This window comes from Petroclostridium xylanilyticum, assembly GCF_002252565.1.
GTDB lineage: Bacteria > Bacillota > Clostridia > SK-Y3 > SK-Y3 > Petroclostridium > Petroclostridium xylanilyticum.
The window spans coordinates 57672-144244 of record NZ_NPML01000003.1 but is presented as its reverse complement, the minus strand read 5'-3'; the positions used below and the strand labels follow the sequence as shown (position 1 = coordinate 144244).

81 protein-coding genes, 1 pseudogene and 3 other annotated features (1 of these 85 only partly in view) are annotated in these 86573 nt (G+C 36.1%); of the genes and pseudogenes, 8 read left to right on the top strand and 74 right to left on the bottom strand.

Annotation, left to right across the window (positions count from 1 at the left end; genetic code table 11):
- The 3 genes and pseudogenes from murD to CIB29_RS01945 form a co-directional block, all read right to left on the bottom strand.
- Window positions 1–182: pseudogene (gene murD, locus CIB29_RS01955) on the bottom strand (UDP-N-acetylmuramoyl-L-alanine--D-glutamate ligase); the annotation flags it as partial.
- A gap of 213 nt (window positions 183–395) precedes the next feature.
- The gene (locus tag CIB29_RS01950; protein WP_094546260.1) at window positions 396–1520 is read right to left on the bottom strand and encodes an RNA-guided endonuclease InsQ/TnpB family protein; all 1125 of its coding nucleotides are present in this window, start codon (window positions 1518–1520) and stop codon (window positions 396–398) included.
- Window positions 1492–2124 (bottom strand): IS607 family transposase, encoded by a 633-nt coding sequence (locus CIB29_RS01945; protein WP_094546258.1) that lies wholly within the window; start codon window positions 2122–2124, stop codon window positions 1492–1494. Before CIB29_RS01945 ends, CIB29_RS01950 begins: the two co-directional genes overlap by 29 nt.
- A gap of 169 nt (window positions 2125–2293) precedes the next feature.
- Between CIB29_RS01945 and CIB29_RS18820 the strand changes: the two genes are divergently transcribed.
- Together CIB29_RS18820 and CIB29_RS19735 are read left to right on the top strand one after the other, a co-directional pair.
- Window positions 2294–2527 (top strand): hypothetical protein, encoded by a 234-nt coding sequence (locus CIB29_RS18820; RefSeq protein ID WP_198543708.1) that lies wholly within the window; start codon window positions 2294–2296, stop codon window positions 2525–2527.
- A gap of 19 nt (window positions 2528–2546) precedes the next feature.
- Window positions 2547–2846: a DUF6618 family protein gene (locus CIB29_RS19735; protein WP_479724514.1), complete on the top strand. Its 300-nt coding sequence runs from the start codon at window positions 2547–2549 to the stop codon at window positions 2844–2846.
- Here the strand turns inward: CIB29_RS19735 and CIB29_RS01940 are convergent.
- From CIB29_RS01940 to CIB29_RS01885, 12 genes are all read right to left on the bottom strand, one after another.
- Entirely contained in the window at window positions 2775–2993 is a 219-nt protein-coding gene (locus CIB29_RS01940) for a hypothetical protein (protein ID WP_094546256.1), read from the bottom strand. The genes CIB29_RS19735 and CIB29_RS01940 overlap by 72 nt on opposite strands.
- Before the next feature lie 156 nt (window positions 2994–3149).
- Window positions 3150–5060 carry a threonine--tRNA ligase gene (gene thrS / locus CIB29_RS01935; protein ID WP_094546254.1) on the bottom strand — a complete coding sequence of 637 codons (1911 nt, stop codon included), beginning with the start codon at window positions 5058–5060 and terminating at the stop codon, window positions 3150–3152.
- Window positions 5061–5173: 113 nt separating this feature from the next.
- Window positions 5174–5392 (bottom strand) — a binding site (T-box leader).
- A gap of 528 nt (window positions 5393–5920) precedes the next feature.
- Window positions 5921–7660, bottom strand: coding sequence for an NADH-dependent [FeFe] hydrogenase, group A6 (locus tag CIB29_RS01930; protein ID WP_094546252.1), 1740 nt, complete (start codon window positions 7658–7660; stop codon window positions 5921–5923).
- Between the two features lie 19 nt (window positions 7661–7679).
- Entirely contained in the window at window positions 7680–9479 is a 1800-nt protein-coding gene (gene nuoF / locus CIB29_RS01925; protein ID WP_094546251.1) for an NADH-quinone oxidoreductase subunit NuoF, read from the bottom strand.
- A gap of 23 nt (window positions 9480–9502) precedes the next feature.
- Window positions 9503–9874, bottom strand: coding sequence for a (2Fe-2S) ferredoxin domain-containing protein (locus tag CIB29_RS01920; RefSeq protein WP_094546249.1), 372 nt, complete (start codon window positions 9872–9874; stop codon window positions 9503–9505).
- Entirely contained in the window at window positions 9874–10425 is a 552-nt protein-coding gene (locus tag CIB29_RS01915) for an ATP-binding protein (RefSeq protein WP_094546247.1), read from the bottom strand. The genes CIB29_RS01920 and CIB29_RS01915 overlap by 1 nt, the downstream gene beginning before the upstream one ends.
- A 26-nt stretch (window positions 10426–10451) precedes the next feature.
- Window positions 10452–10940, bottom strand: coding sequence for an NADH-quinone oxidoreductase subunit NuoE family protein (locus CIB29_RS01910; RefSeq protein ID WP_094546245.1), 489 nt, complete (start codon window positions 10938–10940; stop codon window positions 10452–10454).
- Between the two features lie 119 nt (window positions 10941–11059).
- Complete coding sequence (locus CIB29_RS01905; protein WP_094546243.1) at window positions 11060–11785, bottom strand: PHP domain-containing protein; 726 nt, start codon at window positions 11783–11785, stop codon at window positions 11060–11062.
- Window positions 11782–12114 carry a DRTGG domain-containing protein gene (locus CIB29_RS01900; protein ID WP_341444351.1) on the bottom strand — a complete coding sequence of 111 codons (333 nt, stop codon included), beginning with the start codon at window positions 12112–12114 and terminating at the stop codon, window positions 11782–11784. The genes CIB29_RS01905 and CIB29_RS01900 overlap by 4 nt, the downstream gene beginning before the upstream one ends.
- A gap of 144 nt (window positions 12115–12258) precedes the next feature.
- Window positions 12259–13335, bottom strand: coding sequence for an aldose 1-epimerase family protein (locus CIB29_RS01895; RefSeq protein ID WP_157910180.1), 1077 nt, complete (start codon window positions 13333–13335; stop codon window positions 12259–12261).
- A 16-nt stretch (window positions 13336–13351) separates the two neighbouring features.
- A complete protein-coding gene (locus tag CIB29_RS01890) occupies window positions 13352–14293 on the bottom strand; it encodes a carbohydrate kinase family protein (RefSeq protein ID WP_094546239.1) in 942 nt (313 codons plus the stop codon).
- Window positions 14294–14345: 52 nt separating this feature from the next.
- Complete coding sequence (locus tag CIB29_RS01885) at window positions 14346–15293, bottom strand: class II fructose-bisphosphate aldolase (RefSeq protein WP_094546237.1); 948 nt, start codon at window positions 15291–15293, stop codon at window positions 14346–14348.
- A 221-nt stretch (window positions 15294–15514) separates the two neighbouring features.
- Here CIB29_RS01885 and CIB29_RS01880 point away from each other — a divergent pair, with 221 nt between their 5' ends.
- Window positions 15515–16273: a DeoR/GlpR family DNA-binding transcription regulator gene (locus CIB29_RS01880; protein ID WP_094546235.1), complete on the top strand. Its 759-nt coding sequence runs from the start codon at window positions 15515–15517 to the stop codon at window positions 16271–16273.
- Between the two features lie 264 nt (window positions 16274–16537).
- Here the strand turns inward: CIB29_RS01880 and CIB29_RS01875 are convergent, their stop codons facing one another.
- The 13 genes from CIB29_RS01875 to CIB29_RS01810 form a co-directional block, all read right to left on the bottom strand.
- Window positions 16538–17851, bottom strand: coding sequence for a [Fe-Fe] hydrogenase large subunit C-terminal domain-containing protein (locus tag CIB29_RS01875; protein ID WP_094546233.1), 1314 nt, complete (start codon window positions 17849–17851; stop codon window positions 16538–16540).
- Window positions 17852–17867: 16 nt separating this feature from the next.
- Entirely contained in the window at window positions 17868–18302 is a 435-nt protein-coding gene (locus CIB29_RS01870; RefSeq protein ID WP_094546231.1) for an ATP-binding protein, read from the bottom strand.
- A gap of 9 nt (window positions 18303–18311) precedes the next feature.
- Entirely contained in the window at window positions 18312–18659 is a 348-nt protein-coding gene (locus tag CIB29_RS01865; protein ID WP_094546229.1) for a hypothetical protein, read from the bottom strand.
- A gap of 552 nt (window positions 18660–19211) precedes the next feature.
- A complete protein-coding gene (gene pfkB, locus CIB29_RS01855) occupies window positions 19212–20150 on the bottom strand; it encodes a 1-phosphofructokinase (RefSeq protein WP_094546225.1) in 939 nt (312 codons plus the stop codon).
- Between the two features lie 15 nt (window positions 20151–20165).
- A complete protein-coding gene (locus CIB29_RS19415) occupies window positions 20166–20345 on the bottom strand; it encodes a DeoR/GlpR family DNA-binding transcription regulator (RefSeq protein ID WP_094546223.1) in 180 nt (59 codons plus the stop codon).
- A 98-nt stretch (window positions 20346–20443) separates the two neighbouring features.
- Window positions 20444–21730, bottom strand: coding sequence for a glutamate-1-semialdehyde 2,1-aminomutase (hemL, locus tag CIB29_RS01845; protein ID WP_094546221.1), 1287 nt, complete (start codon window positions 21728–21730; stop codon window positions 20444–20446).
- Window positions 21720–22703, bottom strand: a complete 984-nt coding sequence (gene hemB, locus CIB29_RS01840; protein WP_198543711.1) for a porphobilinogen synthase — start codon at window positions 22701–22703, stop codon at window positions 21720–21722. Before hemB ends, hemL begins: the two co-directional genes overlap by 11 nt.
- A 5-nt stretch (window positions 22704–22708) precedes the next feature.
- Entirely contained in the window at window positions 22709–24211 is a 1503-nt protein-coding gene (gene cobA, locus CIB29_RS01835) for a uroporphyrinogen-III C-methyltransferase (protein WP_094546217.1), read from the bottom strand.
- Window positions 24212–24213: 2 nt separating this feature from the next.
- Entirely contained in the window at window positions 24214–25116 is a 903-nt protein-coding gene (gene hemC / locus CIB29_RS01830; RefSeq protein ID WP_094546215.1) for a hydroxymethylbilane synthase, read from the bottom strand.
- Entirely contained in the window at window positions 25106–25750 is a 645-nt protein-coding gene (locus CIB29_RS01825; RefSeq protein WP_094546213.1) for a precorrin-2 dehydrogenase/sirohydrochlorin ferrochelatase family protein, read from the bottom strand. The genes hemC and CIB29_RS01825 overlap by 11 nt, the downstream gene beginning before the upstream one ends.
- A gap of 11 nt (window positions 25751–25761) precedes the next feature.
- Window positions 25762–27009: a glutamyl-tRNA reductase gene (gene hemA, locus CIB29_RS01820; protein WP_094546211.1), complete on the bottom strand. Its 1248-nt coding sequence runs from the start codon at window positions 27007–27009 to the stop codon at window positions 25762–25764.
- Between the two features lie 186 nt (window positions 27010–27195).
- The gene (locus CIB29_RS01815; RefSeq protein ID WP_094546209.1) at window positions 27196–27834 is read right to left on the bottom strand and encodes a cobalamin B12-binding domain-containing protein; all 639 of its coding nucleotides are present in this window, start codon (window positions 27832–27834) and stop codon (window positions 27196–27198) included.
- A gap of 48 nt (window positions 27835–27882) precedes the next feature.
- Entirely contained in the window at window positions 27883–29199 is a 1317-nt protein-coding gene (locus CIB29_RS01810; protein WP_198543706.1) for a PocR ligand-binding domain-containing protein, read from the bottom strand.
- A 394-nt stretch (window positions 29200–29593) separates the two neighbouring features.
- Here CIB29_RS01810 and CIB29_RS01805 point away from each other — a divergent pair, with 394 nt between their 5' ends.
- The 4 genes from CIB29_RS01805 to CIB29_RS01790 all read left to right on the top strand — a co-directional run bounded on the left by CIB29_RS01805 (window position 29594) and on the right by CIB29_RS01790 (window position 33069).
- Window positions 29594–30949, top strand: a complete 1356-nt coding sequence (locus CIB29_RS01805; RefSeq protein WP_198543705.1) for a uroporphyrinogen decarboxylase family protein — start codon at window positions 29594–29596, stop codon at window positions 30947–30949.
- Window positions 30950–30984: 35 nt separating this feature from the next.
- A complete protein-coding gene (locus CIB29_RS01800) occupies window positions 30985–31272 on the top strand; it encodes a thioredoxin family protein (RefSeq protein ID WP_094546203.1) in 288 nt (95 codons plus the stop codon).
- Between the two features lie 3 nt (window positions 31273–31275).
- Window positions 31276–32370 carry a GTP-binding protein gene (locus CIB29_RS01795; protein ID WP_094546201.1) on the top strand — a complete coding sequence of 365 codons (1095 nt, stop codon included), beginning with the start codon at window positions 31276–31278 and terminating at the stop codon, window positions 32368–32370.
- Between the two features lie 84 nt (window positions 32371–32454).
- Window positions 32455–33069 carry a hypothetical protein gene (locus CIB29_RS01790; RefSeq protein WP_094546199.1) on the top strand — a complete coding sequence of 205 codons (615 nt, stop codon included), beginning with the start codon at window positions 32455–32457 and terminating at the stop codon, window positions 33067–33069.
- Between the two features lie 135 nt (window positions 33070–33204).
- Here CIB29_RS01790 and CIB29_RS01785 read toward each other — a convergent pair whose 3' ends face one another.
- The 12 genes from CIB29_RS01785 to CIB29_RS01725 all read right to left on the bottom strand — a co-directional run bounded on the left by CIB29_RS01785 (window position 33205) and on the right by CIB29_RS01725 (window position 48282).
- Window positions 33205–34674 (bottom strand): glycoside hydrolase family 5 protein, encoded by a 1470-nt coding sequence (locus tag CIB29_RS01785; protein WP_094546197.1) that lies wholly within the window; start codon window positions 34672–34674, stop codon window positions 33205–33207.
- Window positions 34675–35031: 357 nt separating this feature from the next.
- Window positions 35032–36072, bottom strand: coding sequence for a zinc-binding dehydrogenase (locus CIB29_RS01780; protein ID WP_198543704.1), 1041 nt, complete (start codon window positions 36070–36072; stop codon window positions 35032–35034).
- Window positions 36073–36404: 332 nt separating this feature from the next.
- On the bottom strand, window positions 36405–37235 hold the full coding sequence (locus tag CIB29_RS01775; RefSeq protein ID WP_094546193.1) for a hypothetical protein: 831 nt from the start codon (window positions 37233–37235) through the stop codon (window positions 36405–36407).
- On the bottom strand, window positions 37232–39214 hold the full coding sequence (locus CIB29_RS01770; protein WP_094546191.1) for a beta-galactosidase: 1983 nt from the start codon (window positions 39212–39214) through the stop codon (window positions 37232–37234). Before CIB29_RS01770 ends, CIB29_RS01775 begins: the two co-directional genes overlap by 4 nt.
- A gap of 63 nt (window positions 39215–39277) precedes the next feature.
- Complete coding sequence (locus CIB29_RS01765) at window positions 39278–40099, bottom strand: carbohydrate ABC transporter permease (RefSeq protein ID WP_094546189.1); 822 nt, start codon at window positions 40097–40099, stop codon at window positions 39278–39280.
- Window positions 40100–40102: 3 nt separating this feature from the next.
- A complete protein-coding gene (locus CIB29_RS01760; protein ID WP_094546187.1) occupies window positions 40103–41050 on the bottom strand; it encodes a carbohydrate ABC transporter permease in 948 nt (315 codons plus the stop codon).
- 107 nt (window positions 41051–41157) lie between these two features.
- Window positions 41158–42504 (bottom strand): extracellular solute-binding protein, encoded by a 1347-nt coding sequence (locus CIB29_RS01755; protein ID WP_094546185.1) that lies wholly within the window; start codon window positions 42502–42504, stop codon window positions 41158–41160.
- Between the two features lie 92 nt (window positions 42505–42596).
- Entirely contained in the window at window positions 42597–43634 is a 1038-nt protein-coding gene (locus CIB29_RS01750) for a LacI family DNA-binding transcriptional regulator (protein WP_094546183.1), read from the bottom strand.
- A 1252-nt stretch (window positions 43635–44886) separates the two neighbouring features.
- Window positions 44887–46116, bottom strand: coding sequence for a tyrosine--tRNA ligase (gene tyrS / locus CIB29_RS01745; protein ID WP_094546181.1), 1230 nt, complete (start codon window positions 46114–46116; stop codon window positions 44887–44889).
- Between the two features lie 56 nt (window positions 46117–46172).
- Window positions 46173–46414, bottom strand: a binding site (T-box leader).
- Window positions 46415–46521: 107 nt separating this feature from the next.
- Window positions 46522–46722 carry a hypothetical protein gene (locus tag CIB29_RS01735; protein WP_198543703.1) on the bottom strand — a complete coding sequence of 67 codons (201 nt, stop codon included), beginning with the start codon at window positions 46720–46722 and terminating at the stop codon, window positions 46522–46524.
- Between the two features lie 66 nt (window positions 46723–46788).
- Entirely contained in the window at window positions 46789–47046 is a 258-nt protein-coding gene (locus CIB29_RS01730) for a CPF_0552 family protein (protein ID WP_094546175.1), read from the bottom strand.
- Window positions 47047–47160: 114 nt separating this feature from the next.
- Entirely contained in the window at window positions 47161–48282 is a 1122-nt protein-coding gene (locus tag CIB29_RS01725; protein ID WP_094546173.1) for a PRK06851 family protein, read from the bottom strand.
- A gap of 342 nt (window positions 48283–48624) precedes the next feature.
- Between CIB29_RS01725 and CIB29_RS01720 the strand changes: the two genes are divergently transcribed.
- Window positions 48625–49239: a lactate utilization protein gene (locus CIB29_RS01720; RefSeq protein WP_094546171.1), complete on the top strand. Its 615-nt coding sequence runs from the start codon at window positions 48625–48627 to the stop codon at window positions 49237–49239.
- Between the two features lie 96 nt (window positions 49240–49335).
- Here CIB29_RS01720 and CIB29_RS01715 read toward each other — a convergent pair whose 3' ends face one another.
- The 34 genes from CIB29_RS01715 to CIB29_RS01555 form a co-directional block, all read right to left on the bottom strand.
- Window positions 49336–50697: a DUF4340 domain-containing protein gene (locus CIB29_RS01715; RefSeq protein ID WP_094546169.1), complete on the bottom strand. Its 1362-nt coding sequence runs from the start codon at window positions 50695–50697 to the stop codon at window positions 49336–49338.
- Window positions 50694–52124 (bottom strand): GldG family protein, encoded by a 1431-nt coding sequence (locus CIB29_RS01710; RefSeq protein WP_094546167.1) that lies wholly within the window; start codon window positions 52122–52124, stop codon window positions 50694–50696. The genes CIB29_RS01715 and CIB29_RS01710 overlap by 4 nt, the downstream gene beginning before the upstream one ends.
- A gap of 13 nt (window positions 52125–52137) precedes the next feature.
- The gene (locus CIB29_RS01705; RefSeq protein WP_094546165.1) at window positions 52138–52842 is read right to left on the bottom strand and encodes an ABC transporter permease; all 705 of its coding nucleotides are present in this window, start codon (window positions 52840–52842) and stop codon (window positions 52138–52140) included.
- Window positions 52843–52845: 3 nt separating this feature from the next.
- Window positions 52846–53787 (bottom strand): ABC transporter ATP-binding protein, encoded by a 942-nt coding sequence (locus tag CIB29_RS01700; protein ID WP_094546163.1) that lies wholly within the window; start codon window positions 53785–53787, stop codon window positions 52846–52848.
- Window positions 53788–53943: 156 nt separating this feature from the next.
- On the bottom strand, window positions 53944–54915 hold the full coding sequence (locus CIB29_RS01695; RefSeq protein ID WP_094546161.1) for an ATP-dependent 6-phosphofructokinase: 972 nt from the start codon (window positions 54913–54915) through the stop codon (window positions 53944–53946).
- An 87-nt stretch (window positions 54916–55002) separates the two neighbouring features.
- On the bottom strand, window positions 55003–55143 hold the full coding sequence (locus CIB29_RS18480) for a hypothetical protein (protein WP_157910179.1): 141 nt from the start codon (window positions 55141–55143) through the stop codon (window positions 55003–55005).
- Between the two features lie 47 nt (window positions 55144–55190).
- Window positions 55191–56972, bottom strand: coding sequence for an aspartate--tRNA ligase (aspS, locus tag CIB29_RS01690; protein ID WP_094546159.1), 1782 nt, complete (start codon window positions 56970–56972; stop codon window positions 55191–55193).
- Window positions 56973–56996: 24 nt separating this feature from the next.
- The gene (gene hisS / locus CIB29_RS01685; RefSeq protein WP_094546157.1) at window positions 56997–58253 is read right to left on the bottom strand and encodes a histidine--tRNA ligase; all 1257 of its coding nucleotides are present in this window, start codon (window positions 58251–58253) and stop codon (window positions 56997–56999) included.
- A 48-nt stretch (window positions 58254–58301) separates the two neighbouring features.
- Window positions 58302–58570: a binding site (T-box leader), on the bottom strand.
- A 59-nt stretch (window positions 58571–58629) separates the two neighbouring features.
- Window positions 58630–59292 (bottom strand): hypothetical protein, encoded by a 663-nt coding sequence (locus CIB29_RS01680; protein WP_094546156.1) that lies wholly within the window; start codon window positions 59290–59292, stop codon window positions 58630–58632.
- A 228-nt stretch (window positions 59293–59520) separates the two neighbouring features.
- A complete protein-coding gene (locus tag CIB29_RS01675; RefSeq protein WP_094546154.1) occupies window positions 59521–60711 on the bottom strand; it encodes a S1C family serine protease in 1191 nt (396 codons plus the stop codon).
- A gap of 16 nt (window positions 60712–60727) precedes the next feature.
- Entirely contained in the window at window positions 60728–60994 is a 267-nt protein-coding gene (locus tag CIB29_RS01670; protein ID WP_094546152.1) for a hypothetical protein, read from the bottom strand.
- Window positions 60995–61126: 132 nt separating this feature from the next.
- A complete protein-coding gene (locus CIB29_RS01665) occupies window positions 61127–62638 on the bottom strand; it encodes an HD domain-containing phosphohydrolase (protein WP_094546150.1) in 1512 nt (503 codons plus the stop codon).
- A 77-nt stretch (window positions 62639–62715) separates the two neighbouring features.
- Window positions 62716–62988 carry a DUF1294 domain-containing protein gene (locus CIB29_RS01660; RefSeq protein ID WP_094546148.1) on the bottom strand — a complete coding sequence of 91 codons (273 nt, stop codon included), beginning with the start codon at window positions 62986–62988 and terminating at the stop codon, window positions 62716–62718.
- Complete coding sequence (locus CIB29_RS01655) at window positions 62978–63730, bottom strand: fumarylacetoacetate hydrolase family protein (RefSeq protein WP_094546146.1); 753 nt, start codon at window positions 63728–63730, stop codon at window positions 62978–62980. Before CIB29_RS01655 ends, CIB29_RS01660 begins: the two co-directional genes overlap by 11 nt.
- Window positions 63731–63848: 118 nt before the next feature.
- Window positions 63849–64463 carry a ribosome biogenesis GTP-binding protein YihA/YsxC gene (gene yihA / locus CIB29_RS01650; RefSeq protein WP_094546144.1) on the bottom strand — a complete coding sequence of 205 codons (615 nt, stop codon included), beginning with the start codon at window positions 64461–64463 and terminating at the stop codon, window positions 63849–63851.
- Window positions 64464–64714: 251 nt separating this feature from the next.
- Window positions 64715–66067, bottom strand: coding sequence for an FGGY-family carbohydrate kinase (locus tag CIB29_RS01645; protein ID WP_094546142.1), 1353 nt, complete (start codon window positions 66065–66067; stop codon window positions 64715–64717).
- Window positions 66064–67017 carry a hydroxyacid dehydrogenase gene (locus tag CIB29_RS01640; protein WP_094546140.1) on the bottom strand — a complete coding sequence of 318 codons (954 nt, stop codon included), beginning with the start codon at window positions 67015–67017 and terminating at the stop codon, window positions 66064–66066. Before CIB29_RS01640 ends, CIB29_RS01645 begins: the two co-directional genes overlap by 4 nt.
- Complete coding sequence (locus CIB29_RS01635) at window positions 67014–67901, bottom strand: dihydrodipicolinate synthase family protein (RefSeq protein ID WP_094546138.1); 888 nt, start codon at window positions 67899–67901, stop codon at window positions 67014–67016. Before CIB29_RS01635 ends, CIB29_RS01640 begins: the two co-directional genes overlap by 4 nt.
- A 113-nt stretch (window positions 67902–68014) precedes the next feature.
- Entirely contained in the window at window positions 68015–68743 is a 729-nt protein-coding gene (locus tag CIB29_RS01630) for a GntR family transcriptional regulator (RefSeq protein WP_094546136.1), read from the bottom strand.
- 65 nt (window positions 68744–68808) lie between these two features.
- Complete coding sequence (locus CIB29_RS01625) at window positions 68809–69768, bottom strand: PHP domain-containing protein (protein ID WP_094546134.1); 960 nt, start codon at window positions 69766–69768, stop codon at window positions 68809–68811.
- A 68-nt stretch (window positions 69769–69836) separates the two neighbouring features.
- Window positions 69837–70691, bottom strand: coding sequence for a class II fructose-bisphosphate aldolase (locus CIB29_RS01620; RefSeq protein WP_094546267.1), 855 nt, complete (start codon window positions 70689–70691; stop codon window positions 69837–69839).
- Window positions 70692–71210: 519 nt separating this feature from the next.
- The gene (locus CIB29_RS01615) at window positions 71211–72152 is read right to left on the bottom strand and encodes a transketolase family protein (RefSeq protein ID WP_094546132.1); all 942 of its coding nucleotides are present in this window, start codon (window positions 72150–72152) and stop codon (window positions 71211–71213) included.
- On the bottom strand, window positions 72152–73000 hold the full coding sequence (locus CIB29_RS01610) for a transketolase (RefSeq protein ID WP_094546130.1): 849 nt from the start codon (window positions 72998–73000) through the stop codon (window positions 72152–72154). The genes CIB29_RS01615 and CIB29_RS01610 overlap by 1 nt, the downstream gene beginning before the upstream one ends.
- Before the next feature lies 1 nt (window position 73001).
- Entirely contained in the window at window positions 73002–73457 is a 456-nt protein-coding gene (gene rpiB, locus CIB29_RS01605; RefSeq protein ID WP_094546128.1) for a ribose 5-phosphate isomerase B, read from the bottom strand.
- A gap of 185 nt (window positions 73458–73642) precedes the next feature.
- Window positions 73643–74884, bottom strand: a complete 1242-nt coding sequence (locus CIB29_RS01600; protein ID WP_094546126.1) for a nickel pincer cofactor-dependent isomerase, group 22 — start codon at window positions 74882–74884, stop codon at window positions 73643–73645.
- A 47-nt stretch (window positions 74885–74931) separates the two neighbouring features.
- Window positions 74932–76215: a TRAP transporter large permease gene (locus CIB29_RS01595; protein WP_094546124.1), complete on the bottom strand. Its 1284-nt coding sequence runs from the start codon at window positions 76213–76215 to the stop codon at window positions 74932–74934.
- A gap of 3 nt (window positions 76216–76218) precedes the next feature.
- Window positions 76219–76704, bottom strand: a complete 486-nt coding sequence (locus CIB29_RS01590; protein WP_094546122.1) for a TRAP transporter small permease — start codon at window positions 76702–76704, stop codon at window positions 76219–76221.
- Between the two features lie 192 nt (window positions 76705–76896).
- Window positions 76897–77943, bottom strand: a complete 1047-nt coding sequence (locus CIB29_RS01585; protein ID WP_094546120.1) for a TRAP transporter substrate-binding protein — start codon at window positions 77941–77943, stop codon at window positions 76897–76899.
- 302 nt (window positions 77944–78245) lie between these two features.
- The gene (lon, locus tag CIB29_RS01580) at window positions 78246–80696 is read right to left on the bottom strand and encodes an endopeptidase La (RefSeq protein WP_094546118.1); all 2451 of its coding nucleotides are present in this window, start codon (window positions 80694–80696) and stop codon (window positions 78246–78248) included.
- Window positions 80697–81088: 392 nt separating this feature from the next.
- A complete protein-coding gene (lonB, locus tag CIB29_RS01575) occupies window positions 81089–82768 on the bottom strand; it encodes an ATP-dependent protease LonB (RefSeq protein WP_094546116.1) in 1680 nt (559 codons plus the stop codon).
- Between the two features lie 146 nt (window positions 82769–82914).
- Window positions 82915–84210 (bottom strand): ATP-dependent Clp protease ATP-binding subunit ClpX, encoded by a 1296-nt coding sequence (gene clpX / locus CIB29_RS01570; RefSeq protein ID WP_094546114.1) that lies wholly within the window; start codon window positions 84208–84210, stop codon window positions 82915–82917.
- A 31-nt stretch (window positions 84211–84241) separates the two neighbouring features.
- On the bottom strand, window positions 84242–84823 hold the full coding sequence (clpP, locus tag CIB29_RS01565) for an ATP-dependent Clp endopeptidase proteolytic subunit ClpP (protein WP_094546112.1): 582 nt from the start codon (window positions 84821–84823) through the stop codon (window positions 84242–84244).
- Window positions 84824–84873: 50 nt separating this feature from the next.
- A complete protein-coding gene (tig, locus tag CIB29_RS01560) occupies window positions 84874–86160 on the bottom strand; it encodes a trigger factor (RefSeq protein ID WP_094546110.1) in 1287 nt (428 codons plus the stop codon).
- A 146-nt stretch (window positions 86161–86306) separates the two neighbouring features.
- On the bottom strand, window positions 86307–86573 hold the final stretch of the coding sequence (locus CIB29_RS01555; protein ID WP_094546108.1) for a metallophosphoesterase. The gene runs 441 nt beyond the window's last position; only the last 267 of its 708 coding nucleotides appear in the window; the start codon falls outside the window, past its right edge; it ends in the stop codon at window positions 86307–86309.

Below are 86573 nucleotides of genomic sequence, written 5' to 3'. Positions count from 1 at the left end.
AGATAATTTTCTCCTAAAGAAAACTTAATTCCCAGCAAATCCAATTCATCGTATACTTCACCTAACTGTTCCCGGGTTTTCTTGTCAAAAGCAGTTACTTTGGCACCCAGATTTACAAGAAATTTTATTAGAGGTGTATTGCTAATTCCTACTCCTAATACAGCTACATTTTTTCGGTACATGCTTTTCTTAAATATATCAAGTTTCTTATTCACGTCGTCTTATCCGTTACGCAAAACTTATAAAACTTTACAAAAACATTGTAAAAGTTTATGTTTGCTTCCTCGTTCATAGTGTCCGACCTCGGCTAACCTACTATCGTTTGATGTGACACTCCAGAGGCTTGAATTCCCGTGTAACTCACGGTACACAGCATCATAATTCGTTTTGGTGATTTATGATGCTTTATATCTTGATAAATTGATACTTGCATTCTTATCCCTGTCTATTGCAGCACCGCAACATTCACATATAAATTCCCTTTCAAACAGTGACAGTTTGGTTTTCACATGCCCACATGCTGAACAGGTTTTTGATGAAGGATACCATTTATCGGCTTCTATAAATTCAATTCCATACTTCCTGCATTTATACTGAAGCATTGTTTTGAATTCAAACAAGCCCTGCTCTGATATTGATTTTGACAGGTGTTTGTTTTTCATCATACCACTGACATTCAGGTTTTCCATAACTATCCTTGATGGCTTGGTTTTCACTATCTCGGCAGTTGCTTTATGCCTGTTGTCAGTTCTGATGTTATCAAGACGTTTGTACAACTTTTTAATGTTTTTTTCAAGTTTTATAATGTTGCCTGTTTTGACGCAACTTCCTCCTTCCTTGTTTTTTTGGTATTTGTTTGATACCTTGTGCTGCAACCTGCGCAATTTCTTTTCTAATTTTTTAACTCTTTTGGTTTTGTTGATGTTTTTAAATGTCATTCCGTTTGAGCATACAGCCAAATTCTTTATCCCTAAATCAATACCTATACTTTCGCCTGTAAGCTCAACAGCCTCTTGCTCTGCCTCAATGCCTACAGACACATACCAGTGTATTCCGTCAAACTTTACCCTTGGGTTTGTATATTTTGCATTTTCCGGTATCCTGTCTTTTTCTGAAAGTCTTACCCAACCAATTTTTTCTAATCTAACCTTGCCGTTTTTGAATTTTATTTTTTCGGTATCTTGATAAAATTTTGGCTGGCTTTTCTTCCTGCTTTTAAATTTTGGTTTATCGGCAAGCTTTTTAAAAAACTTATAGTAAGCATCACAGGCATCCTTTATGGCTTGTTTGGTTATGTTGTTGCTGTAATCATTAAGCCACTTGTATTTTTCAGTCTTCTTTAAAAACGTTAATTCTTTTCTCAAGTCTCCGTCTTTAATGAATTTGCCACCGCTTTTATAATTTTCTTCTTGTTTGGCAAGCGTCCAGTTATATGCCCATCTTGCAACTCCTGCACTCTGAAACAATTTTGTTTTTTGCTTGTTGTTGGGTTCAAGCCTGACTTTCAGGGCTATTATCATCTTCCAACAGCTCCTTTATCATTTTTTTGGCTTTATTGGCTCTCCTGCCTTGTAACTTGCAACTAAATACAGTTACAATCCGAACTAAATCTTCAACTAATTCCTGTTCTTCTGTCTTTTCTGTATTATCAATTATTTCAATAGTTGTACCGTATTTACTGCACAGGTTTTCTATCAATTCGTATCCAAATCTTAATAACCTATCTTTATACAAAACAACAATCTTTTCTACCTCAGAAGCAACAATCATATCAATTAATTGATTTAGTCCTTTTTTGTTGTAGTTAATTCCACTTCCTATATCCGTAATAACTTCAAAAGAATACCCTTTCGCTATCATATAAGACTTTACATTTTCAATCTGCCTTTCAAGGTCATCTTTTTGCTTATTACTTGATACCCTGCAATATCCTACAACTTTTCTTTTAGTTATGTTTCCGCCTTTAAAACCCAGATAATTTTGAAGCTGTTGTTGTGAATAATACCTATAACCGCTTTTCCCGATATGACTTGGCTTTAGTTTTCCTGTTTTATCCCAGTTTCTAAGAGTTTGTTGGGTCACTCCTATTAATTCTGCAAATTCTCCAATTGAATAATATTTCATATAAACACCTCAAAATTATTATACAGCATATTATAATAATTTTACAGTGTTTTGTAAACTTTTATAAAAATTCTTTAACTGTTGTTAGCCTCCTTTTTGTGTGATAAAACAAAAAGAAAAAAAGAAAGCTACTCATAACAGAGTTATAAAATAGCAACAACAAAATCTTATGCAAATCATAATACAAATATTGACAATATTCAATGGATTAAACAATATTTTTATTCATGGGCCACAAGAAATACCCGAGTGGCATGAATTATACGGAAAGAAATATTACAGGTGCGGTACTTATACCCGCAGTCTGCTGCTTTTTGACAGAGTAAAGGTAACTTTTATCATATATCGTTTTTATGACCCTATGAATGTACTTGAACGAGTCATTGCTGATTTAAAACTGTAGCAGAAAGGAACGGTGAAATATGACGTTTGAGTGCGTAAAGAAGTACGGGAAACGTATGGAAAAATGGGCCGGAAGGATTACTGCTATCAAAAGCTATGGCAGCCACATAGAACTAAGAATTGAAAGCCGCTCATCCATCTTGGTACTTATCGGACAAACTACATCCGGTCACTTCGCTTGTATGCCTGATTTTGGGGCCGGGTGTTATCTTGCCGATTTAAAGGATATATTCTGGAATACGGAAAAGCTAACGGCTTTCTGCTGCTATCTTTTCCATACTCGCTTTCATATCCTGGAAGAATTGATGTTCAAGAGTTAATAATGAAATGCCTATAACAATAGGTTTATCTTCTTTTTTTGCAGGCTCTTCTTTTTTGGCTGTTTCTTCCTTCTTTGCTGGCTGCTCAGCTTGAGCCGGTTCTGTTTTTTCTGCATTCTTTGAACCACAGCCTGCAAATAAACTCATTGATAATACAAAAGTAACTAATAACACCATGCTTTAAAACGGACCGTAATTTTTTGATGCAAAAAACTACAGTCCGTTAAGAATAGAAAAATAATAAAGAGTGAGATTAAGAAATTAGAGATAACTTTAATCTTAATCTCACTCTTTATTTTCACGCTAATTATTAACTTTATTCTCTACTTCTTCCAATATTTTATTAATGAAGCTGTCAACAGGCATAGTACCCTGGTCTCCTTCTTTTCTCGACCTTACTGCCACAGATTTTGATTCTACCTCTTTATCGCCAATTACAAGCATATAAGGTACTTTTTCAAGCTGGGCCTCTCTAATCTTATAGCCTATCTTCTCATTTCTCAAATCGACTTCCACACGAATGCCGTTTGTTTCAAATTGCTTTTGAAGCTCCAATACATAGTCATGATGCTTATCAGCAATGGGAAGTATTTTTACCTGAACTGGTGCCAGCCAGGTTGGAAACGCTCCTGCATAATGTTCAGTCAGGATGGCAATGAACCTTTCTATGCTGCCAAACACAACCCTGTGAATCATAACAGGCCTGTGCTTTTCTCCATCAGCCCCTACATAAGTGAGGTCAAATCTTTCAGGCATCTGGAAGTCTAATTGTATGGTCCCGCACTGCCATGTACGTCCTATAGAATCTTCAAGATGGAAATCAATCTTAGGACCGTAGAAAGCACCGTCTCCTTCATTTACCTTATATTTCATACCCTTTGCTTCCAGGGCTTCCTTCAGGCCCTCGGTGGCTATTTCCCATTGCTCATCACTACCCATAGAATTCTCTGGCCGTGTAGATAATTCCACATGATATTTAAAACCAAAAACTCCATAAAAATAGTCGATAAGGTCTATTACATTTATAATTTCTTCTTTAATCTGAGAAGGCAGCATAAATATATGCGCATCATCCTGGGTAAAACACCTTACTCTCATTAATCCATGTAAAGCACCTGATAATTCATGCCTGTGTACCAGACCTAATTCCGCCATTCTTTGTGGCAAATCCCTGTATGAGTGCATTCTTCTCTTGTAAACAAGCATTCCTCCCGGGCAGTTCATAGGTTTAATAGCATAATCACCTTCATCAATCTTTGTAAAATACATATTTTCCTTATAATGATCCCAGTGTCCGGAACGATGCCATAAATCTTCATTAAGGATGATAGGAGTCTTAATTTCCTGGTAACCCCTTTTTCTATGTTCTTCTCTCCAGAAATCTTCAAGAATATTTCTCAGTACCATGCCTTTAGGCATAAAGAAAGGAAAACCGGGGCCTTCTTCTAATATATTAAACAAATCCAGTTCTCTGCCAAGTTTTCTATGGTCTCTTTTCTTGGCCTCTTCCAACCTGTTAAGATATTCATCCAAATCGCTCTTCTTAGTAAAAGAAGTACCATAAATTCGCTGGAGCATCTTATTTTTCTCACTACCCCGCCAGTAAGCACCTGCCACATTTAGTAATTTAACAGCTTTTATTTTTCCTGTAGACGGGATATGCGGCCCTGCACATAGATCAACAAACTCCCCTTGTTTATAGAAAGAAATAACTGCATCCTCCGGAAGATCTTTAATCAGTTCAACCTTATAGGGCTCCCCTTTTTCCTCCATAAACTTTATAGCTTCTGCCCTTGGCAGTTCAAACCTCTCTAATTCAAGGTCTTCCTTAACGATTTTTCTCATTTCTTCTTCAATCTTCTCTAAATCTTCAGGAGTAAAAGCTTTGTCAGAGTCAAAGTCATAATAATATCCATTATCGATCGAAGGTCCTATTGCAAGCTTTGTTTGAGGAAACAACCTCTTTACTGCCTGCGCCAATATATGGGATGTAGTATGCCTAAATGCATGTTTTCCTTCATCGTCATCAAATGTCAGAAGGCTTACCTCACAATCATCTTCTAACTGATACGATAAATCTTTTACCTTGCCATTGACCAGTCCGGCAAGAGCTGCTCTGGCCATCCCTGCACTTATGCTTTCTGCAACCTGCATTACAGTAGTTCCTTTAGGATATTCTTTTATTGAACCATCTTTAAGAGTTACTTTAATCATATTTATCATCCTTTCTGTATTGTATTTGGTTTTATAATTTTATATAGAGTATATAAATACATTACATTGGGGTAAGTAGTATCATATATTCCATAAAAAAACTCCCATCCCAAACAAGGGACGAGAGTCATATTTCCCGCGGTTCCACCCTAATTGTTAAACCCACTCTAATACCCAAAACAAATATGCTTTGAGTAACGATTATAACGTAATCAACGTAACTATTCTGCTCCGAGGTGGTCTTCAGTTATTCATACCTGGTAACACTTTCAGCCATGATGTCACCTCTCTTAAGGCTGTTTATAACTTACTCTTCTCTTCATCGCATTTTAAAACGATTATATTTTACTGATATTATAATTTTAATATTAAATGTTGTCAAGGTAAAAGCTAAATAAAAAGAACTGACAGCACCGATCCTGTCAGTTCTTTTATATAATTAAAAGGAGGAAAAAATGAAAAAATTTTAAATTGTTTAGCATTGTTTGTTGGCTGTGGTATGGTTATATAATAACACATTTTAATTAATTTTATAATGCAATTTATAAACAAAATTATTTATTTTTAAATTTATTTTTTATGCAATATTACAATACTGCATAATTAGCAGGTTCAGCTAACCTTGTTCTGCATATTGTATACAAAAATAAAAACAAAATAGATCGACAGCACCGACCCTGCCGATCTATTTTATATAATTAAAAGGAGGAAAAAATGAAAAAAATTAGTTCTGTTTGTTTGTTGGTTGTGGTATGTTTATATAATAACACATTTTTTAATGAAATATAATGGAATTATTATACGAAGATAATATTAATTTTAAAGGGATATTCGTGATTTTAACGAATATCCCTTTAAAATTAATAATTTTCTCGGGCTTTATAATGAGTATGCAGCAATTTATGGGACTTATGTCCGCACGGTTCTCCAAGATATTCTTCATATAATTTTTTAATAAATGGATTTTCATGAGATTTTCGAACAGGCAGGCTTCTATCTTCGTCATATATTGCCTTTGCTCTTGCTGCTCTTAAATCAATATCCATTCTAACCTTTGCAGGTTGAATTGGCTGTCCTCCACCAGTTACACAACCTCCGGGACATCCCATAATTTCGATAAAATCATATTGTGCTTCTCCGGCTTTTACTCTATCCAGAAGCTTTCTTGCATTGCCAAGGCCGTGGGCAACAGCCGCTCTAATGGTCTTGCCTGGCAATTCAACGGTTGCTTCTTTAATACCATCAACACCTCTCACTGCATTGTATTCAATGTTGTCAATTGATTTACCGGCAAGAATTTCTGCAACGGTTCTTAATGCAGCCTCCATAACGCCACCGGTTGCACCGAAGATTACCCCGGCTCCACTTGCATCGCCAAATGGGTTATCAAAGCTTTCATCAGGCAGTGATACAAAATCAAGGCCTGCTTCTTTAATCATTCTGGCAAGCTCTCTGGTAGTGATGACCGCATCTACATCAGGATATCCTGTTGCTGCAAGTTCTTCCCTTGCACTTTCAAATTTCTTTGCGGTACAAGGCATTACAGATACAACAAATATCTTGGAAGGATCAATTCCTTCTTTTTCTGCATAGTAAGATTTTATAACAGCACCAAACATTTCATGTGGTGATTTACAAGAAGACAAATTATTTAAAAACTCAGGATAGTTGTGTTCACAGAACTTAATCCATCCCGGACTGCAGGAAGTAATCAGTGGTAAATTTTTGCCTTCCTTCAATCTTCCTAACAGTTCTGTTCCTTCTTCCATAATGGTCAAATCGGCTGCAGTATCAGTATCAAACACTTTGGCAAAACCCAATCTTCTTAAAGCAGCAACCATTTTACCGGTTACTCTTGTGCCGATTGGCATTCCAAATTCTTCACCTAATGCAACTCTCACAGCAGGAGCAGTTTGGACCACTACATGCTTTTCCGGGTCTGCAAGAGCAGCCCATACCCTGTCAGTATCATCTTTTTCTCTTAATGCGCCTACCGGACAGGCGACAATACATTGTCCACACATTGCACAAGGTACTTCGCTAAGAGGCTTGTTAAAGGCAGATGCTACAATGGTCTTAAATCCTCTTTCCTGAGCATCTATTACTGCAACTGTCTGTACATTTTTACATACACTTACACATCTTCTGCAAAGAACACACTTGTTAGGATCTCTAACGACTGAAGGAGAAAAATCATCTAACGGAAGTCTGTAAGTTTCTCCATCAAACCTTAGATCTTGTACGTTCAAATCTTCAGCAAGCTTTTGTAATTCACAATTTCTGTTTCTTATGCAAGTTAAACACTTTCTATCGTGGTTGGAAAGTATCAACTCTAAAGTTACTTTTCTTGATTCCCTTACAGCCGGTGTATTTGTTTTAATTTCCAAACCTTCGGATACCGGATATACACAAGCTGCCTGCAGGCTTCTTGCACCCTTTACTTCTACAACGCACATTCTGCAAGCGCCTATTTCATTTACATCCTTCAAATAGCATAGTGTTGGGATATCTATATTTGCACTTCTGGCAGCCTGAAGAATCGTATAATCCTTTGGCACCTGAAGCTTTTGACCGTTGATTGTTATATTCACCATTTCCATTGCTCACATCCCCCTTCTATTAGTGGTTTTTGAATATTGCCTTAAATGGGCATTTTTCCATACATACACCACATTTAATACATTTTTCTGTATCTATCTTATATGGATTCTTTCTTTCTCCGCTGATTGCACTTACAGGACATTGTTTTGCGCATATTCCACAGCCTTTACATAATTTTGCATCGATGGTGTAAACCAAGAGTGATTTACATACTCCGGCAGGGCATTTTTTATCTTGTACGTGTGCAATATACTCATCTCTAAAATACCTTAAAGTACTGAGTATTGGGTTTGGAGCTGTCTGTCCAAGACCACACAAAGCAGAAGCTTTAACATTCTTACACAATGTTTCAAGATTCTCGATATCCTCCATCGTTCCGTTACCATTAGTGATCTTTTCCAGTATCTCCAGCATTCTCTTGGTTCCAATTCTACATGGAGAACATTTACCGCAAGATTCATCAACGGTAAATTCCAGGAAGAACTTTGCAATATCTACCATACAGGTGTCCTCATCCATTACAATTAAACCACCGGAACCCATCATGGAACCAATGCTAATAAGTGAGTCATAATCAATAGGCGTATCAATCAAATCTGCCGGAATACATCCACCGGAAGGTCCACCGGTCTGAGCAGCTTTAAATTTCTTTCCATTAGGAACTCCGCCGCCGATTTCTTCAACAATTTCCCTGAGGGTTGTACCCATAGGAATTTCTACCAACCCGGTATTGTTAATTTTACCACCTAAGGCAAATACCTTTGTACCTTTGCTTTTTTCGGTACCGATACTTGCAAACCACTCCGGACCTTTTAATATGATCTCTGGAATATTAGCATAAGTTTCAACGTTATTTAATAAAGTTGGTTTAGCCCATAAACCCTTTATAGCAGGGAATGGCGGCCTTGGCCTTGGCTCCCCTCTATGTCCTTCTATGGAGGTCATAAGTGCAGTTTCCTCGCCACATACGAATGCACCGGCACCTAATCTTAATTCAAGGTCAAAGCTAAAATCGGTACCAAAAATATTTTTACCTAACAAGCCGTATTCTTTTGCCTGGCTAATAGCAATTTCCAATCTTTTAACGGCTATTGGATATTCAGCTCTGATATATATATATCCCTGGTTTGCTCCAACAGCATATCCTGCGATTGCCATTGCTTCTATTACACTGTGCGGGTCACCTTCCAACACGCTTCTGTCCATGAATGCTCCCGGGTCACCCTCGTCAGCATTACAACATACGTATTTCTGGTCTCCTTGTGCCTTGGCTGTGAATTCCCATTTAAGTCCTGTTGGGAAACCGCCGCCTCCTCTACCGCGAAGGCCGGATTTTTTCACAACGTCAATAACCTGTTCCGGAGTCATTTCAGTCAATACTTTGCCCAGAGCTTTATAACCATCAAATGCAATATATTCATCAATATTTTCCGGATTAATAACACCGCAGTTTCTTAATGCGACACGCATTTGTTTTTTATAGAAATCTACCTGATTTAAAGACTTAACAGTATTGTCGTCCTGTATTGTTTCTTTATATAAGAGCCTCTTTACAATACGGCCTTTTAGTAAGTGCTCTTGTACTATTTCTTGTACATCTTCAGGTTTAACCATGCTATAAAAAGCACCTTCCGGATATACAATAACAATTGGACCTAAAGCACATAAACCGAAACATCCCGTTTTAACCACTTTTATCTCTTTTTCTATGTTATTCTTTTTAAGTTGTTCTTCCATTTCCTTTATTATCTTTTCACAGCCTGAAGAAGTACATCCCGTACCGCCACAGACTAAAACATGAGATCTTACCAATTCCATTGAAAACCCTCCTTTTCACATATTTATTTGTCCGCTGCACCGATAGTATATTGTATACACGGCTTGCCGTTAACAATATGTTCATTTACAATTTGAGCTGCTTTTTCAGGCGTCATTTTTACATAGGTTACCTTCTCCTGTCCTGGCACGTACACTTCTACAACCGGTTCCAACCTGCATACGCCAATACAGCCCGTCTGTGTTACAGTAACATTTTGAAGACTTCTCCTTGCTACTTCTTCCATAAAAGCATTTAATACCGGTCTAGCTCCTGCTGCAATACCACAAGTAGCCATGCCAACAACTACTCTGATGCCATCTTCACGCTCTTTTCTCAAGTTAACCTTATCCAGCGTCCTCTTTCTGATTTCTTCCAATTCAGCTAAACTTTTCATTATGATACACCTCCATATAAACTTGTTATTCCCTCAGTTAAACAGTCCTTCATCCATGAAACCACTTCAGTATTATTAATATCAACTTCTTTAATTACCTGCTTGATTTCACGGGTATCAAATTCAAAGCAATTTTCATTGACTAGATGCTTATATACAAAATCTATAAGCGGATTACATACAACAAGGGTTAACACCGTTTCGACCATATTTCCTAAAGGTGCCCTGTCAATATGGCTGTGCAAAAACCGCGCTTTTACTTTAGTGCCTTTGCCCGGTTCAGAAGAGATTTCAACTCCCCCACCACACAACTCAGCTGCAGACTTTAGTAAAGATATACCTAACCCGACTTTGCGAGTAGATCTTGTAGTTACAAATGGGTCAGATACGGTTTTTAATAATTCCTGTGTCATACCCTTTCCATTATCAGTTATACAAAACTCTAAAATATCTTGTTTTAAATCTTCCTTAACCTCTATTGCTATTAATGTTGCATTAGCAGATATGGAATTTTGTACAATATCCAGTATATGCAACGAAAGTTCTCTCATAGTTTTTTAACCTTTTTATCCATTCATCAATACTTTTCCAATATTCCTTCTATATCATCTACCGATAATCTGCCATATACATCATCATTAATGGTTAACACCGGTGCCAATCCACATGCTCCAATACAGCGGGTAGCATCTAATGAGAACTTACCATCTTCTGTACATTCACCAACATCAATTCCGAGCTTCTCTTTAATCTTATCAATGATTGGTCCGGCACCTTTAACATAACATGCTGTTCCAAGACATACACCGATCTTGTACTTTCCTTTTGGGTTTAAAGAAAACTGCGTATAGAAAGTAACTACACCATAAATTTCTGTCAGGGGAACATTTAATCCTTTTGAGATAATCTTCTGAACTTCCAAAGGCAAGTAACCATATATTTCCTGAGCCTCATGAAGGACAGGAATCAATGCACCTTTTTTATCTTTGTGTTTTTCAATGACTTCGTAGAGTTTTTGCTCTTGTTCTTTTGTGCCAACACACGAACAACACTTTTGCTCACTCATTGTAAACCCTCCTTAATTTAACCATGTACATATTGTTATAAAATTAACATTCTTATTTCATCTTTCATTATACCAAGTTATTGTTAAAAAATCTACATTTTTATATAAAAATTTTTTTACTAAAATATAGATTTTTTATTACGAAGAAAATTTAAAAGACAGTCAATCGTTTTATCTGCCATCTCAATTGATTCATCCGCTTCAGATATATCATACAGGTGATGGGCATCGGAATTGCTAATAATTGTGTATCTTCCAATATCAGGATTCTCTCTTAGGAATTTATCTCTATCAGTGCATTTTGATATTTCCACTGTAGAAAATTCCAGTTCTTCCGGAATAAAACCAAGGTTCGCAATAATACTAAATGATTTACGGTCAATATGAGAAGGGATGGTAACTCCTCCCAATTTTTCAACTTCATTTTTAATTGCATTTATAGATAATGAAGTGGCAGTTACCAGTAATTTATTGTTATATCCTACAAATTCATCATTAGTATCATATAATATCTGGTACCCAAAGATATCAGGTCTATTGTCCAGCTTCGGCAAATGCTGCTGTACTAATTGTTCCATTTGATTTGCAGCTTGGACAGTTGGAAACAAACATACCATATGAACTTCTTCACTCGATTGTACTTCCATTCCGGGTATTACGATGATATCCTTTCCCCGTGCACATTCAATTGCCGCCTGTACATTACCTGTCGCATTATGATCAGTAATGGCAATAAAATCCAATTTTTTTAATATCGCCATGTTTACAATATTATTAGGCGTCATATCGTCATCAGCACAGGGTGACAATGCGGAGTGGATATGAAGGTCTATAAAGTATTTCATATGAAATCCTTAAGTATAGACGCTAATTGAAATGAATTTAACGATGAAGAAAGTACTGGTATGTTTTGTTGGTTTGCTTTTGCAATTGTCTGCGCATCAATTTCTATATCCTCCGGAATAATAATACAGGCTACTTCAGTTAACACTGCTACTGCTATAATGTTAACATTGGTCTGTACCGTTATCCATATGTTACCTTTCTGCGCATGAGTCATAACCCAACTTAAAAGGTCACATATATAACAGCCCTGGACCTCTTTTTCCATATCTTCTCCACCTGCAACAATTTTCAAATTAAATTGATGAACTAATTCTTTTACAGTCATCATTTTTCTCCCCCTATTCATTTAGCGTGAAACAATAAATTTGAAAAATTCATTAGGGTTTGCTGTTTGCCTAGAATTACCTTGATAATAAAATTTTATCACTTTAATGAAGGTTTGTCCATCAAATTAAAAGACAAAAGAGCCGGATTACCCAGCTCTTTCACTTTGTATTGAATCTAATTCTTTTTCACTCTCAATGACACCAATCTCTATTTCAAATTCCTTCACTTCTCCCGGGCAGATAAATAGTAACTCACCGCGTTTGCGGGCTTCGGCCCTGCCTTCGGGATACCATGTGCCGGGTTCGAGGCCTACCACATAATCTCCTTCGCCCATTTGCTTCCATTCTATCAGATAAGGAAGCTGGTACTTGTTAAATTTTACATAAGCACCCATTCCCCCGCTCCCTAAAGCTTTATTAAATAAGCATGCATAGGTTGTACCGTTTGCATCTGCTGTTATGTCATGATAAAATACCTGTTCTCTATAACCATGAGTAGGTTCCTGAAATACATTATAACTTTGTATTCCTTTCTGCGCTTCTGCATCTCTTGCTCTCACAGTTGCCTCAGGTGTTACTAATATTGTTTCAGTACTTACAACAGGATATCCAAAGTTACAGTGGTAAAGCAGCATAAGAGGTTGTTCATTAAACCCGCAATTCTCTACAGTATCTTTAATATGTAATTTGTTCTCACCCAGCTTGGCAGTAATCTCCCTGGTCAACGTGATGTTTTCCCCAAATACCCGGCTTTCCCTTACCTTGCCTCGAATTTTAATAATAAACTCATCATCTATCCACTCATTATACACCGCTACGTCTTCTGCAGGAATATTACTAACACGCCCATGCAGTCCAAGGTTTTGCCCTTCATCATTACACGGAGCCCCCATATACGTCAGTCCACAGGTAGTCAATAAACCTGCAAAAAAATTTCTTAAAAATCCCAGTCCAGGCTCCTCATAATAAGCGGGTGAAACAACACCTGTCTTCGAAATAAATCCTAAAGCCATCCCTTTATATTCAGCCCATGCAATATCCATGCCCCTGTCCGGTAAAACTGTAAAGCTAAATCCTGAACCGGTCTTGACATCAATTGCATGTACACCTTTTGCTTTCCCGGATGCCAATACATATTGTTTGGCACCTGCTACCTGCGAAATATCACCTATTCGTTTCATCAGCTCTTGTTTTGTGAATTGCTTTCCATACAATTTTGCCATTTTGCATCCCCCCTTATTATTTTCCATATTTATCCATAAAATCCAGTATTTCCTCTAAACATTTAATACCATTGGAAGCTCCAACCTTCATTACACAGTGAGTACCAACAGCATTTGCAAACTTCCCGCACTTATATAAATTCCACCCTTTCACAATACCGGTTAGAAAACCTGCAACAAATGAATCTCCCGCTCCGGTGGTATCTACAGGTTTAATATCAGTATAGGTAGGAATAGTGTATTTTTCTCCATCCTTGCTCTTGATGAAGCATCCATTCTTACCAAGTTTAATAACTGCCAGTTTTACACCTTTAGAAAGAAATACATCAGCCATTTCTTCAACATCTTTCTTTCCACTTATCATTTCAGCTTCTTCTATACTTGGGATAAAAAGATCTAAATGCGGTAGACATGGGCCTATTGCACTCATCCACCTTCCGGTAGTATCCCAAGCAGTGTCCAGCACGGTATAAATATCTTTTGCCTGAGCCTTTTTCAAAACCCTGGCTGTAGGCTCTCCGTCAAATTTAGGCAATAACAATGCTCCGGCTATAAATAAAATTTTGGATTTCTCTATTATAGAAAAATCTATATCTTCTTCAACAAACTGGGCATTAGAACCAAGACAATGAATAAAGGACCTCTCCCCTTTGCTGCTGACAATAACGACAGAAGCGGAAGTATTTAATCCATCCTCTATTTTCAGTCCCTCAACATTTATATTAAATTTTTTCAGCTCGCTTGCAATATAATTGCCAAAACCATCATTTCCTACTTTACCAATAACAGCCGTTTTTATTCCTATTTTAGCCAGGTCTATCGCTGTATTGGTGGCACAACCTCCTGTATGAAGTTCCAGCTGATCAACAAGCTGTAATTTCCCTTCTTCCGGCAAAGTATCAACTGTCTTTGCTATAGCATCCGCAACAAGAATTCCTAAGCAGGTTACATCAAACATATTTTTTCCTCCTTATGATAGCTACCATAGGTACATTAATTTATTTGAAGTTTCATGCCTTATTACTACTGCCAAACAATCTTATCTTTTTTACAACTTCTTTTTTTATACCTTCTACTGTTGCATTGATAAGATTAGGGTAATGTACTTTCTTTACAGGAATCATATTGAGTTCTTCCATAACTTTTCTTGTAACTGTTTCAACAATAAATTCTTTTTTATTTTTAGCTGTTGCATAATCATCACTATCGCTCAAATAGCCTAACTCTGTCCTTAGTGTGTTTACAGCAGATAAGGACATATCAGTAAAAATATTAATTTTACTAATACCATTTCTTATACAATTTCTGAAATCATCATCAGATAAGCCAGAACCACCATGTAATACCAATGGCACATTAACCCTTGCCTTTATATCCTTTAACCTCTTTAAATCCAATTTAGGCTTGGTTCTATATTCTCCATGAGCAGTCCCAATAGCAACAGCAAGCGCATCAATACCCGTCCTTGCAACAAAATCAGCAGCTTGTTCTAAATTAGTATAATGGGATTCATAACTATCGTCACCCCCACCTTCCGCTCCACCTACATGACCTAATTCTGCCTCTACCGATGCACCAAAAACTTTTGCTATTTTTACGTACTCTGCAGTCGTTGCAATATTTTCTTCATACGGAAGCGTAGAGCCATCAAACATAACTGAAGTAAAACCTAGGTGCATAGCTTTAACAATCAGTTCAAAAGTCATGCCGTGATCAAAGTGGACAGCTACAGGAACTTTGGCCTCCTTTGCTGCTTTTACCATGATAGGTGCCAGGGTTTCCAGAGACCCGTAAGGAATATGAACTTCTGCAAGGCCTATAATTACCGGAGATTTTTCTTGTTCTGCCGCTCCAATGATTGCTCTTACCATTTCTAAGTTGATGGTGTTGAACAAACCAACAGCATATTTCTTTTCATCCGCATCTTTTAAAATTTCTTTCAACGTTACTAATGCCATATTTAAGTTACCCCTTTACAATAAGTTTTTATAGCAAGTTATAATAGTTGTTAATTTAACGTTAATTTTCTAATATTATGATAACATGTAATGTAATTTTTGTAAAGTTTAATATTATCGTGCAAATTATTTTTTAACAATATGGTGTTTAATTTATGTAATATTGACATTTCTTCTAACAAATGATACAATAAATCTTACATTAAAGGAGCGTGCACTATATGTCTAATCAACGCAGAGAATTCGTATTGTCCTTAATTAAAGAAAAGGGTGAGATTCGCTTAAGCGAGCTGAAAGAATTGTTCCCTACAGTTTCAGAGATGACCCTCAGAAGAGATTTGGATTATCTTGAAGAAGCTGGTTTGGTATGTAGAACACATGGTGGAGCAAAGATACTTGAGACCCCTGAAAAAGATGAATTTGAATTTTCTGAAAGAATTGTTACCAATATTGAATCTAAAACATTAATAGCCCATCATGCTCTAAAACTGTTAGAACCGAACCGCTCTATATACCTGGATGCTGGCAGTACCTTGATGGCATTTGCAAAACTAATACCTGACATAAATCTTTATGCTATTACCAATGCCCCCAACATTGGTCTTGAAATTATGAAAAGAACAAATACCGAGGTAATCTTTTTAGGAGGAAGTTTGAATAAAGCTGCAATCTCAGTTACCGGACCTTTTGCTTTAAACTCCCTGGAAAGTTTAAATATTGATATTGCATTTATTGCAACAGGCGGCTTTTCCTTGGAAAATGGTTTTACCAACCCATATATTAACGAATGTGAATTGAAAAAAAAAGTGATCAAAATTGCTAGAAAAGTTATTGTAATGCTGGATCATTCCAAAATTAATCGAAATCTGCCTTTTACATTTGCAAAGTTAGAAGATATAGATGTACTGGTTACTGATAAGCCTCTGCCCCAAAATATACTTGATGAGGCAAAGCAGAAAGGTATAGAAGTAATATATTAATATAATAGTGGATTGCGGGTGGTGGCACGCCATCATCTAATAAATTCTTATTCTTAATCTCAATCTATATAGAACACAATAATGATTTTGCATTGGAATTGCAATTAGTTCTGGGTTCGGAGCTTGGAGTTCTGAGTTAAAAACTACATCAATGAGAATCTCCGGGCTCCGAACCCAGAACTGAAACTCTACTGCAATTGTTATAGTATGCAAAATACAGAAGTTAATGTAAGATCTTTGGTGCGTTCAATATAAATCTCAATTTCATTCTTCACTTTTTCTAAAAGGCGGAGGCATTTTACCCTCTAATTCCATCATTTCCCTTGCCAACATTCTGACCTGTTCTCTTAGCTTAAAGATACAGTCCGTTTCATTGGCAAAACCTCTGACAATATCTTCCGCAAGTGCACGACAGCTGGGTGCACCACATGAACCACAGTCAAGTCCGGGCAAATCGTGATAGATTTTTTCAAGAGTTTCCATTTTTTTCATTGCCTCTATCATATTGCTGTCCAGATTCATAACCGGTTTATAAGTTATTGGATTAGTCCATGATACATCTATTTCGCTAAAATCATCAAATTTGCTAATCAGGGAATGGCGAGTAGTTAATTTTGCTATTTTCTTTACGCTATTTTTCGCTACAAAACTGTTCTCTACAGTAAGTGGTCCGCCTACGCATCCTCCAGTACATGCTAACAACTCAACAAAATCTATATCGGTTAATTTCTCATCTTCCAGCTCTTCCAATACTTTGATAACATTATGGATCCCATCTACAGCTATGGTTTGTTCGCTTCCCAGTGCTACACTTTCTCCACCGCTATTGGCCCAACATATCCCATTTATCCCGGCACAGGATAATGTCTCAATATTGTCAATCTTATTAATAATAGGCATCAATTTTAAATAGACTTCTTTCATAGAAATCACGCCATCTACAAAAGAATTATCCAATCCTACCGGAACTTTGGAACTGGTAACTTTGGCAGCACACGGGGTGATAAAAAAAACACCGATTTCTTCATGCTGCAAGCCCATCGTTTTTGATATGGCACGTTTTGTTATTCTTGCTGCAACTTCCATAGGAGATTTAACAGGTACGATATTATTTATAAGATTAGGAAATTTTACCCTGATTAATCTTACTACTGCAGGACAAGCAGACGAAATAACCGGTTTCTGAATTTTTTCTGAAGCAATAAGGTGTTTAGTAGCAAGGGTTACAATCTCAGCTGCTTTTGCAACTTCAAATACATCATCAAACCCAAGTCTCTTTAATCCGGTAAGAATAACATTGATATCCCATACATTTTTAAACTGCCCGTATAATGAAGGAGCTGGTATAGCAACTTTGTATTTATAGTTAAAAATAGTTTCAAATGGGTCTGTTATCGCCTTTTTGGCACGATAGGGACATACCCTGATACATTCCCCACAATCAATACACCGTTCTTTGATGATTTTCGCTTTCCCATTTCTTACTCTTATCGCTTCAGTAGGGCATCTCTTTATACAATTAGTGCAGCCTTTGCACCTTTCTTTGTCTAAGGTAACTGAATGAAAATACTGAGACATATCATCACACTTTCTTTTATTTTACTTTAACTATCATCTCAACTTTTGTGCCTTTTCCTACTTCAGAAATAATGTCTAAATAGTCAGTATATTTTTTCATATTTGGCAGGCCCATTCCCGCTCCGAATCCCAACTCTCTTATATTGTCGGGAGCGGTGGAGTAACCTTCCTGCATTGCTAGTTCAATATCAGGAATACCAGGTCCGTCATCCTGAAGAACTACTTTTATTTGTTCAGGGGTAATTTCAACGTCAGCAATTCCACCATTTGCATGAATCACCATATTCATTTCACCTTCATACATAGCAATAGAAACTCTTCGAATGATTTCAGGACTAACCCCTAATTGCTTCAGTATCCTTTTCACATTGCTTGACGCTTCTCCTGCTAACGAAAAATCTTCTCCATCTACCTCATAATGTAAAGAGATTACATTCTTTTCATCTGTCATATCTAATCATCAAGCCTCCTTGCCAGTAAGTCCAGCACTGTATAGAAGCCCGCATGCAATATATAAAGGATGTTTTGTAGTAAGAAGGACCATATCTTTTTCTTTTGCCAGTTTTATTATCTCTTTATCTGGTACTTTTCCTCTTACAAAAGCGATAACCCTTATATCCATCATTTCCGCAGTCCTTACCACCTGAGGATTGACCAAACCGGTAAGCAAAAGTGCCTGATCCTTTACAAAAGCAAGCACATCACTCATTAAATCAGAACCACAGGCTGATACTACTTCAATATCTAGAAATTCCTCTCCCGTTAATACTTCTGCATCTAAAATTTCTTTTATTTTATCCAACCTCATAAAAACAACCCTTCCAAAATATTGGTTATCGATACAAACTTATCTACTTAAAATAAGGTGTTATAAAAACCCTTGTAATGATATATCCTAAAATCATCGAAATAATTGGAATAATGATAAAAAAGCAAATAAATATGTTCATCCTGATTTCTTTTTCTAACTTATATTTCTTCAACCTGTTTAATCTCAAGTAAATTACCCTCGCCTTATCATAATGTATTAAAAACAAGTTATCAATCCTATATTGAAATTATACCATATTTAGAGAAAAAGTAAAAATGAATTCTTTAGAAGCTTTTTGCTTTGTAGCACTTTTTTATAAAAAAAATACTAAAAAAATTACCAGCTTATGGGGTTTAAGGGGCGAAGCCTCTTTAAATTTATCATCCGGGGACATTTCCTCCTTGAAAGGAATACCCCTAACTCTGCGGATGCATATCAAAGGGACGGTTCTTGTGATATATTATAATATATCACAAGAACCGTCCCTTTGATATGGTAGCTCAACTTCATGTTTTCATAGAACTTTTGACACTACCCTTTTTTATTGATTTATATTTTAAATGCATGCACCTGATGTAATGATTGCTGGACTTCAGCTAAGGTACATACCTGGGTCCCGGGTTTTGATGCAGTTATAGTCCCTGCAGTAGTTATCCATTTTGCTATTTCTTCCAGTGGTTTATTATTTAATAATGCATAAGCAAGAGTTGCTACCATAGAATCTCCTGCGCCAACAGTGCTTTCTCGCTTAATAGGAAAAGTTTTTACTCGATAAGTCTCTTTGTCATTTAAAACAATAGCACCTTCACTGCCCATAGAAATTACTACCAAATTAATCCCTTTTTCAATGAGGTGTCGGCCGGCTAAAACAACATCTTTTTCTTCTAACAGTTTACATCCTGCTAAATTTTCAAGTTCATGAATATTAGGTTTTATAGCAAAGGGTAAAGCCTTAATACCTTCCTCAAGCGCTTTGCCGTCAGCGTCCAATATGGTCTTGATACCTTTAGCATTTGCAATTTCAATATAATCTTTATATATCGTTTCAGGTACACCTGGTGGCAAACTACCGCTGAGAACCAAAATGCATGTTTGATCCATTAAATGTAAAAGATTATCGCTAAATCTTTTTAAATCTTCCTGTGTGACTAAAAAACCAGCTTCATTTACTTCTGTTGTAATTTTTGTTTTTTCCTCAACTATTTTTAAGTTTGTACGAGTCTCACCTGGTATTTTTAAAAACGAAGTTTTAATACCTTCTGCTTCTAAATACTCCAGAAGCAGTTGTCCTTGAAAACCGGCAATCAATCCGGCAGCCAAAACATCTACTTCAAATTTCTTTAATACTTTTGCAACATTAATACCTTTTCCGCCTGCATCCATACGTATATCTTTAACACGATTCAACCCCCCAGTTTTTAAAGAACTAACTGTTACGGTTTTATCTAATGCAGGATTGAGGGTAACTGTAACTACAGATGTTTTCATGTCTATTTCCTCCCATCATTTTACAAAATGTACCTCTATCCCCATTTTCTTCATTTCTTTAACAATATTTTGCGAAACACCATCATCTACTATACATTTATCTATTTCATTTAATTCTGCAAATTTTCCAAATGACACTTTCCCTACTTTAGTGTGGTCAGTCAGTAAGATTATCTCTTTTGCCACCTCAATCATTTTTCTTTTAGGAGCATATCAAGGGGACGGTTCTTATATATTACAATATATCATATATCATAAGAACCGTCCCCTTGATATGCCCCTTGTGTGCTGTCTTATATATTTTTTAAGGCATGATAGGAACTTTCTATTGTTTTTTCTATGTCTTCCATTGTGTGTGCATTTGAAATAAAAATAGCTTCATATTGGGAAGGTGCGATATAAATGCCTGACTCCAACATTTTTCTAAAATATTGTGCAAATTTGTGGGTATTGGAAGTAGTGGCACTCTTGTAATCTCTTACAAATTCCCTGGTAAAGAACATACAAAGCATAGAACCAACTCTATTAAAAAACATTGGTATTCCTAACTTCTGTACATTGCTTTTCAGCCCATCTTCCAGCTTGGCAGACTTAGTTTCCAGATCTTCATAGATTCCAGGATTATTTTTTAATATTGTCAGGGTTTCCAGACCTGCAGCCATCGCAATAGGGTTACCTGATAGCGTTCCTGCCTGGTATACCGGGCCTATCGGAGATATTTTTTCCATAATTTCTCTTCTCCCGCCATAAGCACCAACAGGAAGACCTCCGCCAATAATTTTACCGAAGGTAGTTAAATCAGGTGTGATATTATATAATCCCTGTGCACAATGCAGAGATACCCTGAATCCGGTCATAACCTCATCAAAAATAAGCAGTGCACCATACTGCGTCGTAATTTCTCTTAACCCGAATAAAAAATCTTTTTCCGGAACTACCACACCCATATTTCCTGCTACCGGTTCGACGATTACTGCTGCAATATCTTCACCATATTTTTTAAACAGTTCTTTTACTTCTCCAAGATCATTATAGGATGCAGATAAGGTGTGTTTTGCAAAATCAGCCGGAACACCAGGACTATCCGGGATTCCAAAGGTAAGTGCACCCGACCCGGCTTTAATCAGCAAACTATCGGAATGCCCATGGTAGCAGCCTTCAAATTTAATGATTTTATTTCTTCCAGTATAACCTCTGGCAAGTCTGATGGCACTCATCGTAGCTTCTGTCCCGGAATTGACCATTCTAACCATTTCTACAGAAGGGACCAACTCACATATGATTTGGGCCAATTTTACTTCTAATTCTGTGGGGGCTCCAAAACTTGTACCATTTTCAGCAGCATTTTTAATAGCCTCCAGCACTCTCTCATGGGCATGTCCCAGAATCATGGGTCCCCATGATCCAACATAATCTATATATTCATTTCCATCCTCGTCATATATTTTTGAGCCTTTCGCCCTTTTAATGAATGGTGGTATTAACCCTACCGATTTAAATGCCCTTACAGGGCTATTAACCCCTCCGGGAATGTATGTTTTGGCTCCTTCAAACAGTTCGGACGAACGCTTATATTGCATGTATTCCATCCTCCTTCATCCACCGTGCAATATCTTTTGCATAGTAAGAAATAATAATATTTGCACCTGCTCTTTTTATAGACGTAAGCATTTCTACAGCAGCTTTCTTTTCGTCCAGCCATCCCATTTTTACTGCAGCTTTAAGCATCGCATACTCACCACTTACATTATAGGCTGCTACCGGCAGATTACACTTATTTCTCACCTCGTTGATAATATCAAGGTAGGACAGAGCAGGTTTTATCATGACAATATCAGCACCTTCTTCAATGTCTAATTCCACTTCTCTTAACGCTTCCAGCTTATTAGCAGGGTCCATTTGATATGTCTTTCGGTCTCCAAACTGCGGCGCAGAAAAAGCAGCTTCCCTGAAAGGGCCATAAAATGCTGAAGCGTACTTTGCACTATATGCCATGATGGGAATATTGTTAAAATCATTTTCATCCAATTTTTTTCTTATGGCGGCTACCCTTCCATCCATCATGTCAGAAGGAGCAACCATATCCGCCCCGGCCTCCACGTGCGACAATGCAGTAGTCGCAATTAGTTCCAATGTTGAATCATTATGTACATCTCCGTTTCTAATAAGACCGCAGTGACCGTGGCTGGTGTACTCACATAAACATACATCGGTTATTACCATCATCTCTTTACATATTCTCTTTATCTCTCTGATTGCTTTTTGCACAATACCACCTATGGCATATGCTCCGGATCCGGCTTCATCTTTTTCTTTGGGTATTCCAAAAAGTAATACTGCCCGGATACCTAAATTATAAATTTCTTCGATCTCTTTCTTTAGCATATCTATCGAGAGATGATAATTATCAGGTAGAGAAGATATTTCATTTTTTATTCCATTTCCTTCAACTACAAAAATTGGATATATAAAATCATTTAAAGTTAAAACTGTTTCTCTTACCAGATTTCTTATGTTTTCACTTGATCTTAGTCTTCTAGGCCTTTTGATAATGTCCATTATTTCACCCCGCAAACTTTTAAAACACAATTTACAAGTTCGTCTATCGTTGCATTTGAAGCTGTTCCAGCCACCCCAAGTCCAAGAGAATTGGCGGTTTCAGTGGTCACAGGTCCAATAGAGCATACTTTTGTCTGTCCAATGTCAGTACCAACAATTTTTACAAAGTTTTCTACTGCCGACGAACTTGCAAAAGTAATGATGTCTATATCACCCTTCCTCAAATCTTCTAAAACCTCCAGGTCTATCTCATCATTAGGCTGGGTTCTGTAAGCCTCTACTTTATGAACCGTTGCACCTTTTTCTGCAATAATATTATAAATGGTTTCCCTTCCAATATTTGAAGTAGGTATTAAGACCCTATCCTTTTCATGAATGTGCTCCTTAATTACTTTTTCAGCACCATAACTGTTGAATTGTTCAGGTATAATATCGATATTCAGTCCCAATTCCTCAATTTTTTCTTTTGTTTTAGGACCTATCGAAAATATCTTTATTCCAGCCAATTTTCTTATATCTATTTTCAGCTCCTTCATCCTTGTAAAAAAGCCTTCTACACCGTTAACACTGGTAAATACGATCCATGAATACATATGAATGTTATTTAATGCTTCATCTAAAGGTCTATAATCTACCGGCTTGGTGATATTTATAGTAGGAAATTCAACAACATCACCACCAAGCATTTCAATCTTATCTGCCAGTGTACCTGCCTGTGCAGAGGTACGTGTCACAAGAATCCTTTTTCCAAATAAAGGTCTGGATGACAGCCAATCCAATTTTTTTTGCAAAGTCACTACATTACCTATTACTAACACAGAAGGAGAAGTTATATTGTTCTCCCGTACAACCTTTTCAATATCCTCCAGCGCTGCTGTCACTGTCCTTTGTCTTGATGTAGTACCCCAGTGGATGACTGCTGCAGGTGTATCAGGCCTTTTACCATTCTCTATTAATTTTTGGCTTATCATTCCTATATTTTTCATTCCCATTAGGAAGACCAACGTACCTTCCAGTTTTGCCAGGGTAGGGTAATCAACATCTTCTTTTCCTTCTTCTTCATGTCCGGTTATTACATGTACCGAGGTACTAAATTCCCTATGGGTAACAGGTATACCGGCATATGCGGGACAAGAATAAAAAGATGAGATTCCTGGAACAATTTCAAATTCCAGTCCGTGCTGTCTTATATATTCTGCTTCCTCTCCTCCCCGGCCAAAAATAAAAGGGTCTCCCCCCTTTAACCTAACTACATTTTTACCCTCTTGTGCTTTTTGTATTAATACATCATTGATTTCATCCTGGGTTAAAGTATGGTGGTCCGGCTCTTTTCCCACATAAACCAGTTCGCAGCTTTTTGACCGGTATTTCAAAATCTTTTTGTTTACCAATCTATCATATACCAAAACATCAGCTTTTTGTATTAGTTCCAAAGCCCGTAAAGTTATTAATTTATAATCTCCCGGACCGGCACCTACAAGATATACTTTTCCTTTTTCCACTTTTACACCTCCAAATGGCAATTAGTATAAAGCTGTATTATCTTTTCGGCCAAAGCTATTCCCAGTTCCTGAGGATGATTAGCACTGCCTTCCGCATATTCTCTTATCATCTTACCCTGGTAGAACATGCCGTACATTTTTAATTTTTCCCCTTCCATCCATGCATACGCCCCAATGGGGACATGGCAGCCTCCATTTAATCTGGTTAAAAAGGCTCTTTCCGCCTGTATACAAGTAAATGCTTGCGGGTTATGAAGACACTTCAATATTTCCTGGGAAATATTGTCATTCTTTCTTATTTCGATGCCCAGGATTCCCTGTCCGACAGCGGGAACAAATTCTGTTGGGGCAAAATATTGCGTAATGTTAGCTTCCAGCCCCGCACGCTTTAAACCGGCAGCAGCAAGAACAATAGCATCAAATTCAGTCTTCACTTTGTTAAGTCGTGTTAATATATTTCCTCTTAGCGGTACAATATTTAAATCCGGTCTCAGTCGCAGTATTTGGACCTGCCTTCTGAGACTGCTTGTTCCTACCACAGCACCGGCAGGCAAACTGTATAAATCCCTTCCTTCCCTGGATACCAGCACATCCCGCGGGTCCTCACGCTGTGAAACAGCACCTATCTCCAGTTCATCCGGTATTTCCGTGGGAACATCCTTCATGCTATGTACTGCCATATCAATTGAGCCTTGCAAAAGTTCCTGCTCAATTTCTTTTACAAAGAGACCTTTACCGCCGATTTTGTTAAGCGTAACATCTAATATCCTGTCACCCTTTGTTTTTATTACTTTTATTTGATATTTCATTTCAGGAAAATTTTCTTTGAGTTTTGTAATGACCCATTCGGTCTGTTTGAGAGCTAACTCGCTTCCCCTGGAACCTATAACTAATTTATTCTTCATGACAATACTCCTCATATATACGGTTTATACGCTCTTTAAACGCTTCACAACCTTTACTCATTGCAATTTGAATGATATCATCTTCTACAACCCTGTCAAACAATTTTTTTCTGGTTTCTTCATCATTAATCCCCATTAAAGCTTTTTGCCTTAATTGTTCTAAAGCGTCTATAATAAAGGGATATTCTGTACTGTATTGACTCTTTAACTGCTCCTTAATCTTTTGGGATAATTTAGGAAATTTCCCCCCGGTAGATATGGCAATAGTTAAATCACCTTGATTGAAAACAGCAGGTGAAATAAATGAAGAGTCGTATGGGCTATCAGCACAATTGACTAAAATATTTAATTTTTTTGCATCCCCGGTTATCTTATTATTTACTTCAGTATCATTAGTAGCAGCAAATACAATAAATGCGTCTATAATGTCATCCTCTGAATATTTTTTTATTTTCAGGTTAATGCTACCCTTTTCTGATAATTTTTTTATCTCTTCAATCGCTTCAGGGCTAATCACCTCAACAACAGCTCCATAGCCGCACAGTGTTACTATTTTTCTATAGGCAACTCTCCCTCCTCCCACTACAACGCATTTTTTTTTCGTAATATCTATAAACACAGGATAGAAATTCATATATCCCACCTCTATTTTTCAAAAGATTTTTTAATGAACTCATCCCATGACATATTCTGTTCCTGTTCCCTGGCACTCTCTATAATAGGATTTATGACAGCATCAATAGAGTTTTTCAAAATTTTATATATGATCTTCTTTTCTCTTTCATCTTTAATATTCAGTTTTCTTATAGCATAATGGTATTGCCTTTCCAACACGCCTTTGCCATATACATGGATGGCTCTAATGGATTCAAGCCTATCATAAGCATTTATCCACTCTAAAAATTCACAGCAATATTTCTGCAAGATATTTTGCGCTTCTTTTGAATGTTCAAATCTTTTCTGTAAATTTTGTTGCACTACTTTATCAAGATCATCTATTGTAAAAAGGTGAACACCTTGTAAATTTCCTATTTCTTTTTCGATGTCCCTTGGCACGGCAAGGTCCAATATACATAATTCTTTCCCGCTATTTCTAGCCATGCAAAATTTATCATAGGTAAGTGTATAGTGGGGACTGCTGGTGGACGAAATCACTACATCTATATCATCTAAATAGTGATATCTTTCATCATATGAAATAATTTTTGTCCCTTTAATTTCTTTTTGAAATTCTACTGCATGATGATGTGTCCTATTCGTCATAATAATATCATGCACACCTGCAGATATAAGTTTTTTAACTGCCAGCCTGCCCATCTTCCCAGTGCCAATAACCAAAACTTTTTTATGCTGAATTTTCCCGCCAAAGTACTCTTCAATAAACTTTACTCCTACTGAACTGATAGAAAGAGAATTTTGGGAAATACCTGTAATATTTTTTACCTCTTTCGCAGCAGAAACCGCAGTAAAAAATAATCGGTTTAATATGGGACCGGTACTTTTACGATGCATGGCAGTTCTATGAGCCGCCTTAATCTGTCCTAATATCTGATCTTCACCTATTACTAATGATTTAAGCCCTGATGCAACATTTAAAAGATGCAGTACTGCCCGTTCCCCGCTTTCCAAATACCCATATTTATTCAGGTGAACTCTGTCAATCCCATGGAAATTGACGAAAAAGTCAAAAAGAATTTTTGGTAATAGGCTTGCTTCTTCTGTACAGCAGTAGATCTCACTGCGGTTACAAGTAGATAAAATAATAAATTCTTTTATGACATCCTGTCCCGCCAAATACTCACAGGCGCGCTGGAACTTTTCTGAAGTATAAGAAGCCTTTTCCCGAATTTCTATAGGCGTTGAATGATCAATCCCCATCACTACTACATTCATTTCGTCTCACTTTTCCTTTTATATCTTTTTCTGCTTTTATTTATACCTAGAAATTATAACACTTATTCTATTTGTTAACAATGCACATTTATTTGATTTATGGAAAATTATAACGAAAGTAAAATAATAAAAGGATATGTGCAATTACATACCCTTTTATTTAATGATATTTGTTAATCAAATAATTCAAGAAGCCTTGCAGACATTAGCTGCTGCGTCTGAGGCGGAAGCTGCGTCTGGAGTATAGATATCAGCACCAATGCTCTTACAGAAATTATCAGTTACAGGTGCTCCACCTACCATAATTGTAACGCTATCTCTAATTCCTGCTTCCTTAGCTGCTTCTACAACATTTTTCATTTCATTCATGGTTGTTGTCAGCAAGGCTGAACAAGCAATAATTTGAGCACCCTGTTCTTTAGCAGCAGCAATAAATTTTTCGGCAGGAACATCTATTCCTAAATCTATAACCTCTAATCCCTTACCTTCCATCATCATTCTAACGAGATTCTTGCCGATATCATGGAGGTCACCTTTAACAGTACCTAATACAACTTTTCCTACAGCTTTAACACCGCTGGATACCAATAAAGGCTTTAATAACTCTGTACCTGCATTCATAGCTCTAGCTGCAATAAGAACTTCCGGAACATAAACCTCATTATTTTTAAACTTTTCACCAATGATGCTCATACCAGATAAAAGCCCTTCTTCGAGAATAGTTTTAGCATCTATTCCCTCGTCAATTGCCTTTTGAACCAGTTCCTTAACATTTTTTGCTCTTCCTTGCTGTAAGTATTGAGAAATCTCATTTAAAATACTCACGCATATTCCCCCTTGTCATTTTTATCTAATTAGCCTATACGGCTATAATCAACTATTATTCTGCAGGCTTTTTATATTTTGTCCCCTGGACTCTCTGAACTTTCCTGGGCTGACTCCAACTATTTTCTTAAATACTTTTGAAAAATAACTTTGGTCTTCATACCCTACCAGATTTGATATATCCACCAGGGAAACAGAATCATCCATTAACAATTTCTTACTCATTTCTATTCTTACGTTATTCAAGTATACATTAAAGTTACATTTCATCTCGTCTTTAAATATTTTGCTAAAATATGAAACGCTTAAATAAACGTGGGAAGCGACTTCTTCTAAAGTGATCTTTTTCATATAGTTTCTTTTTACATAATCTATTGCCTTGTAAATTACATCCACATGCTTTACATCAGTAAGATTAAATACGCAATCCGTAAACCGTATCATAATTTTGGACAGCCAAAAAGTTAATTCTTCCACCGTCTTAAAGGCATGTATCTGATTTAGATATTTATAGTTCAGACCGAATATCTGTTCTACATCAGCACCACCTTCCAAGGCAGCCCTGGATAGTAGAACAACCAGCTCAAGGACCCTGGCTTTTATAATTTCAAAATTCCCTCCGGTAGAAAAAAATATGTGACCAAATATTTCATTCAGTATTTTTTGTGAGCCCGTTTTATCTCCAAGTGATATAAGGGATAATAATTCTTTTTCCTTTTCAAGCGGATAACTTCGTAACCCACTCTCACTCCCGCCCATTGTTTTAATATAATGTATATACTCTGATATATCTGACTGCTGTTCAAGGTATTCCCTTTCTTCAAGGTACTGGGATGGCTGAACATCAGAAATATGAGTGGCAAATATAAAAAGCGTCTCGGCCAAACTGTTTACTTTATCAGGTTGTATAATCGGGACCTCATCAACATACTGCCTTAACTGCTCTACATATTCCTCTTCAATGTTATTCTTTCTGATGATATCATCCATTAAAAATTCTTCAGGATCTACCATCAAAGCAGGACCACCTAAAATTGCACCTTTCATCATGCCATCGCTTGTAATAGGGGAAGCCCAATGGACAAGGCCCATCGGACAGAAGAATACATATTTTCCACCAAACCTCTCAGCCTGGTAACTCCCATATAAATGGACATTTTTACAGGACTGCTGCCGGTTTAGAACTCCCTGTACCTTCCTACAAAACTTACAAAAGCTTTGGTCATTGTTCGTATCATATAGTAAATTTCCATAGGTATCAATTATAAAACATTCAACACCAACTGAATGACTATAGATACGAGCGCAGCTTTTTGCCCTGTCCAGATCAAATCCAACATCATCTCGTTCTTTATTTACCCCCATTTTATCACTCTTTCCAGTATATACAGTATATATATACATATATATTATCAAAATCAATTCTTTATGTAAATGGACGATATTGAATTACACTCTTATAGTACTACTTTAGCAGCATAAGGTATTGAAAAATATTTATCTTTTTTGTACTTTTTCACTTTCATATACAAGTCGTGTTTTATCCCATATTATAATTAACCAACTTTAAGATTAAACATTTAGTTTTAAAGTTGGTTAATTTCATCGATAACTACATTAATTTATTTATAATTTTGATATTGGTTATCGATATATTTCATAAAAAAGTACAACATTTCAAAATTGATTTATATAACTTGTATCTGAAATAGAGTAATATTTAATAAAGAATTTATAAGTTATGAAGGAGGAACATGTTATGAATTCAAAGCAGTTAGTTTTAGATGCACTTTATAATAAAGGGGTTGAGCGCGCTCCCTGGGTGCCTTTTGTCGGCTGCCACGCCGCGTCTTTAATTGGTGTAAGCGCAGAAGATTTTTTTAAAAGCAGTGACAATATTGTAAAGGGAGTATTAAAAGCCTATGAACTTTACCGTCCGGATGGACTGCCGGCTTTATTTGATTTGCAGGTTGAAGCAGAAGCAATGGGATGCGAATTAAAATATGCTGAAACCAATCCCCCATCTGTTACAACTCACCCCCTGGAACAGGGTAAGAAGTTAGAAGATTTAAAAATTCCTGGTGAACAGGATGGAAGATTTCCAGTTGTACTGGATGCAACACGAAGGATTTGTAAAGAATTAGGCGATAAAATCGCCATATATGGACTTATAACCGGACCTTTCACATTAGCCCTCCACTTAATGGGTACCGATATATTCTATGAAATGATTGATGAACCTGAAAACGTCCATAAATTAATGCAATTCTGTAAAAAGGTGTGTATTAATACATCCAGGATGTATCTGGATGCCGGTGTAGATATTATAGCTGTTGTCGACCCAATGACTTCTCAGATTTCGCCGGATAATTTTGCAGAGTTTGTATCTCCCTACGCTACTGCTATATTTGATTATGTTAAATCTAGGGATAAAGGCTGCTCATTCTTTGTATGCGGTAATGCTAAGAATAATATTGAAGAAATGTGTAAATGCAAACCCCATAATGTATCCATTGATGAAAATATTCCTTTGGAATATGTAAAAGAAGTCTGCCAAAAATACGGCGTTTCTTTTGGGGGTAACATCAAACTTACTGTTACCATGCTTTTCGGTACCCCAGTAGATAATATTAATGATGCCAAAAATTGTATGGCAATCGGTGGTACTAAAGGTTATATTCTTTCTCCAGGATGTGATATGCCTTTTGCAACTCCGGTAGAAAATGTAAAAGCAATAACCAGCCTTGTTCATGGAGAAGTTGCAGAATTCCTTGAATATACCAATGTCCTGGAAGGTATAGAAGTAAAGCTTCCCGACTACGCTAAGGAAAAACAGGTTATTATTGATGTTATCACCCTGGATTCTGAATCCTGTGCCCCCTGCCAGTATATGATGGAAGCTGTGAGGGCTGCTGCTGCAGGTTTTGGAGATAAAGTAAGGTATATAGAACACAAGGTAAAACAAAAAGAAGCAGTTGTTTGTATGTTACAGCTTGGTGTTCAAAATATTCCAACCATCTGTATTGATGGTGTAATTAAATATGTAAGTATTATTCCTGATGTTGAGCAATTGAAAAAGAGCATACAAGAAGCTGTGGATGCCAAGAATCTATAGTTCAAACTCTAATGGTTTATTAGGAGGGTACAAGCATGGTACATCAAAAAGTAAATGTAAAAGTGGTTTCCCTTAAAGAACCATGTACTGCTTGTATAATCATAGACGGGCTGATTAAAGAAATCCTTGCAAAGATACAAAAAGAATATAATAACGTAGAAGTTGAAATCATTGAGCTGGAACACCCAAAACAAGCTCATTTAGTCAAAGGGCTGGAAGTTGAAAAATTTCCAGCCATCCTTATAAATGACGAACAGGTTACTGCAGGTTCACTCCCTTCAAAGCAGCAGTTAATTTCAATGATTCAAACCGGAGGTGCATAATAGGTGATAAAAACAAACCTTGTCGTAATTGGCGGTTTTTTAGGAGCCGGTAAAACTACTTCTATACTAAACATGGCAAAGTACCTTTTAAGCATAGAGAAAAAAATCGGTATTGTGACCAATGACCAAGGCAGCCAGCTGGTTGACACAAATTTTTTGGCCAAGGAGGGGCTGCCTGTCCTTGAAGTTACCGGCGGCTGCTTTTGCTGTAATTTTGACGAATTTACCCAAAAAGTTAACCAGCTTGCTGAAAACGAAATGCCGGATATCATACTTGCAGAACCCGTAGGCAGCTGTACTGACCTTATTGCTACTATTTTTAAACCCTTACAATTGAGCTATACCCGGCAGTTCACCCTTAGCCCCCTATCCATTGTTGTGGACCCCAAAAGGGTAAAAAAATTGATGATAGAAAAAAACTCATCCCTCTTTTCCAATGAGATTAACTACTTATTTCGTAAGCAGTTGGAAGAAGCTGACCTTATCATCCTTAACAAAATTGATACGCTTTCTCAAGATGAGATAAGTTCTATATGCGCTTTCCTAAAACAGGAATTTAAAGGTGTAGATGTTTTGACTGTTTCAGCCAAAGAAAATGTAGATATCGATAAATGGGCAGCGATGGTCATCAAAAGACAGTCATCAATGAAAAACACTTTAGATATAGATTATGAGACCTATGCTGCGGCAGAAGAATATCTAGGATGGCTAAACAGTTCCGTTTTGTTAAATACCCATCAATTTATTGATATGAATGCTTTTATCAAAAACCTGATGGAAAATCTAAGAGAAAAGCTGAAACAACAGAATATTGAAATTGCTCATTTGAAAATTTACGGTATTGCTGAAGATGACTGGGCAAAGGCAAGTTTAACAAGTATTTTTGATAACGTTGATTTTAACAGAACAATGAAAAAAAGTATAAACCAGGCTAATTTAATCATTAATGCCCGCATCAATATAGAACCGGAAAAGCTTAAACCTCTTGTCGAGGATACTCTAAGGGAACTTTGCACTGAAATAAATGTTGTTATCAGTGACATAAAAACCGAGTGTTTCAAACCAGGCAGACCCCAACCTAAATATAGGATGAAATAACGGCATTGTATTATGGTGAGAATATGATATAATAAAAGCACAATCTAAAGTAATTGTGTAAAATACATTTTCGGGAGGAATGTCATGGGACTCTTGGATTTTTTAAACAGTGAACTTAAAATTAATACTTCTATTAATGATTCAATAAAGAATTTCACTATTATTTACCCTAAAAAAAAGGGAAGTATTGTCCCAATTGGTGTAAACATACTCCAAAATATACTTAAATATGACAGCATTATTGTTCATATAGATACTTCGTTATGCTTTAATACCCAGTTAGAAGTTAAAAACAGTATAGATCAATTCAGAAATACATTAAGTGCCTTGGCAATTGACTTTGAATATAGGACTTTTAAAGCCAGTAATGCCGGTCCAAATATTCTAGGCATCCCGCTTCAATCTGAAAAAAGGCAGGAAGTGCACCAAATAATTACCTTCGGCCTTAAGCAGCATTTTGATGATAAAGACTTTTTAACACCTTTACTTCAAATAGGCTGCCAAATATATGTACCTTATGAACAGCAGTTTGATCCAAAACTTATTCAACGGGTATTTAATGGTCATTTTCAAGAAGAGCATGATAAGGTTTCTACTTTTAAATATGTTCTATTCATAAATGATTTTATCGGACAAACAGTAATTAAGACAAAATCCCTTGAATTAAAGGACATTGAAGAAATCTGTGCATATAAGTAAAAGCTGTAGTTACTTAATACTACAGCTTTTTATCTATACATTCTAACTTTTCAACATGTATATTTTTACCGGTTTCAACAATACGGCCAACGTAACTTCAATATGAACCTTGGGATGGTACCAGATGTAATTTACTTATTTCTTATTCATGTGCTTTTTGAGTACTTCGACCAAGCCCTCATTAATCTTACAGTTCTGAATGTCGAAGGACTGCATTATCTTATCAATTTGTTCTTCTGACATATCTTTAAATAAATTTGCATATACAGGTTGCAATAACGCTGCAGCATACCCCGTCAGTGCAGCTTGACTAAGGCATATAGTATTAGTTGTATGGTTTATGTTCGGGTCCCCTAATGTCTCCTCTATTAGAGTCGCAAGGTCAGAAACCATCTTTTTAGCTGGTGGAGTGGCATATCTATATGTAAAGTTTTCAGCGCCAAGTATCTTCTTTTTTTCCTGAATTGGAGCGATAAGTTTCATGTATTCAGATTCAGGGTCAAGCATTACCCAGCCCATTACTCCAACATCTTTATAAGTCCATGTAGTCCAGTGAGCACTAAATTCTTCAAAAACATCAATCTGATCATCCATCGCACGCAACCGATACGGAATTTCCTCAACAGGTCCGTTATATTGAGATCCGAATTCTCCTATCCATAAAGGCACATTATACTTTTCTGCATATCTAGTACCTTCATGATGTTTGTATTCTTCTACCTGTTTATTTCTATCCCAATACCCATTCTCATGGTACCTGTCAATTCTATGAGTCTTGAATTCACCTGGATAAGCGCCGGGGCCAAAGCCGGCTACATTGTAGTTATGACTGCTGTACACCAGATTTTTTGCAAACGGAGCCTCTAATCCATTAAAATTATGAGAATAGTTATCTCCTTCTATAAAAATAATGTGATCAGGATCGATTGTTCGTATAGCACCTACAACACGGCGATATATGCGATTCATACAGTCCCAGTCAGGAGTATAATTCTCATAAAAAGTATAAGGATAATCACCATCCGGAACATTTACACAAGGTTCATTCATAATATTATACCCTGCAACGACTGCTCTGTCTTTGTAACGGCGGGCAAATTCTTCCCAAAGTGCCACGAAACGATCTTGAAAGTGAACATTACTCCAGAAGAGACTAATACCTCTACTATTGTCACTATGCCAATGAGCGTTATGCCACCCCTGAACTGCATGCATATCAAGAATTGCATAAATGCCATGTTTTTCACACCAATTAAGCACTTTATTCAGACGTTCAAATCCTTTTTCTTTATATACAAAAGGTTTTTGATCATCTTCAAAATGACGATAATTTAACGGGAGTCGAACTACATTTGCACCGCAGTCTTTTAAAAACTTAATGTCATTTTCATTAAAGAAATAATCCAACATGCGGTCAAAAAGAAACTCTCCTTTTTCTTTTCCAAGTACTTTAGCAACAGCTTGACGTATACCTGTTTCCGTACCAGGATATCCATTAATAAAATTCTCCATGTTCATCCAGCCGCCTACACATGTACCCCTTAATTGGACAGGCTTTCCATTTGAATCAATAATTTTGTTTCCCTTTACTTGAAGCAAATCCATCTTATGACACCCCTTTTAGAATAAAAGTACGCTCTCGAAAAATCCAAGAACTTTAAAATTGTATATTTCAAGGTGTAGCATTTTTGCTTCACCCCTACTTTTTACATCTACCTTACCATTAAAATTTCCAGTAATTAATCTACAAATTTTACTATAATTTAATTATATTAGCAAAAACATTTGTATTAATCTGACTATGACCCTAAGAATGTTTACACCTATATCTCGTAATTCCCAAGCTTTCAAGGATAAATTTAAAACCAAGACTTCTATAGAGCACTGTAGCAAAAAAATGTTTATTGATTACTCTATTGAAGACGCCTGCTCTCGAAGTTCCATGATGTGGTTTGCTATGTTTTAATCAATTGGTGTTAGTACTACTTTTAGCCCTTTTTTAGATTCAATTAATTCAAAGCCTTCCTGCCATTTGTCCAAAGGAAGTTCATGGGTAATGAGTTGGTTAAGGTCCACAGCTTTTTTATTCATGAGCACCAGGCACTGTTCCCATATATCCCAGTTGTGACTGAAAGTAAAATTTACTGTTACAGCCTTTGAGATTAATGGGTCTAATGAGAAATCAACCGGCTTTGGTCCCCAGCCTATTTTATTGATTTGGCCGCAGGGTCTTACCACGTCCATGGATAGTTTAAGAGTAGGAGAAAAGCCAGCCGTATCTACAACGATATCGGCACCATATCCATCCCTCATCCCCATAATAATCGGGACAGGATTTTCTTTAGAACTACTGATTGTTAGAGTGGCGCCAAGTTCTTTTGCTTTTTCCAGTCTTCCTTCGTCTCCGTCAGTTCCTATTACAATGATATCCGAAGCACCTATTAAGCTTGCAACCTTTGTACAGAGTAAACCGATAGGACCGGGACCAATAATCACTACCAAATCTCCCGGCTTCATATTTGAGTGCTTTACTAACGAACTGTATGCCACGCATAGTGGCTCCGTAAGGCAAGCTTCTTTAAGGCTTACATTCTCAGGTACCTTGTGGAGTATCCTGCTTGGTACTCTAACATATTTTGCAAAGGCACCATCTGTTTGAAATCCGTATCCTTTTCGTTCCCGACATACATGGTAATTGTTTGTACGGCACAGGATACATTTGCCACAATAGTCTGCATGGGTTTCTGCCGTTACCCTATCACCAATCTGATAACCTTTTACGTTTTCACCTATCTTTTCTATAGTTCCCGAAAATTCATGTCCCAGAATTAACGGGACATTAACCTTATAAGTTACCTTATTATGATGCATATGTGGGTCGCTGCCACATATCCCGATATATGCTACTTTTACCAGTACATCATCCGGCCCTATTTCAGGAATAGGTACCTCTCTTAATTCTGTTGCCCCGTCAACGTTATCATACTTTACTACTGCTTTCATTATACTTAAACCTCCTTTAAAAATTACATTACTTGTTAACCTGCTCATATTCTGTAAGTTATAAAATATAAGTTGTATTATAAGTAATACTATACTTTTTCTATGATAATTTTGTGATAGTTCTTACCAGATATTTCTCTTATAATTGCATCTTTTAGTTGTTTAAACACTTGACTCTAATACTGCTCTTTTTACAGGTCTCATTGTCTCATTTTCATTCATTTCAAGTTCTTTTTGCTCATAATGGTGCTGAATCAATTCGAATCAATTTTCAAATCATTTAACAATATAAAATCTACATAAGAATTTATAAACAATAAAAAACCCTTCGACTAACTGTTATAGGTTAATCTTCTAAATATATCTATAAATCCAGGAATAAACGTAGGGATAATATTTGGATTTATGTCATCTGTTACTCTATATTTAATCTTATCTTGTGCAATCGCCTTCATAATAAAAGCCTCTTTATCCCATTCAGTAAACAATCTTTCATAGGCTTGATAATCAATAAATACTGTGTAGGCAGGCATTTGAAAATGATCTCTTAAAAGCTGCGTAATAGTATCTATATTAGTCATAGTAACGGTTTCTAGATTATACTGATGAAGAACATCCAATGTGGTAACTAATTCAGCTTTTCCCTTATTAAGTCCCCATATAACCTCAAAGAATAATGCATTATCTTTAAATATGCCTATAAAAACAACACTTTTATCAGGTAATTGATTTTCTACGAAATACACCATATCATCATAGAAATCTTTTTTGGGTTCGCGGTTCTTGGAATAAATATTTAACCCTTTATAGTTTTTTAATAATTTTCTTACAAAATTTCTATATTCATCACCATCCAAATCAGGATAAGCTGATTTTTGTGCTTGAATATTGAAATTCTCAAGACTTTGTTTATCGTAGATATGTATCTCTTGCAAATCCTTATATTGCTCAAATAGTTCTTGTACCAGTTGAGCTTCATTGGATATTGGACTTTTAATATTTTTTATAATTCCCCTGACTGTATCATATGCATTTAGAATAGTTCCATTTTCATGAAGAATATAAAGAGTAGTCCGTGGGTACTTTCCTAAATCTAAGACCTCTCCTAAATTTCTCCATCTATATGGTTCAAAGTCTACCATTTGAATATCTTTATAAATCATCTCTGCACCTCCCATACCATCACCTTATATGGGGCTATTGATATACTTACTGCGCCCTTACCAAAAACATCAGAAGCATTTAAGACCGCTTTTAACACTTTATCCCCATTAAACAAAAGAGTCACATCATAGAAATTATTATTAGTAGGATTAGCCATGAACAGTAGTTTCCTACCATTCCCTTCATACACTACCAATTCTACTTCTTTTTGTGAAACATCAAATTCTTTGTTCAATCCAATTTTATTTAAATATTTTTCAGATTCAGCTGGATGTTCTATCAAGGTAACGCTTCCTTTTAATTCTTCTCTATTAAAGTTAATAAAATCCAATAAGACTGTGCAAGAATCCATATTGGTATCTATGTAAGGAACTCCAGGGCCAATAATCAAGTGACCGCCATCTTCAACATATTGAATCAATTTTTCTTGTTCATCTCTATCCATAAAATCATATGTAGAAGCAAATATTACTTCATATTTTTTCATCTTTTGAAGAGGCAAATGTGTATCCGAATAGTCATAATCAAAGCCCATCTCATCAAGGGCTTTGCTCACTTCATCCACCCATTCATCCCGTTTCCAATGGTCTACATCTGTATTAATATATTTGAAACTTAAATCCACGCTTGGTTTGGATAACTTATAAGGGATATTCATAAGGACAAAATCCAACATAGAATAGAGCGAATGAAAACGTGATTTATCATAATTCCTTAAAACCAGCACCTTCCTGGACTTATCCATTTCATTAAACCGATATTCTTTCAAAAATTCATTGAACTTTTTATAAAAATTAAAGTATCCTTCTCTTACTCGATTATCCCTAGTAATAGGCGACCCTTGCCATCGTTCTCTTTCAACGATCATATAGTAATTAATCGCTTTAATGCCGTGCATAAAAGTATAAAGTGTAGTAAACTCCTCATCCTCAGGGGTAAATGTCTTTCCAAAATCATACCATGCCCCAGAACCAAACTCAGGTATAAAAGGCAATATGCTGGAACCAGACAGATATTTTGCAGTAATCTTTAGAGGATTATAATCTTCTTTATTTCTATAGATATCGATTCCAGCAATATCAATTTCATCCATGGCCTCTGTATTAATCATATCAACAGGCGTATAATATTGGAATGCAATATTGTGGAACACTGGTACATTGATTTCTCTATCTTTCCACATCCTTGCTATTCTCTTTAAGGAGTACATAATTTGATATTCTTTGTACCTGATCCAATCAAAGTAATAAGGCAGTTCTTCTTTTGTCTTTCCATTAAAAGATCTAGGTGGCTCAATCTCGCTAAAAGATTTATACTTACTTCTATAGCATTTATTTAGACTTTCAATATCAATATATTTATCTTTTAAGAAATCTCTATATAATTGAATAGAATCCTTATTATAGTCAACAGCGTACGCTTTATCTTTGAAAAAATAGCACGTTTCATTGTCGGATTGTATTGCAATAATCCCTCCTTTAGGATATTGATGCTTTAATAAAATAGGCATCAAAGCATCAAAATATTCTCCTGTTTCAGCATAAAACTTTTGACTCGCATAGCTGGGAATAGGAAACTGCTTGTGAAAAGCTGCATAGATACAAGGCGTATTATAATTAGTAAGCGCTTGTATCTCTTTATCATATAATATTCTTTCCGGATAACCAAAATATGTAATTTCAGCGTTAATATGCGGACCAGGCCTGACTAAAATCTTCAAACCTTTCTCTTCACAAAGAGATAAAAAAGCATCTAAATCCTTATTTTTATCTATCTCACCAAAATCATATTTTTCTTTTTCAATCTCGTGAACAGCCCATGGAATATAGGTTTCAATAATTTCAAAACCCATTTTGATAACATTATCCAGTATACCGTTCCAAAGTTTTCTTTCAAGCCTCCAATAATGAATTGTACCACTATAGAGAGGCAATAATTTCCCATCCAAATGCAAGCCTTTATTACTAACTCCTATCATTTCTGCTCTCCCCTTATAAAAGCTTAACTATATCCAGTTCATACAAATCCTCTTAGCAATCATTTAGCCTTTTACTGCTCCAGACACCAATCCGTTAATAACTTTCTCTTGTGCAAAGAAATAGAATAGAAGTACAGGAAGTGTTCCAACAGTAATGGCTGTGATAACAGCAGGAATATTCACTGTTTCCAAACCATAAAACTCTCTTATACCTAAAGGCAATGTCTTTTTTTCCGTACTGTTTATCAGTACCAACGCATAGATAAACTCATTCCAGGTATGCAAAAAGTTATAAATTGCGACAGTAGCAATGGCAGGTGTGGAAAGGGGAAACATAATTTTCCTATAAATCATAAAATGCGAACAACCGTCGATTGTAGCCGCCTCTTCAAGTTCCTTAGGTACTTCTTTAAAAAATCCTGTCATGATAAAAACTGCAATAGGTAAACTAAAACTGGTATAAGGACCTATAAGGCCAGACAAAGAATCAAATAATCCTACTTTATTAACCAATACATACACAGGAATCAATGTAGTGTGAACCGGAATCATCATCCCTGCCACAAAAATTATAAATAAATATTTGTTTAGCTTAAATTCCAATTTAGCGAACGCATAGCTTGCCAGAGATGCTATAAAAATAACAATGGTTACAGAAATGGAAGCAACTATCAAGCTGTTTAAAAAGTATCTTAAGAAATCGGGCGATAATACTCTTGCATAATTTTCAAGGAATAATTGCTGTGGAAACGCCCATATATTCATTAAATACTCCATTTGCGATTTAAATGAGGTCTGTAGAACAAAAACAAAGGGATAACCGGTAGTAATTAGAAATATAACTGCTACAAAGTACAAGCCTATTTTTTTGAATATATTGTTCATCTACTACACCTCCATTTCAGATTTGCTTTGACGAGTAAAATATTGAACGGTTGCTGTAATGGTTAATGCTACAATAAACATAAAGGCTGCAATAGAACTTCCATATCCCATATCAAATTCAATAAAACCTTTCTTATACATGTAGGTTGCCATTAATTCAGTCGCACCATTCGGCCCGCCACCAGTCATTACGTAGATCAAATCAAAATATTTCAAAGAACCAACTAAGGACAGAATTGCTGCAGTTTTGATTGTTTCCAACATCAATGGAAGTGTTATGCTCCAAAAAGCTCTTAACCCTGTAGCACCATCTATATTTGCCGATTCATATAACTCTGTAGGTATATTTGTTAACCCTGCCTTCATAAGTATCATATAAAATGGTGTATACTGCCAACATATCGTGATCAGTACTGAAATCATGGCTGTCCTCTCTAGGCCTAGCCATCCTTGTTTTAGATTACCTAATCCTACCGCATCCAAGAATGCATTTAGCATACCGAAATTAGGGTCATAAATTAGTGTCCACAGTATGCCGGTAGCAACCGTCGATAATAACATAGGCATGAAGTAAACTGTTCTAAAAAACTTAACTCCTTTAATCTTGGCATTAATCATTAATGCCATGATTAAGCCCATCGGAAGTTGAACAGCAATAGAAACAACTACCAGTATTAGGTTGTTCTTTAGTGCATACCACAGCATCGAATCTCCCAAAAGACGTACAAAATTTCCAAAACCAATAGATTGGACGTTCGAACCTATCCCTGTCCATTTTAAAGTACTATAATAAAAAGTCATGATAACACCATAAACATTAAATGTGCTATATACAGCAAGTGCAGGTAATAAGAATAATAAAACCATCATTCCGTATTTAATTTGTGACTTCCTTTTCTCCTTTAACCTAGCCTGCTGTGCAGGTTGGTTTTCTATTATCAACTTTTCCATAATCTATGTTACCCCCTGCTCCTTTCAGAAGTTAACTGTATTCAGTTATATAAAGAATATTTAGATATACTGAAAGGCAGCCCCTTTCAGTATATCTATTAACTTTATTATTTCCCGAATACTTGTTTCGCCTTTTCTTCCATTTTCTTAGCAGCTTCTTCAGGAGTTATCGTTTTGCCGAATAGAGCTTGGGTTGTGTCCTTATGAAGTTCACCCAATTCAGGTGGCAAGAATTGGTCATAATACAACTGAACATGCTTCGCTTTACTTAAGATTGCGGCCAATTCTTTTTGCATCGGGTCTTTAATCTCAATACCGTGTACTGGAGAAAGTCTAGCTGCATTGTCCGTCATCATTTGACCATAAGTTTTATCACTAAGATACTTTAAAAGTGTTACAGCAGCATCTCTATGTTTGGTCTTACTGGATACTGAATACGCATTTACTCCGCCTACGATATCCGTTGGATCCCCTTTTCCGCCTTCAACCGCTGGGAATGGGAAGAATCCTAAATTATTATTAAAGAAATCCGGAGCTTCCGATTTAGCGAAAGATAAAAATCCTGAAGTTTGTATGATCATGGCCGCCTTACCAGTATAGATTAACATTCTGGATCCGCCGGTATCATAGTTAATACCGTTCATGCCTTCTGGATACGCTCCCATATCTACTAATTCCTGAATCTTTTTACCTGCTTCTATGAAAGAAGGATCTTCAAAGGTAAAACCAGGTTTTCTCTGATAAGCGTTTTGGAACACATCATAACCGCCTATACGCATTGATAAATAGATGAAAGTTAAAGCACCTGGCCATCTACTCTTATTTCCAATAGCGATTGGAATGATATTGTTGTCCTTCAATGTCTTTATTGCTTTTTTGAACTCTTCATATGTTTTTGGCACTTCGATATTATATTTCTTAAATAATTCTTTATTGTAATATACCAAAACGGAACTCATTTCAGCAGGTACGCCATAGTTCTTACCATTGAATTTTGCCATATCCAGATAAGCTTGGTAGAAAGTATCTCTCCATCCACCTTTATCTAAATCTGCGGTGATATCTTCAACCATACCTTCCTTAACAAAAGCTTCCAACCATCCACCACCCCAGGAATGGAATACATCCGGCGGGTTACCGCTGCCCATAGCAACCTTTAACTTGGTTTTATATGGGTCATTTTCGCTGGCAACATTTTCTACTTCTACATCTGGATTGTCCTTCATAAACCTTGCAACTGCATCATTTACAACCTCTCCGGTTGATTTAGCCACCTGGATGTGCCACAATGAGATCTTTTTCTTCTCGGCTGCAGGCTTGTTGTCTTCAGTAGCTTTCTTTTCCTCTGCTTTAGATTGTTCTTTTGATTGGTCTGCTGGTTTATTAGATGTGCCACAAGCCGATAAAGATATTACCATCACAACTGCCAGCAGAATTGACACAAACTTTTTCATTTAAAAACCTCCTTTAAGTCTAAAATATTTTTATTGACCAAAGCTCTTTAGGATTAATCCCTGAAAGCCTTAATCCAAAGTTAAATAAATTTTTATTTAAGACTCCTACAAGAATCTCTTTTAATTAACTCTACATCAAAAAATATATGCTGTACCTCTTCACTCACTCCATCTATTTTATCTATGATAATTTGTGCAGCACATTCTCCTATTTTTATCATTGGTTGATGCATAGTGGTTAAAGGAGGCATTAAACCAGCAAACTCAAATTCTCCGGCCAACCCATCAAAACCTATAATGGACATATCTTCAGGAATTCTTACATTAGCTTCTTTAGCAGCCTGCATACCGCCATAGGCCATAAGATCATTACCAAAAAATATCGCAGTTGGCTTTCTACCCCACGATAGAATCTGTTTCATACGCCAATATCCATCATTATAGCGGAAATTCCCCCTGAGTATATTTTGATTGTTTAACGGAATTCCATGGTCCAACAGAGCCTTTTCAAAACCTTGAGATCTTTCGACCGCAATTCGGCTTTCTAAAGGCCCTGTTATATGAACGATATCCCTATGGCCAAGATTGATTAAATACTTAGTAGCAGTATAAGCCCCTTTAAAATTATCTATATTTACAAAATTAACCCTTTTATCTTGTAACATATCCTGTATCACTACAAAAGGAATATTTCTATCTGTCAGAAATTCAATATCTTCTTGTTCTAACTCATTTGTGGTCGCTATTATAATACCATCTACCCTTCCTTCGGTAAGGAGCCTTATGTTCTCTTTAAATTTTGGTTTATATGCCCAATCATCCAAAGCAGTTTTACAGTTTACAAATATTGCATTATATCGCGTCTTTAAAATATTGGTCTCAATACCTCTTATGATGCGCCCCCAGAAAGCATCTGCTACATTATTTACCAATACACCAATAATATCAGTTTTTCTACGCACCAAAGTCCTGGCTGCTGCATTGGGAACATAATTTAATTCCTCTATCACTTTTAATACTTTTTGCTTTGTTGTTTCACTAACCTCTGGACTGTTATTTAATACTCTTGAGACAGTTGCTCTAGAAACATTTGCAACTTTTGCTATATCATTTATATTGACGGCAGCCATTTGCTCATCTCCTCCGGAATCATTTCCATTACAACAAATAAGTAACAGCTAAATTCATACTAACTGCCACACCGGGCACACCCGGCACAAATAATGATGAAACGTATTGCCAATCATGCCAATAATATAAGATAATATAAATAGACACCCAGTGATATTAAATGGTACTAAATCACTTGGCATTTATTAATCAACAAATTGCAGAGCTGGATAAAAAGATTGAAGAAAAATGCAAACCTTAACATGTCAATGCGCCCATGCAACTTCGCATACCAAGAATACGTATTTAGCATCCAAATTCCATAGCATTAAAGCATGACGAGGTTGGCAAAAATGCAGCAAAAAGCATGAAAAAACGTCTTGAATCCCTCGGTTACACTGTCATTGAAAAAAACGCTATTTAGCTATCAAGGTTCACATAATAATAAATATTATTGTTAACTTATAACCGTAATTCTTACGGTTTAATAAGATGTGGCCTTTTTTTGTCTGAAAACCGGTAGTTTCAGGCAAGACTACGTTTCATATTATGTTTTATTGAAAACTAAAGATATACCATATGCATACTTTAAAATATTTTTAGTGAAGTTTAGAAAGCCACTTTAAAAAGTATATCTAACAAATTTAGAAAAATAGCTACTTTAAAAGTTTATAAGGGAAATTTAAAAAAATATTGCTTAGAAGATAGTTTGTACTACTAGTTAGAAGTTGTATTTTATTATACCAATAAGAACACTATATAAGTCACTATAACCAAAAAATATAACTAATTACAGATAAACAAAATAACAATTAAATAGGTTATATCGTTTAAGTCGGGAGCGTTTTCGTATATATAATATACCATTTTTTAGGTAAAGTCAATAGAATTTATAAATTTTGTACAAAATTTCACAAATTCTATTGATATAACCTCCAGTTATTGAGGAAATTGTCCTCAGTTTATTGAAATATTACAGCTTATTGTGAATAAACTATCGAAACCGATTCCAATAAGTTTTTGATAACTTTTATGACATCTCATTATTCTTTGAAAATAGGCTACTTATTTCCTGGCTTTAAAAGATATTTTTATATCACGGGTTATTAAGGCATGTAAAGTCCGTAAAAACAGGGCTGTCCCAAAAGTGAACAGAACCCCTTAAAGTAGATAAAGATAAAAACGTTTGTATTAATCTACTTTAGAGAGGTCAGTTCATGAATTCTACAGCTTTTTATTTAGTACAATGTAACTTTTATATTTTCCTATTAATTATTTTTTCAGTGCTATCTTATGATATACTTTTTTACCCTTTCGAACCATTAACTGATTTTCTTTAAAGTCTTGAGTTCCTATCACCAGATCAACGGTTTCAACTCTGCTGTCGTTTATATATAGGCCGCCTTGAGTGATCAAACGCCGCCCTTCTCCTTTTGAAGGGATTAGATTAGTCTTAACCAGCAGGTCTAAAACATTCATACCTTCTCCTAATTCGTCTGTAGTTATTTCAGTAGTCGGCATATCTACGGCATTTCCGCCTTTTCCAAAAAGAGATTCTGCCGCCTGCTGAGCCTTAATTGCTTCTTCTTCTCCGTGAACCAGCTTGGTAACCTCATAAGCCAATATTTTTTTTGCTTTATTAATTTCCTGGTCTTTTAACTGAGCCAGCTTTTCTATTTCTTCCAGCGGCAAGAACGTAATCAGTTTCAAACATTTTATTACATCGTCATCATGTACGTTTCTCCAGTATTGATAAAATTCGTAAGGAGATGTCTTTTCAGCATCCAGCCATAGGGCTCCCTTTTCAGTCTTGCCCATCTTTTTACCTTCACTTGTAGTTAATAGGGTAAATGTCATTCCATAGGCTTCCTTGCCTTCTACTCTTCTAATGAGGTCAATTCCTCCAAGGATATTTGACCACTGGTCGTCTCCTCCTAATTGGAATGTACAATTATATTTTTGGAATAACTTAAGAAAATCGTAGCTTTGCATGAGCATGTAGTTAAACTCTATAAAAGAAAGACCTCTCTCCAACCTTGATTTAAAGCACTCGGCTGTAAGCATCCTGTTTACCGAAAAATGCACACCGATTTCCCTTAAAAATTGAACATAGTTCAGCTCCAGCAGCCATTCGGCATTGTCTATCATTAAGGCCTTTCCTTCACCGAAATCAATGAATTTGGACAATTGTTTCTTAAAATTATTGGCATTATGCTGAATTTCTTCACGGGTCATCATTCTTCTCATATCGGTCTTACCGGTAGGATCTCCTACCATGGCAGTTCCCCCGCCTATGATGGCAATAGGCCGGTGTCCAGCCCTCTGCATATGTGCCATCACCATCATCTGCAGAAAATGTCCTACATGCAAGCTGTCTGCAGTAGGGTCAAACCCGATATAAAATGTTACCTTTTCTTTCTCAAGTATTTCCCTAACTTGTTCTTCATGAGTAACCTGGGCCAACAGCCCTCTTTCTTTTAATGTATCAAATACGCTGCTCATACGAATACCTCCTGTTTATATTTACTAAATTAAAAACAAAAAACTTTCTCACCCAGCATAAGGACGAGAAAGCTCGTGGTACCACCTTAATTCATACACCTGCGCCCTAGCGCCAGGTATACCTCATTCATAATTTACCGCTGTAACGGCCGGCAACCGTCTACACCTACTACTTATTCTTCAGTGCGCAACTCCGGAGGGTAATTCATATGACCATGTACTGAAGCCCTTGCACCACCCGGACTTCTCTCTGCATTGTAACCATGGACTACTACTAAAACTCCTTCATCGTCTTTTGTGTATTCTATCATAATTTTACTTGTGTACGCAAGAGTATCCTCAGCTTTTTTTAATGGCAACTGCTTCCATTCAAACCGGAGCCTGTACTGCAACAGCCGCCTCCCCCTAAAATTCCTTTTCTTGGGCTTTCATCATTGAAGGCTTTAATATCTTTGTCACTAAAATAATCCAGCGCACCGGCACACCCTTTTGCAGCACAATAGTATCTGGTAAATACCTGTTAGCAGTTACAATGGTTTTTACTATCTGCACGCCATTCTCAATTGTTGCAACACTACCAGACTTTGGAGCCGCAAAAGCATTCATAGAAATTATTTCCAAAAAAAACTCCCGGATATCCGGGAGTAAAGTAATACCGTTGAATAAGATAAATTAGAATTCCATTCTTTTTACAATCACACTTTCGATTTTCTTTAATTCATTTTCCAGGCTATTAATTTCTTCGTCAACATCTTCAATGAATTCTAGTATAACTAAACCTTTCTTGCTGCAAGCATTAAGGTCTTTACCAGCTTCATGAAGTCCCAATCTCGTTTTAATAATACATCCATTCTCAGAAAGCAGCTTTTGTACTGCTAAAGCAGCAGTACCTCTAGATCCAATCTCAATACCCATTATTACTTTTGCCATGATTTTTCCTCCTCTACTCATATGTTGTTATGACTTAGCATAGTATTCATATACCACAAAATTTCTGTCATAATCATTTTTTTATTAAAAAACAGATGTATCCATTTAAAATTTCTATATTTTTAGTTTTTTATATTCTTCCGCATATTTGAGTATTCTTTGTAGTGTTTTTTCCCAGCAAACCTGTACCTTATCAAATTTCATATTCGGTATATAGTAGGTTTCCATAACGTCATGTGTTTTCTTCGCTTTCTTAATGGTAGCAATTGTTTTATCAAGCAGCATATCAAACATTTCTGCATCATATGCCAGCTCAGCACTGTATTTTTCCAGAACAGCTTTATCTAAATAACTATCCAGATCAATACAAGAATCTGTGTTTATAGTAGAAACATGATATTTATTTGAAGTAGTAAAAGCCAAACCCAACTGTGAAATGACTACATGTTCAACTCTATTTTCAGGCTCCATAGGACAGTAATATGCTTCTACATTTAATCCTCTTTGTACTGCTGCATCAATCACTTTTGAAAGTAGTATTTCTGTTCCTGTTCCAGGTGCTCCTTTTACTATATATACATTGCTATTTACATTAATGACTGTTTCGAGATAATTACATAAGCCGTTAGGAGTAATTGCACTGCCAAATAATTTTCTTATATTGCCTACCTTATTATTAACCGAGATTCCACCAAATTCTTGTTGAATAATTTTCTCTGCTTCCAAGTTAACTCCTGCAGGATTCACCGCTTCTTTATGAATTGTAACAATATCATCATAAATACATTTAGCCGCTGCAAGGTATTTATATGCTCTTGCAAATAATTTGCCTACCATAGCATTGCTCTCCAATATCTGCTGTTTATTTTTCCTTAAACCGTCTTCATTCCAGAAGTCCCCCAAGTGTAGAATTTCATCAACCGCTCCAGGATTTTTAGGGTCCACTACATGAGGTGCCGTACCATCAAGTAACGCTACCTTAATATCTTTGATAACTACTCCATCAAGTGAACTGTTATCAGAAGAACAATGCATAAACTCTACATCATATCCCCTGTCTACCATTTGCATCCCTATACTTTTCATGAATGTCGACTTACCTACTCCTGGGCCGCCTTTGACGCAGATAATCCTTGTTGCTTCTTCCTGACCTAATATGTACTGGTAATAAGAATAAAAGCCTTTGGATGTATTTCCACCCGGAAATACGTGTTTGATAGCGCCTTTGCTAGACATAATAAATCAACCCCCTTGTTGATAATTATTGTGTTGTAATTTCTATAAATGATAATTGAAATGAGTAAATATTATTGATGATTTTGATTATCATTTATCATCCTTCTATATTAATATTGCTTAAAGCCGCTTTTGGTGCTTGTACCTATAGAATTTTTACAATTTCATTTCTTAAAAGATTGAATATTTAAAAATTTTAAAACCGAAAATTAATAATTGCTGAATTTTTAGATATATATCTCTGGATGAAAATTTTGATATTGACTTTAACATATTGGAATAACAATATATAATAATATTTATAGATGTCAAAAAATTTTTTAATGTTAAGGAGGTTACAGAATGGACAATTTTAATGTTGAGCAACTCATAGAAAACCTGAAAAAAAAGAACTTTAAAGCCAACTATTTTTCTAATGCTCATGAAGCCAAGACTGCTGTACTAAATGAAATTACACCTGGAGAAACTGTTGGTATAGGCGGCTCTATGACCATATACGATATGGAAATCCATAAGGAACTTCAGGCAAAAGGGCACCAGGTATTTTGGCACTGGCTGGTTGAACCTGCTGAAAGGAATGCCGTAAGAGAAAAGGCTTCCACCGCCGATGTATATCTATCCAGCAGCAATGCAATAACGATGAATGGAGAACTTGTTAATATTGACGGCATCGGCAACAGGGTGAGTGCCATGTTTTTCGGGCCTGGAAAAGTTATCATTGTTTGCGGTATCAATAAAATTGTAAAAGATTTTGAATCAGCGATCGACAGGATAAAAACTGTTGCCTGTCCTGCAAATGCAAAAAGGTTAAAACTAAATACACCCTGTGCTAAGACAGACAAGTGTTACGATTGTAATGTCAGTGAAAGAATGTGTAATATCACTGTAAAGCTTGATCGTCCACCTGCCGGTAAAGATATTCATATCTTTTTAGTAGGAGAATCTTTAGGGTACTAAGTATTATTAAAAAAACAATTGCGCTTTTGTTTTTTGATATACTTTTAGACAAGCATAAAAAGCTGCCCCTTATTAATTTGGGACAGCTTTTTTATGCTATTCTTTCTTTACAGGATTTTGTTCAAAATTTTTCAGTGCCTCAAGCATTTTTTCTACTTTCTTTTTCTTTATATAAAACTCACTTTTGCCATTTTTGAAAACGGCGTAATTTCTATCGTCCATGCTGACATATTCCATTTTAACATCTTCAATTCCACCGTTATGGTAGAAAGTATAACTTACTGCCGGAGTACCTTCAACCTTCTGGACATTAACGCCGTCAACAGTAAGTCCGATGACCTCCTGGTAGAACTTCTTAAAGAGGTCTTCACTTGCTTCTTTGCCGTTTACCTTGTATTCCGTCTTGTCACCTTTTCTTATGATTTCAAAGGTTGATTGCCTGCCTTCATGATTAATGACGAATTTATCTACCTTATCAATATTCACAATGTATGCAAATTTCTCTGCCAGCATAAAAGCAGTCACGTCTTTAAATTCCAGTTTTTTTGCATCTACCGTATATACCGGATCACTACCTTCAACCTTTAGATATATGGCGTCATCTTTACTATCCCCTAATAGCAGCTTAACGCTATTATTATTTTTATCAGTTACCTGGATGACATAACTTGGTGAAGATAGTCCGTATTTCCCAAGATCATCCGGTTTGTCTTCAACAAAATCCTTCACAGTAATTTCAGGTAATTTTGATAAAACCATCTCATTGATATTTTGATTGTCTCCATCTTTTTTATACGGCTCAATTACATCCCAGGTAGATAATGCACCGGTTTGGTCATTAGTAGTTTCAGTTTTTGCCTTTACTACAATCCGTTCACGGTTTTTACCTTCAATTGTAAAAGACGTTATCTCTTCCGGTTTTAAAGCAACTAGAGTCCTATCTCTAAAATTCTCCAGACTGCTTGAAAGCGTTTCACCTTTAGAGGAATAAATGGTATATACCGCTTCTTTATCCTTATCTTTAAAATAGTATGCTGTTTTAGAAGGTGTCTGGTCCCCTACATAAAAAGTTTTGATTTTGCCATCGGTCAGTTTAACGTTAACTATGCTCTTAGGAGTCTCCAATCCATATTGCTTGAGGTCTTTCGCCTTTTCTTCCACAACCTGCTCGGCTTTTATATTTGAAACATCATAAACCAGGCTGTCAATTTTTGACTGGACCAATTTCACATTGCCCGATGTTTTTTCCTTCCATGTGTCTCCATCTTTGTAGAAAACAAGATTGCTTCCCTGGGTGACAATATTGATTTCACTTATCTTGTCCTTTTCCGTTTCAAAAATTGTAACGGTATCATCCTTCTTTTCCTCATTCTTTTTATTAGTACTAATGAAGTAATATACACCACCTAAAACTGCAAGGACAAGCACCAGGACGATGGCATTTCTATAAAGTTTCATAGATGCCTCCTCCTCATCCAAACAACGCCTCCCAGGATAAATACAGCAAAAGGAATCACAAGTATTACTAAAGCTGCATTAAGGAGAACTTGAACTTGTGAAATAGCCATTCTTTCCGACTCCAAACTCTTGGGCCTGATGGTTATATTTTCTTCCTTATCCTGTGCCCAGTTTACGCTGTTCATGAAAAAGTCAACATTGGCAATTCCGGGTATGGAAAGCATCTGGCTATCTAAAAACGCAGCGTTGCCCATTACAAGAATTTTGGTATCTTTCAGTTTCTTATTATCTCCATAATTTGCCCTTTCTATTGCTACTGCAATATCCAATGGTCCGGCAGTATCTTCCGGTTGTTTTTGCGCTGTTTTTGATTCAAGGTTAACCTTACCCCAGGATTGGCCGGAGGATTTCAGCAAAGGTGTCACTTTTATTCCATTCTGTTCGGTAAACAACACCTCCAGGCTTCTTGCAACCGGAACCAGCATCATAAGCTCGTTGCTTTTTAGCCTTCCTGTAATGTCATGACTTTGCATATCCGGTATGAGATAGGTAGGATTCTGTGAATAATTCTTTTTATTACTTTCAATAACCAGGTCTTTGCGGAGCGCTATCCCCCACTCCTTCATATAAGCTTCCAGTTTAGGCAGTTCATCTTTGGCAACATCGAACAAGAACGCCGCTCTGCCGCCTTTATCAAAATATTTATCCAGTTTCTCGATTTCAGATGCATCAAAATCCCTCTTAGGTGATGATATAATAATCAATTCTGCATCTTCAGGTATTTCTTCTGTAAAGAGGTTAACATTTCCTGATTTAAAGTTCTCCCTCTCCAGGATTTCTTTTGCCCCCGGAAGATCTGTTTCACCATGTCCCTGTGTAAAGTATACCGCAGGCACCTTTTCACTGGTTACAAACATAATTGCGGATGTAAATCTTTGTTCTGCCGCAATTGAATCAACACTTTGCATCTGGTAATTATAATTAAACAGGTCATACGGGTTGACAACTTTAAACTTTTCACCGCTTTCAAAGATGATTGAACCTTGTGGAACGCCATTTCCTTCTTTGTCATATTTCTTTACGAAAGCAGGGTTTTTAACCGGGTCTATAACCTCTACCTTTATCTTGTCGGACTTTCTTGCATAACGGTCCAGTATTTCCTTTACCATGGGTTGTTCATTTCCCTGGGGAAAAAGTGCATATACGTTAACCGGTTGTTTTAAATTCTTTAATACATCTAAGGTCTGCTCCTGAAAAGTAAATATTTTATTTTTTGTCAGGTCTGCTTTTAGCGGAAAACTTCCGACAATAAGGTTAATGACAATCAGTATGGCTATAAAAGCTGCTGTTATGATTGCTGCATTTGTTCCGTATTTTACTTTTTTCCCACTGAAAATATTGCCTAAAGTTTGTGCAAACTTTTTCATTTTCTATCCCCCCTTAGCTCCAACGTCTCTTTTCAAGTACTCTAATGGTTAAAAATATAAAAGCTGCCGAAAAACTAATGTAATAAACGATAGGACTTAAGCTTAGTATTCCTATTGTAAAATCTTGAAACCGTTTAAGTATAGAAAACCATTCCAGCATTTTCGCTATAAACGGATTTTGCATAAATGGTACAATCCAATCAATAAGCCATAATAAAAGCAGTGTGCCAAAACTTGCAACAGCAGCAGTGATTTGATTTTCAGTTAGTGAAGATACAAACAATCCTACAGCGATAAAAGCTGCTCCCATCAAAAAAAAGCCCAGGTAGCCTGCCAGGATCTCCCCGATTGAAGGCTTGCTAAAAACAAATAAAATAATTGGATAAATACCTGTAATTAATAGTGATATAAGAAATACGGATACCGCTGCCAGGTATTTTCCTATTACAATCCCTGTAAGGCTTACCGGAGAAGTTAACAAAAGTTGGTCGGTCTTAGCCTTTTTTTCTTCCGAAATTAATCTCATGGTAAGAATGGGTACAAGGAATAAAAATACAATACTTAGATTTCCAAATACCATTTTCATGTCGGCAACCATTGAAAATAGGTTGGATGCTGCAAAAAAATATCCTGATAATAGTAAAAAGAATCCTATAAAGATATAACCTATTGGAGAAAAAAAGTATGCCTTTAACTCTCTCTTTAATATTGCAACCATGGATTATTCCTCCTTTTCTGAAGTTGTAAGCTGTAAGAATATGTCTTCCAGGCTTAGATCCAGCGACTTTAACATAAGGATTGGATACTGGTTTTTACTTAATGCATAAAATAATGGCTTTCTGACATCTACATTAGGTTCTGCTTCTATGATATAATCAATTGTATTTGGCTCCTTCTGTCCCTGGACATCTACATACTTTACTCCATCTAATTCTTTTATGCATTTAAGCACTTTTGACTCATCACCTGCAATTCGGACTACCAGTTTACTTTCATTTGTTAAAATTCTTGAAAGGTTGTCCGGTGTGTCAATTGCAGCAATCTTTCCTTTGTTAATAATGATTACTCTTTCACAAATAGCGCTTACTTCTGGCAATATATGTGAACTTAAGATGATAGTGTGCTCTTTTCCCAGGTCTTTAATTACATTTCGTATTTCAATAATCTGTTTTGGGTCAAGTCCAACAGTAGGTTCATCCAGGATAAGCACTTCCGGACTTCCTAATAGCGCCTGGGCCAGTCCTACTCTTTGTTTGTATCCTTTAGAAAGATTTTTAATCAACCGATTTTGTACATCTCCGATTTTTACCAGTCCCATTACATCATCAATATGGGATTTTCGATTTTGTTTAACCTTTTTAATTTCATATACAAAACCGAGGTATTCCCTTACAGTCATATCCATGTAAAGAGGTGGCTGCTCAGGAAGATAGCCAATTCTCTTTTTCGCTTCAGCCGGTTGTTCTAATATATCGTACCCTCCAACTTTTACTGTTCCCTGGGTAGATGGCATATATCCGGTAATAATGTTCATAGTCGTTGATTTGCCGGCACCATTTGGACCAAGGAATCCAAGAATTTCACCTTTTTCTACAGTAAAACTGATATTGTCTACTGCCACGTTATGCCCGTATGTCTTGGTCAAATTCTTTATCTCTATCATAATTTCCCTCCTGTTTTTTATTTTTCTTTCATTGGCTCCTTATATAATAACATAACATTTTAAATAAAATGTAAATAAATTATGAATTTTTCTTCCTGCCAAACCGGACTTTTTTAGTGGTTTCAGTTTTACTTCCCACTGTCCACTATTTTTATATTAGCTAATTAAAATATTATTTAATTTCACAATTTCTTCAGTTATTTTATTTTTATCATTAATCCCTTTGAATATATCGCAGTCGACTGCTTTACCGGCTACTACACCTACCATACGGTTTGTTTTGCCTTCAATTAATAATTCAACAGCCCTTACAGCCATTTGACTTGCAATGAGCCGGTCAAAGGCCGTAGGAGCCCCTCCTCTTTGCAAATGGCCTAAAACACATGTTCTCGAGTCAATGTTAAGAATAGAATCTACCTGCTTTTTTAATTCATTTACACTGGTTGCACCTTCGGCAACAATTACTACACTATACACCTTGCCGTTTTCAAACTTTGTCTGAAGATGGGAGCACATCTTATTTATATCATAAGGTACTTCCGGAACAAGACAATAATCAGCCCCGCCTGCTATTGCGGAAGTGATAGCAATATAACCACAGCCTCTTCCCATAACCTCAACAAGGAACACTCTTGGAGTGTCTACAATTAATGACCTGGCAGTATCATGAATTTTGGATATGGTATCGGTGACAATATTAACTGCAGTGTCAGCGCCGATTGAATACTCTGTCCCTGCGATATCATTATCAATAGTTCCTGGAATACCAATTACAGGCAACCCGTATTTTGACACATCACAAGCTCCCCTAAACGAACCGTCTCCCCCAATAACAATTAATCCTTCAATACCATTCTTTTCAGCTTGCTCTTTGGCCATACGCAAACCTTCTTCTGTTTTAAAAAGCTTACTACGGGCACTTTTTAATATGGTACCGCTTAATTCAATAATATCATCTACATAATTTGCAGTAAGTACCTGCATCTTGCCTTCCATTAACCCTTTATAGCCCTCATAGATCCCTATGGTTTCTATGTTGTTAACTTTTGCCGCCTTCACAATCGCTCTAATACAAGCGTTCATTCCGGGAGAATCTCCTCCGCTTGTAAGAACACCTATCCTCTTCATATTATCCCCCTTATCTCATCTGTATAATTTAATGTTCTAAGCTGTTTTAGTTTAAACTCTGGGCTGCTCGACACAAAATGAGTACCATCATATATTTCTATATCTTGCCGTCGGCTTATACCGGCATACGCGCCGGGATAAGCCTAAAATCGCCATCCATGGCGATTTTCCGGCTGCAACATTCCACATATGATGGTACACAGCTGTATCGGTCCTATTATGCGACATGGGTTTTACTCCCCACTCTCCACTATCCACTCCTCACTATTCTCATATCAAATATCCAATTTTATGTGAAGCTCTTTTAGTTGTTTTGGTTCTACTTCCGAAGGAGCATTGGTCATTAATTCCGATGCATTCTGTACTTTTGGAAAAGCGATTACATCTCTTATACTGTCTTTTCCGGCAATAAGCATGACCAATCTGTCCAACCCGTAAGCCATTCCACCATGTGGAGGCGTACCATATTTGAAGGCTTCCATTAAGAAGCCAAATCTCTCCCATGCTGCTTCTTTACTGAATCCAAGGGTTTCAAACATTTTCTGCTGTAGTTCGGTACTGTGTATTCTTATGCTTCCACCACCGATTTCCACACCGTTTAAAACAATATCGTAGGCTTTTGCCCTAACCTTGGACGGGTCACTGTCTAACAATGCAATATCCTCATCCATGGGGGAAGTAAAAGGATGGTGTTTTGCAACATATCTCTTTTCTTCTTCATCATACTCTAAAAGCGGGAATTCAGTAACCCATAAAAATTTATAATCATCTTTTTTCACCATATCTAGCCTTCTTGCAAGTTCCAATCTTAAATGGCCTAGCGCATCATAGACAATTTCATTTTTATCAGCTACCATCATGATGATATCTCCAGGCTCAGCTTCCATTCTACTTAAAATCGCCTTAATCTCGTTATCAGTAAAGAATTTTGTAATAGGTGACTTAAGCTCATTTTTAGTTACTACAATCCAGGCCATTCCCTTTGCTTTATATATCTTTACGAAGTCTACAAGACTGTCCAAATCTCTTCTGCTAAACTTATCTACACAATTTTTAGCATTAATTGCTCTTACGCTGCCGCCTTTAGCTACAGTATCAGCAAATACTTTAAACTCGCTGTTAGCAACAATATCTGACAGGTTCTTCAGTTCAAACCCGAAACGTATATCCGGCTTATCCGAGCCAAACCTATCCATTGCTTCCTGGTAGGGAAGACGTAAGAAAGGAGTAGTTAATTCAATGCCAAGGGTCTCTTTGAAAATTTTGGCGATTAACTTCTCATTTATGCTTAATACGTCCTCAACATTTACAAAAGACATTTCAATGTCTATCTGGGTGAATTCAGGCTGCCTGTCGGCCCTTAAATCTTCATCTCTGAAACACCTTACAATCTGAAAATACCTATCCATCCCCGATAACATCAACAATTGTTTGTATAGCTGTGGCGATTGCGGTAGAGCAAAAAATTTGCCCGGATGCACACGGCTGGGTACCAGGTAATCCCTTGCACCTTCCGGAGTACTCTTGGTAAGCATAGGTGTTTCTATTTCCAGAAAACCATTCTCATCAAAATAATCCCTGACAATTTTAGTTACCTTGTGCCTTAGAATAATATTTTTCTGCATGTCCGGCCTTCTAAGGTCAAGATATCTATATTTAAGCCTAACCTGTTCATTAACATCAGAATCTTCCTCAATATAGAAAGGAGGTGTCTCTGCTTTGCTTAAGATTCTCAGTTCGGTAATCTTTACTTCTATTTCACCGGTCTTTAACTTTGGATTTACAGCTTCCGCATCTCTTTTTACTACATTACCTACTACCGCAAGGACATATTCATTTCTTATAGCCTCTGCCTTTTCAAATACTTCCTTGCTTATTCCAACATCAAATACAATTTGAATAATGCCCGACCTGTCTCTTAAGTCAACAAAAATAACTCCACCTAAGTCTCTTCTTCTCTGAGCCCAACCCATCAGGACTACTTCTTGTCCAACATTTTCTAATCCTAAATCAGCGCACATATGAGTACGCTTTAAACCCTGTATTGTTTCTGCCATTTTTGTTACCTCCAAACTTTTATCTTATATTTTTTTTAATATATTACCTAGATATTCCAGGTCCACCTCAATCGTTTCTCCAGTCTTCATATTCTTTAAAACAGCTTTATTATTATTGATTTCATCCTCACCTAATACCATCGTATACTGTGCTCCAAGTTTATCAGCATATTTCATCTGTGCTTTTAAACTTTTTCCCATATGATCTTTCTCAGCACTGATATCCTGCTGCCTTAATTCATAAACCAGTGATTGGGCTTTTATTTCAGCCTTTTCCCCTATATTTGCAATGAATAGTTTTACAGGGTCCGGCCGGGGAATTTCTATTCCCTGGCCTTCCAATGTTAACATTAGCCGCTCTATACCCATTCCGAAACCTATACCCGGTGTTGGCGAGCCACCCAGCTCTTCTATTAGTCCATCGTACCTTCCACCACCGCAAACGGTACCTTGTGCTCCTATATCTTTTGAAACAAATTCAAATACAGTACGGGTATAATAATCCAGTCCTCTTACAATATAAGGATCCACATTATACTTAATATTCATGCTGTCTAAGTAATTTTTAAGACTATCAAAGTGAGCCTTACAGTCATCACATAAACTTTCTAACAAAACAGGCGTATTTTTTCCAATTTCTTTACACCGGCTATTTCTACAATCAAGGATTCTTAATGGATTTCTTTCATACCTGCTGTTGCAGGTTTCACACAATTCATCTAAATACTGTTTCAAATACTCTTTTAACTTAGAATTATATTCTTTACGGCATTTAGGACAACCGATGCTGTTAATATTAAGCTCAAGACCTTTTACTCCTAATTTATTTAACAGCGTCATTGCCATAGAAATAATTTCAGCATCAATTGACGGTTTCTCAGAACCAAATGCCTCAACACCAAACTGATGAAATTCTCTCAATCTTCCTGCCTGAGGCTTCTCATATCTATAACATGAAATGATATAGTACATCTTAGTGGGCTGCGGCGCTGCATAGAGGCTGTTTTCCAGATAACTTCTTACCGCAGACGCTGTACCTTCCGGCCTTAAGGTAATACTCCTCCCTCCCTTGTCCTCAAAGGTATACATCTCTTTTTGGACAACATCAGTAGTATCTCCCATACCCCTTTCAAAAAGCTCAGTATGCTCAAAAACCGGGGTTCTTATTTCTTTATAGCCGTAGCTGTCACATATTTTTCTTATCATATTTTCTATATATTGCCATTTATATGATTCGTCCGGAATTACATCTTTTGTACCTTTCGGCGCTTTTGTTAACATTCTGTTCACTCCTTAACTATTTTTACAACAAAAAACCTCTCATCCCAAGTCAGGGACGAAAGGTAATTGATTCGCGGTGCCACCCTTATTGAATGCAACTTCAAGATTAGCATAGCAGAAAATCCTATGTTTTCTTGAATGGTTACATTCCACTCATTCCCGTTAACGCCGGCAACGGACTAACCTACTGGCAACGGTGCGTTGGGCCAGTCAACTCCAGAGTGTTATTCAGCTGCTTGTTCATAAAAGCACTTACAGTCAAGGTGCTTTCTCCCTGTATGACAGTCCAGCCTACTTCTCTCTATCATCGCTATTTCCATTATTCAGCTATATTTTAACTGTTATATACTGCTGTGTCAAGTATGTGCTAAAGAAACTAATTTGCTTTTTTAAATGATAAATTTTTAAATATTACCAATATACCTGCAAGAATTAATAATAAAGGCCAGAAGTTTCGCATCCAGCGTAAGAAAACTACCCACATTTCTTTATCTATAATACCTCTTATCGTCATAAAGGCTAATGAACCAGCAGCAAACAATATGACTGAAGGAATAAGAGGCTTATACCCCAAAGTTTTAAATTCAAATATAAAAATTAGTAGAAAGGCCATTGCGAGAGTCATAAATATTAAAGGCCAAACTTCTGATTGTTTCACATTTTCCAGGCTCATTACATAGTTATATATTCCAATTGCAGGAAGGATAAATCCGGGAAAAACAAACCCCGTCTTTTTCTTTACAAAGTACACTGTCAAAAATGCCAGGCCAAGCATTATGATAACAAGAGATCCAAATAATTCTTCATCAATAAGACGCGTGTTGTTTAAAAAAATCAGACTTCCCAGGTATGACAGAATTAAGCCTGCAATAAGAAATCCTGTCTTTCTCTTAGTAAAATAAGCTATAATAAACGCTACACCAACTCCAAGGACGAACCAGTCACCAATATCAATATTATAGTTATTAAGCAGGAATAAAATACCTAAACCTATTAAAATGACTCCTGGTACAATACCTTTTTGTCTGTTTTGTTCCATATTTTATCTTCACCCTATTCTACTTAAATTGTTGTCATTATAATATACTCTATAAAAGTAATAAATGTCTGCTCTGTTATCAATAATTTTTATGCCGCATATAATAAAATGTCCGTAGTTAATGGTTCATAGTGCATAGAAATTATAAACACGTTTTTCTATGGACTACGAACTACAAACTACGAACTATAAATTGTATTGCTAACTATATCACTTTTAATGTTTTTACTATCTGGTTATCAAACCATCATTTGTCCTATTTTCTAATGTAAAGCTAACTTCTCTTACCCTTCCGTCCCTGATAAACCTTAAAGTACAGTTACTTCCCGGACCACATTTAAACATTGCTTCTCTTAACTGCATCATTGTGTTTACTTCTACATCATCCATATGGGTAATAATATCCCCTGATCTTATTCCTGCTCTATATACCGGACTGTTTACATCGATTTGTGCTACATAGACTCCTTTTTGTATGTTCATTTCCTGATTGACATACTCTGCTACTACCCTGTCATATGCAAATAAGCCCATATAAGGTGTAGAGTAACTACCTTTTTCCAAAAAGCTTGTTATAACCGGTTTTGTAATATTAATAGGTATTGCAAACCCCATACCTTCTGCACTGGCAACCTTTATCGTATTAATCCCTATTACTTCTCCCCTGGAATTAATGAGCGGCCCGCCACTGTTACCCGGATTTATGGAAGCATCGGTCTGAATCAAACCTTCCATAAAGTTTTCTCTGCCATCTGTAGCAACTCTGATAGTCCTGTTAACGGCACTTATGATTCCAGCAGTTACAGTCCTTTGGAATTGTAAACCTAGAGGATTACCTATAGCAACTGCCGTCTCACCAACTTTTAATTGATCTGCATCGCCTAGAACTGCAACAGGCAACCCTGTTGCATTAACCTTTATTATAGCCAAATCCAAAGTAGGGTCGGCCCACTCACTTCTAGCATTTATTGTTTTACCGTTTGCCAGTGTTACTACAATTCTGTTGGGGTTAGGACCTACAACATGATGGTTTGTAAGAATATACCCATTTTCTGAAACAATAACTCCTGAACCTACACTCCAGCTTTCCCCTTGGCTGGACCGGAACAATGAATCTTGGTCAATACTGCTTGTTGATATACCCACTACCGATGGCATCACTCTACTTGCAATCGCAGTTATATCAAGAATTTCAGCATTGGGCGGCTGTGTTATCTTTCTTGCCGGCTGAGTTTGTGCTATGTTTTGCGCCTGCGGTATCTGTAACCCAATAGATTTATTGTTTATATTTTCCGGATTATAATTTCTATCAATATATGAAGGAATAAAAAGCATTAATAATAGTCCGGTGAGCAAGGAAGATGTTAATGCAATTAATAGTCCTCTCCACAAGCCTCCACCATTTTTTTGCGAATACATCTGTTATCACCTTTTCTTATAATATTACTTTTTGCAGAGTTTCTCCTTCTACTTTTCCTATTCCATAGCCGTAAGAAAAAGCTTGAAACATGCTTCCAACAATTAATAACGTTAAAATTTCTTTTTCTTCGTTTTCAAAAACAGTATCAGAAGCGATCTGAAATTGTCTGACCTTCTCTACAGCCAATGACAGCATTGCTTCTTTACTCCCCATAAAATCACTATCCAGCCTTTCTTTTGCCTGGCTGATGTTTTGTTTCATCCTCGCTTGAAAATCTACCATAACCTATTCTCCTTAAAGATTGTTCTTATTTCTCTACTATTTCAAGTATTACCATCTAAATAATTATTATACAAACAATAAAGGCTTTATTATAAATGCAATAATAAAGCCTTTATTGTTTATAATAATGTCTTAACCAGACATTATTAATTCCTGGTAATGATCAGATAAATGTTGATATATCTTCATTATTTCATTTTTACCTTGTAAGAATGCATCTACTACATCCGGATCAAAGCTTTTTCCTCTATCTTGTATAATAATTTCCATGGACTGTTCTACAGTCATTGGATTTTTATATGGCCTTTTTGACGTTAACGCATCAAATACATCGGCTACCGTAACGATCCTTGCAGATAGTGGAATTTGTTCGCCCTGTAAACCATATGGATAGCCTTCACCATTGTATTTTTCATGATGGCATAAAGCTATTTCTATCCCGGTATTAAAAAAAAGCTTATTTCTGTTTTTTAGCGTTTCCTGCGCTTTTTCCAAAACTTCTGCCCCAATAAGTGTATGGGTTTTCATAATTTCAAATTCTTCCGGAGTAAGTCTCCCCGGTTTTAATAAAATACTATCCTGTATTCCAACCTTCCCAATATCGTGCAGTGGACTAAAATTATATATTTCTCTTATGTATTTTTCAGTAATGATTTCAGAATATTTGGGATTATGAGCAAGTTTTCTTGCTATAGCAACTGAATAATTCCTCATTCTCTCTATGTGCCTGCCGGTATCATTATCTCTTGACTCCGCCAATTTAACAATAGCAGTGATAGACGCTAATACCAGATCTCCCACTAAAATACTTTTTTCAAAACTTAGTGCTAAATGGTTGGCAATTTGTTTTAAAAAGACGATATGGGAATCATTATAAATATTTTTTTGAATGCTGGAGAAAAATAAAACTCCAATAACCGTATTATTCACTTTGAGGGGTAAGGTTAAGCTGGCCTTCATCCCCTCTTCAATAATTAGACGTGTAGATTCAGAATGGGGATGCTGCTCCAGATATTTCTCAAGATCATTGATAATCCTCGGTTGTCCCGACTCTATTACTGCCATTAGACTTGTTTTGGCCAAAGGTAGAGAGTATCCATTTATCAATCGGATGTTTTGGCTGTCACTCCGGGCAATTTCAGCCCGGATTCTTCCTTCTCTTTCATCTACTAGCGCCATACCGATACGATGATAAGGTATAAATTGTTTGAATACCTCAAATACGTATTCAAAAGTATGTTCAAAACTTTCTCCACTGTTTACTTTTTCGATAAGATCATACATGGACAATAACTTTTGTGAAAGCAAATTGAAGCTTTTTTCCATGACCCCAATTTCATTGTCACCGGAAATTAAGAGCTGTTGTCTGAAATCGCCTTCCGCCATTTTCACCATCGCTTTTGACACTTTATTGATGGGAATAATAATTGTTTTAATCAAAAAATATAGTAATAAGGAAATAATAACAATACATATTATTGAAACACCAACCACTATGAATCTAAGCAAATATATATCATCTTCAACTCTTATATACGCCCCTATAGAAATAATGATTAATATACCAACAAAAGCCAATGCCATAAGTAAAAATGCTTTAAACTTTAAAGATTTCAACAATGTACTGATTCTCTTGTCAATCATTGTCAACCTCCACTTGCATAGTTGTTCCCTCTAGGGAATCATACTCCCTAGAGGCTAACTGGTCTATGCACCCCCTATTAGAATATTTGAGTAAGCCAATAAATTGTTATAATATTAATTATCAATGTTATAGGAATACCTAAAGTAAATTTCAGATGTTTTGTTTTATGCTTAAAAAGATTCATTCCAAGATATATTCCTGGAGCCCCGCCTATCAATGCCAATATAAATAAATTTCTCTCTTTTACTCTCCACCGATTTTTCTTTGCTTTTCGTTTATCAACCCACATAACACTTGCAGATAAAAGATTTATTAAAATCAGATATACAATTAAAACATTATTCAGCATAATTTCTTAAGGTCCCTATACCCTCAATTACCACTTCCACACAATCGCCTGGTTTCATAGGTCCAATACCTGATGGTGTACCTGTTGTCACTACGTCTCCCGGCAGCAAAGTCATTACTTGTGAAATGAAGCTGATAAGCTCCTCAATTTTCCATATAAAGTTAGATGTATGTGAGTGTTGCTTTTGTTCCCCATTTAATAGCAATTTAACATCAACATGATTAGCATCTATCTCATCTGTAATCCACGGGCCTATAGGTCCAAAAGTGTCAAACCCTTTTGCTCTAGTCCACTGTCCATCAGCTTTCTGTAAATCTCTTGCTGTAACATCATTTAGGCATGTATATCCAAGTACGTATTCTTTAACTTCATCAACAGCAATATTCTTTGCGGTCTTTTTAATAACTGCTGCAATTTCAGCCTCATAGTCAACTCTTTTGGACATAGGAGGTAATATAATCTTTTGTTCAGGTCCTATCACACACGTAGATGGTTTAATGAATAGCTTAGGGGCAGCAGGGATAGGTTCTCCCATTTCTCTTGCATGGTCCCTGTAATTTAGCCCAACTGCAACTATTTTGGAAGGTTCACACGGAGCAAGAAGGGTAACTTCACTTAAATCATATAAACTATCAGTAGCTTTGTATTCTCCATATATATTCCCTTCTACTTTTGTAACTTTCTCATTTTCCAGAATCCCATAAGAAATTTCATTGTTTTTTTCAAATCTAACATACTTCATATAAATTCCCCCACTTCATTTATTATATCTTTATCTTTATCTTTATAATTCTCCATTCTCAATTCTCAGTTCAAAAACTCTCCGCAACGCACCGCTTACTGTGAACCGTGAACTTTTTTCACGAAACATCCCCTGCCCCTATTTCGTCACTTCCTATTATATCGTCTATTATCTCCCATAGTCCTTCTTTCCCCTCTCCACTTTGTGCAGAAAACGGAATGATTTTATCTTCTTCAGTCAACTGTAAAGTGCTTTTAATCTTTTCCAAATTTTCTTGTCTCTCTTTACTCGAAAGCTTATCCCATTTTGTAGCCACAACAACTGCATTATCATTAAATTGTCTGATCCAATTTAGCATCATAATATCATCTTCCGTAGGGCTGTGCCGGCTGTCCACTAATAAAATTACCTGAAGCAACTGCTCCCTCGTGTTGAGATATTCTTCAATCATTTTAGCCCATTTTTGTTTTTCACTTTTGGATACCTTTGCAAAACCATAACCGGGTAAATCCACGAAATATATTTTATTTTCAATATCATAGAAATTTATTGTACTAGTCTTTCCCGGCTTGGAGCTTACTCTTGCCAGACTTTTTCTATTAACCAATCTATTAATAAGTGAAGATTTACCAACATTAGACCTACCGGCGAAAGCTATTTCCGGCTTATTGTCTTTGGGATATTGTTCAGCACTAACAGCAGATATTTTCAAACTTACATTATTGGCATTCATATACTTATCCTCCTACATCAAAATAAAGCTGTAACTTTGAAATATTATACAATAAGACATAGCTTTTGGATAGTTGTTGTTTTTTATACTATTATACCATATCTATTTTTAAATATATCAAAATCTTCGATTTTATTCTTCGAGGCAAGCCTCTTAGTCTTTAAACAGTAGATTTTGATGAAACTTTATACGAAAGAAAAACCTGACCCACAAGGGATCAGGTTTTTCTTTCGCAGTCGTTATAAACAATGCTAGAAGCCTGTATCAGCTTTAATGCATTTTTGATGATCTACAGCCAATTTAATTAGCTTGGCTATACCTTTCATTGCACAATTATCTACCATTTTAAATTTAAAATCTGCGAACACTCTCTCCTTATATCGACTTAAGGCGTTTGAGCCTCCACCTGTATAATAAATGGTGTCACTAATGTTACTAATCTTTCTAAACGTATCCATACCGTCTTCTAGTTGTTTAATAACTCCGTGTACCACTGCATATAATATATGTTCTCTGGTAGCACTGAGAGTAAGTCCTGTTAAAGATGCGGCTTTATCCTTTATGCTATTCCTATCCCCTGCAAGATAAGGCGTAAAGCTAACACTTCCTCTATCATATTCAGCCAGCACCTTTGGGAGATATTCTTCAAAAAATTGCTGTTTGCTCATATCTTTACAAAACACTTTATAGAACCAGTTCAGGCTTTCTCCTCCAGCCCCAATAATGTTCATTATAATCCACTTGCCGGGAATTACATGGGTTCTTAATAAAAACTGTCTGCTGTAATAGGGTTTATCTGTACAGAGTACCATTACTTCCACAGTCCCTGTAGAATTCATTAATTGCCCATCTTCCACTACTCCAGCACCATAAGTGGCACAAGCAGTATCTCCTGCCCCCATAATAATGGGAATACCTTGTTTTAATCCGGTAAGTTTTGCACCTTCCTCTGTTAAATAACCTGCTATATTGGCAGAAGCAATGATAGGCGGAAGTTTTTCCCTGGGTATTCCTATCCTCTCACATAACTCGTCGTTCCAATCACTAAATCCTACCGTATCATATAGTCCTGTAAAAGACGCATTTGTGGGATCAACTCCCCATACATTGGTTAATCTCTTGATAAATAAGGTATTGGTATGTCCAAATTTATATGTCTTTTCATAAATTTCAGGCTCATTTTCCTTCACCCATAGCATACTGGTAACACTCATACCGCCTGGATAAGGTAGATTTCCGGTAATTTTAAGGAATTCTTCTTCTCCGATTTTCTCTACTATTTCAAGCCCTTGTTTTTCACTGCGCCTATCCAGATGAATAATACCGGGTCGTAGAAGCTGCCCTTCTTCTGTTAAACAAAACATTCCGGGACATAGTACCGAAAAACCCATTGCAACTACATCACCAAGATATTTTTCCAGGGGTTTAAGTGCGCTCAGAAAAGATTGAAAGAGTACATCACCATCCATTTCTACATGCTTACCTACCGTGCTATACATATGAAAATGCTTATTTTCTGCTAATACATTCAAATCCTGATCGAAAATTCCTATTTTTACAGAAGACGTTCCTACATCCACCCCAAGTATCAATTCCCTTTTCACGAAAGCACCTCCTTGTTATATACAAATCTTGGTGTTTTCCCTTGAATGAAATCAATAACCCCCTTTACTGCCTCCATCGCCACCCTGGCTGTACATTCTTGAGTTAATGCAGCAGTATGAGGTGTTAATATGATATTAGGGAGAGTTAACAGTTCATCAGCAGGATCTGGCGGCTCTTTCAAAAATACATCCAAAGCAGCCCCTGCAATTTTTTTCTCTTTCAATTTTGCTATTAACGCCTTTTCATCTACAATGCCGCCTCGTGCTGTGTTGATTAAGAATGCAGAAGGTTTCATCAGAGAAAGTAATCTTTCATTTACAAGATTACGTGTGCTTTCAACAAGTGGAATATGTAAAGAAATGAAATCTGCTGTTTGAAAAACTTCATCTATTGATTCTGCCAATGTAATTTCCTCAGGTGCCACTTTTAAAACCGGATCATAGGCGATTACATTCATATCAAATGCTTTTATACATTTTTGTGCTACCATAGTACCTATACGGCCGCATCCTACAAGCCCCAGTATTTTTCCCTGGAGATCTACCGGGAGGTATAACCGCCGTACGCCATAATTATTGTTTCTCAACTGGTTATCCAAAAAAATAGCATGCTTTGCCAACGCACAAATCATCATTACCGTATGTTCGGCTACAGATAATGAATTAGCTTCGGGAGTATTTAATACATATATACCCCTTTGAGTGGCCGCTTTTACATCCACATTATCTACACCTACTCCGGTTCGACTTATTACTTTTAATTCAGGAGCAATGTCCATTAAATCACTTGTAAATTTAACAGAGGTTCCTAAAATCACTGCATAGGTATCCTTAAGATGCTCCTTAAACTCATCCATATTACCTTCTTTTATTAGTACAACTTGAGTATATTGTTTTAATAAATCCATTGCTGCACTATGAATAGGTTGTGCTAAAAGTACCTTTTTCATAATAACCCCTCTTTTTCCAATGTCTTTTTCATGGTTTCAATATCTTCTTGCTTGATAGGTAAAAGAGGTAATCGAGGGGCACCACCCACAAAGCCTGCCAAATCCATTGCAGCTTTAACCGCTGCCACGCCGCCTTTTCCGGAGACAGCCTTATTGACTCTTAATATCTTTTTATTGAGATCTATTCCTTTTTCCATATCAACTTTAACTGCACATTCATAAAGTTCTACTGTTATATCTGGAAAAGCATTTGCCAGGGATATTACGCCTCCACTCGCTCCCATTAAAACAGCATTAAAGAAGAAGTTTGCAGATCCTGCCATTACTGCAAAGTCTTCATCTGCCGCCATGAGATAATTCTCTATGTTACCTACCGAGGAATCCTTCATTCCTACAATATTAGGATGTTTGGATATTTCTTTAATTACATCTACTGATATGGTAAGACCGCCCGAAAATTGAGGAGCACAATATACCAGACAGGGAGTAGAAACGGCACTGGCAACATCAGTAAAATATTTAATAAGTACTGCATCTGTCATTTGTTTCTTAAAGTAGGAGGGCGGTAGAAGTGTAATAAAGTCTGCACCCATTTCTTGCGCTTTTAAAGCAAATTCAATTGTTTCCAGCGTAGATTCAAAGATACAACCCGCCATAACAATTTGATGCGGTGCTTTATTATCTATAATAAGCTTTAATACTTCTTCTTTTTCCTTATTTGTTAAGCTCTTATTTTCGCCATTTGAGCCTAAAGCTAAATATCCATGAATAGGACTGCTGGCATACTTCTCCATATTCATTTTTAAACCATCATAATCCACCTTGCCGTCGCTTTTAAAAGGTGTAGTAATGGGTGCAAATACCCCTCTTAATTTTTCTTTCATACATAGATCCTCCTTATTTTTAATATATCATTGTATAGGTATGCATTTACACACCTCTATACAATTCCATTCCTTTGCTTGGTAAAATAATTTATTATTTGTAATCCTTGATTTCATCTATGGAATTCAAATTTTAATTTTATTCTGTCTCCTCTGAAGATGACCTCCGCATATTCAAAAGGTACTTCATTTTGTGAGTACATAACGTACCTCAACAGTAACAGAGGAAAGCCTTTTTTTACTTCCAAAAGTTTGGATTCCCTTGTACCTGCTCCTATGCTTTCTAATGTCTCTATACCTCTTTTTGCAACTATCTTATAATCCTTATCCAGTATATTACATAATGGTATTCTTTCTATATCCTTTTCAAAAAGTCTATTACAAAGTTCAGCAGGTATATATGAGGTATGCAAGCTTAAAGGCTCATTATTGGCGTATCTTAATCTTTCTAAAATATAAATAGGATCACCTTCAGATATATTCAAGAAATCTGCAATCTTTTTTGTAGCTTTTTCCACCCTTTTATCTACAACAGCTGTATCTGTCTCATATCCCATTGCTTCTAGTTGTTCTCGAATACCCATCTGAGTAATAGGTGCAGTCGTAATTTTAGGTTCCGTCACAAAAGTACCTTTTCCGGGTACGCGATACAGCATTCCATCACTTACAAGACGTGTAATGACATTCCTTACTGTCATTCTGCTAAGATTAAACTGCCTGCTCAATTCATTCTCTGATGGTATTGCCTGATGAGGTATAAGTTCTTTATTTTCTATTTTATGTCTTAAGATCTCTTCCAACTGTAAGTGCAGGGGCTTTGGACTAGAGCGATCTAAACTCAATAGATAACCTCCTTACTAACCTTCTTACGTTTATGCAATATTTTACCATAAACAATATACGTTGATTATTTTAAATCCGTTTTTGCAATTAATGCATTCAAATACTTATTCTCCTTGAAATATTTCCACGTAATTCCTTTTTCTCCAATCATTCTAGCATTTTTTACACCTTTTTTAGTATCGTTATGATAATCGGAACCACCGGAGATAATTTTTACCTTATCTTTGTACATGTCTCTTACTTCTTTTTCAATTTCTTCAGGTGTTAAACTACCCTTATAGCTAGTTTTTGAATAGGTATAGGCTGCCTCTATTCCATCAAGGCCTGCATCAATCAATTTGTGTATATATTCTTTTCTTGTTATTTCTTTTTTTTCTTTCTTCACCACTTCATCTATCAAATAGGGGTGTGCTAAAATGGCCAGTCCTCCTGCTTTGTGAATAAGCTCAATGGCTCTTAACGGATTAATTTTTTCCCTTTTTATATTATATACTGGATTATCTCTTACCATAATCTTGGCTTCTTGCCATGTAGAAGTATAACCTTTCCTGGCTATAGCTTCGAAGATATGCTTCCTCTGAATATCTTCAGGCTTACGATAATCCCCATTATTTTCTAATAATTCTTGCCATGATATATTTATTCCATTTTGTGATAATACTTCAGTTAATTTTCTATAACCTTCTATTTTGCTTCGTTTCATATTTTCTTCTTCAATCTTGAAGTTCTCATCTTTCCAATTACATCCCAAACCTATAATATGAACATCATCCACATCGGTATCGCAAGAATATTCAATACCTAACAGTACATTAACATTTTTCTCACGTCCATACTCTTCAGGGGTTAGTATTTTGCCGTCTATCTCCATTTTTTCACTGGGTACTATATCATGGTCAGTAATTGCAATAACTTTCATACCAATTTCTGCCGCTTTATCAATGAGTTGCTGGTAGGTATCATTGCCATCGGATAAATTGGTATGACAGTGCAAATCACATAAATACGCAGGTTTGTATAACATAATTTCTCTCCTATTCTTTACCCATTCTGATATTCTCAAATATTATATTCAGATAAATGATAGCAAGATTATGCTCGATTTACTGAACCAAATAATTCAATATGTTCTTTTGCAATTCGTTTTACAGCGTCACTTACATACTTATCTAATTTTAAAGGATTATTTTCTGCAGGACGTTGGACTGTATACTCATTCATTCCACCACAGTACGCAATTTTAATGGCAGTGGATATATTAATTTTGGCTCCTCCTAGAGCAATAAGTTTTTTAAATACATCCGCTGCAAGCCCTGTACCACCATGTATTACTAATGGACAGGAAGAAAGTTTTTCTATTTCTGTAAAACGGTCAAAATCTATACGCGGCTCACCTTTATACAAACCATGGGCAGTTCCTATAGCCGGGGCAAAAGCATCAATGTTTGTTGCTTCCAGGTATATCTTGGATTTTTCTACACTTGCGAGAGCTTCTTCTCCTTCCTCTACAACAATATCATCCTCTACCCCCACGATAGCTCCCAGTTCTCCTTCGACGGTTACATCCTTACCTTCAGCATATTCCTTAACTTCCTTTGTCTGTTTAATATTTTCTTCTAAAGGTAGCTTAGATGCATCAATCATAACCGAAGACCATCCGGCATCAATGCATTTTTTGACAAGTTCAATATCCGTACAGTGGTCTAAATGAATTGCCACGGGTATCTTTGCCCTTTTTGCCATGGGTATTAACATATCTGCCAGTTCCTTTACTCCAATTTGTTTCACTGTTGAAGCAGAGGTCTGAAGGATTAACGGTGAGTTTAATTCCTCAGCTGCATCTATAACAGCCTGAGCAGTTAAATAGTTCACAATATTAAAAGCACCAACAGCATATCTTTCTTTTCTGGCTTTTTCCAGCATTTGTTTCATATTCACGTAAGCCATATGCAGCCTTCCTTTCAAATTCATATGCTCCTGCAATAACATGTATATACAAGTACATCGCGCTTTAATATTATCATATTTTTTTTAATAAGTAAATATTTTCGACAAAAAATCTATATAAGTTGCATTAAAGATATTACATGAAAGCACGTAAGAAAGAATGTGACTTAGGGACGGGCATCATGCACATTTGCTTTTTAATGTGACTGAGAACCGTCCGAAACCAATGAAAAAGTCATGTTTTTCTGAAAATTGAGGTCTAAAACCTGCATAACTCCGTTAGCATTTTTTAAAAATTAGTACTTTTTCAGTGGTTTCGAACCGTCCTCATGTCACGTTCCTGAACGATTCTGTAAAATCTTTTTTGCAACATATATATGTATTTGGCAATAATAATAGTTTTATTCGCAGACGTTTTTCTAATTGTTTCTCAGAGCAGGGATAAACATCTGTTTTTCAGGCGGTATCCACATAGCTCTCAAAGGTAGCAACAGATGAACATCCAATTTATATTCACACTTATACATATAACTCATATATTCTCACGGCTAATTTTTCACCAGTAAGAGAATAACTTTCAAGTAACTCTCTATAGGGACCTGTATTCGTCGCACCATCGCTCACTCCCATTATATGTAGAGGAGTAGCCTTCTTAACAGGAGCTATAATTTCTGCAATGGCACTACCTAATCCACCTATAACTGAATGTTCTTCTACGGTCACAAACATTTTACTTTTTTCATATAAACTTTTTACCATTTTTATATCAATCGGCTTGATAGTATGAACATCAATTACTGCTGCATTTATTCCTCTGCTTCTTAAAATCTTTGAAGCCTGCTGTGCCTCTTTAACCATTGTTCCACTTGCAAATATCGTAATATCATCACCGGATTCTATCATTTCTGCATCGCCTATTTTAAAACAACGTTTACTTGAATCTACAATATCATCTAAAGGGTGTCTGGGCATTCTTATATATACCGGACCTTTGTGTTCAACTGCTTCTCTCAGCGCCATATCAACTTCATATGCATCACCGGGAACCAGAATCGTCATATTGGGAATAGATCTCATAACACAAATATCTTCTATTGCTTCATGGGAGGAACCTAACGTACTGTATGCTAATCCACCACCCGAGCCAATGATTTTAACATTCATATTAGAATATCCTATATCGTTTCTAATTTGTTCATAACATCTCATGGTTATAAAGGGTGTTATTGCTACAATCACAGGTATAAATCCTTGTTTTGCTGCACCTGCACAGATTCCTATAGCATTTTGTTCGCTTATCCCTGCCTCAATGTATCTTTCCGGAAATGCTTTTATAAAATCTCCCATACCGCCACCACTAGCAGAATCACAGGAGACGGCAAGAATTCTAGGATTTTTTTCTCCTATATCCAACATTGTTTTTGCGAATATTTTTCTGGGGTCTTTTGACATATTTCCCATTACAGCCACCTCCGTTCATATTCATTTAGTTCCGCTATAGCTTTTTCAACTTCCTCTTTATCAGGATGCCAGTGATGGTACAGACGATTATTTTCAGCAAAAGACAAACCTTTACCTTTTATGGTATTTGCAATGATCATGTTTGGTTTACCTTGATCAAAGGGTACTGATACAAGCGTATCATAGATCTCTTGAATAGAGTGTCCATCTATCACCTTTACCGACCAACCAAAAGCAGAATACTTCTCTTCAAGTGGTGCTGTATTTAAAATTTCTTTTGTGGTTCCATTAATCTGAAGACCATTTCGGTCTATGATAGCAACCAGATTGTCAAGCTTGTTATGTGAAGCATACGCAGCAGCCTCCCATACAGAGCCTTCTCCCTGTTCGCCATCTCCCATCAATACATACACTTTATAATTTTTTTTATCCAGTTTTGCAGCAAGTGCCATGCCACAACCAATTGACAAGCCATGCCCTAAAGACCCGGTACTAAATTCGACACCTTTCAACTTCTTCATATCAGGATGTCCTGGTATAGGAGAACCTAATTTGTTATATGTATTCAAAACTTCTTCCTCTACAAATCCTCTCTCTACGAGAGCCCCATATAAAGCAAGACACTTATGTCCTGCACTAAGTATAAACTTATCCCGTTCATCCCATTCCGGATTTTTAGGATTAATATTCATAATCTTCATATATAAAACAGAAAGGATATCTGCACAAGATAAAGCTGAAGCTACATGTCCTTCACCGTTCTTAATTATCGTATTAATAATGTGATGTCGTATCTTGAAAGCTTTTTTTTCTAGAAATTCACTATCACAGTGCGACAATGGGGACATTCTACTTCACCCCCAATACTTGATTTTCAATGAATTTGATCTTTTCAATTTTCTTAAGAGATGGACTTTCCTTGAATTGGAGTCCTAACCATTTATCAACTAATGTAATTGCCGTTGAACTTCCTATTACCAGAGCACCAAGACACATAATTTGTATATTGTTACTTAATATTGATCTTTCTGTGGAGTAAATATCATGGCACACAGCTGCAAATACACCTTTTACTTTGTTTGCAGCTATTGCCATACCTATACCAGTACCACAAATCAATATACCTCTCTGACATTTACCTTCAGCAATACTCGTTGCGACTGAATAAGCAATATCAGGATAATCCACAGGGTCATGGCTATATGTTCCAAAATCCTTAAATTCATAACCCTGCTTAGAAAATTCCTCCATAACTTTTTTCTTAAGTTCTAACCCTAAATGATCACATCCTATAGCAATTACCATCTTGATTCCCCTTTCACATTTTTATGATATAATATGTATTTATATGTATATACATGTACTGCTAAAAATTTTTTTAATATTTTCTATGGGAAATAGTTGCTTATATGTCGCTTCATTTAAATGACGCACTCCTTATTATAAGTTTAAAAAATTTTGCTATAAAGATCTTATGAAATTATATCAAATTATTCTTTAATTAACTCATTTCGGTCATTTATTATATCCACAAACTCGCCTATAACCTCTATATTAGGTAAATGCTGTATCTCATTGAGTACCGCTTGAGATACATACATCTCTCCTAAATGCAGCGTATCTTTAATTCTTATCACTTTTGCATCTTCCGGTTCTATAGGACCACAGGTTTTAAATGCATATTCCAATGCTTGCCTGTCTGTTTGTGCAACTACCGGCATTTTTCCTCTTTCCAAAAAGGTAGCAGTAAGAACATTTTCATAAGTTGCCCTAAAATCAATTTTACTTCTAAGTCGTTCGGTTATCACATCCGCAATTCCCATTCCTACCGCATTTCCATGAGACCCCTCGCTCAAATCAGTAGCTACAATCCTTGTAATTTTAGGCTTTGGAGGATCTTGTTCTGTATTAATTTTGATGCGACCAACAATGTTAGTATCCATACCAGTTCCACTGATATCTTTTCCTATTGTATCTACAATAAGAACATCTAATCTGTCTACAGGTAGGCTTGGCATATTCTTTCTTGCAATATCCATGAGCTTTATTTCTTCTTGTTCAAGCACTTCCGGTCTTATTGCCTTGACAATCATTGTCTCATCATAAGCATTCTCTACAATTCCTAATCCCATAATTATATTGCCGTGTTTTAATATTTGTCTTGCTGTCAAAGGAATAAGTTCTTTTAATCCATACACGCCATAACGGTGAATTTCAATTGCCTGTTTATGTTTTCCTAATCCAATAACTAACATTTTAAATAACCCACTTTCAGTAGGGCCATGAAAATCAGTATGTACCTTTATTCTGTTTACAACAATTGTTCCATCTGCTTCATAAGCATACTTATCCATATATACCTTATTTTCTAATCCATCCCCTGGAAGTTCCATCACTTCCATAGAAGATTTTATAGGTGCTCCTACATATTGTTCAGTAATGCCATAAGATTCTAATACTTCTCTCTGTCCTTCAGCAGTAGCACCTCCATGACTCCCCATCGCTGGTACAATAAATGGATTTCCTCCAATTTTTTTGATACTTTCTACAAGTGCTTTAACAATAATACTTAAATTTGCAATGCCTCTACTTCCTACAGCTATCGCTATTTTCGCACCAGGTTTTATTTGAAGACCTGCATGCTTTATTTCTTCTTTTACAGTCTGATCCACATTTTCTAACTTTTCATTGTTAAAGTATTGTTTGATTTTAATCATTTTAGGAATATTCATTTATCAACAATCTCCTTTTATAAAGATTTCTGAGATATTAAACATTTTTACGATCCCATTATAAATTTAACAGGCACAATAACTAATTGTGGGAAAATTATACAAATTAATAAAATTACCAGTTCCACTATTATAAACGGCAGTATTCCCTTAACTAATTTAGCAAAACTAATTTTAGCAACACTACATCCAACATATAAAACTGTTCCCACTGGCGGTGTCACCAGACCAATACAAAGATTTAAAATCATAACTAAAGCAAAGAAGTATGGGTCAATTCCGGCTTGTATAATAACAGGGAATAATACTGGAGCAAAAATCAAAATATTAGGGGTTAAATCCATTACCATCCCTATCAAGAAAAGAAAAACATTTATTACTAGCAGCAGTGCAACAGGTTTATCGATTAACCCCCCTAAAAGCGAAGCCACTTGATTGGGAATCTGAGCAATAGTAATAAACCAACCAACCGCTGAGGCAGAAGCTACAATAAACATAACTAATGAAGTGCTTTTTGCTGAATTAATACAGATATCAACTATTTTACTTAAATTAAGTTCCTTATACACTAATGTACAAACTATTAAAGCATATACTACTGCAAAAGCACCCGCTTCTGTAGGTGTGAATATGCCTAAACGGATACCACCAACAATTAATACAGGCATAAACAAAGCTGGTAAGGAATCTTTCACTATTTGTTTTGCTTCTTCTCGTGAAAACGTCACTACATCTGTATATCCATCTATTTTAACAATGAATTTCCATACTATCATTAATGCTATACCAAGCATAAGTCCTGGAACTATTCCAGCCATAAATAACCTAGTAATGGAAATACTTACAGTTGTACCTAACACAATCATGGGAATACTAGGGGGAATAATTGGAGCAATAATTGAACCCGCACAAATAAATCCAGCAGCACGTTCAACTTTATACCCGCTTGATTGCATAAGAGGTACTAAAATACTCCCTAATGCTGCTGCATCAGCAACAGCACTGCCTGATAGACCTGCAAAAAGGATACTGGCTAAAATAGCAGCATATCCAAGTCCTCCCTTTATTCTTCCTACTACTAAATTAGCTAATTTAACAATTCTTTCAGACAACCCTCCTTGAGCCATAATTTCGCCCGCCAACATAAAGAAGGGTATTGCCATTAATGGAAAATTATTAGTACCCATTACCATTGATTGACTAATTGTAAGAGGATCCCATTGTCCCATAAAAAGCATTAATATAATCGCACATAAAGCTAGCACGATCGCTATCGGAATACCAAAAGCCAATAAACAAAATAAACTTACTACAAATATAAGCAATTCCATAGATTAATATCCCCCTTCCCTTTTCTTTTGAAGCGATTTGTATATATTGCGAAAAATTATGCCAATTATAGCTATTGCCATAACTACAATAGAAATGGATATGAAAGCAAAATTAGTTCCCGTAGCTGCTGTTTTATACGTATAAGCAAGTTTGGTATAATTAATACCTCCTATAAGAATAACTCCCATTGTAAATAATACGGCTATATAAGAAATCACATTAAAAATCAATTTAGGTATGCCTTTTAATTTGTCAACAAGTAGTGTAACTGCTACATGTTCGTTATCTTTATATGCAACGATTATTCCCAGGAAGATTGTCCATATAAAGAAAAACCGTGACAACTCCTCTGCTTCTGGGATACTAGTATTAAATACATACCTCATTATAACATTAATGAATACCAACGTTACCATTATAGATAAAGATATAACTACAAATCCGTTAAATATCTTTTGCATTATTTTTAAGTACTGTTTTTCTTTCACGCTCACAACCTCCTTAAGTAACCACCTGTACTTAGATCTCAAAAATATTTTATAACTTTCCCACAAATTAATTTAGGTGTAAAAAATAGAATCTGTACCCGGTTTTTTTAGACTTACATCATGTTAAGATTTACTATAAAACTACTTGTAATATTACAAGCAGTTTTATAGTAATAAACCATTTCTTTTTCTTTATTGTACTTTTTCTATTTTTTCAGCAAGTTCTTTACTACCAGGATATTGTTTATAGAAAAACTCCCGAACATCTTTTTGGGACTCTTTTAATTTTTCTTTGAAAGTTTCATCAGGGAAGTGTATTTTTATACCTTTATCTTTCAAGAACTGAATTGCTTCTTCTTCTGCCTTTATTGAAATCTCATAACAATATTCGATAGCTTCCTTAGCAGAGTCTGCAACTATTTTTTGATATTTTTCTGGAAGACTTTGATAAAATTTTTCATTTATGTACCAGCCATGTACTGTAAATATATGCCTAGAATCAAGTATATAAGGCTGTACCTCATAAAATTTATTAGCTTTTATTGTCGCATATGGATTCTCCTGACCATCTACAACTTTTTGTTCCAATCCAGTAAACAATTCACTAAATGCCATAGCAATCGGATTAGCCCCAACTCCTTTGGCAAATTCTATATAGAAAGGAATATTGGGAACCCTTAAACGCATTCCTTTTAAATCCTCAAATTTTTTAATTTCAAAATTCGATGTAATAACCCTGAAACTTATTGGTGCAAATCCCAGATGTCTTACACCCAACTTTTCAACCATACCTTTAGTCATTTCTTCAGCTAAAGGACCTGTAAGAGTTTTTTTCACATGGTCCCAATCTCTAAAAAGTAAAGGCATTTCAGGAGTGGCTACAAGAGGCTGAAGTTGTGCCATTACTGTTCCAGGCGAAGTAATTTCTATAGCTCCTTGTCTCATACTATCAATATATGTTTCTGATGATCCCAATTGACAATTAGGATAAACTTCAACTTTTATTTTACCTTCGGACTTTGTCTCAACAAGTTCTTTGAATTTATTAAATGCAAGAGTTTCAGGATGATCAGCCGCTAATATGTTAGCAACTTTTATTTTATACGTTTTTGTTGTTTCTTGTTCTTTTCCAGTTGGTTTATCAGAAACTTGTTTGTTAGAAGTAGTACTTGCACCACAACCTGCTAAACTTAAACAAAGCATTGACAATACTAATAAAATGCCTACTATTTTTTTCATCAAAATGACCTCCTCATTATTTTTTAATCAATAGTTTTTTACACCTACATTCATTTTGTAATTCTTAATTAATCTCCTCCCCCTTCAGCCGCTATCTTTATTCAAGTTACCCCTTAAAATAAATATAAATTTAGCTACAATAAAATATACCTCCCTCCAAATATATATACACGCTCTAACATGTATATACAAGTATATCATGTTTTAATATTATCATATTTTTCTTCTCAAGTAAATATTTTTGTTAAAATAAAATATATATTTAATTAAAAAAAACTATAGCCCCATTTTGGGCTATAGCTTTATTGCTCTATTGTAGGCAAATTGCTTTTTATCCCTGTAGAAACATGCTCTAAAGAAGATTGTTGAATCTGGTCATTTCCCTTATCTTTTATATCATATAAATTTTTTCTCTTTTGTTTATCATTTAACGCCGTCTTAAGCACAGTATCCATATGCTCCGCTAATACAAATTTGACTTTCTTCCTAATATTTTCAGGGATTTCATCAAGGTCTTTCTTATTGTCCATTGGCACAATAATTGTATAAATACCAGCTCTATAGGCAGCTAATGCTTTTTCTTTTAATCCACCAATTGCAAGTACTCGCCCTCGCAAAGTAATTTCTCCGGTCATGGCTACATTCTTTCTAACAGGAACTTCCGATAATGCAGAAACCAATGCAGTCGCCATTGTAATACCAGCTGAAGGCCCATCTTTAGGTGTAGCCCCTTCAGGAACATGAATATGAATATCCAGCTTTTTATGAAAGTCTTTATCGATACCCAAATCTTCTGCTTTTGAGCGGATATAGCTTATGGCTGCCCTCGCAGATTCCTTCATTACATCTCCGAGATGGCCGGTAAGTTCAACTTTTCCACTGCCTTCCATTACATTAACTTCTATAAACAGCGTATCTCCTCCCACAGGAGTCCATGCCAAGCCTGTTGCAATACCTACCTCGTCTTTTTCATTGGCCATATCATATCTGTATTTTTTAATACCAAGATATTTTTCAAGATTCCTGCTATTTATAGTTACTGACTTTTGATTATTTGTAATGAGGATTCTTGCAGCCTTTCTACAAATATTCGCAATTTCCCTCTCAAGGTTTCTAACTCCTGCTTCCCTTGTATAGTAATTAATGATATCCCTGATCACTTTTTCATCTAGTTTTAGATTATTCTTGCTTAGTCCGTGTTTTTCCATCTGCTTAGGTAACAAATACTTTGTCGCAATATTAACTTTCTCTTCTTCCGTATATCCAGGAATATGCAAAACTTCCATTCGATCAAGAAGAGGCCTTGGAATTGTATCCAGATTATTTGCTGTTGTTAAAAACAGAATTTGCGACAAATCAAAGGGCACTTCCAGGTAATGGTCTCTAAATGCATAGTTTTGCTCTGCGTCTAATACTTCCAGCATCGCTGCAGCAGGGTCACCCCGAAAATCGCTGCTCATTTTATCTATTTCATCTAAAAGAATTAAAGCATTTTTAGAACCTGCCTGCTTTAAAGCATTTATGATTCTTCCCGGCATAGACCCTACATAAGTTCTCCTATGACCTCTGATTTCAGCTTCATCCCGGACTCCACCGAGCGACATTCTCACATAATTTCTATTTAATGCCTTGGCGATGGATTTTGCTATAGATGTCTTTCCTACCCCCGGAGGTCCAGCCAAGCACAAAATGGGACCTTTGATATCTTTTGCTAACTGTCTTATTGCAAGATATTCCAGTATCCTTTCTTTAACTTTTTCCAACCCGTAATGATCTGCATCCAGTATTTCCTCTGCCTGCTTTAGATCAAACCTTTCTTCTGTAGTCTTATCCCATGGGAGGTCCAAAATCCAATCTAAATAGTTTCTTACTACTGAACCCTCTGCTGAACCGGCCGGCATTTTTAAAAGCCTGTCTACTTCTTTTAATGCTTTTTTCTCAACTTCTTCCGGCAAAGCTGCTTTGGCAATTTTCTCCTTATATTCCTCTACTTCAGCAGTAATACCATCCTTATCACCCAGTTCACTTTGAATAGCTTTTAACTGTTCTCTTAAATAATATTCCCGTTGATTTTTGTCTATTTGCTTCTTTACTCTCGCACTAATACTTTTTTCAACTTCTAAAATTTCAATCTCTTTGCTAAGTATTACGATTAGTTGTTCTAAACGAGCCTTTGGATCAAATTCATTAAGTATTTCCTGCTTACTTTCCTGCTTTAATATAATATTTGCCGCAATAACATCAGCAAGCTGTCCAGGATCTTCTATTGCCATTAAGGAAACCATTGTATCCGGTGAAATTTTGTTGCTTAACTGGAAGTACTCTTCAAATACAGCATGGACCTTTCGAATGATAGCTTCCATTTCTACTTCGTCATAAACAGGCTCTAAACTAATCTTTTCCATAACTTCACTCATAATAAACGGTTCAGTTTGAGTGATTTCAGTAATTTCTGCCCTGCTCAAGCCCTCTACCAAAACCCTGATGGTATCACCCGGCAGCTTTAAAAGCTGCTTAACTCTGGAAATAGTTCCTACCCTATATACGTCTTCTTCTTGAGGGTCATCTATTTGTACATCTTTTTGAGAAACCAAAAAAATCAACTGGTTGTTAATCATTGCTTCTTCCAGAGCTTTAATAGATTTTGTCCTGCCCACATCAAAATGTAATATCATATATGGAAATACGGTTAAACCTCTTAGCGGGAGCAATGGCAATATTTGCTTTTTTATTACCTTTTTCCCTTCTGCCATTATATCAACTCCTTAATAATAAACCTATACAATACAATGCAATCAATAATTCAACTTTCATTAATTATAACGTTACATAAGATTTTTTTCAATATTCTTTATTTGGTATTATAGGGATAATAATGAATTTATATAAATTAGATTAAAGATTTTATACAACTGGTCAGTGTAATGTGACATAGACATAGATAAAGATACAGATAAGATAAAGATACAGATAAAGATATAGTGTAGATTTTTGTAATGAATTTATTATGCGTTTATCTTTATCTGTACCTACTTTATATTCTCTATTCTCAATTGTCAATTCTCAATTCAAAAAAACTCCCCACAATGCACCGATTACTGTGAACTGTGAACCGTGAACCGTGAACTGTGAACTATATACCTGATCAAAGGCTAGATGCAGTGAGTACACTAACAGTATCCGCCTGGTTAGATATAGCGACTCCTTCTTTTTCTTGTTTGATACCAAAAACAATATCCATTACCTGGTGTATATCCTCAACGGCAATTACTTCTATATCCATTGTTTCAAACAGTTCCTGCCAATTCTCTTTGGGTATTAATACCTTTTTCACACCTGCCTGCCGTGCTGCTTCCACTTTTGCTACTACCCCACCTACCGGCTTTACCTTTCCTCTTATAGAAATTTCACCTGTCATAGCTAAGGTTCCATCCAAAGGAATATTTTTAATCGCTGAATATACTGCAGTCATTATCGCTATTCCTGCAGAAGGTCCATCTATCGGAATCCCGCCGGGAAAATTCAAATGAATATTATAGTCAGCAGGATCCTCTCCAAGAAATTTTTTGATAACTGTTAACATATTCTGTACCGAAGCCCTTGCCGTACTATTGCGTTTTAATTTCTGCCCCCTGCCGTCCATTTCCTCTTCTTCTATAATACCTGTTACAGTAAACGTCCCTTTTCCTTTTTCACAAGGAACTGCAGTTGCCTCAATGTCCATTACCATCCCTTGACTTCTGCCGAAAACAGCCAGGCCATTAATACATCCTACCTGTTTGTCTGCAGCAACTTTTTTCTCAATTCTTGGACTGTATTGCCCAAACTCAATTACCCATTCTATATCTTTTTTCGTGATACTAGACCTGCCTTCTACCAACGCAACTCCGCCGGCAATCTGTACAATATTAACAGCATCCCGGCCATTGGTCGCATACTTGGCTACCAGGTACTCCACTCCCTCTTCCATTGAAAAATTTCCTTTTTTCGATGCGTTTCTAGCGATCCTGGCAATTTCTTCAACCGTTAGCGAACGAAAAAATATTTCTACACATCTTGATCTTAAGGCCGGGGGTATATCTTCCGGCGTGCGGGTGGTAGCTCCAACCAACCTAAAGTCAGCAGGCAAACCTTTTTGAAAAATTTCATGTATATGTGAAGGTATGTTGTTATCCTCTGAACTGTAGTAAGCACTTTCGAGAAATACCTTTCTATCCTCCAGGACTTTTAACAGTTTATTCATTTGAATAGGATGCAATTCTCCTATTTCATCTAAGAACAGTATTCCTCCGTGAGCCTTGGTAACAGCTCCCGGCTTAGGTTGAGGTATACCAGCCTGACCATAGGCACCCGCTCCCTGATATATTGGATCATGTACTGAGCCAATTAATGGATCTGCTATACCTCTTTCGTCAAATCTTAATGTTGTTGCATCCATCTCGATAAACTTTGCTTCTCTGCCAAATGGTGAAATTTCCATTTTTTTAGCTTCTTCCAGGACTACTCTGGCAGCAGCTGTTTTCCCTACCCCCGGTGGCCCATAGATAATTACATGCTGAGGATTTGGACCGCATAAAGCTGCTTTTAAAGCTTTCAATCCTTGTTCTTGTCCGATTATTTCACTAAAAGTGGAAGGCCTGGTCTTTTCTGACAAAGGTTCAGTCAGCTTAATTTCTCTGAGCTTTCTTAATTTTTCTAACTCTTTTCTTGACTCCTTTTCCACCGCACTTTTATTGCCTTGTTGAGATTTTAAGAGGTTAAGGAAGTATATACCAATAACTATGGAAAAGAAAAACTGTATTAATAAAATTGTGCTGTTAAACAAATTGACTCCTCCTTTTCATGCTGTACGCATAGGATGGCGTTTTATCTATCATTTTTTATTATTTGTTTCAGCACTTTTTTTATCCTGTAAACATAAACCAATTTTATAAAAAAACACATAAAAACCAGTGCGGTTAACACTGGTTTTTATGATACGGATTCCCTTTTAACTCTTGATTTTCTTGCTGTAGTCTTTTTTAACTGCTTTTTATTTTCATTTATTATTAATTCCGGCAGCTTACCCTCTGTAATGCAATCCAAATGAATAATACATTTTTCAACATTCTTTTCTGAAGGAATGTCAAACATCACTTCCAACATAACTTCTTCAAGAATAGCCCTTAAACCTCGTGCTCCTGTATTTCGTTTTATAGCTTTATCTGCAATTGCTTCTAAAGCCTCTTTATCGAACTCTAATATTACATCATCTATCTCAAATAATTTTTGATACTGTTTTACAAGTGCATTTTTAGGTTCGGTAAGTATTTGAATTAATGCATCCTTATCTAATGAGTTTAGAGTGACAATTACAGGAAGCCTACCTACGAATTCCGGAATTAACCCAAACTTTAACAAATCCTGAGGAAGAATATTCTGGAGAATTGCCCCAACATCCTGTTCCTTTTTACTTTCAATTTGGGCACCAAAGCCCATGGACTTCTTACCAATTCTATTTTGTATAATTTTTTCAATTCCATCAAAAGCTCCACCACAGATAAACAATATATTCGTAGTGTCAATCTGGATGAACTCCTGATGAGGATGTTTTCTGCCTCCTTGTGGAGGTACAGAAGCAACCGTGCCCTCCAGAATTTTTAATAATGCCTGTTGGACACCTTCACCGCTAACATCTCTTGTGATGGATGGATTTTCAGATTTTCTCGCAATCTTATCAATCTCATCAATGTATATAATACCCTTTTCTGCCTGTTCTATATCGTAATCAGCTGCTTGAATCAGCTTAAGGAGAATATTCTCAACATCTTCTCCCACATAGCCGGCTTCTGTTAATGATGTAGCATCTGCAATTGCAAAGGGTACATTTAATATTCTGGCTAAAGTCTGGGCAAGAAGGGTTTTACCAGAACCTGTAGGGCCTAACATAAGTATATTGCTTTTTTGTAACTCAACGTCTGTTGATTTTATATCAGTATTTATTCTTTTATAGTGGTTGTACACTGCAACAGCAAGGTTTTTCTTTGCCTGCTCCTGCCCGATTACATACTGGTCTAATATCTCCTTAATTTCCCTGGGCTTTGGAATATCACTTAATTCCACATCTACTTTAGCTTCCTCGAATTCTTCTTCAATAATTTCAGAACATAACTCTATACACTCATCACATATATATACACCGGGGCCCGCAACCAATCTTTTGACCTGGTCTTGAGTTTTTCCACAAAAGGAGCACTTTAACTGCTTCTTTTCGTCATATCTTGACATCTTTACACCTCTTCTACCTAGACATTACTGCCTACCTTTTTGATATTACCTGGTCAACTATTCCATAAGCTTTTGCTTCTTCTGCTGTCATGAAAAAGTCTCTATCAGTGTCTCGTTCTATTCTTTCTAAAGGTTGTCCTGTCCTCTCACTAAGAATTCTATTAAGTCTATCCTTAATCTTCAAAATCTGTTCTGCATGAATTTTAATGTCGGTAGCCTGACCTCTTGCACCGCCCAAAGGCTGATGTATCATGATTTCACTATTAGGTAATGCAAATCTTTTTCCTTTGGCGCCGGCTGCTAACAGGAAGGCGCCCATGCTGGCTGCCATTCCAATACAAATAGTAGATACATCAGCTCTTATATATTGCATAGTATCATAAATAGCAAGTCCTGCAGTTACAGAACCCCCCGGACTGTTAATATAAAGACTGATATCCTTATCCGGGTCTTCTGCTTCCAAAAATAATAATTGTGCAACTACAAGACTGGCTGTTACATCATTTACTTCTTCTCCCAGAAAGATTATTCTTTCTTTTAAAAGACGAGAATAAATATCATAAGATCTTTCGCCTCTATTTGTTTGTTCAACCACTATTGGAACTAAACTCATTTATGTCACTCCTTTTAAACATTGAGTATATCGATTATATTCTTATTAGCTTATGCTATTTTCGCATTTTGCACCAACATATCCACTGTTTTTCCTAAAATCAATTCATCTTTGATAGATTGAATGTCTTCAGGTCTTAACACATTTTTGAGTTTTTCAATTTCCATCTTATAGTTCTCTGCTAATCTTACTATCTCTTTGTCAACTTCTTCATCAGTTACATCAATCTCTTCTTCTTTTCCTATCTTTTCAAGGACAAGAGAAGTCTTTACCTGTTTGGTCGCCTGCTCTTTAAACTGTTCTCTAAATTTAGGTATATCAGAACCTATAAGCTCTAAATACTTATCAAGCGTTAAACCTTGAGCTCTAAGCCGCAGGTCAAAATCCCTTGTAATGTAGTCAATTTGATGCTCAATCATAACTTCAGGTATTTCTACTGTTACATTTTCAACTACTTTGTCAATAACAGCATTCTCCAGTTCATGCTTTGCTCTATGCTCTGCATCCTGTGTTAATTTCTTTCTTATATCTTCTTTGAGCTCCTCAAGAGTATCAAATTCACTTACATCCTTTGCAAACTCATCATCAATAACCGGAAGTTCTTTATACTTTATCTGGTTAATTTTTACTTTGAAAACTGCCGGCTTTCCAGCTAATGCTTCAACATGATACTCTTCAGGGAAAGTCACATTCACTTCAACTTCTTCTCCGGTATTCTTACCAATCAACTGTTCTTCAAAGCCAGGAATAAACTGTCCTGAACCTATCTCAAGATTATAATTTGTTCCTTTTCCGCCATCAAAAGCTTCTCCATCAACAAAACCCTCAAAATCAATTACAGCGATGTCTCCCATCTGAACTGGTCTATCTTCAACAGTAATTAATCTGGAGTTCTTTTCCTGCATCTTTTTTAACTCTTGAGCAACATCATCTTCTGTTACATTATACTCAATTTTATTTACTTCTATACCTTTATAGTCTCCCAGCACAATTTCCGGTTTTACGGTAACTTTAGCTGTAAAAATCAGGTTTTGACCATTTCCGATTTGTTTTATATCTATTTCAGGACGGTCTACCGGTTCTATTTTAGTTTGTTCTACTGCTTCATCATATGCTTCAGGGCACACAATGTTTATAGCATCTTCATAAAAAATTGCTTCGCCATAATATCTTTCAACGATTTTTCGAGGCGCTTTGCCTTTCCTGAATCCTGGAATATTGAATTTTTTTACATTTTTTATGTAAGCTTTTTGCATGCCTTCTTCAAATTTTGCTGCATCAACTTCTATCTCCAATTGTACAACATTTTTTTCTAATTGCTCTACCTTTACATTCATTTACTTTATAGGCCTCCTTGATATTTTTTCTTATGTATTTACTAGATCATCCTAAGAGGATGAATTTACTACAATTTTAACCATTATATTATAGCATAATAAATACTGGAATTCCAATATTTATTACGAAAATATTGAAATATTTTTTAGTTTCTTAGTTTTATGGGCTTAAAATCTATGTAATCGCAAGCAACAAGATAAAATTGTATTCCTTGATATTTGCCTACCAGCGCGTTTTTCTGGGAATCAGCATGTAAATGTCCATATATACAGGTTTTAATCTCATATTTCTTTAAAATATCGATAAAACCCGAATGCATATCCTTATATACGTTAACAGGCGGGTAATGCAATACAGCAATAATTTCCCTGGGCTTATACTTCAACCCTTGCTGTATGGATAGTTCTAATCT

Coding starts and splice junctions, on each gene's coding strand:
- CIB29_RS01915 (WP_094546247.1), bottom strand. CDS start 10,425: ATGAGAGAACTTTCGTTGCATATACTGGATATTGTACAAAATTCCATA.
- CIB29_RS01865 (WP_094546229.1), bottom strand. CDS start 18,659: ATGAGGTTGGATAAAATAAAAGAAATTTTAGATGCAGAAGTATTAACG.
- hisS (WP_094546157.1), bottom strand. CDS start 58,253: ATGTTAACAAAAGCGCCGAAAGGTACAAAAGATGTAATTCCGGACGAA.
- CIB29_RS01660 (WP_094546148.1), bottom strand. CDS start 62,988: ATGCTGAATAATGTTTTAATTGTATATCTGATTTTAATAAATCTTTTA.
- CIB29_RS01885 (WP_094546237.1), bottom strand. CDS start 15,293: ATGGCATTAGTAACGTTGAAAGAAATTTTAAAAGATGCGGATGAAAAG.
- CIB29_RS01775 (WP_094546193.1), bottom strand. CDS start 37,235: ATGATTTATAAAGATATTCAAATGGTAGACTTTGAACCATATAGATGG.
- CIB29_RS01940 (WP_094546256.1), bottom strand. CDS start 2,993: ATGAGTTTATTTGCAGGCTGTGGTTCAAAGAATGCAGAAAAAACAGAA.
- thrS (WP_094546254.1), bottom strand. CDS start 5,060: ATGATTAAAGTAACTCTTAAAGATGGTTCAATAAAAGAATATCCTAAA.
- CIB29_RS01700 (WP_094546163.1), bottom strand. CDS start 53,787: ATGATAGAGATAAAGAATTTGACCAAGACATACGGGCATAACGTGGCA.
- nuoF (WP_094546251.1), bottom strand. CDS start 9,479: ATGGAATTGGTAAGATCTCATGTTTTAGTCTGTGGCGGTACGGGATGT.
- lon (WP_094546118.1), bottom strand. CDS start 80,696: ATGGCAGAAGGGAAAAAGGTAATAAAAAAGCAAATATTGCCATTGCTC.
- CIB29_RS19415 (WP_094546223.1), bottom strand. CDS start 20,345: ATGATTGAGGTGGCAAAAGAGATAATCTTACTGACTGACCACACTAAA.
- CIB29_RS01680 (WP_094546156.1), bottom strand. CDS start 59,292: ATGGAACAAAACAGACAAAAAGGTATTGTACCAGGAGTCATTTTAATA.
- CIB29_RS01870 (WP_094546231.1), bottom strand. CDS start 18,302: ATGACAGATGAAAAGAATGTAATCTCTTTACATTATGAGGTAGATGGA.
- CIB29_RS01895 (WP_157910180.1), bottom strand. CDS start 13,335: ATGGCAAAATTGTATGGAAAGCAATTCACAAAACAAGAGCTGATGAAA.
- CIB29_RS01890 (WP_094546239.1), bottom strand. CDS start 14,293: ATGTTTGATGTAACCTGCTTAGGAATTCTTGTTGCGGATGCTATAGCA.
- clpX (WP_094546114.1), bottom strand. CDS start 84,210: ATGTCAAGATATGACGAAAAGAAGCAGTTAAAGTGCTCCTTTTGTGGA.
- CIB29_RS01905 (WP_094546243.1), bottom strand. CDS start 11,785: ATGAAATACTTTATAGACCTTCATATCCACTCCGCATTGTCACCCTGT.
- rpiB (WP_094546128.1), bottom strand. CDS start 73,457: ATGGTAATTGCTATAGGATGTGATCATTTAGGGTTAGAACTTAAGAAA.
- CIB29_RS01810 (WP_198543706.1), bottom strand. CDS start 29,199: ATGGGGGTAAATAAAGAACGAGATGATGTTGGATTTGATCTGGACAGG.
- CIB29_RS01585 (WP_094546120.1), bottom strand. CDS start 77,943: ATGAAAAAAATAGTAGGCATTTTATTAGTATTGTCAATGCTTTGTTTA.
- CIB29_RS01725 (WP_094546173.1), bottom strand. CDS start 48,282: ATGTCTAGCAAAGGCGCTATCAAACACGTATTTCCGGGTGGAAATACA.
- CIB29_RS01730 (WP_094546175.1), bottom strand. CDS start 47,046: ATGGCAAAAGTAATAATGGGTATTGAGATTGGATCTAGAGGTACTGCT.
- hemC (WP_094546215.1), bottom strand. CDS start 25,116: ATGAAGAATAAATTAGTTATAGGTTCCAGGGGAAGCGAGTTAGCTCTC.
- CIB29_RS01755 (WP_094546185.1), bottom strand. CDS start 42,504: ATGAAAAAGTTTGTGTCAATTCTGCTGGCAGTTGTGATGGTAATATCT.
- CIB29_RS01705 (WP_094546165.1), bottom strand. CDS start 52,842: ATGGTTGCAATATTAAAGAGAGAGTTAAAGGCATACTTTTTTTCTCCA.
- CIB29_RS01715 (WP_094546169.1), bottom strand. CDS start 50,697: ATGAAACTTTATAGAAATGCCATCGTCCTGGTGCTTGTCCTTGCAGTT.
- CIB29_RS01930 (WP_094546252.1), bottom strand. CDS start 7,660: ATGGAAATGGTGAATATAACAATCAACGGTCAAAAGCTTCAGGTGCCA.
- CIB29_RS19735 (WP_479724514.1), top strand. CDS start 2,547: ATGACGTTTGAGTGCGTAAAGAAGTACGGGAAACGTATGGAAAAATGG.
- pfkB (WP_094546225.1), bottom strand. CDS start 20,150: ATGAAAACATCTGTAGTTACAGTTACCCTCAATCCTGCATTAGATAAA.
- CIB29_RS01780 (WP_198543704.1), bottom strand. CDS start 36,072: ATGAAAGCAGTAGTAAAGTATGATAACGTTGACGGGGCAACAGAATTA.
- CIB29_RS01790 (WP_094546199.1), top strand. CDS start 32,455: ATGGGACTCTTGGATTTTTTAAACAGTGAACTTAAAATTAATACTTCT.
- hemL (WP_094546221.1), bottom strand. CDS start 21,730: ATGCAATATAAGCGTTCGTCCGAACTGTTTGAAGGAGCCAAAACATAC.
- CIB29_RS01640 (WP_094546140.1), bottom strand. CDS start 67,017: ATGAAAAAGGTACTTTTAGCACAACCTATTCATAGTGCAGCAATGGAT.
- CIB29_RS01655 (WP_094546146.1), bottom strand. CDS start 63,730: ATGAAGTATGTTAGATTTGAAAAAAACAATGAAATTTCTTATGGGATT.
- yihA (WP_094546144.1), bottom strand. CDS start 64,463: ATGAATGCCAATAATGTAAGTTTGAAAATATCTGCTGTTAGTGCTGAA.
- CIB29_RS01800 (WP_094546203.1), top strand. CDS start 30,985: ATGGTACATCAAAAAGTAAATGTAAAAGTGGTTTCCCTTAAAGAACCA.
- CIB29_RS01625 (WP_094546134.1), bottom strand. CDS start 69,768: ATGTTATACAAACCTGCGTATTTATGTGATTTGCACTGTCATACCAAT.
- CIB29_RS18820 (WP_198543708.1), top strand. CDS start 2,294: ATGCAAATCATAATACAAATATTGACAATATTCAATGGATTAAACAAT.
- CIB29_RS01615 (WP_094546132.1), bottom strand. CDS start 72,152: ATGGGAAATATGTCAAAAGACCCCAGAAAAATATTCGCAAAAACAATG.
- CIB29_RS01665 (WP_094546150.1), bottom strand. CDS start 62,638: ATGATTGACAAGAGAATCAGTACATTGTTGAAATCTTTAAAGTTTAAA.
- tig (WP_094546110.1), bottom strand. CDS start 86,160: ATGAATGTAAAGGTAGAGCAATTAGAAAAAAATGTTGTACAATTGGAG.
- CIB29_RS01920 (WP_094546249.1), bottom strand. CDS start 9,874: ATGAAAAGTTTAGCTGAATTGGAAGAAATCAGAAAGAGGACGCTGGAT.
- CIB29_RS01710 (WP_094546167.1), bottom strand. CDS start 52,124: ATGAAAAAGTTTGCACAAACTTTAGGCAATATTTTCAGTGGGAAAAAA.
- CIB29_RS01750 (WP_094546183.1), bottom strand. CDS start 43,634: ATGGCTGCCGTCAATATAAATGATATAGCAAAAGTTGCAAATGTTTCT.
- CIB29_RS01670 (WP_094546152.1), bottom strand. CDS start 60,994: ATGGTAGATTTTCAAGCGAGGATGAAACAAAACATCAGCCAGGCAAAA.
- CIB29_RS01675 (WP_094546154.1), bottom strand. CDS start 60,711: ATGTATTCGCAAAAAAATGGTGGAGGCTTGTGGAGAGGACTATTAATT.
- CIB29_RS01695 (WP_094546161.1), bottom strand. CDS start 54,915: ATGAAGAGGATAGGTGTTCTTACAAGCGGAGGAGATTCTCCCGGAATG.
- CIB29_RS01900 (WP_341444351.1), bottom strand. CDS start 12,114: ATGATGACTGTAAAAGAATTAGTTCATCAATTTAATTTGAAAATTGTT.
- CIB29_RS01595 (WP_094546124.1), bottom strand. CDS start 76,215: ATGGAATTGCTTATATTTGTAGTAAGTTTATTTTGTTTATTGGCTTTT.
- hemA (WP_094546211.1), bottom strand. CDS start 27,009: ATGAATGTAGTAGTGATGGGGATTGATCATTCAACGCCTATAGAAATT.
- CIB29_RS01765 (WP_094546189.1), bottom strand. CDS start 40,099: ATGAACAATATATTCAAAAAAATAGGCTTGTACTTTGTAGCAGTTATA.
- CIB29_RS01635 (WP_094546138.1), bottom strand. CDS start 67,901: ATGAAAGAAAAATTAAGAGGGGTATTTGCACCCATTACTACACCTTTT.
- tyrS (WP_094546181.1), bottom strand. CDS start 46,116: ATGAGCAGCGTATTTGATACATTAAAAGAAAGAGGGCTGTTGGCCCAG.
- CIB29_RS01945 (WP_094546258.1), bottom strand. CDS start 2,124: ATGAAATATTATTCAATTGGAGAATTTGCAGAATTAATAGGAGTGACC.
- CIB29_RS01720 (WP_094546171.1), top strand. CDS start 48,625: ATGGACAATTTTAATGTTGAGCAACTCATAGAAAACCTGAAAAAAAAG.
- CIB29_RS01620 (WP_094546267.1), bottom strand. CDS start 70,691: ATGGCTTACGTGAATATGAAACAAATGCTGGAAAAAGCCAGAAAAGAA.
- CIB29_RS01785 (WP_094546197.1), bottom strand. CDS start 34,674: ATGGATTTGCTTCAAGTAAAGGGAAACAAAATTATTGATTCAAATGGA.
- CIB29_RS01910 (WP_094546245.1), bottom strand. CDS start 10,940: ATGAGTGAGCAAAAGTGTTGTTCGTGTGTTGGCACAAAAGAACAAGAG.
- CIB29_RS01610 (WP_094546130.1), bottom strand. CDS start 73,000: ATGTCCCCATTGTCGCACTGTGATAGTGAATTTCTAGAAAAAAAAGCT.
- aspS (WP_094546159.1), bottom strand. CDS start 56,972: ATGGCAGAAACAATACAGGGTTTAAAGCGTACTCATATGTGCGCTGAT.
- CIB29_RS18480 (WP_157910179.1), bottom strand. CDS start 55,143: ATGTCGCATAATAGGACCGATACAGCTGTGTACCATCATATGTGGAAT.
- CIB29_RS01770 (WP_094546191.1), bottom strand. CDS start 39,214: ATGATAGGAGTTAGTAATAAAGGCTTGCATTTGGATGGGAAATTATTG.
- CIB29_RS01875 (WP_094546233.1), bottom strand. CDS start 17,851: ATGTCTCAGTATTTTCATTCAGTTACCTTAGACAAAGAAAGGTGCAAA.
- CIB29_RS01600 (WP_094546126.1), bottom strand. CDS start 74,884: ATGAATATTCCTAAAATGATTAAAATCAAACAATACTTTAACAATGAA.
- clpP (WP_094546112.1), bottom strand. CDS start 84,823: ATGAGTTTAGTTCCAATAGTGGTTGAACAAACAAATAGAGGCGAAAGA.
- CIB29_RS01825 (WP_094546213.1), bottom strand. CDS start 25,750: ATGAATTTCTATCCTGTGTTTATAGATATTACGAAAAAAAAATGCGTT.
- CIB29_RS01805 (WP_198543705.1), top strand. CDS start 29,594: ATGAATTCAAAGCAGTTAGTTTTAGATGCACTTTATAATAAAGGGGTT.
- CIB29_RS01880 (WP_094546235.1), top strand. CDS start 15,515: ATGTCTAATCAACGCAGAGAATTCGTATTGTCCTTAATTAAAGAAAAG.
- CIB29_RS01950 (WP_094546260.1), bottom strand. CDS start 1,520: ATGATAATAGCCCTGAAAGTCAGGCTTGAACCCAACAACAAGCAAAAA.
- CIB29_RS01735 (WP_198543703.1), bottom strand. CDS start 46,722: ATGAATGCTTTTGCGGCTCCAAAGTCTGGTAGTGTTGCAACAATTGAG.
- CIB29_RS01760 (WP_094546187.1), bottom strand. CDS start 41,050: ATGGAAAAGTTGATAATAGAAAACCAACCTGCACAGCAGGCTAGGTTA.